Raw genomic sequence first — 112,650 nt, 5'->3', positions numbered from 1 at the left:
GAGCGCGCATATCGCGGCGGCGCCCGCCGGCGAGAGCCAAGCGAAATCGCTCGGCGCATTGCTTGAGGAAAAGATATCGCTTGCCGGCGGCAGCGAGACCGTCGAGAGCTTCCTGAAGCGTTCCAACACGGACGGGCTGACGATCCTGAAGGCCGGCAAGCCTTTCGGCGACTGGTCGGCGCCGCACATGCCGTTCGGAGCGCGCCACATCATCTTTTCGATCAGCAAGTCGGTGACGGCGATCCTCGCAGGCATACTGGAAGGCGAGGGGTTGTTCGATCCCAACGCGCCGGTAACGCACTACATCCCTGAAGCCAAGGGCTCAGCCTATGGCGACGCGAGCGTGCGCAACGTGCTCGACATGACGGTCAGCCTCGATTTCGAGGAAGCCTATCTCGATCCGGAAAGCGCCTTCGCCCGCTACCGCCGCTCGACACTGTGGAACCCCGGCGGCGGGTCCGAAAGCCTCGCCGCGTTCCTTATGACCATCCAGCGGCTTGCCGAGCCGCATGGCCAGACCTATCGCTACCGTTCGCCCAATTCAGACGTGCTCGGCATCCTGATCGAACGGGCCTCCGGCAGGCGTGTCAGCGACCTGCTCAGCGAGAAACTGTGGCAGCCGCTCGGTGCTGGAAGCGAAATGTCGGTGACCGTCGACATGGAAGGCACGGCGCGCACCGCCGGTGGCATGTCGATGACGCCGCGCGACCTTGTCCGCATCGGCGAGATGATGCGGCAGGGCGGCATCGCCAATGGCCGCCGCATCGTGCCGGAAGCCTGGGTGCGCGACACGGTGGCCGGCGGCAGCCATGAAGCCTGGCAACGCGGCACGATGGCGTTCCTGTTCCCGAAGGGACGCTACCGCAACAAATGGTATCAGACCGGCCACGACAGCGGCGCCTTCTGCGGCATCGGCATTCACGGCCAGTGGCTTTACGTCAATCCGAAGACGGACGTGGTCATCGCCAAGATGTCGTCGCAGCCGGAACCGGTGGACGACAAGCTGGATGGGGACATCGTGGCGTTCTTCGAAGCGTTGAGCGGCATGGTTTGAGCCGGTCAGAGGCTGGTTCCAACAGCTGTTTTCTGTGGACCTTCGGCGCGTGACGAAACCCTTGCGGTTGGCGCAGCGGTTCTCCCGTCCTATGGTCGCCGCTCTTTTCCGCAGGGACCAGCATGGCATCGGACATCAAGCGCATCGCAGCAATCATCGCGGCCGAGATCGGCGCGCGGCCGGAACAGGCAGCGGCGGCAATCGGGCTGCTCGACGAAGGCGCGACAGTCCCCTTCGTCGCGCGTTACCGCAAGGAAGTCACCGGCGGGCTCGACGACACCCAATTGCGCGACCTTTCCGAGCGGCTCGCCTATCTGCGTGAGCTCGATGCGCGGCGCGAGACCATCGTCAGCTCCATCCGCGAGCAGGGCAAGCTTACCGAGGAGCTGGAAGCCAAGATCGGGGCGGCCGCCACAAAGGCGGAGCTCGAGGACATCTATCTGCCCTACAAGCCGAAGCGGCGCACCAAGGCCGAAATCGCCAAGGAGCGTGGGCTTGGGCCGCTCGCAGAGGCGATCCTCGCCGATCGCTCGAAAATTCCGGCCGAGCTTGCGCTCGCCTATGTCACGGACGAGGTGGCCGACACCAAGGCCGCGCTCGAAGGCGCACGCGACATCCTGTCGGAGCAGTTCGCCGAAAATGCGGATCTGGTCGGCAAGCTGCGCGCCTATATGAAGGAACGCGCCTTCCTGCGCGCTCGGGTCGTTGACGGCAAGCAGGAGGCCGGCGCGAAATTCTCCGACTATTTCGACCATGTCGAGCGCTGGGCAGGCGTGCCCAGCCACCGTGCCCTGGCCATGCTGCGCGGCCGCAATGAAGAGGTGCTGTCGCTCGACATCGAGGTCGATGCCGACGATCAATCGCCGGTGAAGCCGGTCGAGCGCATGATCGCCAACGCCTATGCGATCGGCGCGACGCTGCCCGGCGATAAATGGCTGATGGAGGTAGCCGGTTGGACCTGGCGGATAAAACTGTCGCTGCATCTGACGCTCGACCTGATGCGCGACCTGCGCGAGCGGGCCGAGGAAGAAGCGATCCATGTCTTTGCCCGCAACCTGAAGGACCTGCTGCTGGCCGCGCCCGCCGGCTCGCGGCCGACCATGGGGCTCGATCCAGGCATCCGCACCGGCGTCAAGGTGGCGGTGGTCGACGGCACCGGCAAGCTGGTGGCGACCACCACCGTCTATCCGTTCCCGCCAAGGAACGATGTGCGCGGCACGCAGGCCGAGCTCGCCGCCCTCATCCGCCAGCACAAGGTCGAGCTGATCTCGATCGGCAACGGTACCGGCAGCCGCGAGACCGAGAAGCTGGTTGCCGACATGCTTTCGGACCTGCCGGCAGGTGCCGGGCCGAAGCCTCTCAAGGTGATCGTCAGCGAGGCTGGTGCCTCAGTCTATTCGGCCTCGGCGACGGCAGCGGCGGAATTCCCGGGCCTCGATGTCTCGCTGCGCGGCGCGGTGTCGATCGCGAGGCGCCTGCAGGATCCGTTGGCCGAGCTGGTCAAGATCGAGCCGAAATCGATCGGCGTCGGGCAGTACCAGCATGATGTCGACCAATACCGGCTCGGCCGTTCGCTGGAGGCGGTGGTCGAGGATGCGGTGAACGCTGTCGGTGTCGACCTCAACACGGCCTCGGCGCCGCTTTTGGCGCGCGTGTCGGGTCTTGGGCCGTCGCTCGCCGAGGCGATCGTTGCGCATCGCGACGCGGCCGGGCCGTTTGCCACCCGCAAGGACCTGCTCAAGGTGGCGCGGCTCGGGCCGCGCGCGTTCGAGCAAAGCGCCGGTTTTCTGCGCATACCGAACGGGACAGAGCCGCTCGACGCGTCATCGGTGCATCCGGAAGCCTATGGTGTGGCCAAGAAGATCGTCGCCGCTTGCGGCCGCGACGTGCGCGCGCTGATGGGGGACAGCGCCGCGCTGAAGGCGCTCGACCCGCGCGTCTTCGTCGACGAGCGTTTCGGCCTGCCGACTGTGCGCGACATCATCGCCGAGCTGGAAAAACCCGGACGCGACCCGCGCCCCGGCTTCAAGACGGCGACCTTTGCCGAGGGTGTCGACGACATCAAGGATTTGAAGCCGGGCATGCTGCTCGAAGGCACAGTTACCAATGTCGCCGCCTTCGGCGCTTTCGTCGATATTGGCGTGCACCAGGATGGGCTGGTGCATGTCTCGCAGCTGGCCGACCGCTTCATCAAGGACGCGCATGAAGTGGTGAAGGCCGGCGATGTCGTGAAGGTGCGGGTCGTCGATGTCGACATCAAGCGCAAGCGCATCGGCCTGTCGATGCGCAAGGATGGCGGCGAGGGCGGGGCGCCCCGTGGCGGCCAGCGCGATCACGGCGGCAGCAAGCCGGCGCCGCGCTCGCCAGCGCCGCAGCGCCAGCCGGAGCGGCCGTCGCAGGGCGCGCTCGGTGCGGCGCTCGCCGAGGCGATGAAGCGCAAATAGCTACCACGCGAGCACTGCTGGCTCCTTGCCGATCTGGCCCAGCAGCCAGTCGCGAAAGCTGGCGACCGGCGGGTGGCCGCGCTTGTCGTGCGGCACGACGAGGTAATAGGCGCTGTGGCTTTGCATCGGCGTGCCCGGCGCCGGCACCAGCTGGCCGCGCTGCAATTCGCCGGCAATCAGGATTTCCGGCAGCAGCGCCACGCCGAGGCCGGCCATGCAAGCCTGCGCGACCGTGCCGAACTGCTCGAACTGCATGCCGGGCCCGGTCGGGGCCTCAAGCCCCTGATGCTCGAACCATTCGCTCCAGGCGCCGGGGCGGGTCGCCATGTGCAGCAGCGGCAGGCGGCTGATATCGGACGGCGTCACGATGGCGCGGGTGGCGAGGAATTTGGGCGAAGCCACCGGCATCACGGTCTCGCGCATCAAGAGCGTGCAATCGGCGTCCGGCCAGTCGGGCATGCCGTGATGGATCGCGGCATCCAGCCGCTCGCGGGCGAAGTTGAAGCGTCCGATGCGGGTGGCGAAGTTGATGGTGATATCGGGATGGCGGGCGACGAAATCCGGGATCAGCGGCATCAGCCAGCGTGTGCCGAAGGTCGGCAGGATGGCCAGGTTGAGAACGCCACTATGCCGATTGCTCATCAATCCAAGCGCCGCATCACGCAATTGGCCAAGCGCCGAGCGCACCGCTTCGGCATAGATCTCGCCGGGCGGCGACAGCCGGACGTTGCGGCTGTCGCGTTCGAACAGCCGGCGACCGAATTGCTCTTCTAAGAGGCTGATCTGCCTGCTGACAGCCCCTTGCGTCAGGTCGAGCTCACGCGCGGCGGCGGTGAAGGAGCCGAGACGCGCAACCGCTTCGAAGGCGGCGAGGGCGGCGGTGTTGGGTAGAAGGCGGCGCTGGACATTCATGATCCATTACTAACGCTCATCGATCCGTGATGCAATTTCGTTTGATTTTTTGCACGCGGAGTCCGATAAGCCGGCCACCTCAACAATATGTCGGGAGATCGAGGCCATGGCCGCCGAGAAGAACGCCTTCGTGTGGAACGATCCTTTCCTGATCGAGGACCAGCTTTCCGAGGACGAGCGCATGGTGCGCGACGGCGCTGCCGCCTTCGCCGCCGACAAGCTGGCGCCGCGCATCGAGGAAGCCTATGCCGACGAGAAGACCGACCCGTCGATCTTCCGCGAGATGGGCGAAGCGGGCCTGCTCGGCATCACCATTCCGGAAGAATATGGCGGGCTTGGCGCCGGATATGTGACCTACGGGCTGGTGGCGCGGGAAGTTGAACGTATCGATAGCGGCTATCGCTCGATGATGAGCGTGCAGTCCTCGCTGGTCATGTATCCGATCCATGCCTATGGCTCGGAAGCGCAGCGCAAAAAATACCTGCCGAAGCTGGCATCGGGCGAATGGATCGGCTGTTTCGGACTCACCGAGCCGGATGCCGGCTCCGATCCGGGCGGGATGAAGACGCGCGCCGAGAAGACCGCGAACGGCTACAGACTCTCCGGCTCCAAGATGTGGATCTCGAATGCGCCGATCGCGGATGTGTTCGTCGTCTGGGCGAAGCTGAAGGGCGATAGCGGCAAGGATGAGATCCGCGGCTTTGTGCTGGAAAAGGGCATGAAGGGACTGTCAGCCCCGAAGATCGGCGGCAAGTTGTCGTTGCGGGCGTCGATTACCGGCGAGGTGGTGCTGGAAGGCGTGGAAGTCGGTGAAGACGCGTTGCTGCCCAATGCCAAGGGCCTCGGCGGTCCGTTCGGCTGCCTCAACCGGGCTCGCTACGGCATTTCCTGGGGCGCGATGGGCGCGGCCGAGGATTGCTGGCATCGCGCGCGGCAGTATGGCCTGGACAGAAAACAGTTCGGCAAGCCGCTCGCCGGCACGCAGCTGTTCCAGAAGAAGCTCGCGGACATGCAGACCGAGATCGCGCTTGGACTGCAGGGCTCGCTGCGCGTCGGCCGGCTGATGGACGAAGGCAAGATGGCGCCGGAGATGATCTCGATCGTCAAGCGCAACAATTGCGGCAAAGCGCTCGACATCGCCCGCCAGGCCCGCGACATGCATGGCGGCAACGGCATCCAGATCGGCTATCACGTGATGCGCCACGCGCAGAACCTGGAGACGGTCAACACCTATGAGGGCACGCATGACGTGCATGCGCTGATCCTCGGGCGGGCGCAGACGGGGATCCAGGCGTTTTTCTAAGCCGGCAAGGCTGCTTAAATTAGGTGCAGCGCAACATCTCTGCTTGGAGAATGGCCAGCATCTATGTCAGGGTTCGGCGAATTGAAACGCCGAACTCCGGGGCACCATGGCAATTCAGGCAGCCGTTCATCACCTGACCCATTACAAATATGACCGGCCGGTGGTGCTCGGTCCCCAGGTGATCAGGCTGCAGCCGGCGCCGCATTCTCGCACCAAGGTGCTCAGCCATTCGCTGAAGGTCGAGCCGGCAAACCACTTCGTCAACCTGCAGCAGGATCCCTACGGCAACTTCCTCGCCCGCTTCGTCTTCCCGGAGCCGGTGACGGAATTAAAGATCGAGGTCGACCTCGTCGCCGACATGACGGTCTATAACCCGTTCGACTTCTTCGTCGAGGAGAGCGCCGAGACTTTCCCGTTCGACTACCCGGAGGAGATCAGGGAAGACCTCGCCATCTACCGGGCGCCGGAGCCCGCCGGGCCGCTGTTGACGGCATTCCTTCGGACGATCGGCCGCAGCCCGACAAACACCGTCAATTTCCTCGTCGACCTCAATGCAAGGCTGCAGCGCGAGATCGCCTATATCGTGCGCATGGAGACGGGTGTTTATTCGCCCGAGGAGACATTGGCCGCCGGCAAGGGCTCGTGCCGGGATTCGAGCTGGCTGTTGGTGCAGATCCTGCGCAATCTGGGCGTCGCCGCGCGCTTCGTCTCCGGCTATCTGATCCAGTTGAAGCCGGATCTCGTCTCGCTCGACGGACCGCCGGGAACCGCTGTCGACTTCACCGACCTGCATGCCTGGTGCGAGGTCTATATTCCGGGCGCCGGCTGGATCGGCTTCGACCCGACCTCCGGCCTGCTCACCGGCGAAAGCCATGTGCCGCTTGCCGCGACGCCGCATTTCCGCAATGCCGCGCCGATCTCAGGCATGGCGAGCTTCGCCAATGTCGATTTCAACTTCGACATGCGGGTCGACCGCATCGCCGAGCATCCGCGCATCACCAAGCCATTTTCGGACGAAAGTTGGGAGGCGCTCGATCGACTGGGCGAAAAGGTCGACGCGGTGCTGAAAGACGGCGACGTGCGGCTCACCATGGGCGGCGAGCCGACGTTCGTGTCGATCGACGATTTCGAATCCGCGGAATGGAACACGGCGGCCGTCGGTCCGACCAAACGCGACAAGGCGGACCAGCTCATCCGCCGGCTGCGCGAGCGCTTTGCGCCGGGCGGCTTCCTGCATTACGGCCAGGGCAAGTGGTATCCGGGCGAGAGCCTGCCACGCTGGACCTTTTCGCTCTACTGGCGCACCGATGGCGAGCCGATCTGGCGCGATCCGTCGCTGATCGCGCGCGAGACGAGCAGCGCCGCCATCGGACCCGAACAGGCCGAAAGCCTGCTCACGGCGATCGCCGGCGAGCTCGGCATCGACAAGGCGATGGTCGGCGAGGCCTATGAGGATCCGGGCGAGTGGCTGCTCAAGGAAGGCAAGCTGCCGGACAATGTCGATCCGTCCAATTCGAAGCTGGAGGACCCGGAAGAGCGCAGCCGCATGGCGCGCGTGTTCGAGCGCGGCCTGACCAAGCCGTCAGGCTATGTGCTGCCGGTGCAGCGCTGGAACAGCCAGGCCGCTGGACAGCGCTGGCGCTCGGAAAAATGGAAGACCAGGCGCGGGCGCCTGTTTCTGGTGCCGGGCGACTCTCCAGTCGGCTACCGCTTGCCGCTCGGTACGTTGCCCTATGTTCCGCCGGCGCAATTCCCTTACATCGTGCCCGTCGACCCCTCAGTGCCGCGTGGCCCGCTGCCGGCGCGCGCCGAAATCCTGCCGGAAGCTCCGGCCGGCGGCGCGGACGAAACGGCGCGTCAGCAGGCTGAGGCCTCCTTCACTGCCGCCACGGCCCAGCAGGACCGGGTCGAGCAGCGACTGACCGAGATCGGCGGCGCGGTGCGGACCGCACTCACCGTCGAGCCGCGCGACGGCAGGCTCTGCGTGTTCATGCCGCCGGTCGAGGCGCTGGAGGATTATCTCGAACTGGTGGCGGCGGCGGAAAATGCTGCCAAGGCCATCGGGTTGCCGGTGCATATCGAGGGCTATGCTCCGCCGCACGACCCGCGCCTCAACGTCATCCGCGTCGCGCCCGATCCCGGCGTCATCGAGGTGAACATCCATCCGGCCGCCAACTGGCAGGAATGCGTTGCCACCACCACGGCTATCTACGAGGAAGCGCGGCAATCGCGGCTCGGCACCGACAAGTTCATGATCGACGGCCGCCACACCGGCACCGGGGGCGGCAATCATGTCGTGGTCGGCGGCGCGACGCCCAATGACAGCCCGTTCCTGCGCCGGCCAGACCTTCTGAAGAGCCTGGTGCTGCAATGGCAGCGGCATCCGTCCCTGTCCTACCTGTTTTCGGGCCTGTTCATCGGCCCGACCAGCCAGGCGCCGCGCATCGACGAGGCGCGGCACGATTCGCTCTATGAGCTCGAGATCGCGCTGGCGCAGGTGCCGCATCCTGACAAGGGCGAGGCGCCCTTGCCTTGGCTGGTCGACCGGCTGTTCCGCAATCTCTTGACCGACGTGACCGGCAACACGCACCGTTCGGAAATCTGCATCGACAAACTGTTCTCGCCGGATGGCCCGACCGGCCGGCTCGGCCTGGTCGAGTTCCGCGGCTTCGAGATGCCGCCCAATGCGCGCATGAGCCTCGCACAGCAATTGCTGGTGCGCGCGATCATCGCCCGCGCCTGGAGAAACCCGCTCGACGGCCGCTTCGTGCGCTGGGGCACCTCGCTGCACGATCGTTTCATGCTGCCGCACTACGTCTGGGCGGATTTCCTCGACGTGCTGGAGGATATGAAGCTCAACGGCTTCGACTTCCGCCCCGAATGGTTCGCGGCCCAGCTCGAATTCCGTTTCCCGTTCTGCGGCGAGGTCCAACATGCCGGCGTCAAGCTGGAGTTGAGGCAGGCGCTGGAGCCGTGGCATGTGATGGGCGAGCAGGGCGCTATCGGCGGCACGGTCCGCTTCGTCGATTCCTCGGTCGAGCGGCTGCAGGTGCGAACCGAAGGCCTCAATCTGGAGCGTCACGCCATCGTCTGCAACGGCCGCCTCGTGCCGATGAAGGTCGCCGACAATCGCGAGGTCGCGGTGGCCGGCGTTCGCTTCAAGGCCTGGCAGCCGGCGTCGGGCCTGCATCCGGCGCTGCCGGTCAACACGCCGCTGGTCTTCGACATCTATGACCGCTGGTCGGGCCGCTCGGTCGGCGGCTGCGTCTACCATGTCGCGCATCCGGGCGGCCGCAACTACGACACCTTCCCAGTCAACGGCAACGAGGCCGAGGCGCGACGGCTTGCCCGGTTCGAACCGCGCGGCCACACGCCGGGCGGCTATGTGCTGCGTGACGAAGAAGCTGCTGAAGAGTTCCCCATGACCCTTGACCTCAGGCAGCCGGCGAGATTCTGATCGACAATGGCCAAGGGGAATCAGAGACGGGCAGGCGGCAGGCCGCGGGCGCCGAGCCTGCTGGAACGCTACCGACCGATCGAAGGCGTCGTCGACGAGATGGTCGACGCGGCCGGCAGCCCGCGCCCGGCCTGGCGCTCCTTTATCGACGCGCTCGACGATCTCGGGGCGGATCGGCTCGGGCAGCGGTTTGCCCGCGCCGACCAGTATCTGCGCGATGCCGGCGTCTATTACCGTGTCTATGAGCAGGCTGGCGCCAATGAGCGGGAGTGGCCGCTCGCGCATGTCCCGCTGCTGATCGACGAGAAGGAATGGGCCGAGATCAGCGCCGGCCTCGTCCAGCGCGCCGATCTGTTCGAGGCGATCCTGTCCGACATTTACGGGCCGAACCGGTTGGTCGAGAAAGGCATTCTGCCGGCCGGCCTGATTGCAGCCAGCCCGGAATATCTGCGCCCGATAGCCGGCGTCCGGCCGGCCAACGGGCATTTTCTGCATATGGTCGCCTTCGAGCTCGGCCGTGGCCCGGACGGCCGCTGGTGGGTGCTGGGCGATCGCACCCAGGCGCCGTCGGGCGCAGGCTTCGCGCTGGAGAACCGCGTCGCCACAACGCGTGCGCTGTCGGATATCTATGGCGAGATGCATGTGCATCGGCTTGCCAGCTTTTTCCGCCGCTTCCGCGACGCGCTGAACGCTATGGCAAGGGAGTCGGGCGGCCGCGTCGCCATCCTGACGCCGGGACCGCTCAACGAAACCTATTACGAGCACGCCTATATCGCCCGCTATCTGGGCATCATGCTGCTCGAGGGCGAGGACCTGACCGTTTCCGGCGGCAGGCTGATGGTGCGAACCGTTTCCGGCCTGATGCCGATCGGCGTCCTGTGGCGGAGGCTCGATGCCGCTTTCGCCGATCCGCTGGAGCTCAGGCCGGACTCGCAGATCGGCACACCGGGATTGGTCGAGGCAATCCGGCGCGGCTCCGTTTCGGCCGTCAATGCGCTGGGTTCGGGCCTGATGGAGACGCGGGCATTGCTGTCGTTCCTGCCCAAGATCGCGCGAGAACTGCAAGGTGACGATCTCAAGCTGCCGAGCATCGCCACCTGGTGGTGCGGGCAAGAGGCGGAGCGCGCGCATGTGCTGGCCAATATCGACCGCATGGTGGTCGGCCCGGCGCTCTCGACCCGGCTTGCCTTCGAGGACGATGGCGCGACCCGGCTCGGATCGTCCCTTTCGGCCGGCGAGCGGGCCGAGCTCATCGCGCGCATCGAGGCGGACGGCGCCGGCTTCGTCGGCCAGGAAGCCGTGACGCTGTCGACCACGCCGGTGTTCGTCGACGGCTTGCTGGAGCCGCGGCCTGCCAGCCTGCGCGTCTATCTGGCGCGCACGCCGGAAGGCTGGACGGTGATGCCCGGCGGCTTCGCCCGTGTCGGATTTTCGCTCGACCCGACGGCGATTGCCATGCAGCGCGGCGGCCAGGCGGCGGATGTCTGGGTGGTCAGCGACAGGCCGGTCGAGCGCGAGACATTGTTGCCGCAGGAGCATGACGGCTTCACCCGCACCATGCCGGGCAGCCTGCCCAGCCGCGCGGCCGAGAACCTGACCTGGCTCGGACGCTATATCGAGCGCTCCGAAGACACGGTGCGCGTGCTGCGCGCCTATCACGTGCGGCTTGCCGAGACATCCGATCCGGATATGCCGCTGCTTGCCGATATCAGGGACTATCTGGAACCGTTCGGCATCGACGTCGAAACGGCGATACCACCGGGGTTGATCGGCACTTTGGACAGCGCGGTCTACAGCGCCGGCCAGATTCGCGACCGCTTCTCTCCCGATGGCTGGCTGGCGCTGAAGGATCTGTCCAAGACCATCCACAAATTCGCGGAGACGGTCGCGCCCGGAGACGACGCGACGCGGGCGATGACGGTGATGCTGCGCAAGCTTGCCGGCTTTTCCGGCCTGCTGCACGAGAACATGTACCGCTTCACCGGCTGGCGCTTCCTGGAGATCGGCCGCAGGCTGGAACGCGGCATCCAGATCGCGCGCACGCTCAGCCAGCTGACAAGGAATGAGGCGCCGGAAGGGGCGCTGGACATGATGCTGGAGATCGGCGACAGCGTCATGACCCATCGCCGGCAATATCCGGTGCAGGCCGGGCGGCACACGGTTATCGACCTGCTCGCGCTCGACCCGCTCAATCCTCGCTCGATCTTGTTCCAGCTGGAGCGGCTGAAGGCCGAGATCGGCATGCTGCCTTCGATCGGCGGCGAGGGGCACATGTCACCCGCCGCCAAGGAGATCCTGCGGCTCAACACGGCAATAGCCGTCATGGAGCCATCGGACATGAGCGCCAAGGCGCTCGACGACCTCGCCGGCCAGATCGGCGATCTCTACAACAGCCTCTCCAAGGCCTATTTCGGTTAGAGCATTTCCAGCGAAAAGGATCGCCTTCAATGCTCTATCTCTCTGTTTTTGCGCAATTCCGGACGCAAGGCTACGGCGAAGCCGCCGAGCCCAACGGCTGCGCTTTTTTGCTGGAATTGCCCTAATGCTCTACGACATCAAACTCCATTTGCATTACGACTACGCCGCTGCCGCCGGTGGCGGACGGCACCAGGTGCGCGTCATGCCGCAGACGATCGCCGGAGTGCAGCGCGTGATCGCCGCCTCGCTGTCGTTCCAGCCGTCGCCGGCCGAGCGTGCCGATTTTTCCGATTTCTTCGGGAACAACGTCACCTCGATCGCTTTTCGCGACGCGCATGAGACGCTCGACATCCGCATGAGCGCGCGCGTGTCTGTCTCGCGGCCCGAGCCAGGTCTCGATGTCTCGCCCGATATAAGCGGGCTGAGGTCGGAGCTCGATCTGGTACGCTCGCTATTGCCGTCCGCGCCGCATCATTTCCTCGCCGCCAGCGACCATGCCGGCATCGATGCGGCGATCACGGCCTATGCGCGGGAAAGCCTGGCCGGCTCGGCGGTGGCAACGGCGGCCGATCTCTGCAACCGCATCCATCGCGATTTCACCTATGACGGCAAGGCAACCACGGTGCAGACGCGGGCAAGCGACGCCTTCGCGCTGAAACGCGGCGTCTGCCAGGATTTCTCGCATATCATGATCGCCGGCCTGCGCGGGCTTGGCATTCCCGCCGGTTATGTCAGCGGCTTTTTGCGCACGATCCCGCCCAAGGGCAAGCCTCGGCTCGAGGGCGCCGATGCCATGCATGCCTGGGTCAAGGCCTGGTGCGGACGCGATGCCGGCTGGCAGGAGTTCGACCCGACCAACGGCATGCGGGCGAGCAACGACCATATCACGGTTGGCTACGGCCGCGACTATTCCGACGTTGCGCCGATCGTCGGCGTGTTGAAGACCACCGGCGGCCAGGTCGGCGAGCAAGCGGTCGACGTCATTCCGGTCGTCGTCGAAAAGGTGTAACGACAACCCGATTGCCCGTGGGCGCTTCTCAAATGCGCCTGCCGTCGGTATCCTGGGCACGGGATTGATGGGGGCGCGCGCCTGCGTGGGTATGGCGCGCGGAGACAGATTTGGAAGCGGTAAGCGTCATCATACCAGCACATGATGCGGCTCGGACGATTGCCCGGACGCTCGCTTCACTGGTTTCGGAAAAAGAAGTTATCGGCGAGGTGCTGCTGGTTGACGATTCGTCGTCCGACGCCACCGCGGCCGTCGCCTCGGATTTGTCGTTACGGTGCGGGTTGCCGCTGCGCGTCGTCAAATCGAGCTGCCGTGACGCCGGCGGCTCCAGGAATCTGGCTCTGGAGCAGGCCCGCTTTCCATGGATCTATCTGATCGATGCCGACGATATTCATCTCGAAGGCGGCCTGCGCGCACTGCTGGCCAAGGCCGTAGGGGATCGAGGAGCAGACATGGTGGTCGGCGCCTACCGCCGACAGGTCAGCGGCGAGGAGCGGTCGACCAAGCTGCCGGGCGGCTACATGGCAAGCGGACCGGCCAATGCCTGCGCCTATCTCGAAGGGCGGATACGGTCGATCGCAGTCGGCAGCGCTCTGGTGTCGCGGCGGGTTGTCGGCGACACGAGGTTCCCCACCGGGCTCGCCTATGACGAGGACACGCTGTTTTGGGCGCGCCTGATGGCCAAAGCCTCGCTTGCGGTCCTGACACGACCGATCTTCATCTATTTCGTCTCGGCGGAGCGTTCCGACGACCGTTTCACGATCAGGCCCGCCGCTTGCTTTCTCGAATGGCGTCTGGCGCTGCGCCGGCTCCGGTCCTGCGGCATCGCGGAGCGGTCGCTCAAGACCAGGGAAGGCCTCGTCGCCTTGAAGATCGCGCGCGTTCATTATGCGCGTGGTGATTTCGATATGGCGGGAAGATTCCTCAGCGTGGCCGAAGCTGCGCCACGGACGGGCGCGGCTGTCTGGCGGTGCATGCGCTATCGGCTGAAGATCGCGTTGCGGCGCCGGTTCTCGGCGCCGGCCGCCCAATTGCAACGCGCCTGATGGCCGCAAGGCCGGATCTCGCGGTCGTGGTGATTGGTTTGCGGGCACCCGCCTCACTGGCGGCTGCGGTAAGGTCGGTGCTCGACCAGAATGTTCCGCTCGAGATCGTGGTGGTGAATTCCGGCGGCGGCAACGCCATGTCGCTGCTTGCCGATTGCGGCATCGGCGTAACTGTCATCGATGTCGAGGAGCGGTTGTTTGCCGGGGCCGCGCGAAATCGCGGCATCGCTGCAACGCAGGCTCCGTTCATCGCCTTTCTCGCGGATGATTGCCTGGCCTGTCCGCAATGGGCCGAAATCCGGCTGCAGCGTCACCGGGAGGGCGCCGCGGCTGTGGCGAGCGCCGTCCTCAACAGCCATCCGCGCAATCTAGTCGCCTGCGCGGCGCATCTCGTCACCTATATGCGACGCCTGCCCGGTCTCCCGGCCGGGAAGGCGCAGTGCTACGGCGTTTCGTTCGACCGGAAGCTGTTCGAGCGATATGGAGCGTTCGAAGAGGGGCTGAAGTCCGGAGAAGACACCGAATTCATGGCCAGACTGCCGGAGGCTCTGCGGCCGGTCTGGGAACCGAGGGTCCTGACCGTTCACCGCAACGAGATGAGCTTGTCCGGCTTGCTTGCCGACCAGTATCGCCGCGGGCGCCGCTATGGCGCCTATCTCCGGTCCCTCGACACCGGAAAACCGATGCGTCCGTTCCGAAAGGTGTTCCGCGACTGGCGCAATGTAGGCAAGCTGATCAAGGAGGGGTTGTCCGGCAAGGACAGGACCTTCGCAAGGCTGTCGCTGCCGATCGTGTGGCTGGCATTGTTCGCCAAATCGCTGGGGGCGTCCGCCGGCGCCCGGCATGGCGACACGACGGAGGACCGGCGATGATCACCATCGAGATGAAGCCGCCGCGTCGGCGGCGCGGCCGATGGTTTTGGTCACAGCGCAAAATCGTCGCCGTTTTCAGCTACCGCTACGATCAGCATCTCGTGCCCGACCTTATCGCCAATCTCGAGCCTGTCGTCGACGGCTGGATCGCCTATGATGACCGCGCCTCGGAGGGGCTTTTCAGCAGCGAGCCGCAGAGGCGGCGTGCGCTTATCGCCGCGGCCCATGAGGCCGGCGCCGATTGGGTTCTGGCCATGGATCCTGATGAAAGGCTGGAACAAGCCGTTGCCGGCCGGATCGGCCGCCTGACCAGCGGGTCCAGGCGCATCGCCTGGGGGTTCCGCTGTCGGGAACTGTATACGCCGGCCAGCTACAGGATCGACGGTCGCTGGGGCCAGAAGATGCAGCACAGGCTTTTTGCCGCCTATCCCTCTGACCGTTATCGATCGAAAGATCTGCACGGCGCCTGGTTTCCCGACGATATCGGCTTCAGGCTCGAGGATAGCGGTCTCAATCTTTATCATTTGAAGATGATCGAGCCAAAGCGGCGCGCAGCGCGTCGCGACCTCTACAATTGCCTCGACCCGGATCGCCGGCTGCAGCAGATCGGCTACGACTATCTGGCGGACGAGTCGGGAATGGTTCTCGAGGCCGTGCCGGCCGGGCGAGAGTACGTTCCCGCTCATGCCGACGACGGCGGGCTCTGGATGGCGGATCTCTCCGCCATGCGGCGGGACTGAAAGCTGTTTCGGAACCAGCCGCCGGTTACGCGGCTTATCTACGGGAACTTCCGTGGAGCCATCATGCTGCAACAATCGCGATCCTGCGTCGACCGGCCGGCAGGCGAGGACCGAAGCCGGAAAGACGGTGCGCAGGATTCGGCCGAGCGCGCGTCGCTCAGCTATGTCAGCGACACCGATCCCGGCGTCCGACGATTGAGAAAAGGCAAGGGATTTTCCTATGTCGGTCCGAACGGGCGCAAGGTCAGCGCGGAGACACTTGCCCGCATCAAGGCGATCGTCATTCCGCCGGCCTGGACGGATGTATGGATATCACCCGATCCGGACGGCCACATCCAGGCAACAGGCCGGGATCAGCGGGGCCGCAAGCAGTACCGTTATCACCCGCAATGGACCGAGGAACGCGACGGCGTCAAATATTCCAGCCTCGTTGCTTTCGCGCAAAGCCTGCCCACTCTCAGGCGGCAGATCGATGCCGATCTGCGCCGCCACGGGCTGCCGATGGAGCGCGTCGTCGCCTCTGTGGTTTGGTTGCTCGACAACACCATGATCCGCATCGGCAACGCGGCCTATGCGCGCGACAACAAGAGTTTCGGACTGACCACGCTGCGTGACCGCCATGTCGAGATCACGGGCTCCAGCCTGCGCTTCGCCTTCAAGGGCAAGTCGGGCAAGGAATGGAAGCTGAAGCTGGCCGATCGACGGATAGCCAAGGTCGTGCGCGGCGCCCAGGACCTGCCGGGTCAGAAGCTGTTTCAGTATCTCGATGAAGACGGCGACCGGCGGCCGGTGCGCTCGGAGGACGTTAACCGCTATATTCGCGAGGCCTCCGGCGCCGAATTCAGCTCAAGACATTTCCGCACCTGGGGCGGCACCATCCACGCCGCTTCGCTGTTTGCACAGACCGAACTGCCGGAAAGCCAAGCGCTGCGGAAACGGGTGACGAACAGCATCGTCGACAAGGTCGCCGAGCGCTTGGGCAACACCCGTGCCGTCTGTCGCAAATGCTACATCCACCCGCTGGTGTTCGAGGCGTGGAGCAACGGGCGCCTGCTCGACGAAATGGCCGAAGCCAATAAGCACAAGCGCGTCATACCCGGCCTCGACGAGGAAGAAACGCTGGTGCTCAGATGGCTGCAGGCGCGCGGCGCCTGACAGGCGGTTGCGGAGATCGTCAAGTCAGTGATCCCTCGATAAATTTTTTTATCGACCTGGTGTCGGGAAGGGTCCTAGTGTCGCGTCCTTTGATACGGAAAGGACCTGCCATGCTTTACGCCATCCTCTGCTACGCCTCCGAAGACGTCGTCTGCTCCTGGAGCAAGGAACAGGACGACGAGGTCATGGCAAAGCTCCTCAACGTGCAGGACAAATACGCCAAGGTGGGCCGGCTGGGGCCGGTGGCGCGCCTGTTGCCGACGACGGCGGCCACGACGCTGCGAAAGGTCAAGGGGGAATCGATCGTGCTCGACGGCCCATTCGCCGAGACCAAGGAACAATTCCTCGGCTTCTACACGCTCGAATGCAACGATCTCGACGAAGCCGTCGAATTCGCGCGCGAGCTTTCCGAAGTCAATCCGAGCGGCGGTTCCTACGAGATCCGGCCGGTTTCGGTCTTCAATCCGACAAAGGTCGCGGTATGACGGAACTCGCCTGGATAAACGCCGCGATCAGCAATGCCCGCCCGCAGGCGATGGGCGCGCTGCTGCGCTACTTCCGCGACCTCGACGCCGCGGAAGAGGCTTTCCAGGACGCGTGCCTGAGGGCGCTCAACAACTGGCCGAAGAACGGGCCGCCACGCGATCCCGCGGCTTGGCTGATCTTCGTTGGACGCAATAGCGGCATCGACGCCGTGCGCAAGCGCGCCAAGCAGGCGCCGATGCCGGAAGAGGACCAGATTTCCGATCTCGAGGATGCCGAAGGCGATATGGCCGAGCGGCTGGACGGTGCGCATTATCGCGACGATATCCTGCGGCTTCTGTTCATCTGCTGCCATCCGGATTTGCCGGCGACGCAGCAGATCGCGGTGGCGCTGCGCATCGTGTCCGGCCTCACCGTCAAGCAGATCGCGCGCGCCTTTCTCGTCGGCGAGAGCGCCATGGAACAGCGCATCACCCGCGCCAAGGCGCGCATTGCCGATGCCGGCGTGCCGTTCGAGACGCCGGGCGCGGTTGAGCGCTCGGAGCGGCTCGCCGCAGTCTCCGCAATGGTCTATCTGATCTTCAACGAGGGCTATTCGAGCAATGGCGGCGAGGCGCCGGCTCGCGCGCCGCTGTGCGAGGAGGCGATCCGGCTCGCCCGGCTGCTGCTCAGGCTGTTCCAGCAGGAACCTGAAATCATGGGGCTGACGGCGCTGCTGCTTCTCCAGCATGCGCGGGCACCGGCGCGTTTCGACGAAGACGGCGAGATCGTGCTGCTCGAGGACCAGGACCGCTCGCTCTGGAGCCGCAAGATGATCGACGAGGGCTTGGCGCTGGTCGACAAGGCGCTGCGCCACCGCAAGCCCGGCCCTTATCAGGTGCAGGCGGCGATCGCGGCGCTGCATGCGCGGGCGGCGACGGCCGAGGATACCGACTGGACCGAGATCGACCTGCTCTATGGTCTGCTGGAGCAGATGCAGCCGTCGCCGGTGGTAACGCTCAACCGCGCCGTCGCGGTCAGCAAGGTGCGCGGCCCGGAAGCCGCACTTGCCATGATCGAGCCGCTGGAAGAGCGGCTGTCGGGCTATTTCCACTTCTTCGGGCTGAGGGGCGGGCTGCTGATGCAGCTTGGGCGCAACGACGAGGCGCGCATCGCCTTCGACCGCGCCATCGCCCTGGCCAACACCGCGGCCGAGGCGGCGCATATCCGCATGCATATCGACCGGCTGATCAAGGAAAGCACTGAGAAGTCTTCCTTCCAAAAAGCGCGCTGATCCGGCTTCGCCGTCTGGCCCAATTTCGCAATCCGGCCTTGGACCATGCCGGGGTGGCGGTTTTCCCCCGAAACGCGTAATGCCACGCCTTGAAAGCGCCCGGCTGTGCCCTACGGCACGGACGTGGCGCATAGCTTCCACGCCCGCCCTATGAGCGGCGGGATATGAAAGGGACAAAAATGACGTTAGCGAAGGAAACCGCTTCACTTCTTGAGAAACTGGGCGTCGCCGGGGATGCGCTTTCGGGGGGCGACCTGATCGTGCGCAGCCCGGTGACGGGCGAACAGATCGCGGCGCTGAAGTCGATCTCGGCCGCCGACGCCGGCAAGGCCATCGATGCCGCGCACAAGGCCTTCCAGGCCTGGCGGCTGGTGCCGGGGCCAAAGCGCGGCGAGCTGGTGCGCCTGCTCGGCGAGGAGCTGCGCGCGCATAAGGACGAGCTTGGCCGGCTGGTGTCGATCGAGGTCGGCAAGATCCCGTCCGAGGGGCTGGGCGAAGTCCAGGAGATGATCGACATCTGCGATTTCGCCGTCGGCCTTTCCCGGCAACTCTATGGCCTCACCATCGCCACCGAGCGCCCCGGACACCGCATGATGGAGACCTGGCATCCGCTCGGCGTCGTCGGGGTGATCTCGGCCTTCAATTTCCCGGTTGCCGTTTGGTCTTGGAACTCGGCGCTGGCCTTCGTCTGCGGCGACGCGGTGGTGTGGAAACCGTCGGAAAAGACGCCGCTGACGGCGCTTGCCTGCGAGGCGATCTTCAAGCGCGCCGCCAAGCGTTTCGGCACTGATGCGCCGGCAGGGCTGCTGCAGGTGTTGATCGGCGACCGTGCCGCCGGCGAGGTGCTGGTGGATCATCCGAAGGTGCCGCTGGTCTCGGCCACCGGCTCGACCCGCATGGGCCGCGAGGTCGGCCCCAGGCTCGCCAGGCGTTTTGCGCGCGCCGTGCTTGAGCTCGGCGGCAACAATGCCGGCATCGTCACGCCCACCGCCGATCTCGACATGGCGCTGCGGGCGATTGCCTTCGGCGCTATGGGCACGGCCGGCCAGCGTTGTACCACGCTGAGGCGCCTGTTCGTGCATGACAGCGTCTATGATGCGCTCTTGCCGCGGCTGAAGAAGGCTTATGAAACCGTCTCGGTCGGCAATCCGCTGGAGGGCAAGGCGCTGGTCGGTCCGCTGATCGACAAGACGGCCTTCGACAACATGCAGAAGGCGCTGAAGGAAGCGCAAGAGCATGGCGGCAAGGTGACCGGCGGCACGCGCGTCGAGAACGGCCATCCGGACGCCTATTACGTGCATCCGGCACTGGTCGAGATGCCTGCCCAGGTCTCGCCGGTGACGGAAGAGACCTTCGCGCCGATCCTCTATGTGATGAAATACTCCGATTTCGACGAGGCGCTGGAGCAGCACAATGCGGTGGGCGCCGGCCTGTCGTCATCGATCTTCACGCGCGACCTGCAGGAATCGGAGCGTTTCCTTGGCGTCGACGGTTCGGATTGCGGCATCGCCAACGTCAATATCGGCACTTCGGGCGCGGAGATCGGCGGCGCCTTCGGCGGCGAGAAGGAGACGGGCGGCGGCCGCGAGAGCGGCTCGGACGCCTGGAAGGCCTATATGCGCCGCGCCACCAACACGGTGAACTATTCCAAGGCGCTGCCGTTGGCGCAGGGCGTGTCGTTCGACATCGATTGAGGACGAAGCGACGGGTCAGCCCTCACCCGCGAGCTGACCCGGCTCGACTATCGATCGGGCCATGCGGGCGGAAGGCGGTCGATTGCTCAGAAAGCCTTGCCGGTAGCCGGATCGAAGAGGCGGAGCGCGTCCGCATCGAAGACGAACGCGCATGGCTGACCCTTGGCGACGCGGGCGCGCGGCGGCAAGGTCGCCGTCAAGTTCTGCGCGCCGATCCGGGCTGTGGTGACCTGTTCGGGACCGGTCAGTTCGACGACGTCGATCTCGACCGGCAGCGACAGATCGGCGCCGCTGCCCGGCCCCAGCCGGAGCGCTTCCGGCCTCACTCCGGCAATGACCTGAGCACCGTCGCGGCCTGCTTTGGCGTAGCGCGCCGGCAGCGCCAGCCGCGCATCCGTGCCGGCAATGGCGAGCTTGCCGTCTTCGACAAAAGCTTCCAGCATGTTCATCGCAGGCGCGCCGACGAAGCCTGCCACATAGAGTGTCGCCGGATGGTTGTAGATTTCCTCCGGCGTGCCGAGCTGTTCGATGCGGCCGTCGCGCATGACGGCGATGCGGGTCGCCAGCGTCATCGCCTCGATCTGGTCGTGGGTGACGTAGACGACCGTGGTGCGCAGCATCTCATGCAGGCGCTTCAACTCGGTGCGCATCTCGAGCCGCAGCTTGGCGTCGAGATTGGAGAGCGGCTCGTCGAACAGGAAGACCTGCGGCTTGCGCACCAACGCCCGGCCGATGGCGACGCGCTGGCGCTGGCCGCCGGAGAGCTGCCCGGGCTTGCGGTCGAGCAGGTTCTCGATTTGCAAAAGCTTCGCCGCCTCGCGCACCGCCTTGTCGCGCTCGGCGACGGGAACCTTGCGCATCTCCAGCCCGAAGCCGATGTTGCGGCTCACCGTCAGGTTCGGATAGAGCGCGTAGGACTGGAAGACCATGGCGATGTCGCGGTTCTTCGGATGCACGCCAAGCACGGACCGGCCGCCGATCAACACGTCGCCGCTGGTCGCCTCGGCAAGACCAGCGATGATGTTGAGCAAGGTCGACTTGCCACAGCCGGAGGAACCCAGCAGCACCAGGAACTCGCCGTTCTCGAGCGCGATGTCGATGCCTTTCAGCGTTTCGACGCTGCCGTAATTCTTGCGGATATCGCGGATTTCAAGCGCGCTCATGGATGGCTTCCTCGAAGAAAATCGGCCCGCCATAATCGCGGGGCAGGGTGGAAATGGCCCGCGATGCGACCTGAACAGCCGCTGCAAGGCAACGTGCCAGAGCGTGCTCCCGAGCAAGCGCCGCCAGAAAGGCGCCGTTGAAGACATCGCCGGCGCCGATAGTGTCGACGACGTTGACGCGTGGCGCAGTCGCATCGATGATCTGGCCGTCCGGGCCGATAGCGATCGCGCCCTCGGGTCCGCGCTTGACGACCACGGTCGCGGCTTTTTTCATGCCGTCGCGGATCTTGCGTGCCGCGTCCGTGGGATTCTTCAACCCCGCCAGCGTCGTCGTCTCGACCTCGTTGAAGAGCGCAAGCTCGCAACGCGACAGCCAGGCGCGCGCCGCGGCACAATTCTGCGCCGTCCAGCCATCCATCGGCCAGCCGGTGTCGAGCGCGACGGCGATGCGGTGTGCCTCCGCCCAATCGAAAAAAGCCTCGTACTGGCGCGTGAGGTCGTCGGTCAGGAAGGAGCCGCAAAGCAGCGCGTAGCCGCCCGAAAGCCGCTTGCCGTCCAGAACCGAAAGCACGTCGTCGAGATTGAAGCGCGGCAGGTGACCGCGGGTGGTGAAGAAGGTGCGTTCGCCGTCCGGATGGGTCATGCCGACCGACAGCGTCGTGCCCTCCGTGTGGACCGGCCATCTCGCGGCGCGGCCCCCGAATGCCTCGCGCAGCCAGCGCCCGAACTGGTCGTCGCCAAGATTGGCGGCAATCTCGAAATCGATACCCAGCGCCTGCCAGGCAAGCGCCGTGTTACCGGCCTGGCCGCCGACACGCAGGTCGTCGTGGTCGACGACGGTCTCCGTGCCCGCCTTCGGCCATGGCGCGACCGGCCCGACGATCAGGTCGACGTTGACGTTGCCGATCACCGCGAGCGGCCGCATCACTCGCTCCTGGTGATCTTGGTGGTGCGCACCGGCGTTCCGGCATTCTCGACGCGGGAATCGGCGAAGGCGATCATCAGGCTTTGCGCCACCGGCAGCATGGCAAAGATCGCCGCCAGTCCGGACGCGGGCTTGAACCTCAATGTGACGGCGCCTGCGACCGGCGGTTTGCCCGAAGCGTCGAAGACGATCAGCGAGGCCCCGGTCTCGACCACTGAAGTGGCCATGGCGGTGACGAGGTCGGCGGTCGGGTCGTTGCCGCGGAAGAGCACGACGCCAATGCTTGGGCCCAGCATCTCCATCGGCCCGTGGCGCAACTGACCGCCTTCGAGCGAGAAACAAGGCAGGCGCGACAGTTCGGTGAAGCCGAGCGCAAGGGCTTCAGCCACGCCTTGAAGCTTGCGGCCAGAAGTGACGATGGTCGTGACCATCCTGAGCGCCGCGAGCGCGGCATCGATCTCGACCGTCTGGGGCGCCTTGAGCCCGGCGAGCGCGCCGGCGGGATCGTCGCCTAGCGCAGTCAGGATGGCGAGATGCAGGGCGAAGGTCACGGTCAGGCTGCGGGTCGCGGCAAAGGCGAGCTCGCTACCGCCGGCGCCGACGAGGCAAGGCACCGTACGGCCAAGAAACGAGCCGGCCTCGAGCGTCAGACCGAAGGTCTCCGTGCGGTCGCCGGTCTCGGCAAACCAGCGCAAGACCTCGGCGCTTTCGCCGGATTGAGAGGTGACGATCACCGTCTTGCCGGCCAGCGGAAGCGGCTGGCCGAGCTGCTCCGACAGCGGCAGCGCGATGGCGTCGATGCCGTGCGCGCGATAGAGCGGCTCGACTGCGCGGGCGACGGCATGCGAGGCGCCCATGCCGAGCAGGAGGAGCCTGCCGTTCTTGTTGATCGAGGCAGCGATCTCGGCGGCTACTTCTCGATTGCTGGCGAACGAGGCAAGCGCATCCTCATGCTGGCGCGCCATCTCGCGGTCGATGGCGAGGAGGCCTGTCGGCCGTTGTTTGTCTGCGGTCATGATTATCCTTTCACACCGCCGCTGGTGAGGCCCGAGATCAGCGCGCGTTGCATGACGAGGCCGATCAGCACCGGCGGCAAGGCCGCAAGCACGCCGGCGGTGGCGATCAGTCCGTAGTCGGAGACGCGGCCGCCGGCCAGATCGGCGATGGCGACCGTCAGCGTTTTTGCCCGCTGGTCCGAGGTGAAGAGCAGGGCGTAGAAGAACTCGTCCCAGGCAAGCAGCACGGCAAACAGCGCCGATGTCGCCACCACGGGCGCCGCCAGCGGCAAGGTGATGATGCGCCAGGTCTGGAACAGTCCCGCCCCGTCGATCATCGCCGCGGCCTCGATCTCGTGCGGGATGGAATCGAACCCCGATTTCATCAGCCAGGTGGTGAAGGGCGCGAGGATCGTCAGATAGATCAGCGCCAGGCCGAAGACGTTGTTGAGCAGGCCGAGATGGGACAGGCCCATGTAAAGCGGCACGGAGAGCGCCACCGGCGGCAGCATGTAGGTGGCGATCACCATCGAAAGCGACCAGCCGACCGAAGGCGTGCGCGAGACGGCCCAGCCGGCCGGCACGGCAAGGACAATCGCTGCCAGCGTCGCCATGCCGGCGACCTCTAGGCTGTTGCGCAGCGATGCGGTAAAGGCGGCGCCGGCACTGTTCTCGGCCCTCGATAGAAGCTGCGTGTAACGGGAGAAGTCGGCGGCCTGCGGCCACCAGCGCAGCGGCTTGGCGGCGAGGTCGGCGGCCGGCGATATGCTCATGACGAAGAGCCAGGCGAGCGGCGCCAGGACCACCACGGCGAGCAGGATGGCGCAGGCATAGACGAAAGCGGTGAAGACAGGGCTCTTGCGTTCCATCAGGCCGCGCTCCCCGCGGTCTTCTTGACCAGCGTCGCATACGCGACGGCGAGCACGGTGACGAGCAGGGTGACGATCAGCGCCAGCGAGGCGCCGGAGCCTGCGCGCTGGAAGGAGAAGGCTTCCTGGTAGACCAGGATCGACAGCGAGCGCGTGCTGTTGGCCGGGCCGCCGCGCGTCATGACCCAGATGATGTCGAAGACCTTGAAGGCCTCGATGGTGCGCAGCACCAGCGCCACCATCAGCGGGCCTGCAAGATAGGGCAGGATGACGAATCGGAAGCGGTTGAACGGGCCGGCGCCGTCGACAAGCGCCGCAGCGGTGATGTCGCGCGGCACCGCCTGCAGGGCGGCGAGCGCAATCAGCGCGACCAGCGGGAAATTCTTCCAGCAGTCGGCGACGATCAGCGCCGCCAGAGCCGTTCCCGGCTCGCCTAGCCAGGAGCGGTAATCGTCTATGATACGGAGCTGCGTCAGCGCCGCGTTCAGCGCGCCATATTCGGGATTGTAGATCAGCCGCCAGAGCGTTGCGTTGACGACGGTGGGCAGCGCCCAAGGCAGGATCATCAGCCCGCGCAAGACGGCGCGGCCGCGGAATTCCTGATTGAGCAGAAGGGCCGCAAGCACGCCGATCACCATCTCGGCGGCGACCGAGATAACCGCGAACCAGGTGGTGGTCGAGAGCGTGCGGGTGAAGTTCGAGCTGGTCAGCATCTTGGTATAGTTGTCGAAGCCGACGTAGTTGCCCGCCGTGCCGACCAGCTGGGCGTCGGTGAAGGAAAGCCTGACGGTATCGACCAACGGCCAGCCGATGACGGCCACCATGATCATCAGAAGCGGCAGCATCAACAGCCACGCGCGCGTCGTCATCCAGGTGCCCGACATCAGAGCGCCTCTCTCCTGTCATCCGGTCAGAGCGGTTCACCGTTTCACGGAAACGGCGAACCGCTCAATCTCTTTGTTTTGACGCAATTCCGGACGGAAAACCGCTTCACACTTTTCCTGGAAATTGCTCTAGAAATAGCACGGGCGGCGCTCGTGGATGAGGCCGCCCGCGTGGAGGAACGCCAGATCAGAGGCCGCTGTTTTCGGCAGCGGTCTTGAGCGCCTCTTCCGGCGTCGCCTGGCCGAGCAGCGATTCCTGGATCGCCTGCTGCAGCGCCGTCGACAGCTGCTGGTATTTCGGCGTGGTCGGGCGCGGATACATCGCGGCAAGACCGAGCTTGGCGGCGGCGATCAGTTCTTCCTGGCCCTTGGTGACGGCCGGATCGTCATAGGACGAGGCCCAGATCGGCAGCGAGAGCTTGGCATACTGGTTCTGCGTCGCCTGCGAGGTCATGAACTCGATATATTTCCAGGCTTCGTCCGGGTGCTTCGACACCGCCGTGACGCCAAGCCCCATCGAGCCGTTGACGGCCGAGACCTCGCTGGTGCCGGCAACGCCCGGCGCCGGCACGACGCCGACCTTGCCCGCGACCTTGGAGTCCTTCGGATCGTTGGCCATGTTGTACATGTAGGTCCAGTTCAGCGCGAAAGCGGCGTCGCCGTTCTCGAATACCTTGCGCACATCCTCTTCCAGGAATTCCTTGGAGTTCGGATTGGTCAGGCCCGACTTGTAGCTGTCGACCATGTATTTCAGCGCCGAGAGGCCGCCGCCGTTCTGGAAGTCGGGCTTGCCGTCCTTGAGGAAGTCGCCGCCATAGGCACTGACCAGCGTGGTGTAGTCGCAGATGGCGGCTTCGGCCTGCGACCAGCTCCAGGCGATCGGCGTCTTCAGCAAGCCCTTGTCCTGAATGATCTTGGCCTGCTGGCCGAGTTCTTCCCAGGTCTTCGGCGGCGCCTTGATACCTGCCTTTTCCAGGATCTCCTTGTTGTAGAACAGGTATTTGGTGTCGAGAATCCACGGCATGCCATAGTACTTGCCGTCATACTGGACGGTGGTCCAGGCTCCGGGCAGAACGCCCTTCTTCATGTCATCGGTGATCTTCGACGAGACATCGACCAGCACCTTGTTGGTCGCATATTCGGCCGGCCAGATGACGTCGAACAGCACCACGTCATAGCCGCCGCCCGATCCTTGGGCGAGCACGGTCTTGTCGTGCAGGCCTTCATAGGGAACGAATTCGAGATTGACCTTGATGTCCGGATTGGCCTTGGTGAAGGCCTCCGTCATCGAGCGCACGTCGGCCTCGCTATAGGCGGCCTGCGCCATGAAGAGCGCGTTCAAGGTGGTTTCAGCAAAGGCGTGGGGGACGAGCAGCCCGCCAACGAACACCGCGCCCAGAAGTGTCTTACCGATCGATTTCAGCATTTGTCTTTCTCCCATTTTCGACGGCTGCGAGTGGGCGGCCAAGGCTGTGCCGCTTTCTCGAATTCGCATCGCGTCTGACCGGATCCATCCCAACGGCGTGCGGCGGAGCTCGAAAGCTTTTGCCGTCTTTTTTAAAACCGCTGAGGTCTCACCCATTAAGTCAATTCGCTTGACTTAACTAGTCGATCAATCCTTTAATGGAGTCAAGAGGGGAAACGACGGTGGACGACATCAGCCCAATCCGCGCCAAAAGCGGCACCAACCAAGAGGGAACGAGCGCCCATAACCGGCGCGTCATGATAGAGGCGCTGCGGCTCAACGGCGCGCTTTCGCGCGCCGACCTGGCACGGGCGACGCAGCTTACCAAGCAGGCGGTCTCCAATATCGTCGAGGATCTCGAGCGCGATGGCCTGGTCGTGGCGCTGGATGCGGTGCGCAAGGGCAGGGGGCAACCTTTCACGCCCTACCGGCTGGTTCCCGAAGGGGCCTTCGCCATCGGGCTGCAGATCGACCGGCATCTGACGCGCGTGGTGGTGGTCGACCTCGTCGGCAAGGTGATCGCGCGCGCCGAGGCGGGACTGCCGTTCGACGAGCCTTCGGCGGGCGTCAGGATCATCCTCGGCCTGGTCGACCGCGTCAGGCGCGAGCTGGCTTCCTTGTTTGTCCAGTCCGAGCGGCGGCTGGTCGGACTGGGCGTCGCCATGCCGGGACCGTTCGGGCTGAAGAACCCCGACAACAAATGGATGATGCCCGCCTGGCAGCAATATCCGCTGGTGGAGGCGCTTTCGGCCGGCACCGGGCTCGATGTCGGCCTGCAGAACGATGCGGCCGCCTGCGCGACGGCGGAGCGGATCGTCGGCGCGGCGCATGGCGTCGACCACGCCGTCTGCCTTTATGTCGGTTACGGCATAGCCGCCGGGCTGATCCTCAATGGCGAACTCTACAGCGGCGGCAACGGCAATGCGGGCGAGGTCGGCATGGCGCTGCTTTCGCCGGCCGGCCCCGGTTCCACGCCGCTCGAACACCGTGCATCGCTGGCCTCGCTCTATCAGCATCTCGGCCTCGACCCTACCGAGAGGGGGCTTTACGAGACGCTTGGCGCACTGGCGCTTGCGCAAGATCCGCGGGTCATGGGCTGGGTCGAAAGAGCCGCGTCCGACCTGCGCTGGAGCGTGCATCTGATCGAAACGATCTTCGATCCGCAAACCGTCATCCTCACCTCCAGCGCGCCGGAGGCGCTCGCCCGGCTCCTGCTTCGGGCCATGCATCCGCTGCTGCCGTCGATCGCGGATCGCCCGGTCCGGCGCCTGCCACGGCTGCAACTGGGCACCACCGATCCCTGGGCGATCGCGGTCGGCGCCGCGGCAGAGCCGATCAGCCGGGCCTTCGATCCGCGCTTTTCCGCGATCCTGAAGGCCGGATAGAAGCGGTCGGCCCGTCGCCTGCGTCATGCTTGCGGCGAAAGCCGCGTCGATGATGGCGAGCTTGACCGCCTGCGCGGCGCCCGCCAGCGCGGGTACCGGTCTTGGGCGGCGCCGGGCGGAGTCTTGACGGTCAGCGATTCTTCAGAGCCGAGATACAGGCTTCGAAGGCCTCGTCGACGACGGCGAGCTTGGCTGCCTGGACGGCCATGTATTCGTCGAAGAAAGCCCTCGAAACCCACATCACGGAATGGCCGCGCTGGCCGATCCAGCCGATGCTGCCGAGCGCCTCGGCATCATACAGTTTGCGCGCCAGATGGGTGCGTGAGAGCTTCAGCCAGTGGGCGAATTCCCTGACCGAGATGACGCCGGTCGGTATCCTGTCGAGATGGACATCCTCAGGATCGATACCGGACATCAGCCAGTCCATGACGATGCCGCCGTTGTTTAGCCAGATGAACAATGAAAAGGTCTGCCCAGGCTCCCGCACTGCGCCGCTGGCCAGCAATCCATCGGCGATCAGAGGCTGCAGGATGGGCAGCATCTCGGGTCGCTCGAGGAAGTTTTCCAGCCGGTTCGCGCCATCTATGCGGTCGAGCGTTCGCAGATGCGCGTAAATCCAGCCGGTGAAGGTCTCTATCGTGCCCGCCGTGACCCGCAACGGATGGGCGCGGCCATCACCGCTGGCCGAAATATATTCGGCGATGTTGTAGTGCAGCATCTCCTTGACGAAAGCCTCGGCGGTGTTGCGGCTGGCCACGGAATTGCGGCGCACGACCTCGATGAAACGCGCCATCGTCATGTCGGTGCGGCGGTCGTTGGGATCGCGCCGGAAATGCAGAGCCAAGCCGACATGAGCGAGCAGCCAGCGCTGCTGGGTGGCAAACACGGCAGCCAGCCGCGGGCTCGTTTGATAAATATGGATGAGCGCCTTGGACTGTTCCTGGACACCGTGAAGCGCTGCCGGATGACGGGCGATCTCTGCGGCACTCAGCGGCATTTCCTACGGCACTCCATGCGATTCCAAGCAACGACAAATGAAGATTCCCAGTCTTCGCCGGTCGTGTCCAGTTGCCCATTGGAACAACGAACGACCGGGCGGTGAATGCGTTGCTAACTCTTTGCGTCGGTTCGGGAAAGTCGTCGGCCCGCAGCTCCTGCGTTTAATTGACGAGTTCCGCCAGGCGAGCATAGGTTCCGCGCCATCGGGGCTGCGGGAGCGCTTCCCGGGATGGGCTCCGTCCCTGGTGCCGATTCGCAGACAATCCTGCAGGATCCCCGCTTCGAGGATGCCGCATTCTGTCGGGCCAGCGCGACGGTCTCCAATACATGCGCCCTGGCGTCGGCCGCGCCGGTCGGCGCCGATCTATAACGTATGGGTGACGAGGAATCCGCGCAGCCCTTTGCAGCCTGCGGAGGGCGACCTATCCTGGTCGGTGATGGCCAACCCTGAGTGAAACGATGCCGAGAACAATCAGGACGCTGACCGCCAGCGAGGTGGAAACGCTTGTTGGCTGGGCAGCGGAGGAGGGCTGGAATCCGGGCACCGGCGATGCCGCGGCGTTTCGGGCGGCGGATCCACAAGGGTTCATCGGCGCCTTTGTCGGCGGCGAGATGGTGGCCGGCATTTCGGCCGTCGCATACGGCTCGGGCTTTGGCTTCATCGGCCTCTACATCTGCCGGCCCGACCGGCGTGGCGAAGGTCACGGCAAGGCGGTCTGGGACGCCGGCATGGCGCGTCTGGGCAACCGCATCATCGGTCTCGACGGGGTGGCCGAGCAGCAGGCGAACTACCGGCGTATGGGCTTCGTGCCTGCCTATGAGACCGTCCGCCACAGCGGCCGCCCCGCCGGCTTGCCCGAGGGCGGCAAGACAAGACCCGTGACGGCCGGCGACACGGCTGAGATCTTCGCCTACGATCGCAAGTGCTTTCCAGCACCGCGCGAAACCTTCCTTGGCGAGTGGCTGTGGCCGCCGCGGATTGCGCTGCTCTCAGCCGGATCGGACGGCATTACCGGCTACGGCGTGGCGCGCCGCTGCAGGCAGGGTTTCAAGGTCGGGCCGCTGTTCGCAGATCGGACGGACCTGGCCCTGGCAATGCTGGCGGACCTGTCGGACGCAACTGCCGGCGAGGAATTGCATATCGACGTGCCGGCCGGCCAGGTTCAATACACCGCCATGCTGCAGGCCGCCGGCATGGTTCCGGGCTTCACGACGACACGCATGTACAAGGGCGGCAAGCCCGGCAACGACCAGTCGACGGTTTTCGGCGTCACGACGCTCGAGCTGGGATGATCGCGTGCTGAGATCATTGTTTTGCCTGGCTGGTCCATGCGACATGGCTTCATGACGTGGTTGCCTTTGCCGAGCTGCGTTTCGGAGATTATCGAATGGCTGGAAGGACTGTTCTGATCGCCGGCGGCGCCGGCGGAATGGGTCTGGCGACCGGACTGCGTTTCGCCGCCGACGGCGAGCGGATCGTGCTCGCGGATCTTCCCGGCTCCAAGCTCGACGGCGCCGTGGCCAAGATTGCCGCGGCCGGGGCGGACGCGATGGGCTTGCCGCTCGATATCCGCTCCGTCGCTGCCTGCCGCGACGTGGTGGGCAAGGCCAGGGAGTGGGGCGGTGCGATCGACATTCTCGTCAACGCCGCCGGGGTCTGGCTCGAGGGACCGGCACGCGAGGTCGAGGAAGATCAGTGGGACCTGGTGCTGGACGTCAATCTCAAGGGAGCCTTCTTCCTGATCTCGGCAGCCATACCGCATCTGTCGACGGCGCAGGGCGTGATCGTCAACATTGCGTCCGACGCCGGCATCGTCGGCAACAACGGGGCTTCCGTCTATTGCGCCTCGAAGGGCGGGCTGGTGCTCTTGACCAAGGCTCTCGCGCTGGAGCTCGCCCCGCAAGGCATCAGGGTCAACGCCGTCTGTCCTGGCGACACGGCAACGCCGATGATCGAATACCAGGCCAAAACCTATGGCGCGGACGACCCCGACGGCTACAAGCGCCGGCTCCTGGGGCACTATCCGCAAGGGGACAAAGCAAGGTTCATCCAGGTGGAGGAGATTGCTTCCTTCATCCACTATCTGTGCCAGCGGGGCGCGGCGCCGATCACCGGGGCCGCGCTTTCGATCGATTTCGGCGTCAGCGCCGGCTATTGAGCCGGTTCGGGTCGTCGCGGCTGTGATTGGCCGCGCCGGCATGTCGGCGCCTGCATTCTGGAGGGCAAATGGTCGTGTTCCGCAAATCCCGCAAGGCACTGGTGACCGGCGCGGGCGCCGCCGACGGCATCGGCGTGGCGATCGCGCGTGCGTTGGCCGAGGCCGGTGTTTCGGTCACCATCACCGCTTCATCCGCACGCATCGAGCAACGAGCCGCGGAACTGCGGGGCGAGGGACTCGATGTCCGCGCTTTCGCGGCCGACCTGACGCTCTCGGGCGACGTCGATCGTTTACGCTCCGAGGCTGGCGAGATCGACGTCCTCGTCAACAATGCCGGGATGGGCACCATCGCCCAGCCGGCGCTGCAGCGGCGATTTCTTGACCTCAGCGAAAGCGACTGGGACCGCGGCATCGATGTCAGCCTGAAGACCGCCTTTTTGAGCACGCGCGGCTTTCTGGCCGGCATGGTGCAGCGCGGCCATGGACGCGTCGTCAACATGGCATCGGTGACGGGGCCTTACGTATCCAATGAAGGCGAGGCCGCCTACTCCGCGGCCAAGGCCGGCATGATCGGGCTGACGCATGCGCTTGCCCTGGAGGTCGGCCGCAGCGGCGTCACGGTCAATGCCGTGGCGCCGGGATGGATCGCGACGGGCGCCTCGACGCCTGAGGAAATGACCGCTGCCCGCAACACACCGCTTGGCCGTGCCGGCAGCCCCGAGGAAGTCGCGGCGGCCGTGCTGTTCCTGGCGTCCGATGGAGCCAGTTATGTCAACGGCGCAGTTCTCGTCGTGGACGGCGGCAACATCCTGCAGGAACGCAAGGGGTGAGCGCGGGCGCGAAAGTCAAAATACAGGACGCCTCGATACTCAGCTCATAACAGGATGAAATGGGGACCCAGAAACACGAGGAACTGGCCGGTAACCAGAGGGACCCGCAAAATAGGGCCGCTCTCCACGCTGTCCTGAACGGGTTGTCCGCGCAACCGATCGGCTTGAGGCCAGCAATATGACCACTATCATGAGCGGCACCGCGACGACGCCGTTTATGACGGCGCTCCAGAACAGCGCCTTCATCGGGCTGATGGGCAGATATTGGATGGCCAGCGCCGCCAGGATGCTTACCGCAATGACGCCATAGAAGCCACGCGCATCGCCCGCCTTGCGCTCAAGCCCCTCCTGCCAGCCCATGGCCTCCGCCAGTGCGTAAGCCGCCGAGCCCGCCAGGACGGGCACGCCGATCAATCCTACTCCCAGTATGCCGGCGGCAAAAAGCACGAACGCGAAATCGCCCGCCAGCGGCTCTGAAACCAAGACGGCGCTGTCTTGCCACACAACCGGGCTTTGGAATTCGGGTCGCACACGACCGGCATCTGCGATGGATCAAAGCTCGCCCGTTGTTGACACCGACCAGTGATGAACCGGTGGCGGCCTTCAAGCGTTCAGCTTCAGCCGGGTGGGTCTGGCACCAGCGAAGGAGTCGGAAAATGACCGAGCGTCCCAGCACCAATCGCTTGTCCGCACAGGAACTGCACGACATCGATGCCTACTGGCGTGCCGCCAATTATCTGACCATCGGGCAGATTTATCTACTCGACAATCCGCTGCTTCGCGAGCCGCTTCGGCTGGAGCACGTCAAGCCGCGGCTGCTCGGCCATTGGGGCACGTCGCCGGGCCTCAGTTTCATCTATGCGCATTTGAACCGGGTGATCCGGGAACGCGACGCCAATGTCATCTATGTCTGCGGTCCGGGTCATGGCGGACCCGCGATGGTTGCCAATAGCTACCTCGAAGGCACCTACAGCGAGATCAATCCGGACGTCGCGCCGGGCGAGGCTGGAATGAAGAAGCTCTTCCGGCAATTCTCCTTTCCGGGCGGCATCCCAAGCCATGCCGCTCCCGACGTGCCCGGCTCGATCCATGAAGGCGGCGAGCTTGGCTACGCGCTCTCGCATGCCTATGGCGCGGCTTTCGACAACCCGGACCTTGTCGTCGCCTGCGTGGTTGGCGACGGCGAGGCGGAAACCGGACCACTCGCCACCTCCTGGCATTCCAACAAGTTCCTCAACCCGGCGCTTGACGGCGCGGTGCTGCCGATCCTCCATCTCAACGGCTACAAGATCGCCAATCCCACCATTCTCGCCCGCATTCCCGAAGAAGAGCTGCGTGCCTTGTTCGTCGGCTATGGTTACGAGCCGTTGTTCGTCGAGGGCGACGATCCGGCATGGATGCATGAGCGAATGGCGCTCGTGCTCGACGATGCGCTCGACCGCATCAAGGCGATTCAGGACACGGCTCGCAACGGCGCGAAGACCGCGCGGCCGCGGCCGAACTGGCCGATGATCGTGCTGCGAAGCCCGAAGGGCTGGACCGGTCCCAAGGAGGTCGACGGGCTGAAGACCGAAGGATTCTGGCGCGCCCACCAAGTCCCGCTTTCCGGCCTCGCCGATAACCCCGCGCATCTGAGGATGCTCGAGGAATGGATGAGAAGCTACCGGCCCGAAGAGCTTTTCGATGCCGCCGGCGCGCCGGTGGCTGCGGTCCGTGCTACTGCGCCAAAAGGTGAAAGGCGCATGAGCGCCAACCCGCATGCCAATGGCGGCCTGCTGCGCCGGTCTCTGGAACTGCCCGCCTTGCAAGAGCACGCCGTCCCGGTCGAGCGGCCCGGCGGCGTCAAGGCGGAGTCGACCCGTGTGATGGGCCGTTTCCTGCGTGACGTCATGGCATTGAATCAAGGCACCAGGAACTTCCGCATCGTCGGGCCCGATGAAACGGCATCGAACCGGCTGCAGGATGTCTTCGAGGTGACGGAGCGTGTCTGGATGGAAGAGATCCTGCCCGAGGACGTGCATCTCGGTCGAGAAGGCAGGGTTCTGGAAATTCTATCCGAGCATACCTGCCAGGGCTGGCTGGAGGGTTACCTGCTCACTGGGCGCCACGGCTTCTTCTCCTGTTATGAGGCTTTCATGCATATCGTCGATTCCATGTTCAACCAGCATGCGAAATGGCTCGATGCCTGCCGCAAGCTTGCCTGGCGGCGGCCGATCGCCTCGCTGAACTATCTGTTGTCCAGCCATGTCTGGCAGCAGGAGCACAACGGCTTCAGCCACCAGGATCCGGGCTTCATCGACGTGGCGTTGAACAAGAAGGCGGATGTCGTGCGCGTCTATCTGCCGGCGGATGCCAACAGCCTGCTCTGCGTGACCGATCATGTGCTGCGGACATGGAACCGCATCAACATCATCGTCGCCGGCAAAGCCAATTCCTGGCAGTGGCTGTCCATCGACGAGGCGAAAGTCCATTGCAACGCCGGCATCGGCATATGGGGTTGGGCGTCGACCGACGGCGGGGCCGAGCCGGATGTGGTGATGGCCTGCGCCGGAGACGTGCCGACGCTCGAGACGCTGGCCGCCGTTCAAATCCTGAGGCGCCACATTCCCGGCCTCAAGGTGCGTGTGGTCAACATCGTCGACCTGATGACCCTGCAGCCAAGGGAACACCATCCGCACGGGCTGTCGGATCGCGAATTCGATGCTTTGTTCACCAGGGACAAGCCCGTCATCTTCGCCTATCACGGCTATCCCTGGACCATCCATCGCCTGACCTACCGGCGGACCAATCACGACAACATCCACGTGCGTGGCTATAATGAGGAGGGGACGACGACGACGCCCTTCGACATGACCGTGCTTAATGGGCTCGACCGCTATCATCTGGTGCTCGGCGTGCTCGACCGCATTCCCGAGCCGGCCGGTGCGCATATCCAGCTGAGGCAGGCCATGGAAGGCAAGCTGATCGAGCACCGGGCCTATATCCGCGAGCACGGGCAGGACATGCCGGAGATCCTCGGCTGGAAATGGGAGCAGTAGCCGATGCCGAAGCGCCAGGCCGACAGGATCCGACCCGCAAAAGTGGCTGGAACGGTCGGACATGACTGATGTCATTCTTGTCCTCAATGGCGGCTCATCCAGCCTGAAGTTCGCCGCTTTTCAAGGACGCCGCGAGCTTCATCTGCTGATGCGTGGCAGCGTTTCCTCAATCGGCGAGCGGCCCAGACTCCATGTCGCGCCGACTGCAACGACGCCGCCGTTCGACAGGAGCCTCGGCGAACGAGCGATCTCCGTCGGCGAGGCATTCGAAGCCGTTGCGTCCTATCTGACGGACCGCGGCCTGTTGCGCCGCGTGAGCAGGGTCGGGCATCGCATCGTCCATGGCGGTCGGGAGTTTGCCCGCGCAACGCTGCTTGACCAGGCCACGCTCGATGCCTTGCGCAAGCTCGAGCCGCTCGCTCCAATTCATCAGGCGATCAACCTGGAGCTCGTCGATCTGGCCCACCGTCTTCTGCCCGGCGCCATGCAGGTCGGCTGCTTCGATACCGCCTTTCACGCAACGCAGCCTCAGATCGCAAGACTTTATGGCCTGCCGCACGAGATGTCGGAGCAGGACATCGTGTCCTATGGGTTCCACGGGCTCTCCTACAGCCATATCGCCAACGAGCTCCGCAGGCGTTACGGCGCCGGCGCGGGTGGCCGCGCCGTCGTAGCCCATCTTGGCAGCGGCGCAAGCCTTTGCGCGATGAAGGCAGGGGTAAGCCAGGCCACCACCATGGGTTTCTCGACGCTCGACGGCCTGGTCATGAGCACGCGTTGCGGCGCGATCGATCCGGGCGTCCTCCTGCACCTTCTGCAAGACAGAAAGCTGTCCTCCGACGAGCTGACCGACTTGCTTTACGAGAAGTCCGGGCTTCTCGGCATATCTGGCATCTCAGGAAACATGCAGACGCTGCTGGCGTCGAAGGATCCGGCGGCAATGCGGGCTGTCGATCTGTTCGTCTATCGGGTCGGGCGCGAAATCGGCTCGCTGGCTGCTGCGCTGGGCGGGCTAGACACGCTGGTGTTTACCGCCGGCATAGGCGAGCATGCGCCGGCGATCCGGCGGCGGATATGCGAGGCTGCTGCATGGTTGGGCGTCGCCATGGATGACGGTAGCAGCGGCGAAGACCTTGTGAGTGCCGCGAATTCCCGTGTCGATGTGCTTGTCATTCCGGCCGACGAAGAACGCGCGGTGGCGACAGAACTGCTCGGCGTCGAAACGGCTTGAGCGCAACAGTCTCCCGCTTATTGGCGGAACGCCCCTCGCATGCCTGAGCTGTCGATTGAGGTGGATGGCCGATCCCTCGGGCAGCCATTTGCGCCCGCTGCCGATCTCCACGACCTTGGTAGCGAGCTCTACACGGCTGGAAATGATCTTAATTCGCCAACGTGGCGCCGAGCTTCCGCTGGACCAGGACAAGCGTCGGATCGTCGGGAACCATCGCGACAGTGAAGCCCATCTCGCGCTCAAGCTCGATCGCAGACGGTTCTCGCGGCTTTCGATCGACTCGAGCGTCTCGATGCCATGGTCGTCGGCATAGTGCGCGATATAGCCGAGAAATTCCCAGCCGACGCCGCGATGCTTACGGTCCTCGCGAATGCAGATGGCGACCTCGCCACACCTGTCGGCCGGATCGGCTGCGAGGGTCGCCACCGCGATCAGCATTCCTCTAAGCATTTCGGCCGTACAGGGGGAGCAATGGTAGCGGGAGACCGCTACATCGCCAGACCCACTATTGAGGGGGCGTATTTTTCCTATCGCCGACACGCCGCGTGATTGTCGGCAGCAGCGTCAAGTTCGCCTGGGTTCCTGATAGTTTTCGAACGTTTGGGTCATTTCCAGTCCGAACTACGCGCGCTTGCTTTAGGTAATTTTGACAACCCATCGCGGCTTGGAATTGTCGGCATCGGCCAAGAAGGTCCACGTGCGAATTCCTGACGTGGACTTAAACGGTCATATGAGGTCTGTCCGATTGGCTGGTGGGATGTTATCCGCACAATAGAATTCTGCACATGGTTTCCGTACGTGAAACTATCCTCGGATCGCTGTCCGGGCAGCACTTACGGCGATGTACGGAAATCGGTCGTTTTCTGGACACGCGACCGTCGCATCCTGCTTTGCAGGGCGCCCTAGCCTCCGAGCTCCCAGGCACGAACGTCGCAGGGGCGGAGACGGTTTGGCCTAGCGAGGGAGGTCCAGAAGTCTCTCCGGGTCGGCCCAAAATACCTGTTTCTAGGCCTTTTTTATCGTGAAACCGGCCGTCCGGCGAGAAAATGGTGCGCTGTGCCGGGCTTATGTAGCCTCCTTCGGCCTCTCAGCTTGGCGTGTCTGCCATGTCGAGACGAGGAATGTGGCCATGGTTCCCGAAAGATTCACCGCCAGCTCGGCATGACGGGGCAGGGGGCGTGACCGCTTTGGTCCCGGACTATGAGCGTCACCCAACTTGCTGCGCAGCGAGCCCAGCAGCTCCACGATCTGCTGACAGCTGCCGAGCAGCTGCCGGAATGTCTGCTCGGTATAGTCGTCGGGCGCAAGCTTCAGCATCTTCGCAAGTTTGCGGTAGAGAACCGGCAGATCGTCCTTATCCTGGTAGGTTTCGCCGGCCTCATCGATAATCCATTTGCAGACATCCTCGAGGAGCGTCCGGGCCAGGGTAAGCGCCCCTTGCGGGTCGTCCTGGCGGCGATCGACGGCGGCTGTCCAGCGAGCATGTACATCGTCGGGATTGAATGCGACCAGGGCGGCAGAGATGCCGTCGTCGCCCGGGCTGCCGAGCCGGGCCGTCTGTACTGCATACACGGGAGTCCCCGACACCTTTCCGGTTACTGCAAGCCGATAACCGTCATGCTGCAAGACCCCATTTAGTGCGGCCGCGAGCTCTGCCTGGACGTCCGGCGTCTGTGAGACTGGACCCACGACCTCCGTAAGGAAATTGAACAGACGAGCCTTCGAACAGGTCAGGAGCCCCAGAGCCGTAAGCAGTTCGGCTGTATCCCAGTCGTTGTTGCGGACCGTGTGCTGGAAGATGTCGTCTTCCAGGGGACCCTCAGAGGGGTCGTATATCGAGTCCATTTCGGCGATCGGCCAGACCCGTCGAATGAATTCAATCTCGGGAAGTTGGGTGGTCAACGGCCTTGCCTGGAATAGGGTCAACAGCCTGCGGCGGGTTATTTCCGTGATAGGGGGTTCATCGCGCTCATCAATCTTGGCAACGAGTTCGGTGAGCGCAAAATTTTCATCTTCTTCCAAGATCGCTCGAGCGACCTCAAGCACTCGACCGACCCCTAGCGTATCAAGTCGCCGCTCGGCGTACTTATATTTGCTCTTCATCGCTTCGTCACCTTCGCCGGGCGCCAGGCCCAGGCGTTGGCAATAGCGGGGCACCTGATAGGCTGAAACATTGGAAATCAGCATACAGACACGATGCCGAAGTTCTTTAACAGTGGCTGGCGGAATGGCTGCCGGCATGGCGCGATTAGAATCCGATCCGTTTCATCATCGGACTTTCACGCAATAGCCTCTAACCCGTCGAGCAAAGCCAAATAGCTATCCGGCAGCCGATGGTGCCTGGCGCCGTCGCGAAGATGCTGCAGGTAGGCCGCACTCGGCAAGAATTTTCCGGATTGCGGTTCGGCAAAGTATGTCTGCATTTCAGTTGCCACGCCGTTCATCGTAACCGTCACCGGGAGACGTGTGTAGCTGTTGAGATGCCGATCGCGGCCGGACTGATAACCTTCGTTCCGGTCGAGTAGAGGCAGGTCGGCGGCCGTCAAACGATATACCACACCCCAGACTTCCCCTCCAGCAAAGGGCTCCACCGATGACACTCCGCATTTGCGTTTCACTGACATTCTGGGAAAGCACAGTGCATAGTCCGGCAGATGACCTGAACCAACGATTTCGGCGTCCGGGCAGCGCTCCTTCATTTGCTGAATGTCCATGTTTGAGCCATAGGCGAAATAGAGGAATGTTTCGTGCGCTGGCCACACCCTTCGCCCCAGCCGCTTGAAATCGGACACGGCCAGTGCGCCACGTTCGTTGCGGGAGATGGAGCCTGGCTCCGCCAAACGCGCGACCACTGCGGGGAAGGGGGCCTCCCAGATCTCGACAGGGTCCAAGGTGCCGTTATGCAGCAACACCAGCATCACGGTATCGCAGGGGCCTGACGATTTCATCTGGCCTATGCGCTGGCTGCGGTTCCCGGCCGGGTCATAGGCGCGGCCTTTGATCTGGATTCGCTCCGGCCCGGCTGGCGTATGCCGGATCGCGTCATATCCGGTTGTGCGGGGAAGGGCCAGTTCAAGTCCCATGACGGTCGATGCGACGTATTCAGCTATCTCACCGGTCACGCCAAGCGGCTTGCCCGTCGCCTGATAATATTCGGCAGCCAGCGGCTTCACGGCTGCAAGAATGCCCTTGATCCGCTCTGCCAGTGTGGCGCTCGCACCGATCGCGGACATCATATCCGGTCCACGTCCAGGCCCGCGTCGATGAGCCTGCCAGCGATCTTTCGCATCTTGGCAAACTCAGTTCCAAACGCAGGTGTCAGTCCGACCGCATCACAGAACTCCCTGCCTGTTACACCTTCGAGGATATTGGCGTACTTGATCACTTGGACATGAAGCTCGGCGATATAGCCGTTCCGCGGCGAGGTTTCGATCGCAACCTTGATCTTCCTCAGGGCTTCGGCAGGCGTCATGATCAGGTCCCATACGTAGGCTCCGAGGCTAGCAGCTTAAAGCGCAATAGCAATAAGCTAAAAGCTTAATGCTATAACGCCGTGATGTTTAAACTTATTGAGGCCCTAAGAACGAGGGCTGCCCGCAGCCACCGGCGCGTCAATCCCCCCCAAACCCACGAGACGTAGGGCGTTGCGCGTCGTTGTAGTCAAGGAGGCATTGCCATGGGTCGTTGTGACCTGGACAAGATCAAAGTGCCGCGCGGCATAAAACAAACTGACGACGGGATCGATCCCGGGATCGAAGTCGATCAGCAGTGGGGTCGCCATCGTCCTTCTCCGCAAAGTGTCCCGCTCGATCGGCCATTTGGGCCAGAACTGAAATAGGTGTGGCAACACGGGGGGCAGGGCGCTGCAGAGAGGTATCGCCTTCTGATTTTCTACATATGTTTTTGGCCCTGCCGCGATCGCGCGGCAGGGCCGCGAGTTGCAGCTATAATCAATGCTGCTTAGGCGGAGGCGGCGGGGCTGCGGTCGAAGGGACGCCGGGGTAGCCGCCGGACACCGGATTCAGGCCCGGTTTGCCGCCAAGCGTGTCAACTTGCACGGTGTTGCAGCTGTTGCTGTCCTGGCAGGGCGAAATGTAGGGCCCATGTGTCGGCGGATTGTCGGTGTAGTTCTGCGCCATGACGGGAATGACGGGGAACCCCACGATGAGGCCGACGGCGAGCATGAAAGTGCGCATTTGTGTTCTCCCGAGCGTTAAAAGAGGATCGGATTGCTACTGGCTCGCGCTAACTGCGAGCCAGTAGCGTGCCCTTACAGGTGGCTAAAGAAGTGATGGACAGCGTTGCCAACCTGTTTGGCGACGGATTTGTCGCTCCGGCCGATTGGATATTTGAGGACGTTGGGGTCGACCGGGATCGTGACGCCGGCGGAGCCCTTGTCGTCGTGGCAAATCTTGACACCCCCATTGTCAGTCATCGTGTCAACGGGGCAGGTCACCTTCGGCGGCGGCGACTGTTCTTCGGCGGAACCCGCGTGGCTGACCATGACCAGGCCGGCCAAAGCGGGGGCGAATACGAGAGGAAGTTTGAACATGGCGAAACCCTAAGGCTCCCTAGATCACGGCCTTGACCGGGCCGGGCGGTGTGCTCTTATGAGCTGCCCGGATCATCGCCGCTGCCAACGGCTCTGCCCATTCCCGTGGCTGTCAGGGACATGACAGAGTGTGTCAGATGGCCGGAAGGAAACGAACGACCATGCTTGCAGAAATGGCTTCAGAAGAAGAGAGGGAAGAAGCCAGGCAGCAGGTAAAGGCTCTAATCGACGAATTTTCAAAAGAGCATCGAGGTGAAATTGAATCAATCCTAAGAGATGCTGGTATCCCATATAGGACTTGGCGACGCGCCGGCCAAGGCTTTCCTATTTCTGATGTCGAGTTCAATAAAATTGTAAGGTTCCTTTCAAGGCATTCGCTAGTCTATTCGAAACCGGATACGGGGAAATACTCAAAGAGAGAGTTAGATGACCACTACGGTTTCTACAATATGTATCGACCAAATTCTGTCGACGCTAAACGGATAGAGGTCTTCAGAGCTGAGTTTGAGTGGGATGATTCACTTAAGGTGGCCAAAGTAGTCATGCAAAACTATGGCCGCTCTAAAGTCCAGTTTATCGTGTACAAGCCCACGGGAAACTTCCTTTTCCTACGGGGCGCGGTCGCAGGATGGAGCAGCCTCTATGTCCTGGATAAGCTGGGGCGGTGCCGGATCGGGGGCAACGACACAAAAATCATGACGGGCGTTTGTGTGGCGATGGATTACACCGATAGCCATGAACGATCGCTCTACCCTGTTCTGTTCCCAGTCGTTTTGGAGAAAATACAAGACGTAGGCTTCTCCGACTACAAAGAAGAGGTCGCGCCGAGCGTAGAATACGAGAGGCTGCGAGAGTTGCTAGAAATCGCCGTTCGTGGTAACCAATCTGCCGTTGAGGTTTGGTCGAGGTTTGTGATGCCAGGCAATGCAAATGGTGGCCCATAGAATCCCTGACCGGGGCAATCAGGCTGGTCTCTGAGCTGCACGAACCCAAAGGCGCGGTGGGCGAGTGCGGCACTGTGCACTCAGGCTTAAGTTCCATAATCTTGATTTGGTAGCGACGACGCAATTTCCAGCGTGTTGTCGGCATCAAAGCTGCCCAGTCGTAAGAGCTGTGATTCTTCCACCGTCCGCATGCGCGTGACCCGCGCTCGACGTGCCATTCCAAGTCCGAGTTAATACGGACTATTCCGGCTCCTTGGCGCTAATCGATAATGAAAAAGAGCCATCACTTGACCGCTCCAAGAGGAGCCACTTGTTTGCCATATTCCGCGAGGAGAAGGAATGAGCGAGCGGGCCAAGGTGAAGAATCGACGTGTAATTCGCCTGTTGCGCTTGCCTATTAGGGGCGTATGTGACGTTGAAGCTCAAAACGCCCATATCATTATTGAGGACAGTGGTTTTCATTCGAACCGATGCAGTCTCAAGCTCTTTACCTGTCCGAGTTTTTCCTTTTACCCAGTCTACATCGCCAAAGAATTCTCTGCGGAAATAGGTCTGTGTGTCAATGGGAAATCCAGCGGCAACGAGAGTAATTCCGCCTCGCTGGTTACCGCTGCGTTTGCGTTGCGCGTCAGATATCGTCAGCTTTTTGTACCACCTTTTCGCAGTTAAACGGCTAGCCGTCTGGCGAGAATGCCCGTACAGGCGCAAATTAGCGTACTTGTATGCTACGTCATTCGACAGGAAATCCTTGATGGCCTTAAGTTTGTCGTCGGTGATGTAGTTAGGTGCGTATCGTTTACACAAATCCTCTACACTTTTAATTAAAGACACCGCATTGGCCGCCCGCAACCGAAGAGCAAGCTGACGCCGGATAGCTGCTGGCGCAGACTGTGCTAAAAGGACAGAATCCACGGCAAACCTTGCTCGGCTTAAGAGTAGGGTATCGCCGAGCCATGATTTTCTCTCGACTTCAGACAGAGATGTCTCACATCGCTCGGCTTCTTCAGCAAACCAGGTATACACGCCAGAAAGCTGCGCAAAGTCGAGCCGTTCAAATGGATTGTCCAGCCCGTCAACAAGCCAGCGCTTGGCGATGACGTCGGCCCTCACGACCTCGACGGTATCTACGACGGAGCTTTGTAAATCATCGCTCCAAGTCACCCAGTGTATCGCGGGATGACCCGGGTCGACAAGTTTTGCTTTTGGACTCCCTCTTACAGGCTCCCACTCGCTCAGTTCAGCAAGCTCGAACAAGATTACGGTGTCATCGATACCTACGTATTGAACGTAGGTGTAATTGTCGGAAGTCGAGCTAAAGGCAGGGACACAGACCGACGGCCCCGTACCGCGAGGATTTATCGCGCCTGACAGTTTGTATCTTTTTCTGTTCATGATGGAAGGCCTTGCAGAGAGCCAACTACTGGAAACAATTGTTCAACTGTCCGGCCCGCGCTTGTTCGCCTCTGCGGCCGATAAGAACTTACAGTTGTACCCGCTGCCTCCCACCGACGAATCGCCGATGCCACGAGAGGCTCAGCAAGTAGAAAGTCGGGAACTACAATACTCTCCAGCGCATTATCCAATTCTTGAAAATGGTCCTGCGTTAACTCGATCGTCTGAGACCGGTCATCACATTCTGTGATGCGTGGCGAAGAGATGAGATCGTGAAATTTGCGCGCAATGGCATTTGTTGCGGGAGGGGTGAGCGTGGCGAATTCCTCGCCATAGAAATACGAGTCATTGGCGCCGAAGAACCTAGAGACGATGCGCTTATCTGCGTCCACGACACCGACACAATCAAGGTCGGCAAATGCGATCCCATCAAGAAAGGGAGAGTAAAACCCTCGATCATGAGCCCCTGTGTCGCAGGGATATATTCCGGTGATTGACTGGACCGCCTCTCGACGAAAAAGTAGACAGACAGGGCGGCTATCACAATCACGGTTCGTGGGGGACATTGGGCCGGGGCGGTAGGCAGGGCGACCGTAGAAGAAGTAGGTCAAGGGCTTCAGCATAACGGGGCATAGTTGGGGAATGAGGGAAGTCGTACCGCAACAGACCTGTCGGAATAGGCTGACGGTGGTTGTATGGATGAGAGCCATCGAAGGCTCTGATGGGTTCGCGCTGGCAATATCGGCGGCGATGCACATTCAATGTCTCTCCGGGCTCGATCTGGGATAGATGCCACGAGACGGGCGAGAAGACCAGCCGGCCCGGCGGGCTAGCCCGGGATCCAGGGTGGACCGGGGTTCTTTGCGCAGCCTAGATCTGGGTCGTCCAGCGGGCGCTTCTGGCGCGAGAACGTCCAACAACTCGTGCAGAATCTCGTCAGGAAAACGTCGAACCTCGCTCTCGCCAACGGCGCATGCCAGACGATTTGAATGGGTATGCGGAGTGGCCGCGACCTCTCCCGAAGTCCGGACCCGTGCGGTGTGGCCGAATAACGACCGCTCAAGTTTGGATCCAAAGGGCGCTCTCGAGGGTGTGCCCTTTTTTGTTTCCGCCAAGTTGTCGCCTAGGCGCGCACTCAAGCAGATACGGCACCGGCTTTCCGCAAATCGTGGTTTAAGCACCTACGCGGAAATGCGAAGAAGCCAGAAGCCGAATGGCTGTCGCGATGGCAAAATGCGCATCCGTGCTTAAGAGGTCGTCAGCTGCGGTGCCCGCCGTCATTGATCGACGCATGAGATTATCCGGATCATCGATGTTTCGAAAATGCGAAAGCGGATTTCGCAGGCCCGCCAGCTTTTTTAGATTGTCAGCATCTTCTTGCGACAGGATGCCTTGCGCCTGGCAGCGCTTCAGAGTTTCGTTGAAGGATACTTTTGGGGGCAATTCTTCCATGCGGACATGGAGATAGCCGGCCAAGATATTTTCGGCGAGCGCCTGGCAGAGCAAGATGGATGCTACGAAATTTCCATGCACGAACGAGGATCGCGCTTCGTTCAACGATGCGTACGCCGCTGTGCCGCCAAAAACTATTGTACCGCCTTCCCCTAACGACGCGCTAATGTCGTTTAGGTAGCGGTAGCGGGCAATGCGTTCGGTCAACCCGTCATGCAAGTCAGCGAGTAGCAGCTTCGCCAGTTGCATGTCGGACGCGGCTGAAAACAAGTCGTGCTGATCGTCCTCGTTCACGATTAACCCGATACCGCTACGGGATCGGAACTGCGCGAGCGACTGCGATTTCGGCGGGAGTCAACACAAAAAGGTCCGTAACGCGGGCCTCAATCTCTTGTCGAAGGACAGTGGCGTTTCGCTCGTGCACACTGCGCTGATGCGGCGTACGGGCAGCGACCGCTGCGTCATTCGCGGTGATCGTCTCTGCAACCAGCCTTTCGATTTCAACTCGCGCGCTGGCAGGCGGGATAGGCACGGGTAAATGTTCGATGAATTGCTTGCCGTGCGAATAATAGCCTCCCCGGAAAGAGCTCGTATTCGTGCGGATCATCGCCTCGCTCAGCGGGTGATGCAAAACCGCGAGAAGATAGAAATTGCTGACATCGGAGTCCGGACGCGGCCGCACCACGTAGTACGGCCCGTTTCCTCCGCCCGTCATCATGACGTTAGCATCATCATATGCGTAACGGGCCTCTCGCGACAAAATTGGCAAGATTATTTTTGGACTGTCGAATTTCGTCAGGCTTTGAGAGCGGCCAAATTGATAGAACTGCTTATCTGCGACCGCACCGCCGGTGATACCCCGCTTTTCCAGCTCAGCTTGTCTCGCCGTTAGATAAGCCCAGCATTCAGGGAATTGCCGCGCCATCTCAGCAGGCTGGATCAGTCGAGCTTCGGTTCGTTTTGCTCCTGCGACAATCTCATAAGGGAATATCATCCAGGCATTTGCTTGAGCCAGCGCGTAAGGGAAAAGCTGGGCGTCGTGCAAACACGGCCGCAAGATGCCACGTTCGATCGGCCAAAGCCGACCATTCCAATTTAGCGAAACCGTTGCCGCAGTCTCGTGCGCTGCTCTGAATATGTAGATCGGATCGGCGCTAGTCTGCACGCCAACAAAAATTTCGGCGACTTGGCTGAGTTGGTTGGGAAAAGCGGCGCGCACGCGACCAAAAAGAATGCGTGTATCCTCGTCGGCAAACTGCCACGTATCTCCTCCCAATTCAGTTGCGGGGATATCCATCCGCTGGCCAGGAGTTCCATAGCGCCAGCCCTCAAGAGCATCGACGCGCTCAAGATCGATGGAATCCCGCCCTTGCCGGTCCAAAATGAGAAGACATGTGTAGTTGGTGGCTTGCCGACCGAAAACCTGTTGCACGCCGAAATGAACGACCTGCTCAAGCAGCCGTCCGCCCGCGATCAACTCGCGAAGCGCGCGGCCTGCCTGCGTCGTCATGAATTTGTGCGGAACGATCACGCCCAGCCGTCCATCTGGCCGGAGCAGCGTCAAAGCGCGTTCGACGAACAAAGCATACTTGTCGAAATTGTCTTGCCGCGCCGTGGTGTAAGGCGAAGCCGGGCTTTGGTAAAATGCGGCTTCTTCGGGTGAGTAGGCCGTCATGTTCTGGATGCGGATGTAAGGCGGATTGCCAACAATAACGTTGAAGCCGCCGCCGCCAATCTCGGCCGGGAACTCCGTTGCCCAAGTGAAGGGATTAACCTTCTCAAGCAGGTGCGCTGGGAGAGCACCACGCGCTGCCGTCCATTCGGCCTGGCTCACCAAACTGTTTCCGGTGCGGATCGTAGTATTGAGTTCGGGGAGGGCAGGCGTGCGGCTGGTCGCTACGAAATCACGCAAACTCCCAGCGCTCTCGTCTTCGATAAGTTTCAGCAACAAGCTAAACCTGGCAACCTCGATCGCATTGGCGTCGATATCAACGCCGCGCACATGAGCAAGCAGAATGCGCCGCTTCTCCGGGAACGTTAGTCGCCACTGGTCCGCCACCACTTCGTAGATGGTACGCCCGATATGGCCCGCCCGGTCGTTCGCAAGATACCAGGTCAGATGGTGATCAAACAAAATCTCCAGCACGGAAAGAAGGAAAATCCCTGATCCGCAACAGATATCAGCGACCGTGAAGTTTCCCAGCTCGGTCGGGCTCTTGCCAACAAGGACTGGACCCAGCGCGCGGGCTACAATGGCGTCCACGATATAGCGCGGCGTCGGAAATACACCGCCGCTTTCCCTCACCTCCGGCTTACTGACAATTTCTACGGCGCCGGTCGGGCTGATGGTGATTACATCGCCCAGAAACTGCTCGTAAATCTCACCAAGCACCTCGGTCTCCACCACGGCAAAGGTGTACGGGCTTTGCGGATAGTAGAGTTCGCTGATGATCCCATGAAGGACAGGATCACTGATCCGGATGCCTAACCGAGCGTCGTCCAGCAAGCGGAACAAGCCTGAATCATAGAAGGCATCGGCTCGGCGCAGCTCGGTCATCAGCGCTTCAAAGGTACTAGCGGAATCGAGGTCCTTCAGGGTCTCGTAGCGTTCAAGGTCCCGGTCCTCGCATATGCGGAGGAACACGATCCGGGAAAGAAAAAGCTGGACGGCGTATGTCAATTCGGCTGGGCTGAGGCCTGGCGTATGGGCATGAATATCGACCGCGAGACGCGCGCGCCATGACTTTACCTGCCGAAGGAAGAAGTCATCGAACTGTTCGGCACCATGCCGTGTCACATCAATAGCAAAGCGGCGGTCGAAATCGCCTGAGTAGACGGCCTGACGCGAGAGAAGCGGCCACAGCTCGTCGAAGCGGGCTTCGAATTCGTCGTATCGGATTAGCAGAAGCCGTGCGACATGGGCCTCGTCGGCAACGGATGCTTTTGGCACACAGTCATAAACGGCCATCTGGTGAAAATTGGTCAGCACGGCGATCGGCAAGCTGGCCGAATAGCCGTAGCGTCGTGTCTGAAAGGCGGCGTCGCGATTTCGATCTATGCGAACGCTCGGCTTCTTAGCCTCCACGAATAGCTTACGCTGGCGCGCCAAACGCAACTCATAGTCAGGCCTTTTGCCAAGTCGCTCCTCGCCCACCTCGACAGTGGCTTCTTCGATGACCTCGCGAAGTCCTAGAGGATGCCCGGCTGCGTTATGAACATCCCAGCCAAAGGCCTCCAGCAGAGGCGTGATGAAATCCGTGCGCGCCTGCGTTTCGTTGTAAATAGATCGAAGATAGTCAGCCTCTTGCCGTCGAAAATTCTGAACGAGAATGCCAACGCGCGCTCGCGCAGCGGTTTTCAGCGGGTCATCAATCATGAACGATCCGTGGTCGACCACCGCGTCGGCGTGCCATGCGTCGATCGCGCATTTTCGTCCAAATAGCCTCAAGGATTGCGCAATCACCCGCCGAAAGGCCCATATGGCCCCTAAGAACGATGCGAGCGTTTTCTTCAAGAACAGCCCCCAACTGGCCGGCCCGTATCAACCGGTCTGCTTCGATCAGTGGCATTGCGCCATTAAGTTTGGCGGGCATCATGAGGCGTTCAGCCTCGGTAGGCTCTAGCTCCAGTACGCCACCACCGTAGCTCCGCCCCTCGATCTCCGCGGAAGCTGCCGTCAGCCACGTATAGGTGTTAGCGATCACACGTTCCGGCTTTTCGCTTTTGCAGCTGAGACGATGGATTGTATCGGTCGAGGTCGCGCCAGATGAGTTGAGAACGATACGCGGAAAGTCATAAATCTGCCGAAACATGAAACCGTCTGGCACCCACACCGAGGGAACCGTATACCAAGGTTTTCGGATCGAACATTTGTAACCCTTGTGGTATTCCTTCTCTTCCCCGTCATCGATGTAACGACGAAGCTCACTGCTAATATTGTTTAGCTGAGCTGGCAGAATGTTGAGCAGGTGCACGCGGTCACCAGCGGCGGAAAGGGAGTTCCAGTCGCTCTTGCCAAGCCTGGTACCTTTGAGCTGCACAGAACGCGAAACAAGAGGGGTCGTGTACCCGTCGAGTCCGAGCGACGCGACTTGCTCGCCGGACAAAACAAAAAACTCGTTCTTCCCGGTGACCACGCCGACATCCACACCAGCATGCGTCGCCATCACAGTCGTGTTGTCAGCACTGCGCAACTCGCGCATAAATGCTATCTCGCGGGCGGTGAGGAAGTATTTCAGCCACTTCTCGTTGTCGTGCTGAATGGTCTTCGGCTGGGCCGCTTTTAGAACCGCACTGGGCTTCCGCTTTGTAATCTCGGCGACGGTGGCAGCTTCGGTCATCGTGACACGGCACAGGTTTGTCTCAGAAGCGGCGCCCAAAGCTCCGTCAGCGAGCAGCAGGACGACTTCCTGCTCCGCCTTCTCAAAAAACAGCTCGTTGCATGCGACAATATCAATGCGAGCAAAATGGTCGGTCAGAAACGAACGCAACTGGGCTGCATACGTAACCTGGAGTAGTTCGGCTGGGAGCACGAGGGCCATCCTCCCGCCGGGCCTCAGACAAGCGGTCGCGGCAACAACGAAAGGCACCCAGATATTGGTCAGCCGGTTGGGAGACAGGCCTTGTCCGCCCATCATGGTCATAGCCCGAGTACGGTGCGGTTCGGGGAAGGACTGATAGCGAATGAACGGGGGGTTGCCGATGACGACATTAAAATTCGGCTGTTCGGTCTTCTCCCACCACTCAAAGAAATCCGATTTCTTTACTACGTCGCCGGCGCGGAGGCCCAACGAGGGGCGAAGGCGAGCTGTCGCGCGTGCTGCTTCTGACGGTACGATCTCAATCCCAGTCAGACAATCGGCAACAGCCGGGCCGCTTGCGCCGAGATCCTCGAACCTTGCGACGGCCGCCGTCAGGAAAGAACCGTCACCGCAACTCGGCTCCAGCACATCATCCGACCGTTTCCGAATAGCCCATTCGCACAGCCATTTCGCCACCTCCGGTGAGGTGTAATAGCCACCGCGAAGCTTGTCTTTATCAAGTCCTACGAACCGCCCCGTCTGTGCCGCGCTCGCTTTGGTGCGAGCCGCACCGGTCGATGCGCGGGTTTTGCCCCGTGCTATGGTCATTCTTTCCCTACATGTAAAAGTGGCATCTGATCCTTCAAGAATCGCTCAACGGCTTGGCGAACCACCCAAGCTGCGGAGACCCTATTTTTGCGCGCTATCTCAGTGACCTCGCGATGCTGCTCATCCGTTAGTGTGACAGAGAGCCGGTGGGGTAGTTTCTCAACGTTTTCATTGCGTGCGGTCGCGGACATGACACCCCAGCGCTGTGCATCAGTTTGCACCACTTAACATCGACATGGTGCATGATCCAAATTAAGTTTGCCACTGGCCCCTATTTTGCACGCTATTTTCTACGGCGACGTTGGGAAATGGCCAACCCCATGTCGCGGTGGGTGAGCTTGAACCAGGCGCGGGTTTTGCGCGGTACGCCCAGCTGGCCATTTCCAATCCGGTTACGGTTCAATTGACGTTTCTTGCCGTTGGCCACTCTGTCCCGCCTGACTCCATGCCTGGGGCGACCTTGCCCGATCTTATCCAGCCGCCACGGTCGGAAACCAGCGTCGATTTCTCGTCGGCGGTTGATGACATGTATAAGTTTGCCGCAGGGTAAAATACCCATTTCGTCCTAACGCGGCTGTGGCCGGGTGTGACCAAATGGACGCCTTTGCATCGCCGCTGCTCGCCGACCACCGCTATGTTCGCCTGTTCTTGCAGTCTTCGTGCCGTTCCGCATCGAATGCGTGCTTTCCCCTCGCGGCCCATAGGTCCCGCGCATGCTCGCCCTCACGGTTCTGCAGCTCGGCGCCGATCCAAAGCAGCGCGCCGTAGATGATAGCGCGATCGTCATTGGTGAGCTCGACAACGCCCGCCTTGACGACGAGGCCACCGAGTTCAATCAGATGTCGGGTGCGCTTGCGGCGCTCGACCTGCCACGTCCTCATGTCATTGCGAGCCTGTGACGCTTGCTGTCGATTGTGGGCTGCCCGGTTGTGCTGGAGTGCTGCGAAGGTTGCGCTGAGATGCCGGAGCAATTCGCCGGGACCTGCTCTCGAAAAACATCGCCCCACGCTTGGCCCATGCCTCACGCTTTGAGGTGTCTTTCGTTTCGGCGATTGCGACCAACGCGCCAGCCAGTTCGTCGGTACTCAGTGCATCGGCCCCGGTGGCAATCACCAGTTCACCGAGTTGCTGAACCTTGCGCGTTTTGAGTTCGCGCGCCTTGTCTTCCAGCGCCTTCAGTTCCGCGTCGAAATCCCGTGGTTTACGCATGGCTGTCTCCATCTGATGTCGATGCCGCGATGATAGGGGAGCGCCTGCCGGAAGGCTTCAGGGTTGCCGAGACAGCCCGGGACGGGCTGGTCCATCCCGAGATTTTTTCGAGGGAGGGCGCGCTTATACGTCGTGCCGACGTACGCTTTGACGTGCAAATGATCTGGTCGCTATGGCGATCTATCATCTTCATGTCAAAGTCATTGGCCGCAAGGCAGGGAGCAGTGCCGTGGCGTCGGCCGCATATCGCTCGGCCTCGCGGTTGCGTGACGAGCGGATCGAGCGAACGCATGACTTCTCGGCCAAGCGCGGCGTCATCCATTCCGAGGTCTTGCTGCCGGAGAATGCGCCCGAGGCCTGGAGTGACCGCAAACGGCTGTGGAACGACGTCGAAGCCTTTGAGGTGAGGAAGGATGCGCAGCTTGCCCGAGAGGTGGAGTTTGCCCTGCCGCGTGAACTCAGCCAGCCGCAAGGCATCGAACTGGCGCGCGACTTCGTGCAAGCCGAGTTTGTCAGCCGAGGCATGGTTGCCGATCTCAATGTGCATTGGGACAGGGCAGAGGATGGTAGTCCCAAGCCGCATGCTCATGTCATGCTCACCATGCGGTCCGTGGATGAAAACGGCTTTGGCGCAAAGGTGCGAGACTGGAACCAGACTGAATTGGTCGAGCACTGGCGCGAGCGATGGGCGGAGCTTGCCAATGAGCGGCTTGCCGAACTCGACATCGATGCCCGCATCGATCATCGCAGTCTGGAAGCGCAGGGCATTGCCCTGGAGCCGCAGACCCAGATCGGTGCGCCGGCGCATCGCATCGAGGGCGGTGGCCTCGAGGGTGCCGGCATTGAAGCGGATCGCGCCGAACTGCACCGCGAGATCGCGCACAACAATGGCGCGCGGATTATTGCGGATCCTAACCTGGCGCTAGACGCGATCACGCATCAGCAATCGACCTTCACCCGAAAAGACATTGCGAAGTTCTCGCATCGTCACAGCGACGGGATGGAGCAGTTCAATGAGGTCATGGGCGCGATCGGTAATGCGCCCGATCTAGTCGAACTCGGCAAGGACGGACGCGGTGAAGATCGCTTCACCACCCGGCAGATGATCGAGACCGAACAGCGCCTGCATCGCGCGGCAGAGCGCATGGTACGGGAGGAGCGTCATGCGGTGAGTGATGTTGTTCGAGAGGCGGCATTGGCGCGCGCAAAGCAGCGCGGCCTGGTCCTGTCAGATGAGCAGGCCGATGCGCTCGACCACATCACCGATGGCCGCGGTCTTGGTGTCGTCGTCGGCTTTGCCGGTACAGGCAAGAGCGCCATGCTGGGCGTTGCACGCCAGGCTTGGGCGGCAGCCGGCTATGAGGTTAAAGGGGCGGCACTCTCTGGCGTCGCGGCTGAGAATCTCGAGGGCGGATCGGGAATTCCCTCGCGCACAATCGCCAGCCTGGAACATGGTTGGGGGCAGGGTCGCGATCTGCTCACCGCCCGTGATGTCCTGGTGATCGATGAAGCCGGCATGGTCGGCACGCGCCAGTTGGAGCGCGTGCTCTCCCATGCGGCGGACGCTGGCGCAAAGGTCGTCCTCGTTGGCGATCCCCGGCAGTTGCAGGCGATCGAAGCCGGCGCCGCATTCCGCTCGATCCATGAGCGTCAGGGCGGCGTCGAAATCGGCCAGGTGCGCCGGCAGCGCGAAGACTGGCAGCGCGAGGCCACGCGCGATCTGGCAACCGGCAGAATCGGCGCTGCGATCGGCGCCTATGACGACAGAGGCATGGTGCATCAGGCCGCAACGCGGGACGAGGCGCGTAGCGATCTGGTCGAGTGCTGGGATCGCGACAGGCAGGCAGAACCTGAGGCAAGCCGGATCATCCTCACCCACACAAACGATGAAGTGCGCGCACTCAACCAGGTAGCGCGCGAGCGCATGCGCGCTGCGGGAGATCTCGGCGACGATGTTCAGATGGAGGTCGAGCGCGGCGCAAGAAACTTCGCACGCGGCGACCGCATCGTGTTCCTGCGCAACGAGCGTGGGCTCGGCGTCAAGAATGGAACTCTCGGCATCGTGGAAGAAGTCAGCACTCAGAGCATGACGGCTCGCACCGACGACGGCAGGTCGGTGCGCTTCGACCTGAAAGACTATGCCCACATCGACCACGGCTATGCCGCAACCATCCACAAGGCGCAGGGCATGACCGTCGACCGGACCCATGTGCTGGCAACGCCGAGCATGGATGCCCATGGCAGCTACGTTGCCCTGTCGCGGCACCGCGACGGAATGGAACTGCATTACGGCAGCGACGACTTCGCGACACGAGACCGGCTCGTCCGCACGCTGTCGCGCGACCGCGCGAAAGACATGGCGTCGGACTACGACCAGGTCGACCCGGCGCGACACTATGCCGAGCGGCGCGGCATCACATTTCGCGAGCGCGTGGGCGAGATCGTGCGCCGGATCGTTCCGGAGAAGCTGCGCGACAGGATCGGCGGGCTGCTCGACGGGTTGCGCCCACCTTCAGAGGCGGAGCCCGGACAAGAGCGTGGGCAAGGGCCGGAAAGGGGGTGCGGTGGAACGCAGCGCGGCGATGTCGGCGCCGCACCTGGAAGAGAAGCGGCCGCCAGGGCTGCGCAGCGCGAGGGGAATGCTTCGGTGGATTCGGAGGCGGCGTTGCGCAGCGCTCGCACCAAGGCGCTTGTTCGTCACGCGCGCGCGCTCGACGCGATGTCGCACAACGCAAATGCGGACGGGCAGGGCAGTCCCGACCAGCTGCGCGAATTGAGGGATGCCCGTAACGCTTTCGAGAAGGTTCGGCCTCATGGCTGGCGCGATGCCGAAGCGGCTTATGTGAAAAATCCCGAACTTGTCCGCGAGGCGGGGGCCGGTCGCGTCAGCCGCATCGTGCTTGCTCTCCAGCTTGAAACGGAAATCCGCACCGGGATGGACCTCGATCCCGGCCGCCGCGCCGACCGTTTCGTGGAACGTTGGCAGAAGCTCCACCATACGGGACAGGAGCAATATCAGGCCGGCGACATGTCCGGTTACAAATCAACGCGCTCGGCCATGTCCGATATGGCCAAGAGCCTCGAACGCGATCCTCAACTCGAATCCCTGCTGGCAAATCGCAAACGCGAGCTTGGCATCAACGTGGAGTCGGGTGGCCGCCTGGGCGCGGAACTCGCCTTCAGCCATGGCGTCGGTAAAGGGCGGGGCATTGGGATCTAAGGCATGCCGATTTGCCGCCGTTTCCGCTCCGTAGGTCGCCGAGACGACAAACCTGATTTGCCTCCGGCATGGGTTCGTCCTGTCTGTCCAGCAGAAATCAACAAGAACCAGCGAGGTGCAGGCAGTTATGTCCGAGCCGGATCGTATCATACGCCTCAAAACCGTCCTTGCCCGGACCGGCCTGTCCCGCTCAACCATCTATCGCAAGATCGCCGAAGGCACGTTCCCGGCTCAGATCAAGATAAGCGTCAATGGCGCCGGTTGGCGTGAATCCGACGTCAATCGATGGGTCGGCGATCCAGTTGCATGGCGAAGAGAGCGTCAATTCTGATTGCGAGACAGACGAACGCCAGGGCCGCCGCCATTCTGGAACGAATTCTATGCCAACGGCTTCAAAGCGCGGGCCGAGATGGTCGAGCAGCGTGTCGGCGATCTGTCCGTCGTGTGCCTGCCCGGCGGCCGGGCCTAGCCAGATCGGGGGCGCTTGCGCAACGGCGACGGCGTAGATCTTGGTCGTGAGCCCGCCTCGGAAGCGACCGAGACAATGATCCATCCCCCCTTTGCCGTCGCGGCCTGTTGATGAGCATGCTGTCGATCGATTGGATGTCGCCGCCATGGGCGGCGGTGATGGCGTCCATCGTCCGATCCCAGATACCTGCTTTCCGCCAACTCACGAAGCGGTTGCAGCAGGTGGTGCGTGGCTCATCGCGTTCCGGTAAATCCCGCCACGGCGCACCGGATCGAAGCACTCAGAAAGATGCCGTCAAGCACGCGGCGATCATCGACGCGCGGAATACCTCGTGGCTTGTTGGGCAACGGTGGCTCGATCACGCGCCACTCGAAATCGGTCAGGTCATATCGGCTCATGCCGATGCTGAATCACAATCGCGGCATTATTTGAAGCCCGCTCGAAGGGGGCCCGTAGCCTTGTGGTGATTGAGGTGATGCCCCAAGGTATTCGCGGAGATGGGTGTCCGCAGGCGATCACGATGAGCCTGGCCACGGATGCGTCCCCGATGACGCAATGCACTACGACCCTGGTAAATTACCCAAGGGACACGCCGACTGGCTCATAGCCTTGCTATTGTGAGCAATCGCCGCGTCCGAGTGGCTGGGGGTCGAAGGGGGCCACAGTCCATTGCATCTTCCCCGAGGCCGAATCATACCCAACAGCTTCAAGGCCGGTGGAAGGCATCATCAAAAACATACATAACTCGCTTGGCTAATCGGTGGGTCTTGGTGGCCTCCTCTATGGTTGTATTTCGATTGCCAGCGTGAGCAAATTCATGTCGCCAGTCGAGGATCTGCTCATAAGAAGCTTCTATGTTTTTGCCTGTCCGCGCCAAAATGGCCTGCTTCTTAAGCGACAGCCTCGAATTGAACCGCGTTCTTATATCCGGATCAAATATGTCGCAGTATTTCTTTAGATCCTTCACGGCCACCCGGCTGTTTATTTTATTGTAGCTTCGCCGGGCGTAGCCCCCAAACGCCGTGTGGTGCCTATTGGCAAATTCGTACAAGATTTCTTTCACGCACGTTTCATACGTCGCTGCCATCGCAACGACCAAAAGCCCTGCTAAATCAGCACGAAATCGCACAGTGCGATATGCCGAATCTACCGGCACCAACCCGTTTATTTCGCTGATAAGATCATCGATCTTTGAGAAATGAACGTCGAGGTCAGACCGGGACATTTTTGAGGAGGCCCTTGGCCCGCTTGATCCTCTCCCTTACGGTCAACGTATCGGTTGTTGCTCCCCGCAAGTATCTTTCAAAATCTGCGTTAGCGGCGAGCTCTGCGTACCGTGCCTTGAGGTCGGCTGCGGTGATTGCCGGATTTTCCAAGAGCGCGACCATAACCCCTTCCAGCATTGCCGCATTGATAACACCACGCGGCCTAAACGGGCGAGCAAGGTTATCCGCGACCACGGCGACTGCTTGCGGAAAGCGACTTTTGAACCGCGCCGCCCTTTCACTAGCAAAATCCTTATTAGCGTCCATTTGGTTATTTAGATATTTCAACATTGGTTTCTCATATGTCGGCCAGATCTCAAACAATGTAAAAAGCCGTAGGATTATCTCAACATCTTTCTGATTTTTGTCAGCATACGGTATACCGAGGATTTTGCGCCATTTAGGATTATCGTTCAGCGCTTTAAGCTCGTCGACGATCTTCCCGCGATATACGGCATTTCTGATTTCTTGCGGCTTTAGCTGGGTGCCGCCGGTGTTCAGGCGCTGAAAAATGTGAAATACGCTGTCATTTCGAAGACTAGGTTTCAGCTGCTTGATGTGAATAGCCCGAAGCGACGTGTTTCTGATGCGTCGCTGATCGCGCGTGGATAGCTCAGCGAATGTCTTACCGTTATATTCAGACCGCTCGGACAGTCCCTTCAATTTAAAGACATGCCTCCGATTTTGTGCATCAGGCTCGCCAAAATATCCCTCGAAGAAATATTTCACGGACATTATACGTTGTTGGCCGTCAATTATCTCAAGCCGATCGTCGTCATTGACGTAAAGAAAGACTTGAGGAACTGGGAGGCCCATCAAGAATGATTCGATAAGGCGAGATGCTTGTTCGATTTTCCAGACGTATTTGCGCTGATAAAATGGGACGATAATGTCCCCCTGTTGCACCTTATTCGCCAAGAGTTCCAAGGTAGGATCAGCCGGGGAAACCGAAATGTCGAATTCGACAAAAGGCGTTTCGTCCCCTTCATCTTCGGTTTTCAACTCGTCGTCGTCGCCAACGCCAACTTCTTCAACTGTCATTTTGCTACCCCTCTGGAGGGCGCCAACATCCAGAGTTCGAGCAACTTAGTCAATCCGATGTAGCAATCTAGTTCTTTGATCTCTCGTTGGTCAGGGTCGCCGCAATTGGACGCCCGGATGATTGCCGTTCGTGAATTCCACACCTTCGGCCTCTAGAACGGAACGGATTTTGTCCTGGGTTTCAGCAGATACCGCAGCGACGCGCTCGCTGTCGCTCTCACAGCGTTTTACTGTAGGAATAGAAACGCCGGCCCGTTTGGCAAGCTCCGATTGTGATAGGCCGATCAAGGCTCGGGCCGCCCGCATTTGTGCTGCTGTCACCAATTTCTGTTGATCCCTTTAGATCATTGCGCTATGATCCAAAGGTATCAGTGGATACCCTTGGCCTGTTGTCGGGGGGCGGCTAGACGCGGTGTTGACGCACCATGCCTAGCCTGACCACGCCAAAGCTGTCTGGAGCTCGGATCATGGCTGATTCCGACAATACCACGACTTTGCCTTTCGTCATCGGTTGGCAAGGCGACAAGCAGAACGGTCCCGAACGGCAGGCAATAGACCCGGCTTTAGGCCTGTGGAGCGGGTGGCAACAAGCTCGATATGCCTCGTTGCTATTGTGTCGGTTGCAGCAACGTTTGGAAGCACGAGTGATGGCCAATACCGGAATTCCGGCATTGACCTCAGGCGAATCCGCATCTTGGCAGATATCGGTGGCCGCGTCGGAGGCGAGCGCCGAATATGCGGTGGCTCGCGAGGCAGAGGTATTTGCCATGACCAAGGCGCTCAAATTTCAGGATGCTATCCCCAGCGTTGCTGCTCTGTCACTCGCTGGGATCATTGCAAAGCTGGACATGATTGTCGGTGCCGATCGGGACATCGGCGATCCTACGGATTTCCCATGGCCGCACATTGCGTCCGTATTGCGCGACCTCAAGGCACTTGCGGGCGATCTGCCAGTCTATCGACCGGACCGCACCACTACCCGAGCTGACGTGGCGCGGCATTGGAACGAAGCCGGCAAGCTCGTGACGGCGCTTTCGGAGGATTCCCAGCGGAATGCGTCTCTCTTGTGAATTTCTAGCCGCCGTAGGCGCGAGCTCGCAGCCAATGGGCACCTCTATCGTGGGGAATGGTGCAGACTGGAGCAGGTTGGAAAGTTCGGCGACGCCCCGCAACGAGCTTCGTGACATACCCACTGGGGAAATCGCATCGCCATCTAGGCTCGTTAAGTTGACCCCTGACCGATTTCTACGCTGGGGCATGCCAATTGCGCGATTGATGGAACGGGTCTCTTTGCTCGTCGCTGGTCATCGTGATGCTAGCTCTCGTGAAGCCGGCACCGGACACAGGCAATGGTTCTTCCCTCATCGAAACCGCCGCTGCGGTAGCGCCGGAAGAGCTTCGCAAAGCCATGCTTGAATTCGTCGAAGCGCTTGCCATCGCTGATGCCAGGCGTGATCATCTCGTCGCTATCGACTCTTCGATTGGCGGAAATTCCGAGATTGGTTCAGATCATGCCCAGAAGGCTCCCAAGATATGATGCGAGCCGCTATCTACGCTCGTTTCTCGACCGAGCTCCAAAACGAAAAGTCCACCGAAGACCAAATTGCCCTTTGCCGCGCTTATGCCGTTCGCAACGGTCTAAACGTCGTTGCCGTCTATGAGGACAAGGCGCGCTCAGGAGCGTCGCTATTCGGTCGCGACGGGCTCCTGACCTTGATGGAGGCGGCAGGCCAAAAAACCTTTGATACGATAGTCGTGGAAGCGCTTGACCGCCTGTCGCGCGATATGGCGGATCTCTCGGGTCTTCACAAACGGCTCTCCTTTCTCGGTATCGAAATCCAGGCTGTTCATGATGGCATCGCCGATGCGGTCCTCATTGGTATTCGTGGATTAGTCGGCCAAATGCAGAGGGAGGATGGCGCCAAGAAGGTTCGGAGGGGTATGGCCGGCGTCGTCCGTGACGGCCGTCATGCCGGAGGCAGAGCCTACGGCTATCGACCCGTCTTGGGTCGCCCTGGTGAACTTGAGGTCGTCGAAGCGGAGGCAGAAGTCGTCCGGCGTATATTTGACGGATATTCAGCCGGTCGAACCCCACGAGACCTAGCTGGTGAGCTTAACGGGGAGGGGATACCGCCGCCGCGGGGAACACGCTGGAACGGTTCCACGATCAACGGAAATGCGCAACGCGGGGTGGGACTGCTTTTTAACGAACTCTACGTTGGTCAGATCGTCTGGAACAAAGTACGAATGGTGAAGAACCCAGATACAGGCAAGCGCGTCTCCAGGCCAAATCCAAGGGATCAATGGCAGACGAAAGAAGTTGCGCATTTGCGCATTGTCGATGAAAAAGTTTGGCGGAAGGCACAGGCACTCAAGGCCGCGAGGGTGAATGCATCCTCTCATATCAAGCGCCGCCCGGCACATCTGTTATCCGGTCTGCTTCGTTGCGGCATCTGCGGGGCGGGCATGTCTGTCCACGATCGTGATAAGACGGGCAAAACGCGTATCAGGTGCTCCGCAGTTCGTGAAAGCGGGAGCTGTTCCAACCGGCGCATTATTTACCTACCCGAGATCGAGAAGGCTGTCCTCGACGGCATGCGCCAGCAGTTGAACGCGCCCGACCTGATCCAGGCATACATACGAAAATACAACCAAGAGCGCCGAGAATTGGCGGCACAGGCGAACTCGATACGCGCAGCGCTGCAAGGCAAGCGCGATCGGATAGAAGGCGAACGGCAGCGCACCATCGATCTTGTGATCAGGAGCGTGATTGCTGAAGAGGATGCCAAGCAGCGGATCGCAGAACTCAAGGCACAGCTTTCTCTGATGGAGGCACAACTCTGCAGTCTCGATGAGCCACCATCAACCGTGGCACTCCACCCAGCCACCCTGCAGCGGTATACCAAAACCGTCGATTGCCTTTCAAAGGCGTTGGCGGACCACGCGACTGCTGCAGATGACCGTGGCCCACTCATCCAAAACTTCCGGGAGCTTGTTCACAGCGTTACGGTGCACCCAAAACCTGCACGCAAAGGCTTCGAGATCGAGGTCAAGGGCAAGCTCGCCGCCCTGATTGGCGGAGCCCCGTTCCCTACCGCGCGGTACACTGGCAAGCCCGCCCCATTGGGCGCCGGCTACGGTGCGGCCGTCGGAGACGATAGTGGGTGTGAAGTGGTAGCGGGAGAGGGACTTGAACCCCCGACCCCAGGATTATGATTCCCGTGCTCTAACCAACTGAGCTACCCCGCCAGGGTGGCAAATGGCCCGAAAAACCGTCCTGGACGGATGGGTTGTTTCAAGGCGTTCGCCAAGGTCGCGCGGATATAAGGTTGGGAGGGTGGGCCTGTCAAGCTTCGAAGCGGCCGACATGCGGGCATAATCCGGCCCTCATGATCTCATCCCAGAAAAGCTTTGCCGGACAGACACTCAGGGCCTGCCCCGGGGTTGAGTTCGGCGGGGCACGTCGTTATGTCTCGGCCAAGAAATTCTAGAGTTGAGCGAATGAAGCCGCGCATCGCCGTCCTCGGTTGCGGATACTGGGGCAGCAACCATATCCGCACCCTCAAGGCGCTTGGCGCGCTCCATGCCGTTTCCGACGCCAACCGCGCCCGCGCCGAAGGTTTCGCCAGCGAGCAGGATTGCCTGGCAATCGAGCCGGACAGGCTGTTCGAGCGCAACGACATCGACGCCATCGTCATGGCGCTGCCGCCGCAATTCCATGCCGACACCGCGGTGCGGGCCGTCGAAAGCGGCAAGGACGTGCTGGTGGAAAAGCCAATCGCGCTGACGGTCGCCGATGCCGAGCGCGCGGTGAAGGCGGCAAAGGACAATGGCCGCATCTTCATGGTCGGCCATGTGTTGCGCTTTCATCCCGCATTCGAGACGCTCAAGGCGCTGATCGACAATGGCGAGCTCGGCGAGGTGCGCTACATCCATTCGCACCGGCTCGGCCTCGGCAAGTTTCATACCGAGAACGACGCTCTCTGGGACCTTGCGCCGCACGATTTGTCGATGATCCTCGCCATCACCGGCACCGAGCCGATCGAAGTGAGGGGCGAGGGGGCAGCACTTCTCGACAATCTCAGCGACTTCGCGCATCTGCATATGCGCTTCCCGAACGGATTGCGCAGCCATCTCTTCGCCTCGCGACTCAATCCCTATCGCGAGCGGCGGCTGACGGTCGTCGGCACCAAGGCGATGGCGGTGTTCGACGACGTCGAGCCCTGGGAGCGCAAGCTTGCCGTCTACCGCCACGCAGTATGGCAGGACAGCGGCCAGTGGGCCTTCACCGCCAACGAACCTGCCTATGTGGCCGTCGGCGAGGGCATGCCGCTGACGCGCGAGCTTGCCCATTTCATGCAATGCATCGAGACGCGCGCCGAACCGCGCACCGACGGCGAGGAAGCGATAAGGGTGCTGCGCATCCTGACCGCCGGCACAGTGATCCACACCGGCTCGTCTGCATAAAGCAATCAGATCGAGAATTTACTCAGCGGGAATCTGCGCCGGCCTGGCCGCCAGCCGGGACAGCATGGCCTCGGCCTCGGCGCCGCGCTCGGAGCGCTCGATGAAGCCGCCGCCGAAGACGCGCGCCTCATTGCCGTCGTCGGAATAGAGCACGCAGGCCTGCCCCGGCGCGATGCCCGACTCCCCGTCGGCCAGTTCGACGGAGGTCACGCCGTCGCGATGATGCAGCACGGCCGGACGCGGCGGCCTGGTCGAGCGGACCTTGGCGAAGAGCTCGATCCCGCCGGCCGGAACATCGGACAACAGTCCGTCGCCCAGCCAGTTCATGTTGCGCAGATAGATCTTGTGCGTCTCCAGCGCTTCGCGCGGGCCGACGATGACGCGCGCGCGGTCGGCGTCAAGATGGACAACATAGAGCGGCTCGCCAGAGGCGATGCCGATGCCGCGGCGCTGGCCGATCGTGTAGCGCAGGATGCCTTCATGGCGGCCGAGCACGCGGCCGTCGATATGGACGATGTCGCCAGGATTGGCGGCGGCCGGCTTCAGCCTGGCGATGATGTCGGAATACTTGCCTTGGGGCACGAAGCAGATGTCCTGGCTGTCCTGCTTGGCGGCGACGGTCAGGCCCATTTCCTCGGCAATGGCGCGGACCTGCGGCTTCGACAGGCCGCCGAGCGGAAAGCGCAGATAATCGATCTGCGCCTGCGTGGTGGCAAACAGGAAATAGCTCTGGTCGCGATCGGCGTCGACCGGCCGGTAAAGCGCACGGTGCGCGCCATTGGCGCGCGAACGGATGTAATGGCCGGTGGCCAAGGCGTCGGCGCCGAGATCCTGAGCGGTCGCCAAAAGATCGGCAAACTTCACAGTCTGGTTGCAGGACACGCAAGGGATGGGGGTCTCGCCGGCGACATAGCTTTCGGCGAAGGGATCGATGACCGCCTTGCGGAAACGTTCCTCGTAGTCGAGCACGTAATGCGGGATGCCGAGCGTCTCCGAGACGCGACGCGCGTCATCAATATCCTGTCCGGCACAGCAGGAGCCGGCACGATGGGTGGCCGCGCCGTGGTCGTAAAGCTGCAGCGTCACACCGACGACATCATAGCCTTCGCGCTTGAGGATGCCGGCAACCACCGAGGAATCGACACCACCCGACATCGCGACGACGACGCGGGTTTCTTCGGGGCGGCGAGGGAGATCGAGGCTGTTCATGATGCTTTCACTGTGCGGCGCTCAATGCCAATGGCCGGAATATAGGTCAAGCGCCACGCATGCGCCAGCTTGCGGCCAAGACGAGTTCACCGGCAAAAATCAAGGCCCGGAGGCCGGTGTTTCAAATTCTAAACGAAATCCTAACCGGGCGTTCACGATCCTTACTTAGTCATTAGGGTTCGCTTAGGCAATTTTTAAAGCTGTGACGGTACTGTGGCGGGGATTGGGTCTTTGAGTTTTTAGTAGAGAGTACGATGACCGATCTGGTTAGACCTAGAGTCAAGTATGTTATTGGGCCCGACGGCAGCCCTCTTACGATCGCCGATCTGCCGCCGACAAACACGCGGCGCTGGGTTATCCGGCGCAAGGCGGAAGTGGTCGCCGCTGTACGCGGCGGCCTGCTCAGCCTTGAGGAAGCCTGCCAACGCTACAAGCTCACCACCGAAGAATTTCTCTCCTGGCAGGCATCGATCGACGAATACGGCCTTGCCGGGCTGCGCACCACGCGAATCCAGCAATACCGGCATTAAGCTGCCGGCCGAAAACGAGCAAGGGCGCGGGACTCCGCGCCCTTCGCTTTTGCAGCGGCCTTCCATTCAAACTGTCAGCACGACCTTTCCGATGGGTCGGGTCGCGAGGAAGGCATGGGCGGCCGCCGCCTGGTCGAGCGGGAAAGCTTTGGCCACATGCGGCATCAGCTTTTTGGCCTCGACCAGCCTGGCGAGTTCGGCGAGGCCCTCGCGATCAGGCACCACAGACATGCGTTCAACGCGGATGTTCCGCTCCTTGGCCTTCGCCCTGGTGGCGTCGTGTACGTCGAGCAGCGACACCAGAACGCCGCCGTCACGCAGCACTTCCAGCGACTTATCGGCGTGGTCGCCGCCGATCGGGTCCAGCACCAGATCGACATTGCCGACCTTCTCGGTGAAATCGTCCCTGGTGTAGTCGATCACCTCGTCGGCGCCGATCGAGCGGACATAGTCGGTTTTGTCCGGACTGGCGGTCGATGCCACCCAGGCGCCGCGCGCCTTGGCGATCTGCACCGCCAGATGGCCGACGCCGCCGGCGCCGGCGTGAACCAGCACGCGTTGTGCTGCCTGCAGGCCGCCATGGCGGACGAGGCCTTGCCAGGCCGTCAGCCCGGCCAGCGGCAATGCAGCCGCATGGGCATGGTCGATGGCGGCAGGTTTCGCGACGATCTCGTCCACCGGCGCCGCGGCGAGCTCGGCATAGGCGCCGGCCTGCTTGGGAAAGCGCGGCATGCCGAACACCTCGTCGCCGACCTTGAAGGCGGTCACGCCGCCTCCGAGCGCCGCGACGGTCCCGGAAATGTCCCAGCCAAGGATGAAAGGCGGTTCGCCGAGCAGCGGGTAGAACCCGCCGCGCACGGCGCCGTCGACCGGGTTGAGGCCCGCCGCCTTGACGCGGACGAGCACTGCACCGGGGCCGGGCTCGGGGTCGGGCTGCTCGGCCGCGAAAAGGACCTCGGGTCCGCCGACGGAAGTCTGGATAACGGCACGCATGAACGCCTCCTGTTCGAGTGGATGTGCCCGCTATCATTTGGATAGTAATATTCGATTGTCGAGTATGTACCTTTTGTATATATAGGCACCTCATGGATAGCGAAGACAGATCCCCCTGCGGCTACGACGCGTTCCGGCGCACCTGCCCGTCGCATACGGTGCTCGAGATGCTGGCCAGCAAATGGGTCTATCTCACCGTCTGCGCGCTGCGGCGCGGCCGGCTGCGCAATGGCGAGCTGGCGCGCAAGCTGGAGGGCATCACGCCCAAAATGCTGACTCAGACGCTGCGCGTGCTGGAGCGCGACGGCCTCGTGCGGCGCGAGGTGTTCGCGGTGATCCCGCCGCGCGTGGAGTACGAACTGACGGAGCTTGGGCGGAACCTTGCGGGATTGCTCAGCCAGATACGCTCCTGGGCGGAAGAGCATGCATCCGAAATCAAGGATGCCCGAACCCGGGCATCGGCCGATCACGGCGAGAAGGCCGCTATGCCGTGAAGACGGCGAGGACGATTTTTGGCGATTGCCAGCTCTGAGGATGCCGGCAGGTCTCCGGCATGGCCGCGATTATGCCCGGCGATCAGCCGATCATGGCGCTGCGGCCGCCCGTTTCTGCCTCGCGGATCTTGGTGTCGCGCGATTCCAGCATCTCTGCCTTGGACAGCTCCGCTTCAGCTTCGCCGAGTAATGATTCGGCGGTGCTTCGCTGCTGGGCGAGGTCACTTTGTGAATTCCTGAGGTTGTCGCGGCGCAAGCGGGCCGCCTTGGCGAAGGTCGGATAGGCGAAATGGTTGATGTCGGTGATGCCGGCCTTTTTCTCTTCGGCGATGATCTGCGCCTCCAGCTCGACGGCCATGCGCTCGAACTCGGCGATCATCATGTCCAGCTGCAAGAGCTGCCGCCGCTTCTCATTCACCTGAAACTGCTTCAGTCGAACGAGGTTTTCACGTGACTTCATGACTCGATACTCCGCAAACGCACACCTGCAATACCGTCCAGTCCGCCCGGAAAGACCTAAGCGCTGCCCGTTTCCCCCGGCTTTCCCTGGGCTATAGGAAACAAAGCCCTAAAGATTTTCGCCGGCGGTAACCATTCGTTTACGGGCATTGTTAATCATACGGGCGAGGACTTAAGGCCGGGTAAAAATTCCGGCGGCGGCGGGAAGCCCGGGCCAGCGAGTCCCTGGAGTCACTTAGGCTGACTTTTTAATGTGGTGCATTAGCGGTTTTGGTCTGTGATTCGTTATTAGATTCAAGTGGGTGTAGAAAGGGGTTAAAAAATCTGGTATCGTGGATGGCACGAAATTAGGATTTGTTAACCAGTCGGTGGCACCTTCTGTTCAGGCAATCACTGCTTCGGGTCCCGGACGGGTCGTGACACGGTCCGGCAGCAGAAAAGGGGAATGAAATGCGTGTTCTGCTGATTGAAGATGACAGTGCAACCGCACAGAGCATCGAACTGATGCTGAAGTCGGAGAGCTTCAACGTCTATACGACCGATCTCGGCGAAGAAGGTGTCGATCTCGGCAAGCTCTACGACTACGACATCATCCTTCTGGATCTCAATCTCCCCGATATGTCGGGCTATGAAGTCCTGCGCACGTTGCGCCTTTCCAAGGTCAAGACGCCAATCCTGATCCTCTCCGGCATGGCCGGCATCGAGGACAAGGTGCGCGGCCTGGGCTTCGGCGCCGACGACTATATGACCAAGCCCTTCCATAAGGACGAGCTGGTGGCGCGCATCCACGCGATCGTGCGCCGCTCCAAAGGGCATGCCCAGTCGGTCATCACCACCGGCGACCTTGTGGTCAATCTCGACGCCAAGACGGTCGAGGTCGGCGGTCAGCGCGTGCACCTGACCGGCAAGGAATATCAGATGCTGGAGCTGCTCTCGCTGCGCAAGGGCACGACGCTCACCAAGGAAATGTTCCTCAACCATCTCTATGGCGGTATGGACGAGCCGGAGCTGAAGATCATCGACGTCTTCATCTGCAAGCTGCGCAAGAAACTCGACGCGGCGTCCGGCGGTCAGAACTACATCGAAACGGTGTGGGGCCGCGGCTATGTGCTGCGCGAGCCGGAAGATATTCGCGTCAGCGCATAAGCCATCCCAGCGATTCGAACGAAAAACCCGGCTCAGGCCGGGTTTTTGCTTGAGCGCATAAGCGATCCAGGTGATTCGAACGAAAAACCCGGCTCAGGCCGGGTTTTTGCTTGAAAACGGTTCCGGCGAATCAGGCGGCTATCTTCAGGACGCGAAAGCTTTCGAGCAGTTGCGCACGGTTGAAGGGCTTCAGCAGATAGCCTTGGGCGCCGGCGCGCTTGGCGCGCATGATCGCCGCGACGTCGACCTCGACCAGCGAGACCAGGATCTGCGGCTTGATGGGCGCTTCGATAGCACGGATGCGGCGAATAAGGTCCACGGCCGGGACGTCGGCAAGACCACCGTCGATGACGATGACATCGGGCATGTCGCCGGCGCAAATGTCGGTCGCCTCGACTCCGGTCGAGGCCTCGACGACAATCATGTCCGAGCCGCCAAGAATGCGTTTTGCGACCTTCCTGATGACGCTCGAATCATCGACGAACAGGCAGCGCTTCATGTCCGGGTCCTCTTTGCCATCTGCCGAACCGCAATCTCGGGGTGGCCGCAAACCACCATAGGCCAATCTGGTAAAGAAGCCGAAAAGCCGCTAGGTAAAGTTTTTCCAAACACGGTATCGCGCGGCCTTGGCCCCGCAGCGCGATTACCTGGATCGCGGCTGGCATTGCTCAATCTGCGCCGCCGGCAAAAATATCAGCAACAAGAGATACTTCGGTTTTTCTTAAGCAGCCGTCAGCACGATCTCCTCGGCGGTCGCGTGGATCGAGATCGTCATATTGGCCTCGCGCGCCAGAAGCAGCGTATAATAGGGCTGGACCGAATGGGCGTCGATCGGCTCCTCCGGCTTGTGGCCGGAATGCAGCTCGAGGAATTTCGGCGGCACGCGCAGCATCGGGCCACTGGCCGACAGCGAAAAACGCGGCTCGGTTTCGAGACTTTCCAGCGTGACCACCAGCTTGCCGCCGCGCGGTATGGCCGCGTTGGCGACGAGAATGAGGTTGAGCAGCAGCTTGACCTTGTTCTTAGGAAGCAGCGCACGGGGGCCGTTCCACAGCAGTTCCGGCTTTTCGTTCTTCAAGAAAGCGATGGCCACGGCCTCGGCATCGCCCGTGTCGATCATCATGCCGGCGGAACCCGCGGCGCCGAAGGCGATGCGGGCAAACTGCAATCGCGCCGAAGCGTTCTTGGCGCTCTGGCGAATAAGTTTCATGGCGTCTTCGTCGGCGCCGCCTTCGTCGAGCAGCTCGAGGCCGTTGTTGATTGCGCCGACCGGCGAAATGATGTCGTGGCAGACACGGCTGCAAAGCAGCGCGGCGAGATCTGGCGCGGAAAGGGTGAAAAGCTCGGCCATCGGCGAAATCCCTGCTTAAGTCATTTGTTCATGGCCGAGCGACGGTTTCGCGCTTGCCCACACGAATCACGCTCTTTTCCAAGGCTTTCTGAATACACAGGGCCCGAGCGCGCATCAACAAATCCAAAATCATCGACGGCGAAAATGGTGTGTTTCGCGGGGGAAACCCGCCGCAGCGGCAAAAGCACAGCCTTCGAACCGCCATCTTCGTGTGGGAGCTTAATGGTTGAAAAAGGATTACGGCATAATTTGCCCGTGATAGCCACCCCGAACGGCCGGCAAGAGCCGCAGGGGTGCGAGGCGTCGGCGAAAGTGCTCCCTGACGGAGATTGGAAGCATGTTTTCCCGATACTACGACCGGACGTTCGTCCGCGTCCTCACCATGACCATCACACTCCTGGCGGCTTTGGTCCTTTCGACCTCGGCGTCGCGGGCTCAGCAGTACACCGCTCAGGAAATCGTCGATTCCGGTCATAAATTCTTCGGCGAGACATCCGGCGGCCTGGCCACCGTCGTCGAGAAGATCTTCGCCTCCTACGGCCTGCCCAATGGCTACCTGCTCGGCGAGGAAGGATCCGGCGCCCTGATCGGCGGCCTGACCTATGGCGAGGGGACACTCTACACCAAGAACGCCGGCGACCATAAGGTGTTCTGGCAAGGTCCTTCGCTCGGCTGGGATTTCGGCGGCGAGGGGTCCCGGGTGATGATGCTGGTCTATAACCTCGACGACATCAGCAGCCTTTATAACCGCTTTGGCGGCGTCGCCGGCTCCGCCTATGTCATCGCCGGCGTCGGCTTCAACGTGCTGCAGAGCAACCGGGTGCTGCTCGTGCCGATCCGCACCGGCGTCGGTGCGCGTCTGGGAGTCAATCTCGGCTATCTGAAGCTCACCGAAAGGCCGACCTGGAACCCGTTCTGATCGGATTGCGCTCGCTACGATCGCTCGGACAGTGCTGATCGCGCCGCGGCAAGCTCTTGCCGCCGCGTTGAATTTCCGCCATGCCAAGCTGGCACGATCCAGCGATTGCCGCGCCGTAAAGTGGATAGCACGCCTTGGTCCAGTCGGTTCTGTTCTTCGTACTCGGTTTCCTTTGCGCCGTTTTTCTGGCGTCGCTGGTCGCGCCGGCGGTCTGGCGGCGGGCCGTTGTCCTGACGCGCAGGCGCCTCGAGGCTTCGCTGCCGCTGACGCCGGCCGAAATCCAGGCGGACAAGGACCGGGTGCGGGCGGAATATGCCATGACGACGCGCCGGCTGGAGATAACCGTCAAGAACCTTCAGGAAAAGGTCGCTGAGCAACTGGTGGAGATCGGCCGCGCGAACGAGGCTTTGAAGGGGCTCGCGGTTGAAAGAAAGGAAAAGAATCAGGCGCTTTCCGACCTGCAGGCCAAGAATGCGGAGCTCAGGCAGCGCGAGGAAGAGTTGCACCGCTTGGCGGAGAAGCACGCGCAGACGGAGCGGGCGTTGGAGAAGCGCGCGCTGGAGCTGCAGAAGCTCGAGCAGATGTATGACGACGCTAGCTTCTCGTCCTCGAACCGGCAGATCGAGCTGGTTGCCCGCGAATCGGAGCTGGAAAAGCTGGCCAGTGACATCGCGTTGCTCAAAGGCCAGCGCAGGGAGGCGGACCGACGCAATCAGGAGGTCGCGTCGGAGAGCAAGGCCGCCCGAGAAGCGCTGAAGGCGGAGAAGAAGAAAACGGCCGAGCTCGACAAGAAGGTCGAGCGGCTGCTCGCGACGCTTGCCGACCGTGAGGAAAAGCTCGACCGCCGCGAGAAGGATCTCGCCCGAATGCGCGAACGTTCGAAGGAGAGCGCTGCAAACGGCGTTGCGCGGCTGGCTGCCGGAACGGACGCGAAAGGCGACGATGTCGATAAGGCAATCGCCAGGCTCGAGGGCGATCGGGAACGGCTGGAGGCGAGGCTGACGGCGCTGGCGCGTGAGAACAAGCGGCTGAAGACCGATCTTGCCGCCGCCACGGGGGCGGCAATGCCCGAATCGGCGGGCGACGCACGCCCCGGTGCCGGCCTCCGCGAACAAATGAACGAGCTGGCAGCCGAGGTGGTCAATCTGACGATGAAGCTCGATGGGCCGGACTCGCCTATCGCCAAGGCCCTGGCGGGCGAGGGGCAGCAGAACGGGCGCGGCGTCAGCCTTGCCGATCGCGTGAGGGCGTTGCAGAAGGCCGGCCCGTCCAACTGAGGTGTGTTGGTATTCAGGTGAGGCCGGCGGTGCTCACGTACTTTAAGTACGCTCCGCTCCGGTTCTCGGAAGCCACCATTTCGACTCGGCCTGACCTGAATCTCAACACACCTCAAAGCGTTGCAGCTGTTCGGGCTCTCCAGGTCGAGACCGCTAGTCTAGCGGTTTGAAAAGTGATGCAGGGCGATGGCCGACGCGGCGGCGACGTTCAGGCTGTCGAAACCTTCCGCCATGGCGATCTTCACCGTATGCAACCGGGCAAGCAGATCCCGCGGCAGGCCTTCGCCTTCGGTGCCGAGGTAAAGCGCCAGGCGCGCCGATCGCTCCGCGGCGCGGATGTCGACGTTTCCGCGTGGCGATAGTGCGAACTGGGCGAAGCCAAGCCGATCGAGGGTCGCGGTGAACGTTCCGGTGTCGCCGAATGACGCGAAGGGAACCTTCAGCGCCGCACCGACGGAAACACGGATTGCCTTGCGGTAGAGCGGATCGCAGCACGTCTGGTCGAGCAGCACCGCGTCCGCGCCGAAGGCCGCCGCATTGCGGAAGATCGCGCCCATATTATCGTGATTGGATATGCCGACCAGGACGACGGCCAAGGCACGCCGGGGCAAGGTTTCCACCAGAATCTCGGCGGGCGCCGGATCGCCGCGCAAGCCGATCGCCAGGATGCCGCGGTGCATGTGGAAGCCGGCGATCCGGTCCATGACCTCGCTGGCGGCGACATGGACCGGAAACCCCGGGGGCGCCTTGCGCAAGATGTCCTGCACGCCAGCCAGCCTGTTTTCGAGGATGAGAGCAGACTCGGCGGCGAAGCGTCCGCTCGACAGAAGAAGGTCCAGCACGACCTTGCCTTCGGCGACGAAGCGGCCATGCCGGCCGACGAGGTCGCGCTCGCGGATGTCGAGATAGGCGGCGACGCGCGGGTCCCGAGGATCGTCGATGGGGATAAGGTTCATGCAAATCTCGTCGGCAAAAATTGCCAGCGAGGTAAGGGGCTTTGGATGGCGCGGGTCAAGCCCCGGCGCGGCGCAACCGATAGGCCATCTGTGAAAGGTCGCCGTCGCCGAAAATGCCTTCCAGCATGCGCAGCAATTCGCGCACCGCCTCGGATTTGCAGGAATAGTAAATCATCTGGCGGTCGCGCCGGGTCTCGACGAGATCGAGCGCCCTCAGCTTGGCGAGATGCTGCGACAGCGCGGACTGGCTGAGTTGCACCTTCTCGGCGATGGCGCCGACCGACATTTCATCGTCGATCAGGTGAGCCATGATCAGCAAGCGCTTTTCGTTGCCCATGAGCGTGAGAAAGGCGGCCGCCGATTCTGCATTGGCGATTAGCTTATTTGAGATCATAGATCCCCCAAGGGTCCTGGCTCATCCAGACGCCAGGGGGCAATGGCGCCTGATTCCACGATGTTCAGATGTCGCTAGGCGCTGCTGAATCAGCGCCACTACAAAGGTAGATCATTTCATCTAAATCTCAAGCGTTGCTTTTGCCGGCGCGCGATCAACTATCGCTCTTGCTCGGCCGCGCGTCCCGCCCTGGCCATCTCGACGAGCACCGAATGCAATTCGCGCGCGCTTTGCAAAGGCCGGGGAAAGAAAATCCTGCAGGTCGCATCGGGGGCCGCGAGATCCATGCCATCGGGGTCGAAACCGGTGACGATCCAGCCGTCGTCTTCGGCGCGGCCGAAATGACGGGCGTAAAGGGCAAGCGCGTCGCGATGGTCGGTATTCATGTGATCGAGTGCGGCCTGCTCGCTGCCGGCGAACTCCTCGATAAGGGCGGGATCGGTGATGAAATCATCGCGGTCGAGAAGAAAGGCCTTGCCGAAGCCGCCATTCAGGCTGGCGCGCTCGGGCTCGAGCCGGAAGAACGAGAAGTCGCCGAGCCCGGCATAGAGCTTCGCTTTCGGATTGCGGTTGAGATAGCGGCGTTCGGCTCGGATCTGATCGGCAGATCCCTGCTCCAGCCGCAGGGCCCGGCATGCCAGGCTGATGCGCGGATGCGCCAGCGGATCGCCCTTGCCGGGTTCGCCAAGCAACAGCGAACAGCGCGGATCCGCGAGCAACGCACCGGTGTGGGCGGACAGCATCGAGATCAGGATCAGCGGCGCGCCGTCTATGTCGGTGGCGACGCCAACCCTGCTTGCCAGCGGCGCGCCGGTGCCGGGCTCGATCGCCGCGAGCGCGCCGAAACGTGACGCGCGGATCAGGGTTTTCGCGAGCCTGATCGCCTCGGCGTCGGTCTTGCGGATGACGTCCTTTTTCGGTTCGGTCACAGGTTCACCCGAGATAAGTTGATTTCTGTTCTCCGGTTATCGGCCGAGTACACCCGCCTTTGCAAGGGCTGCGATTTCGTCTTCGTTCAACCCAAAACGGCTCAATGTGTCCGCAGGCTCGCGATCGGCGACGTCCGGCGCCGCGGCAAGCGTCTGCGGGTTTTGCGAGAAACGCGGCGCCGGTGCCGGGCGGTCGAGCTCGCCGGACTTCACAAAGCTTTTCCTGGCGCGGCTGTGCGGATGGTTCCTGGCTTCGACCAGGGACAGCACGGGCGCCACGCAAGCGTCAGTCATGGCGAAAAGCGTGGCCCATTCGTCGCGCGTCTTCTCCTTGATCCGGCCGGAAATGGCGGCGCGCATCGCGGGCCACGACGATTTGTCGAACTGGCTGCCGACAAAATGCTCGTCGAGCGGCAGCAGCCTGGCGAATTCGGCGAAGAAGCGCGGCTCGAGGCAGCCGACGGCAATGTGCCTTGCGTCAGCCGTCTCATATGTTTCGTAGAAAGGCGCGCCGGAATCGAGCAGGTTCTCGCCGCGCCTGTCGCTCCAGAGACCCGCCGCCATGTAGGCGTGGATCGGTGCGGCGAGCATCGAGGCTCCCTCGATCATCGAGGCATCGACCACCTGGCCCTTTCCGCTGCGCGAGCGCTGGAAAAGAGCGGCGAGCACGCCGGCGATCAGCATCATGGCGCCGCCGCCTTGATCTGCGACGAGGTTGAGCGGTGGCACCGGCGGCGCGTCGTGCCTGCCGATTGCATGCAAGAGGCCCGCATAGGCGAGATAGGTGATGTCGTGTCCTGCTCGCCCGGACAGCGGCCCGTCCTGTCCGAATCCGGTCAAGCGGCCATAGATCAGCGCCGGATTGCGCTGCAGAACGGCATCCGGCCCGAGGCCGAGCCGTTCCATCACGCCGGTGCGAAAGCCTTCGACAAGCAAGTCGGCCCCTGCCGCAAGGCGCAGCAGCAGGGCAGCGCCCGCCTGGCTCTTCAGGTCGAGCTTGAGAATGGAACGGCCGTGGCGGTCGAGATCGTATTGTTCGGGCAGGCTCAGAAGCGGCTGACCGGCATCGGCACGTTCGACGCGCAGCACCTCGGCGCCCATTTCGGACAGCATCAGGGCGGCAAGCGGCACCGGGCCAAGCCCGGCCATCTCGATCACTTTCAGGCCGGCGAGCGGCCCGGTCTTTCCGGTGGAAGCACCGGCGCCTGTCGGCGAGCCAGACATCCCCGCTTATTTCGGCGCCATGCGGATAGCGCCGTCGAGGCGGATGGTCTCGCCGTTCAGCATCTGGTTCTCGACGATGTGGAGCGCAAGCGACGCATATTCGGACGGCTCGCCGAGCCGCGGCGGGAAGGGCACGGAAGCGCCGAGCGAATCCTGCACTTCCTGCGGCATGCCGGCCATCATCGGCGTCTTGAAGATGCCGGGCGCGATGGTGCAGACGCGAATGCCGGATCGCGCCAGATCGCGGGCCACAGGCAGCGTCATGCCGACGACGCCGCCCTTGGACGCCGCGTAGGCGGCCTGGCCGATCTGGCCGTCATAGGCGGCGACGGATGCGGTGTTGACGATGACGCCGCGCTCGCCGCCGGCAAGCGGTTCGAGTTTCGCCGCCCGGTCGGCAACGAGGCGGATCATGTTGAAGGTGCCGATGAGGTTGATCTCGATCACCTTGCGGTACTGGTCGAGCGGATGCGGTCCGTCCTTGCCGATCGTCTTCATGCCGATGGCAATGCCGGCGCAATTGATCAGGATGCGCGGCTGCCCGAGCTTTTCAGCCACTTCGGCGATCGCGGCCGTAGCGCGGTCGCCGCTGCCGACATCGCATTGGACGGCAACGCCGCCGATCTCGGCCGCAACTTCCGCCGCGCGCTCGATGCCCACGTCGAGGATGGCGACGCGGGCGCCCTTGGCCGCCAAGGCGCGCGCCGTTGCCTCGCCAAGGCCCGACCCGCCGCCGGTGACGATCGCGATCTGGCCGTTCGGGTTCATGCAGGCCTCCCAGGATTCCCGATTATGCTACGAAGCGCGCAAAGGAGGCGCAACCGCAATAGGCGGGTCGATTGAAGGCTGCACACTCGCGGTCGAACGCGACACGGCCGGGGCAAATTCCGCAACCTTTGCCGTGTTGGCGTGACAGACATCGCCGGCAAAGCGGGCGACCGCCCCCGGCTTGATCTCGTGATACAGCAGCCGGTCGAGATCGACCGGGCGCGGCATGGTGATCTGTCCGCGCGGGAAGCGCTTGAAGCCAAGCGGTCCATAATATGGTTCGTCACCAACCAGAATGACGGCAGGCGCACCGGCCTTCCTGGCCGCCTCCAGCGCGATCGCGACCAGCTTGCGGCCGATGCCGAGATTCTTGTAGGCGGGGCGCACCGCAAGCGGGCCGAGCATCATGGCGCGTCCGGCGCCCGCTGCCACGCGCGTCATGCGCACCGAAGCGATGACCGTGCCGTCCTTGACGGCGACGAAGGACATCGAGCGGTCATGTCCTCCCGACTCGCGGATCTTGTAGGCGGCAAGCACGAAACGACCCGGACCGAAGGCCTCGTCGTTGATGGCTTCGATTTCAGGGTCATGCGCCGGAGTCTCCGGCAGGTATTTCACGTCGGCAAGGCTCATGGTCTTTGCGTTCCGGTATCGAGGAAGGTCTGCTGCAAAGCGGCAGCGTTCGCCAGTCAACGCTTCTTAAGCGCGGGCGCCCTTTCGTCGTCGGTCGAACCGGATCGAGGCAAAGTCGAACATGGGCGCCTCCGCTAGCATCAATTTTGGGCTGCTGCAATCGGTGCTTTCAGGCTTTCTTTGCGTCCATGACGAACTTATCCGTCCCCGGAGCGGTTGGTCATTTGACGAACTGGTTCGTCGTTTGACGAACTGTTCATCCGCTGAGGGCTTCGCCAGCCCGGTCATGAACCTAGATAATATCGAGCCGCAGGGAGATTTTTCGCATGGGATTGCTGATTGAAGGCAGATGGCAGGATCGCGCGCCCAACACCGACAGCGGCGGCCGGTTCGTGCGAACGGAATCGCAATGGCGCGACTGGATCACGCGCGACGGCGTTCCGGCGCAAGGGCGCACGCGCGGCTTCAAGGCGGAACCCGGCCGTTATCACCTCTATGTGTCGCTCGCCTGCCCATGGGCGCATCGCACACTGATCTTTCGCGTCCTGAAGAAGCTGGAGGGCATCATCTCCGTCTCCGTGGTGCACCATTTCATGGGGGAGAACGGCTGGACCTTCAAAGCTGAGGACGGCGCCACGGGCGACACGCTCTACGGCCTCGATTTTCTGCACCAGGTCTATGCCAAGGCCGATCCGGCATATTCAGGCCGCGTGACGGTGCCGGTGCTGTGGGACAAAAGGCAAGAGACCATCGTCAACAATGAGTCCTCCGAGATCATCCGCATGCTCAATTCCGCCTTCGACGAATGGGGCGACGCCGGTCTCGACTTCTATCCGGCGGCGCTACGCGGGGAGATCGACAGGATCAATGCGCTGGTCTATCCGGCGATCAACAACGGCGTCTATCGCGTCGGCTTCGCCACCACGCAGAAAGCCTATGAGGAAGCGTTCGGCGAATTGTTCTCGGCGCTTGATACGATCGAAGAGCGGCTTTCCCAGCAGCGCTTTCTGACCGGCGAACGCATCACCGAGGCCGACTGGCGGCTGTTCACAACGCTGGTTCGTTTCGATCCGGTCTATGTCGGCCACTTCAAATGCAATTTGCGCCGCATCGCCGACTATCCGAACCTGTCGAACTATCTACGCGATCTTTATCAGCTGCCCGGGGTCCCGGGCACGGTCAGCCTGCATCACATCAAGGCGCATTATTACGGCAGCCACAAATCGATCAACCCGACGGGAATCGTTCCGGCAGGGCCGGAGCTTGATTATGCCGCGCCGCATGACCGGAACAGGTTCAGGAAGGCGGCGTGATTACCAGTAAGCCGACATACGCTCGCCGCCAAAAATCTCCGCTATCCGCTGCAGCGTCGCCGGCGTCGTGCCCTCCGGCAGGCGGTCGAGCGGAAAGAAACCCGCTTCGGCGATCTCGTGGTCAGGCAGTTTCGGCGCCGTCTGGTAGAAGGCTTCGATCAGATAAAGGCCGACATGGTCGCGCTTGCTGGGGCGATGGTTGAAATGCATCGACTTCAGCACCGGCGGCGCAGTCAGAGCGATGTTGCCTTCCTCGGCCAGTTCGCGCGCCAGCGCTTCCTCAAGGGTCTCGCCCACCTCGACGCCGCCGCCCGGCAATTGCCAACCGGGAACATAGGTGTGGCGGATCAGGAAGACTGAGTTGGAGGCACGGTCATAGACCAGCCCGCGCACGCCAAGCGTCATCGGGCGGCGCAGCAGGAAGTAGAAATGGAACAGCCTTGCCCGCAACCCCGGCCAGCCGGTCTGGCGGAATGCCGCGTCAGGATCGGCCGGGCGGTTCATTCAACGATCCCCAAGCAGATGGGTTGCCCCACGAACATCTGCTTGGCTTTCCCTGTTGTTCGCGGGCTCTGGCCGCAAAACCGTGGGACACTTTTGCGGAACTTGCTTGGGCGAACAGCAAACGGTGAGTGGAAAGCCTCGTCGGCGTCGCTTAAGAAGGGGCCATGTTCAGGCTCGCGCATATTTCCGATGCTCATCTGGGACCGCTGCCCGATGTAACCTATCGCGACCTCGCCTCCAAGCGCGTGTTGGGCTACGTCAACTGGCAGCGCAATCGCCGCCGCCATATGCATGACTCGGTGATCGACACCATCGTCGCCGACATCAAGGCCGGCGCGCCCGATCACCTGGCCGTCACGGGCGACCTCGTCAACCTGGCGCTCGATGGCGAGATCGAGATGGCCAAGCACTGGCTGGAGACGCTTGGATCGCCGCATGACGTTTCCGTGGTCCCCGGCAATCACGACGCCTATGTGCCGGGCGCCTTCGACAAGGTCTGCCGGTCGTGGGCTCCCTGGATGACGGGCGACGGCGTCAATAGCCCGGTCGACCGCAATTCCTTTCCGTATCTGCGTGTGCGCGGCAATGTCGCGCTGATCGGCGTCACCACGGCGCGCGCCACCGCGCCCTTCATGGCCAACGGCTTCTTTATGGAAGGGCAGGCCGAGCGGCTCGCCAAGATCCTCGACGATGCCGCAGAGCAAGGGCTGTTCCGCGCCATCATGATCCACCACCCTCCGGTGCGCGGTGCCGTCCCGCAGCATAAGCGGCTGTTCGGCATCACCCGCTTTCACAAGGTCATTCGCCGGCAAGGCGCGGAACTCGTCCTGCACGGGCATTCGCATCTGCCGTCACTGTTCACCATCGGCGCACGGGGCGCCAAGGTGCCCGTGGTCGGGGTTGCCGCCGCGGGCCAGGCGCCCGGCGGCAAACACCCGCCGGCGCAATACAACATCTTCGAAATCGACGGTGAAGAGGGCGGCTGGCGTCTTCGCCTGATCCGGCGCGGCCTGACGGGGCCAGCCCTGCCGCCTGCCGACCTGCAGGCCATGGACCTCGATGTGCCTGCCGGCACGGCGCCCCAGCTCGTCAGAAGCTGATCTTCATCTGCATGATGCGGTCCCAAAACAACGCCAGCGAAACCGCCAGGCCGACAAGGGCGCCTGCGGCGATCAGGCCGAGGCCGGCGAAGAAGGTCGTCCAGCCATTGCGGCCGCTTTCGGATCGGATGGGCGGCTCCGCTTCCTGGACCACGGGGCGATGCAGGCCGCGAACGGCGCTCTCCACGCTCCCTTCCATCATGCGCTGCCGCTCGACGACACGCTCGGCCACGTAGCGCATCACCGCATCGGCAACGGCTTTCATCTCGGTCGATTCGGCCAGCACCACGCGGCCGACGCGCGTATCCCTGAGGAAGCGATAGGTGCGGCGGTCGCGTCCCATGGCGACATGGCTCACCGCATCGATCCATAGCCGCGGCTGCAGGCCGGACGAGACGGCGAAGTCGAAGCTGTCCATGTCGGCCGGGACATCGGCAAAGACCGGGGCAAGCTCGCTCGCCAGAAGATCGAGCCGCATGCGGTGCGCCTCGCGCATGTCGACGACCACGTCATCGCGGTCGGCAAAGGCGTTCTTGACGTCGCGTACGGCATCGGCGAGCTTTCGCGACGGTTCGATCGGGGTGATTTTGTCGCCTGCATCCGTCATGGCGGCTGCCTCACTGTTGGTTAACAGCGAGTTACCACAGTCGCCGGCAAAATGCACTGCCGACGACGAACCGCGCGACTGCCGCGGTCCGGCGAAAGCGGGTAAGGGACGTTTCGAGATCGGTCCGGAGAGATCAACCCGCCGAAGCGTCCAGCGGTGGACGCAACCGTCTGCCGCGCCGCCGCACGTTGCGACGCACGATTTCGGCGATCAGGTCAGGAGCTTCCTCGACCAGCATGTGACCTGCGTCAAGGACATGATGCAGATGGAAATGCGACGGCAGCGCCTCGGCCTGCTCAACCCGCAGCAGCGGATCCTTCGCTCCCCAAACGACCATGACCGGCATGTCAAGCGTATCCAACTGCGCGCGGGGGATGATCCCTTGCCGGTCATCCCTCGTCATCGCGGCCGCCATATCGATCAGGGTCTGCAACTGGCCCGGTCGGGTGCGCATCCGGCAGAGTGCATCCACCACGTGATCAGGCGGCACGCTGCGCGGACCCGACATGGCGGCAAGGCTGGCGCGGACCTGGTTCCTGCCGGCCGCGGCGGCGTAGCGGTGCAGCAAGGCTGCGTTGATTTCCGGGCCAAAACCGCCGGGCGCCAACAGCGTAAGCGAGGCCACCCTGTCGGGGTCGGCAAGCGCCATCGATGTCACGATCGCGCCGCCCATGGAGTGACCGACGAGATGGACCTTGCCCAACCGGCGGGCGGCCAGATCGGCGAGGATGGCTCGCGCGGCTGGCTTGGCGCCGCCCAGGCCTTCGCTTTCCAGGGACTGTCCATGGCCCGGTAGATCATAGGCCAACACTCTCGCCCGCGCCGCCAGTGAGGCCGCGACGTCACGCCAGATCTCACCACAGGCTCCGAAGCCGTGCAGAAGCACGATCGTCCTCGGACGGGCGCCGCTTTCGACCGCATAAGGGAATGGACGCATGAAAAAATGGGCGGTGAACAAGGCAGGGGCTTTAAATTATGGCTGAATTGCTCCCGAACCGGATTGATGGCCAGTAAAATTTTCGCGACCGCAGCGCCCCGTCAGGCGCTCGATGCGCAAGAATGTCCTAATATGTGGCGGATCACAGCGTCATACTTTGGTGCTCCGGCATTCGTGTGGCCCAAATGAGTGTGGAGAGCTGGATTAGCTTGGGTTGCCGATCCCGGCGGCTCGCAAGGATTGAACCAGCCGATCGGTGAGATCCGGGGGGTATTTGCGATCGACGAATGTCGCGCGCGGGTTGGCGGCGAACTTCGGGAATTGTGCGATGAGCTCGTTGGCAAGCTCGCCCGCCAGCTTGTCGCGGCCCGAAATCCTGGCGCCGATCAGGCGCGCGGCCAGGTAATGCGACTTGGATGCCGTCGTGCGCAGCGATTCGCTGGCGAGCGCGGCCTTTTTCATATCGCCCTGCATGAAGGCTCCGACGAAAAGGCCGTAATCCCACCAGGTCGGATGGCCGCTGAAGGCTTCGACCGCGTGGTCCAGGATCGGCGTTCCCTCATCATATTTACCGGCGAAGATCAGCCCGTAGCCATAGGCGGCGGCCATGCCGAGGTCGTACGGGTTGAGTTCGTAGGCCTTTCGCATCAATCGGGTCGCTTCGTCCGTGTTGCCGAGACGCGAGTTGAGGTAGCCAAAGGCGCGATGCGCGTGCGGGCTCATCGGCCCCATCTGGACGGCGCGGTGGGCAAGCGACATGGCCTTTTCGAGCGTCGCTTCCGGTGGGTAGGCATAGTGCGCGGTGACGGCTTCCACATGAAGCGCGGCCAGCTCCGCATAGATAAGCGACGATTTGGTGCCTTCGCCGACCAGCTTCTCCAGGCAGCGATACGCAATTTCGTGCGTCTGGGCGCTCATGTCGAGATAATAGCGGTCGTCGAGCACCAGGCACCCGATCTGGCTGGTCCGGATGTCGCTCTGGTCGATGTAGCTGTAGATCGCGCCCGAAGCGGGAACGGTCGAGGTGAGAAGGCTGGCGACGTTGCCTTCAACCGCGCCAGGGGCGCTCTCGGCCGATGTCAGGTTGCGCGACAGGAGAACCCGCCCGGTCGCGACGCTCTGCAACTCCACCGTGACGTCGCCGGCAGCAGGCCCGGGAACGATTTCGAAAACGAAACTGATCGGATCGGCGGACCGATCACGCGTCGAATCCGCATCGCGGCCGATGAAATCGATGGTGTCAAAACCCGCAAGCCCGGCGCGCAGCGACGACGCGACGCGAGCCGCCTCCGCTCCATCGGCTTTGACGGCGATGTAGATCAGCGGCAGGGAGTCGAATCGGGACTGGGCGGTGCCGGCCAGACGCGCCGTTTCGGCTGTCGCGGCCGTGTCGCCGCCGTTGAGGAAGGCATTGCCTTGACGCACGATGAGCACGCCGAGCATGACAATGACCAGAGCCATGGCAGCCCAGAAGAACCGCAATTGCCGCGTGAGCGACTGGGCGGGTGCTGCCGGCGCCATCAGCGCTGCAGGTTCGCCCGCGGCAGAGGCGTCGAGATGTTCGGTTGCGGCCGGAGCGGCTTCGGCCAAAGCGTCGGACCGCTGCGCGACGGTTTTGGAGGCGGACCTGGCGTCGCCGGGCAGGCGGATCGCATTCAGCTCGTAGGACGGGACATAACCGCCGCGCGGGATTGCGATGCGCACCGGCTCGGCGACGCCTTCATTGGCGAAATACTGCTCCAGGAGCTCGCGCAGACGACCGGCCTGGACCCTGACCACGGCATCGGTGGAGGCGTCGAAATCGCCGTCCTTGCCGAAGACGTCCATGGCGATGGAAACGCCTTTCAGCCTGTCCGCCTCGCCGGCCTGCTCGCGTTCAACCAGATAGCGTAATAGCCTGCGGGCACGCTCGGATCGTCCGAACGTTTCGCTGGCAAGCAGTCGCTCCAATGTCTCGCGCACTGCGGGGGCGGCAGGCGGGGCATGCTCCAAGTGTCGAACCTTTCGAAGTCGGCACAGGTTAGGGAGCGATAATATAGCGCTCGCGCCGGCGCACAAGGATGCTTCTATTATGTGATCGCGTAAGCCACCGGAAATTCCTCCGGCGGTTAACGAATGGCAGATTCGCGTCCGCGTCTGCAGCGTGGCGCAAGCTGGAATGCGCCGGCTCCATCGCTGAATCAGATCATCCGGCTAGCGGTTCACCGTTTCACGGAACGGTGAACCGCTCAATTTTTTGTTTGACCGCAATTCCGGACGGAAGGCTACGGCGAAACCGCCGAGCCTAACCGCCTCACACTTTTCCTGGAATTTGCTCTAGCCGCCGATGATCCGGTTGGCGGCCGAAACGACGGCCTCCAGCGAGGCGGCGACAATGTTGGTGTTGATGCCGGCGCCGAAAAGCTTGCCGCCCGGATACTCCATCTCGACATAGGAGATCGCCGAAGCGTTGGAGCCGCGCTGCAAGGAATGCTCGGAATAGTCGAGCACCGACATGTCGACGCCGACATGGCGCGAGAGCGCGTCGACAAAGCCGTCGATCGGGCCGGTGCCCGAGCCGGTGATGGTCACTTCCTTGCCGTTGTCGAGAATATCCGCTTCGACCATGCGCCGGCCCTTCACCTCGGTATCGGGATAAGTGCGATGGTCGAGGAACTTCAGCCGCGCGCCGGGCTGGTCGACATAGGTTTCGAGGAAGCGTTCATGGATGCGCCTGGCCGGCACTTCCTTGCCTTCCGCATCGGTGATCGCCTGGATCGCTTGGCTGAACTCGATCTGCAGATTGCGCGGCAAGTTGAGGCCGTAATCTGCCTGCAGCACGTATGCGATGCCGCCTTTGCCGGACTGCGAGTTGATGCGGATGATCGCCTCGTAGGTGCGGCCGACATCGGCCGGATCAATCGGCAGATAGGGCACTTCCCAGATTGGGGTGTTGGCCTTCTTCAGAGCTTTCATGCCCTTGTTGATGGCGTCCTGGTGCGAGCCGGAGAAAGCCGTGTAGACCAGCTCGCCGACATAAGGGTGACGTTCCGGGATCTTCAGCTGGTTCGAATACTCGTAGACGTCCTTCATCCGGTTTATGTCGGAGCAGTCGAGCTCCGGATCGACGCCCTGGGTGAACATGTTGAGCGCCAGCGTGACGATATCGACATTGCCGGTGCGTTCGCCATTGCCGAACAGCGTGCCTTCGACGCGGTCGGCGCCAGCCATCAGGCCGAGCTCGGTGGTGGCGATGCCGGTGCCGCGGTCGTTGTGCGGATGCAGCGAGACGATCAGGTTCTCTCTGGCATCGAGGTTGCGGCACATCCATTCGATGCGGTCGGCATAGACGTTGGGCGTCGACATCTCGACCGTCGACGGCAGGTTGATGATCAGCTTGTTGTCGGCCGTCGGCTTCACGATCTCGGTGACGGCGTTGCAGATCTCCAGCGCGACTTCGAGCTCGGTGCCGGTGAAGCTCTCCGGCGAATACTCGAAGCGGTAGCCGCCGCCGGCCTTGGCGGCCATGTCGGTGATCATCTTGGCGGCGTCGGTGGCGATGCGCTTGATGCCGGCGACATCCTTCTCGAACACGACCCGGCGCTGCAGCTCGCTGGTCGAATTGTAGAAATGCACGATCGGGCGGTGCGCGCCCTTCAGCGCCTCGAAGGTCCGCGTGATCAGCTCGGGCCGGCACTGCACCAGCACCTGGAGCGATACATCATGCGGCACGCCGCCTTCCTCGATGCACCAGCGGGCAAAGTCGAAATCGGTCTGCGAGGCCGAAGGGAAGCCGATCTCGATTTCCTTGAAGCCCATGTCGAGGAGCAGCGCGAACATGCGCGCCTTGCGCTCATGACCCATCGGGTCGATCAGCGCCTGGTTGCCGTCGCGCAGGTCGACCGAGCACCAGATCGGCGCCTTGTTGATGGTCTTGTTCGGCCAGGTGCGGTCGGTCAGGCCGACGGTCGGGTAGGATTGGTATTTGCGTGCTGCATCCGGCATGTGGCCGGCCGCGCGCTTCCGGCTTTCAGCCTCGCCGGCGCGGATTTCTTCTCGTGCGTTCATCGTCGTTTCTCCCGGCGGCCCGCATGCCCCCTTCAGGCGGATGGGTGGCGAGCGTCGCCTCTACCAAAAATTCGTTCGCTTGATGTGACTTTGCCAAAGTCTGGCCAAGGAGCATGCGCCTTGAGCGGCGGTTTCGACCGCCGGGCGCTCCTTCAGCGAACCCGGCGATCGCCGATAAGGCCGAGAAGAAGCAGGGTCGAGGCGAGCGCGCGCGCGGTCTCGCCGGCAAAGCCGGTGCGAGAGGAGGCGACGGAGCGGACGCGCGTGGTCATGCCGGCTCTCTTACAGGAGCGGCCCGTCGGAGGCAAGCGGGACGCATGAATGAACGCCCTTGCCTAATATCGCCGCCGGTGCGGACAGTCTTCCCCGCGCCTCGCAAATGCGCCAGACTTGGTTTCGAAGGCTTGGCACCGAGCGAAGCTCCGGGGAGGAGTTCGTCCATGAATTTCGTGTTCTTCTCGCCGCACTTCCCGGCCAACGGCACCGATTTTTGCGACCGGCTGAAAAAGGCGGGCGCCACCGTGCTCGGCATCGGCGATGCGCCTTACGAAACCTTGAACGCCAAGCTCAAGGCGGCGCTTTCGGAATACTACCGCATCGCCGACATGGAAGATTACGACGCCGTTTTGCGGGCGATGGGGCACTTCATCCACAAATGGGGCCGCATCGATCGCTTCGAGTCGCTCAACGAGCATTGGCTCGAACTCGAGGCCAACATCCGCACCGATTTCAACATCTTCGGCACCAAGCTCGACTTCGTGAAGAATTTGAAGCGGAAAAGCCGTATGCGCGCTTTCTTCCGCAAGAGCGGCGTGGAGACCATCCCGCAGCGCAAATGCTCCGACCGCGCCGGCGCCATGACCTTCATCCGCCGCGTCGGCTTTCCGGTGGTGGTCAAGCCGGATTCGGGCTCCGGCGCCTCGAACACCTTCAAGATCTCCAACGCCAAGGAGCTCGACCAGTTCTTCGAGGACAAGCCGGAGGGTGTCACCTTCGTCATGGAGCAGTTCATCGAGGGGCTGGTGGTGACCTTCGACGGGCTCGTCAACCGCGACGGCGAGGTGGTGCTGGCGGCCAGCCACCGTTACGATCAGAGCATCATGGAGGCGGTCAACAAGGATCGCCATATGAGCTACACCTGCTTTCCCGAGATCAGCCCGGAAGTCGAGGAGGCGGGCCGCAAGATCCTCAAGGCGTTCGACGTACGCGAGCGCTTCTTCCATATCGAGCTGTTCGAAACCAGTGACAAGCGCGTCATCGCGCTCGAGGTCAACATGCGGCCGCCCGGCGCCTGGATGACGGACGCCATCAACTACACATTCGACATCGACGTCTATGCCGCCTGGGCCGACATGGTGGTCAGGGACGCGGCCGGCGGCCCTTACAAGGGCAAGTATTTCACCGCCTATGCCAGCCGCAAACACCACATCGACTATTTGCACAGCCATGCGGACGTGCTAGCCGCCCACGGCGACAAGATCGTCCATCATCAGGCCATCGAAGAGGTCTTCAGCCGCGCCATGGGCAATTACGCCTACCAGATGCGTTCGAAGGATCCGAAGGCGCTGCGCCAGGCGGTCGACTACATCCACGCGGAAAAGGCCTGAGCCGATGGACGTCTCCTATCACAAGGGCCATGCCCGCAATCTCGGCCGGGACATGGAATACAAGCGCTACGGCCATGCCGGGCGGCCGGTGGTGGTGTTCCCGACCTCGCAAGGGCGGTTCTACCAGCTCGAGGATTCGGGCGGGGTCGGCGCGCTTGCCGACTTCATCGACACCGGCCGCATCCAGCTCTTCACGCTCGACGGCGTAGATTCGGAATCCTTCTTCGACAAGCATGCCGACCCGGCGCAACGCATCGCCCGCCACGAAGCCTATTTCCGCTATGTGCGCGAAGAAGCGCTGCCGGAATTGCAGGCGGTTGCCGCCAAGTCCAACGGTGGCCGCGTTTTGAAGCCGCTGTTTTGCGGCTGCTCGATGGGCGGCTACCACTCATCCAATTTCGTGTTCCGCTTCCCGGAGCTGGCGAGCGGGGTGATCTCGCTGTCCGGCGTCTATTCGGCCCGCGATTTCTTCGGCCGGGTGCTTGAAGGCAACATCTATTTCAATTCGCCGCTCGACTATCTGCCCGGAATCGTCGACCAGAAGCTGCTCGGGCGGCTCAGGGCGCTCAGGCTGATCTTCTGCTGCGGCCAGGGCGCCTGGGAAGAGCGCATGCTGGTCGAAACGCGCGAGCTGGAACAGGTGCTGCGCGACAAATCGATCCCGGCCTGGGTCGACTATTGGGGTGGCGACGTCAGCCATGACTGGCCGTGGTGGCATAAGCAGCTCGTCTATTTCTTCGGCCGTTGGCTGGATGACGACCTCATGCACAGGTTGGACTGAGGTGCGTTGATATTCAGGTGAGGCCGGCCTGCAAATGGCGGTTTCCTGCGCTTCCGGTGCTCACGTATATGAAGTACGCTCCGCTCCGGTTCTCGGAAGCCACCATTTTCGTCTCGGCCTGACCTGAATCTCAACACACCTCAAAGTGTACAGACCAATGACCACACCCGATCCGATCCGTCGCTTTGTCGAAGCGACCAACGCCGCCGATACCGAAGCCTTTCTGATGGCGTCGCGCGGTGGAACCAGTCGGACAATATCGGCGTGCAGTCCAACCTTCGCATCGTTCGCATCGCGGAGCGCGACGGCGTCTACCATGCCCGCGTCGCCGTGACCGGCACCGGCTTCAACGGCGAGGGCGACATGGCCTTCACGCTCAACGGCGACCGGATCGCGAGCCTGGTCATCAGCTGAAGAACGGATGCGTGGCGACCTTCTTGCGGCATCGTCCAAAAATATGACCATTGTAATCATGTTTTTGTGGCAATGCCGCCGGCGCTGTGGCATGCCGGCGCTTGGCGATATCGGGCTTCGGCCGATCTCGTCGATATCGGAAGGCCCGTCGATGAAGCTCTTGAGCGCGCAAACCCGTATCCAAAACGATGACATCCGCGCGGTGATGGACAGGCTGCGCGCCGAGCACGGCGACTATGAAAACGACACCGGCGTTGCCGGCCAATGGGAATTCCGTATGCATTACGGCACGTTGAATGCCTCATTCGACGACCGCGGCGTGCTGGTCCGTGTCGCGGCGGAGGACGAGACCTGCCTCTCCTACATGAAGATGATCTTCGCCGGCCACATCGCCGCGCATCTCAGCACCACCGAAGGCTTGCGCTGGCAAGGAGACGGCAAGGATGCCGGCACGCCGATATTCTTCCGCGAGATATCGGTCCTGTCCTCGAGGCGGTTGTCGCCGCATATGCAACGCGTGCGCTTCTGCGGCCGCGACCTCGGACGCTTCGCCCATGGCGGATTTCATGTTCGGCTTCTGCTGCCGCCGGCCGGACGGCAGGCGGTTTGGCCGACCATGGGCGCGGACGGCCTGATCGTCTGGCCGTCGGGCGAGGATGCGCTCACCATCCGCGTCTATACGATCCGCGCGCTGGACGTGGCCGAGGGTTGGCTCGACATCGACTTCGTGCTGCATCCCGGCGCCGAGACGCCGGCTGCGAGTTTCGCGCAGAATGCGAGGGCCGGGGACATCATCGGCATGATTGGCCCCGGCGGCGGCGATGTGCCCGAGGCATCAAACCTGCTTCTTCTGGGCGACGATACCGCGCTTCCGGCGATCGGCCGGATGCTGGAAGAGCTTGCGCCGTCCGTCCGTGCCGAGGCCTTCATCGAGGTTGACGGTCCGCAAGACCGGGTGACGCTGGCGGCGGGCGAGAACATCGCTGTTCATTGGCTTTATCGGCATGGCCGCGAAGCAGGCCGGGCCGGCCTGCTGCCGGAAGCGCTGCGCGAGCGCGGCCGCGGGGCCGACGATCTCTTTGTCTGGGCCGGATGCGAGTTCGCCGACTTCCGCGACATCCGCCGGACCGTGCGCAAGGAATGGGCCCTGTCGCGCAACCGGCATCTTGTCACCGCCTATTGGCGCCGCGGCGCGTCGGGCGGAGACGGTGCCGGCGAGGAATAGTTCAATCTTTTAGTTGCGATCGCTGACCATGGCGATGGCCGGCACCGCCAGCAGCGCGACGACGCCCGCGCCGCCGAACAGTGCGCCATAGCCCAGATGCTGCGCCGCATAGCCGGCCAGGATGCCGCCCGCCATGCTGACCAAGGCATCCATGCACTGGAAAAGCGTGAAATCGACCCCTGCCTGCCTCGGATCCGACCAGCGCATGAACTGCGCATAGAGCGCCACGAAGCCGAGCGCCATGATGCCGGAGGAACTCAGCGTCGCGACGGCCGCCAGCGGGCCTGCCGGGAAAACGCCGGAAAGCGCGAAGGCCGCGAGGATGAACAGCGATCCGGCCTGCAGCATAAGCGCGAGCACAAGCACGCTGCGCGTGCCCAGCCATCGGACAAGAGCGCCGCCGGCAAGGGCGGCCGCGCCGCCGAGAACCATGCTGCCGACACCGTTGACCAGGCCAATCGTGGAAAGGCTGAGCCCGGCATCGACCAGAAACGGGCCGAGCATGGTCAGCGCCGCCTTCTGCGCCAGAACGTAGATCGCCGACGCCGCCAGACCGCGGCGTATCTGCGGGCGCCGCAGCGCCGTGCCGAGCGCGGGCACGTGTTGGCGCACTTCCTCGCGCGATCGGCCGGCGATGCCGAGCAGGAAGGGCAGGCCGAGCAGCACCAGCAGCGAGGCCATCGCCGACACCGCCGCGCGCCAGCCGTGGATTTCGACCAGATAGAGGAAAAGACCGGCGCCGATCGCCGAGCCGAAATAGGCGCCGCCGACCTGGGCGGCATTGCCCCAGCCGAGATTTTTGCCGGCAAGGTTCTGCACCGCAAAGCCATCGCAGGCGATGTCGACCGTCGAGGCGGCAAAGGCGACCACCGTCAGGCAGGCGACGACCGGCCAGAAGGCGGCGGGACCGAACTGGGCGATGGCCAGCAGTCCGGCGATGGAGATGAGGCCGCCGATGAGGACGATCGCGCCGGTGCGATTCCTGCCCGCTGGCGGAAGCCGGTAGCGCTCCACCGCCGGCGACCACAGGAACTTCAGCGCCCATGGCAGGGCGATCAGGGTGAGCAGGCCGATGCGGTCGAGCGGCAGGCCCTGGTCGCGCATCACGGCCGGGAGACCCGTCCAGGTGATGCCGCCGATCACGCTCTGCGCCACATAGAGGCCGCCGATCGCAGCGACGATGGCCGCCGGCGACGAGGCGGCCCGGTTCGAGACGGAGACCGACATCAGAAGCGATAGCGCAGGCTGCCGAACAGCGAGCGGCCCTCGTCGCGGTAGCAATAGCCGGCCGAGCAAATTGCCTGCTGGTTGTCGAACAGGTTCTTGGCGTTGATCTGCAGCTTCACGCCTTCGAGCCTCGGGTTGCGATAGCCGAAATCATAGGACAGCGAGGCATCGACGAAGGCGCGCGCGTCGTTCTTGAAAGTATTGGTGTCGTCGCCGTAGCTCGCGCCGGCGAAACGCACGCCAGCGCCGAGCCCAAGCCCTTCAAGCGTGCCGTTCTCGAACTGGTAATGGCCCCAGAGCGACAGGATGTGGTTCGGCGTCGCCGACAGTTCCTTGCCGTCGGTGCCTTCGGCGCCGCGTTCGATCTTCACGCGCAGATAGGTGTAGGAGGCGATGAGGCTGAAGCCATCATCGAGCGAGGCATCGGCTTCCAGCTCGACGCCGCGCGAGTTGAGGTCGAGCTGGCGCTGCTTGTTGATGCCGGTGGACGCGTCGAAGACGACGCCGTCCTTCTGGTCGATGTCGAACAGCGCGGCGCTGACGGTCGCGTTGTGATCGGGGATCTCGTATTTGACGCCGATCTCCTTCTGCGTGGCGATGGTCGGGCGGGCGACGCGGCTGACGGAAATCGAGACGTCGTCATAGACGAAGCCGATGTTGGGAGAGAACGAGGTCGAATAGTTGACGTAGGGGATGATGCCCCATTCGGTCCGGTAGGACAGGCCAACGCGGCCGGAGAAGGCGCTGTCCTTCTGCTTCGACTGACTGAAATCCGCCGCGGTGGAGGTGGTGTCGACCCAGTCGTAGCGGCCGCTGGTGAACAGGGTGAAATCGTTCCACTCCATCTGGTCGTGCAGGTAGACGCCGAGCTGGTTCATCTCCTGCCCGCCGGAATGGGGGACGGGGGCAGCCTTGATATCCTCGACCGAGACATAGGAGAGCCCGCTGCCGGCGTCATAATCCGACCAGGCATAGTCGATGCCGGCAATCACGGTGTGCCGCGCCGGACCCGTGTCGAATTCGAGCTGCGCCATGTTGTCGACGACGAAGTTCTTCATCGTCTCGGTGTAGTGGCCCCAGTAGCGCTCAAGCGGCTGATCGGCGCCGATCGAGTAATGGCCGCTATATTCAATATCCGAGTCAACGGCGTTGTAGCGCAGATTCTGGCGCACGGTCAGCCAGTCGTTGAAGCGGTGCTCGAACTCGTAGCCGATGCGCCCCTGATCCTGGGTGAAATCATTCCAGGACGGATCGCCTTCATAGACGTTCGACAGCACGCCATAGGCGGAGTTGTAGAAGGCCGCGGTGCCGCCGGTGACGGACTTCGAATATTCGCCGAGGATGGTGAGCTTGGTGTCCTCGTCCGGCTTGAAAGTGACGGCCGGCGCCAGATAGAGTTTATCGTCGGGATAGTCGGGCAGGCCGGTCCCGCTCAGACGGCCGAGGCTGGTGAAGCGGTAGAGGATGCTGTCGTCGTGATTGACCGGCCCGGAAGCATCGAGCGCCGCCTGGAAGCGGTTGTGCTCGCCGGCCAGCAACTCGATCTCATGGAACGGCTCGTCCTTGGGGCGTTTGGTGACGACATTGACGATGCCGCCCGGACCGCTGACGCCGTAAAGCGAGGAGGCCGGTCCCTTCAGGATGGTGACGCCCTCGATGCCGTAAGGTTCTGTCTTGAACCAGGCGGAAGGGCCGTTGTACTGGCGCAGCCCGTCGCGGAACATGCCGTTGTAGAAGGCCTGGAAGCCTCGCAGGAAGAACGCGTCGTAGCGCGTGTCGAAACCGAAGCTGTTTGGATTGGCGCTGGCCGTGTAGCCCAGCGCGTCGTTCAGTGTACGCGGCTTCTGGTCCTCGATCTGCTTCTGCGTGACGACCGAGACCGCCTGCGGGATCCTGGCGATCGGCGTGTCGGTCTTGGTGCCTATGCGGTCCTTCTTCGCGACGTAGCCGTCCTGCTTCAGGATCTCGTTGCTCTCGGCGGTCACCTCGATCCTGTCGAGAACGGTGGCGTCGCCGCCTTCCTGGGCAATTGTCGGCCAGGCATGGCCGAGGATGGCGCTGCCCGCCAGCAATGATAATCCCCGGCGCCACGTCCTCGACCGCTTCGTCATTAACTTGTCTCCAATCCTCAAGTTTGGTTGCGCCTCCGCGCTCTCAAATATGAGTAAGAGAGTCAAGTATTTTTTTGATACCTCGCCGGACTTGACGGCGTCACATGGCGTCAGCCTTCCAGGCAGGCCGGGACAGGCGCGACGTCTTGTTGCGACGGCGATCCGCGACGCAAGCCGAAGAAGACGACGACGGCGGTGAACACGGTGATCGTCGCCAGCACGATGAGCAGCCGGTCGAAAGCCGTCTCATAGGCTTGGACCAGGGCACTGGCGTCGGCCAAGTGCAGATGTTGCACCGTTTCGCTGATATTGCCGGTTGCCAGTAGCTGTGCCGCCGCGGCCGCTTCGGCAGGCGAGGCCAATCCTTGAGCGCCAAGCTGCGTGGCCGTGAAACCGGACAAGGCCGCCATGACGATAGCCAGGGCCACGCCCTCGCTGGCGACGCGGGTGGTGTTGAATATGCCGACCGCCATGCCGGCGCGCTCCTTTGGCACGACGCTGACCGCAAGTCCGTCCATCAGTCCCCAGGGCAAGGCGATGCCGATGCCGATCAAGACTAGCGGGAGCAGCAGCGCGTTGTCCGCCACGGGCACGCAACTGAGCCAGACCAGGCCGGCCGCGGCAGCGAGGAGGCCCACACCGCAGATGGTGGCCGGGGCGATCCGGCGTGCCGCCTGGCCGGCCAGCAGCGGCAAGATCAGCAGCGGCCCGGACAGGCAGATCATCAATTGCCCAGCCTTGATCTCGCTCATCCCCTCAATGCCGATGAAGCGGATCGGCAGGAGCACGAGCAAGACGACGAAGGCATAGGCAGGTGCGGCGGCCAGGAACTGCACGCCGACGAAACGCGGGAAGCGAAACAGCGTCAGGTCCAGCATCGGCCGGCGCACCCGCCGCTCGACAATGACGAAGGCGGCAAAGAAGATGGCTGCAACGCCGAGGAGGGCGATAACGAGGGGATTGGCCCAACCGCTCTGGGGCGCCTGCAGCACGCCGCAGGTCAGCGCGGCAAGCGCGATGGTGAAGGTGGCGGCTCCCGCCCAGTCGAGCCCGGTTGCGTCCGGGTCGCGCGATTCGGCGACGGTGCGCAGGCCGAGCGCGGCGGCGGCAACGCCAAGCACCGCTACCAGAAGAAAGATCGCGCGCCAGCCGAACGCGTCGATGAGCAGGCCGGAGGCAACAGGGCCGAAGGCAAGGCCGATGCCGAAGCTGGTGCCGAGGAAGCTGAAGGCGCGCAAACGCGATTGCCCGTCGAATTCCTGGGCAAGCGCGGAGGCGCCGCCGGCGAAGGCGGCAGCGCCGCCTATGCCTTGCAGGGCCCTGAACAGGTCGAACCAGACGATGTCTGGCGCCAGCATGCAGCCCAGCGCGGCAAGCACATAGGCGGCGAGGCCGGCGAGGAAGATCCGCTTGCGGCCATGGGTGTCGGCCAGCGCTCCGGCCGCCATCAGGCCGGCGCCGAAGGTCAGCATGAAGGCATTGGTCACCCAATTGAGCTCGATCGGACTGCCGCCGAGATCGGCGGCAATGCGGGACAGCGCCACGGCGGGACCGGTGAAGCTCAACGGCATCGTCATGGCTGCGAGGCAAACCGACAGCAGCACGAGCCATCTGCCGGCCGGGCCGGTTCTGGTCATCAAAGTCATGGATTTTCCTATCCGAGGCGGGATTTGCCGGCATGTCCTGACTGGCACAGCCGATCGCAACGACAAGATAGGGCGGCGACGTTTCCGGCAAAATAGTATTAAATCTCCGTTCATCTCGGAACAAAACGCTTGAATAGGTTCACCATGGATCGTCTCAACGGCCTTCTGGCTTTCGCCCGCACCGCCGAGCTCGGCAGTTTCGTCGCCGCCGGACAAGCGCTCGGCATTTCCGCCTCCGCCGTCGGCAAGAGCGTCGCCCGGCTCGAGCAGGAACTCGGCGTGCGTCTCCTGCAGCGCAGCACGCGGCGCATAGGTCTGACCGAGGAGGGCAAGCTTTTCAACGAGCGGGTGCGCCGCATCCTCGACGACATAGAAGACGCGGAGGCGATGCTGTCGCGTACACGCGAAACGCCGCATGGCCGGCTGCGCATCTCAACGCCGATCGTCACCTATCATCTGCTTTTGCCGGTGCTGTCGGAATTCATGGCCCGCTATCCTGAGATCGAGCTCGACATCGATTTCAACGATCGCATTGTCGACGTCATCGACGAGGGTATCGATGTCGCGATCCGCAGCGGCGAGCTGCCCGATTCGCGATTGGTGTCGAGGCCGGTCGCGCCCTTTCGCATGATCTTGTGCGCGGCCGCCTCCTATCTCGATCGCCATGGCACGCCCGGCACGCCGGCGGATCTAGCGGCACATTTCGGGATACACTTCCGCTTTCTCAACAGCGGCAGGCTGCTCAACTGGCCGTTCATCACCGGGAGCGCCGAGCCGCAGATCCGTTCGATGCTGACCTGCAACAACATGGAGGCATTGAAGGGCGCGACGATTGCCGGTCTCGGCATTGCCTGCATGCCCGACTTCCTGGTTCGGGAGGCGCTGCATGACGGCAGGCTGCGCACCGTGCTCGACGACCATGTCGACGGCCGCGGCCAGTTCCGCATGCTGTGGCCGTCCAATCGCCATCTTTCGCCGAAGGTCCGGGTCTTCGTCGATTTCCTCCCCGAAAGGCTTGCGGCGGGACGATAGGCCCCGGCAATCCAAACGAAGCTCCGCGGGGCTGGTCAGTAGGTCGCGCGGCCGCCGGAGAGATCGAAAGTCGCGCCGGTGGTGAAAGAGTTCTCGTCCGACAGCATGAAGACGATCATCGCGGCGGCCTCTTCCACCTCGACGAAGCGGCCGCGTGGCACTTTGCCGAGCATATAGGCGACCTGCGCTTCCGAGAGCTGCTCGAGAATTCTGGTACGGGCGGGCGAGGGGGTCAGCGCGTTGACGGCGATGTCGTGTCCCGCGAGCTCCTTGCCGAGCGACTTGGTCAGCGCCAGCACGCCGGCCTTGGCGGCCGAATAGGCGGCGGCATTCGGATTGCCTTCCTTGCCGGCCACCGAGGAGATGTTGACGATGCGGCCGTAATTGCGCGCGACCATGCCGGGCACCAGGCGCCGGCAGCAGTAGAAGACGCCGTTGAGGTCGATATCGACGATCTGACGCCAGGCGGCGGGGTCGTAGTCCACCACGGTCGCCGCCGGCCCGGCAATGCCGGCATTGTTGACCAGGAGATCGACGGGGCCAAGCGTGCGCTCAGTCGCGGCGGCCGCGCGATCGACGGCCTCGATCTGGGACTGGTCGCAGAGAATGGCTTCAACGCGGCCGAGCGAAGCGAGCTCGGCGACAGCCCGGGTCATTGCGGCCTGGTCGACGTCCCAGATGGCAACGCCGGCGCCCGACGACAACAGGCGCCGGGCGACCGCAAAGCCGATGCCTTGCGCGCCGCCCGTCACCACGGCGATGCGGCCGGAAAGATCGACGACATTCAAACGGCGGTTCATTGGCAATTCCCTTGCTCGTCGAGCAATTCAGCATCCTGATGGATTGCTGACTTGCTCCAACTTTCTGATTTTACGCAATTCCGAACGGAAAACCGCCGAGCACTTTTCCTGGAATTCCTTTGGCATTGGATACCCCGGATCAAGCCCCGACGTTTCGCGCCACCAGCCTGGCTACGCTTGGCACAATCAGCAGCACGACCAGGAAGCGCGCCGTCTGCAAGGTCATGAAGAAAGAGATGTCGACGTTCTGCGCCGCGGCGGCGATGTCACCCAGCCTTTTCTGGCGCAGGAAGGCCGAAGCCGCCAACGGGATGGGTCTCGATCTGGAATTCGAAGCCGGCGATGAAGGGACGCGCCCTGGCGATCGCCGCCTGGACTTCCGGCAGCTGCAGCGATGCCTTATGGCTCGCCTGGTCGGTCCACACTTCGGTGACCCAGATGGCGTCGGCGTCGGCTGGATCGGTGGCGATGATGTAGCTCAGGCAGCCGGGGAGAGCGCCGGTGCTTTCGCGCAGCACGTCCATGACCGCATCGCGCTGGCCGCGCGCCGCCCGCATCTTGCCGATCAGTCCGTACATGCCCTTGATCTCCTCCAGGTTGTGCGCTGCATCGAGTATGCAGTCGACCGCTCACGGCATCAACTGGCCACCATTGACCTCGATCACCTGGCCGATGATGTAACCGCTCAACAGATCGGACGACAGGAACAGATAAGTGCCGACGCAATCCTCCGGCGTTCCGGCGCGCCCTTGCGGAATGGTGGCGACCATGGCCTTGATCTGCTCGGCGTTCGAATAGCGTTCGTGGAAGGGCGTCAAGATCGTGCCGGGCGCCACAGCGTTGACGCGGATGCCGAAGCCGATCAGCTCCTTGGCCATGCCGCGCGTCACGTTGGAAACGAAGGCCTTGGACGACCCGTAAAGTCCGGCGCCGGCGCCGTTGCGGGCGGCGATCGAGGTGGTGTTGATGATGAAGCCACCCTGGCGCTTCAGCCAGGGGATCGCCTTGCGCGAAGCGGTCAGGACAGAGCGCGCATTGAGGTCCATCACGGCGTCGTAATGCGCCTCGTCCTGGTCGGCATAGGCGACGCGGCCAAGCATGCCGCCGGCATTGTTGACCAGGCCGTCGAGCCGGCCGAAATGGTTTGCGCTCTCTTCGACGACACGCTCGACGTCGGCAGGTTTCGAGAAGTCGCCCTGGACCAGGAACACCTCGCCGCCATCGTCGCGGATGGATCCGGCCACGGTTTCGGCGGGAGCGCGGCTTGCATTGAAATGCAGCGCGACGCGGCATTTCTGCGCCGCATAGGCACGGGCAAGTGCTGCGCCGATCCCGGTCGAAGCGCCGGTGACCAGCACCGCCTTGCCGGCAAGATCGGGGATGGCAAGTATCGTCATGTCGGCTGGTCTCCGGGTTGCCATCCTTCGTAGGCCATTGCCGGCCCGGCCTTCAAGTGTTGGCGTTCAGTGCGGGCGCATTCAGGGCCTGAGATAGACATAGCCCTGATGCTGCAGTTCGGCGAGCTTCACGACGCCGCCCTTGTCGGCAAGCTCGAAGCCCGCCAGCAGGTCGGTCAGCGTGATATCCATACCGTGCAAGGTGTTGCCGCAGGCTTGCGGCACAAGTCCCTGCTGGACAAGGCCGGCAAAGCGGCTGGAAACAGCGCCGGAAGCGCCCTTGACTTTGAAGGCGGCCAGAGCCGGACCGTGCACCACGAGCACGATGTCGACATTGCCGCCGGTGCCTTCATAGTGGTTCTTGATGTTGCCGAGGACGAAGTTGACCTTGTCGGCGTCGCTGAGGTGATAGGCGACTTTCAGCCGCCCCTCAGGCGTTGCCGCATTTGCCCGGCTCAGGCCGAACAGGCCCGCGGCGCCTGCGAGGCCGGCACGAAAAATGTCACGGCGCAGCATCGTATCCTCCATTCGCCGCGCGCTCGCGATTTTGCATGGTCCAGGCGGCACTCCTAGACTAGCATATCCAAGTCCTGTCGGTGGGAGGAGGATCACATGACATCGAGGACCATGGTGGCGAGGACCATGGCGGTGGTGCTTTGCGCCGCCTTTGCCGCTTCGTTCGGCGCGGTGCGCGCCGAACAGCCGCTTAAGCTTCCCGAGCTCAGCCCGACTGGCGCCGACGCCTGCTTCGGCCGTGTCTACGACGCCGCCCATCTCAAGGCGCATCCGCGCCAGAAGGTGGCGCGCATCTTCTTCTTCTACGGCCATGACCCGGTCAGCCGGACGAACGAAGAACCCGCCGCCAACCAGGATACGTCCTATAACGGCTTTCTCACCACAACGGTGCGCGGCGCCAAGAAGCCGGAATGGGCGAGCAGCTGGTGCAACAAGGAGGATCCAAGCGACAAGGCGAGCGGCATCCGTTGCGGCATGGACTGCGACCGGACGCTGGCTTCGCTGAAAGTCGACGACAAGGGAAAGCTTCTTCTGTCCGGCTTGTCGCCAGACGTCTATCTCGACCCGGATTCGGAAGAGCAACTCGGCAAGGCCGAGTACAACAGGCACGCGCTGGGCAGCGAGGACGACAATTTCAAGCTGGACCCGATGCCGGCCGAGACCTGCAAGGCGGAGTTCGCGCGCATCGACCCGGTCGACCCTGCGCTGGGCGACCCGCTGCGCGTGCGACTCAAGCCCGATCAGCCCTTCTGCTTCGGGCGTGACTACGACGATGCGCATCTGAAGTCGCATCCCAACCAGCTGACGCAATCGATCCGCGTGTTCCGCGGACCCGTCGAGCTCGCCTCCTTCTCAGCCGGCGGCGATGCCGCGAACTGGCCGGATGGGGCGGATGTCGCCGTTTCGGTGACGACGAGGCAGAAAGGGAAAAAGGTCACGCAGACCTATTCCTGCCAGGGCGAGGCCGATCAGTGGCGCTGCTCGGCCAGTTCCAAGATGAGCGATTTTTCCTGCGACGTCTCGCAGAAGGAGATCTTCCTCAAGCGCGGCGTCAACGGCACGATGATGGTTGCGAACCCCAACAATGCGGTGGCGGTCCTCGATCTCTGCTCGAAGGCGGCGAGCGGCAAGACCAGGTCCGACGACAAGGTCTATCGGCTGCAGCCGATGCCGCAGTCGGCATGTGCTCCGTGAGGTCTGCCGATATTCAGGTGAGGCCGGCCTGCGAACGGCGGCTTCCTACGCTTCCGGTGCTCACGTACTTTCAAGTACGCTCCGCTCCGGTTCTCGGAAGCCATCGTTCTCGACTCGGCCTGACCTGAATCTCGACGGACCTTCGCGCTCTGCTAAGCGAAAGGCACGGCCGCGGTGCCTTTCGGCAGCTTCGCCTCGTCGTCCGGCTCGACATGGATGGTGACGCGCACCGAGGGGATCTCGGCCTTCAGCGCGTCCTCGATGCGGTCGCAGATGACATGGCTGGCGCCGACGGTCATGTCGGCGTCGACCACGAGATGGAACTCGATGAAGGTGGCGCGCCCGGCAATGCGCGTCTTGAGATCATGCACCTCGAGCGCGCCCTTCGAATTGGCCGATATGATGTTGCGGATCTGCATGTGCTCATGGTTGTCGACGGCGCGGTCCATCAGCCCGCTCATCGACGAGCCGATGACATGCCAGCCCTGCCACAGGATGTTGAGCGCGACGATCACTGCCAGCGCCGGGTCGAGGACCTGCCAGCCGGTGAGCACGGCACCGACAAGACCGCCGAACACGCCGACGGATGTTACCACGTCGGTCATGATGTGCTGGCCGTCGGCGACAAGCGCAGGCGACTTCGCATTCCGGCCGGCGCGGATCAGCGTCCAGGCCCAGATCGCATTGATGACCGTCGCGAGGCCGTTAACGGCAAGTCCTTCCCAAGGCTGTTCCAGCGGGGCCGGATGTTGCCAGGACTGCCAGACCTCGTTGAGGATCAGCAGCGCCGCGACGACGATCAGCACGCCTTCGAGGACGGCGGAAAAATATTCGGCTTTATGATGGCCGAAGGGATGGTCCTGGTCGGCGGGCTTGTAGCTGACCTGGATCGCCCAGAAGGCGGCGGCCGATGCGATCACGTTGACGATCGATTCCAGCGCGTCGGAATAGAGCGCCACGGAACCGGTGATGTACCAGGCGGCAAGCTTCAAGACGAGCACGACGAAGGCGACCAGGATCGACCAGAAGGCAAGCCTGGCAATCTTCTCGCGGGTCGCGGCTTTCGCCGCGGCCGCCACCGTGTCCTGCGTCGCAGCCATAGGTCCTACGCGGCCTTTTCCTTGGCCTTGCGCGGCAGATGCGCGACAATGTTTTCGATGATGCGCATGCCGGCATTGTGACCGAGCGTCATGATCGATTCCGGATGGAACTGCACCGCCGCGATCGGCTCCTTGCGGTGCTCGAAAGCCATGATGATGCCGTCCTCGGTCTCGGCGGTCACCACGAAACCGTCGGGCAGGCGCACCGGGTCGGCGAAAATCGAGTGATAGCGGCCGACGGTCACTTCCTTGGGCAGGCCTGAGAAGATGATGCCGGGCTTCGAAACGCGGATGCGCGATGGCTTGCCATGCATGGGGATGTGCAACTGCCTGAGCTCGCCGCCATAGGCCTCGGCCAATGCCTGCAGGCCGAGACAGACGCCGAAGATCGGCAGGTCGCGGCTGCGCGCTCGTCTGATGGTGGCGGCGCAGTCGAAATCCTTCGGCGTTCCCGGTCCGGGCGACAGCACGACGAGGTCCGGCTTCAACCGCTCGAAGACCTCCTCCGGCACCGGCGAGCGAACCGTGGAAACGTTGGCGCCGGTCTGGCGGAAGTAGTTGGCCAAGGTGTGGACGAAACTGTCCTCATGGTCGACCAGCAGGATGTTGACGCCGTCGCCGACGCGCGCGGTGGTGCGCTCGGTTCCGGTGGCGTTGCCGGTCTTGGCGTCGCGGATGGCGGAGAGCATGGCGGATGCCTTCAGTTCGGTTTCGGCTTCTTCTTCCTCGGGAATGCTGTCGAAAAGCAGTGTGGCGCCGGCGCGGACCTCGGCGATGCCGTCCTTGATGCGGATGGTGCGCAAGGTCAGCCCGGTGTTCATGTCGCCGTTGAAATTGACCATGCCGACCGCCCCGCCATACCAGGCGCGCGGGCTCTTCTCGTTCTGCTCGATGAAGCGCATGGCCCACAGTTTCGGCGCGCCGGTGACGGTGACCGCCCAGGCATGCGAGAGAAACGCGTCGAAGGCGTCCATGCCTTCGCGCAGCCGCCCCTCGATATGGTCGACGGTGTGGATCAGGCGCGAATACATCTCGATCTGGCGACGGCCGATGACGCGCACGGAGCCCGGCTCGCAGACGCGCGACTTGTCGTTGCGGTCGACATCCGAGCACATGGTGAGCTCGGACTCGTCCTTCTTCGAGTTGAGCAGCTTCAGGATCTGCTCGCTGTCGGAAATGGCGTCGTCGCCGCGTTTGATGGTGCCGGAGATCGGGCAGGTCTCGACGCGGCGGCCGTTGACGCGCACGAACATCTCCGGCGAGGCACCGATCAGATATTCGTTCTCGCCGAGATTGATGAAGAAGGAATAGGGCGAGGGGTTGATCGATTTCAGCTTGCGCGAGATGTCGGAAGGCTGGGTCTCGCAGCGCTCGTAAAACATCTGTCCAGGCACGACCTCGAACAGGTCGCCGCGCTTGAAGCTCTCCATCGCCCGGCGCACCAGGTTGGCGTATTCGCCCGGCTCATGGTCGCCGCGCGGCGGGATGCGGTCGGCGGTCTTGAACGGCTCGGCATGGGCATCGCGGGCCAAGCCCTCGGTCGAAAAACCGTCGCCGGAATAGTCGTAGCGGTCGGTCCAGGCCTTGGTCGAATAATGGTCGACGACGAGGATCTCGTCGGGCAGGAACAGCACCAGGTCGCGCTGGCTCTCCTTGCGCTCGAGCTTGTAGTCGACAGGATCGAACTGGAAAGCTAGGTCGTAGCCGAAGGCGCCGTAAAGGCCGAGATTGGCGTCCTCGGCGGTCTTGAACAGCGCGGTGATGGCGCGCAGCACCGTGAACACGGACGGTACGCGGCTGCGCTCCTCCTCGGTGAAGACACGGCCGGGCTTTGCCACATCGAGGCGGATGAGCGTCTTCGAGGTCTCGACGATCATCACTTCACTGAGCTCGCCAAGCGCCTTGCCGATCACCGGCAGCAACACTTCGCCGCGTTTGTTGAGTGCTTCGATGCGCATGGTGCGTCCCCGCGCGGAAATCACCAGCGGCGGATCGATGATGGCGGTATCCCAGCGCGTGTAGCGGCCCGGATATTCGTAGTTGGAGGAAAACACCGCGCCGCGGCGCGAATTCAGGCCGTCGACATAGGCATCGATCGCGCCTTCATAGGGCCGCTCGTGCCGCTCGCGGGTGATCGTCACGCCGCCCGCGGTGATGAAGCGCTCGGCCCCGTTGTCCAGAACTTTAGTCGTCATTGCCGTCTCCATCAGCGTCTTGGGCAACGGACCCGGGAATGGCGTTAAAAAACAAATGGCCGCCCGGATATTCCGCTGCGGCCACCCTCTTTTTCACGCGCACACGCACGAACAGGCCGCTGTCAGCGAGCCCACCACCAAATGGTCTTGTTCGAACGCATGTTCATGGCGACTCCCATAGCGGCGAATGGAGGTCCATGCAACTGGATTTCACGGCGATGGTGAAAGCCGCTACGCCTCAGTCTTCCAGCGTGCCGGAGCGTGCATCGGTGCTCCTGGCGTCGCCGGCGAGCTTCAGAAGATCCTCGCCGGCGCGGATGATGCGGCGCGCGCGGCGGGTCAGGATGAAGCCCGACTGAGGGGCGAACACTTCCGTGCGGCCGCCGGCCTCGCCGGGCGCGTGGACGATCGTCGCCAGCCTTTCGCCTTTCTTGACGCGGTCGCCGGGTTTGACCTCGTAAAGGATCGCGCCGGCCCTGGGCGAAGGCATCATGTCGATGTTTTCCAGCGGTACGACCGGTCCGGAAAATTTCTCGAATTTCGGCACTGATGAGTCCTGGACGACGCCGCGCGTCACAAGCAGTCGGTAAAGTCCCGCGGCATCGGCCGCGGCGAAGGCGGCGTCGACATTGAGCATGCCGCGATATTCGACCGTGGTGACGGCGCGGCGATCGAAGCGCGCGACGCTCGCCGGCACGTTCTGGTAGGGCATGATCGAGGCGCCTTCGAAGGTGCCGGCATCGTCCTCGCTCCACAGCAGGACGGCTTCGGCGCCCATGGCCGCCGCGCAATCGGCCATATGCGGCCACAGGCTGGTGTGGATGTAGAGATAGGCCAGCCCTTCGTCGTCGCAGTGGAGGTCAAGCACGATGTCGTTGCCGAGCGAGAGCTGGACGAGCCGGTTCTTCAGCCGGCGATCGGCGCCGCCGAGGCTGACATCCGGCAGAAGCCTGGCGTCGGGCGCGGCAAGCAGCGGAAAGGAGCGATTGAAGTTGGTGCGGGTGCCGAGATTGAAGCGGCCCTGGTGCTCGCCGAAATGATATTGCGCGCGGCCGATCGGGTTGGCCCAGGGTACGATGGTGATCGGACCCTTGATGCGGCCCTCGGCCTCCGCCTTGGCCAGCATCGGCATCACCGCGTCGATGGCGACGACGCCCGGCAGCTCGCCGGCATGCAGTGCCGCCTGCAGATAGGCGGAGGGAGCCGCCTTGTCCTTGCCCTCGAAGCGCAAGACCGGAAATTCGTAGGTGACACCCTCGCTGTCGCCGGCGATGCGTTCGATCGTCTTCTGCATGGGATATCTCCGCGTGAGGAGGTTTCAGCCATGCATTGTTGCGATCGGGCTGTCGAGTGGTCCAGCCTCGCCGGGCTATCGGGGCAGGGCGGCTACGGCGAAGACGCCGAGCCTAACCGCTGCGCCTTTTCCGGAATTGCTCTACTCCAGCGGCTTCAGCTCCTGGGCGATGGTCGGCAGCAGCTCCGAGACATTGGGGTGGATGTGCATGGCGCGCGCCAGCGTCGAGATCGGCGCCTTGGCGTACATGAGGTCGAGCACGCAGTGGATCGCCTCGTCGCCGCCCGGGCCGAGCACGGAGCAGCCGAGGATTTCACCGGTGTCGGCATCGGCCAGGATCTTCATGAAGCCTTGCGTCTCGCCCTTCTCGACCGCGCGGCCGACACGCGTCATCGGCCGCTGTCCGACCAGCGCGCGGCGGCCTGATTTCTTCACGGCGGCTTCCGTCATGCCGCAGCGCCCGAGCGGCGGATCGATATAGAGCGCATAGGCTTCGATGCGGTCGCTCACCTTGCGCGGATCGTTGTCGAGCAGGTTGGCGGCGACGATCTCGAAGTCGTTGTAGGAGGTGTGGGTGAAGGCGCCCTTGCCGTTGCAGTCGCCCATCGCCCAGATGCCCGGCACATTGGTGCGCAACTGGTCGTCGACGACGATATAGCCGCGCTGGTCGACCGCGACGCCGGCCTTGTCGAGGCCGAGATCGTCGGTGTTGGGCTTGCGCCCCAGCGCCAGCAGCACATGCGAGCCGACCGCCGGCGGCTTGCCGGCGGCGAAGGTGACGGCGATCCCATTGCCTTGCCTGGCAAAGGCGATGTCGTCCGCGCCGACATGGACGGCGATGCCTTCGTTTTCGAGTATCGATTGGATGGCGGCGGAGGTGTCCTCATCCTCGCGGCCGGTCAGCCGCGGCGCCTTCTCGATCACCGTGACTTCTGAGCCGAAGCGGCGGAACATCTGCGCGAATTCGAGCGAGATATAGCTGCCGCCGACGACGATCAGATGGCTGGGCAGCACATCGAGATCCATCATCGAGGAATTGGTGAGATAGGGTATGTCGTTGACGCCGGGCAGATTGGGCACCGAGGCGCGGCCGCCGGTATTGAGGAAGATCTTTGGCGCGGTGAGCAGCTCATCGCCGACGCGCACCGTGTCGGCGGTGACGAAACGGGCATGGCCGCGATAAAGCGTGCAGCCCTTCATTTCGGCGATCCATTTTTCGAGATTGCCGCGGGCGTCGTTGGTGACCTTGTCCTTGCGCGCCTTGATGCGTTTGTAGTCCACGCCGACGGGGCCTGAGAGAGCGACACCGTAGTCGGCGGCGCGGCGGGCGAGATGCGCGGCATAGGCGCTCGCCACCATCGCCTTGGTCGGCATGCAGCCGGTGTTGACGCAGGTGCCGCCGATGAACTTGCGCTCAATCAGCGCAATCTTCATGCCGGCGGCCTCAAGCCGGCCGACCAGTGGCGGTCCGGCCTGGCCTGCGCCGATGACGATGGCGTCGAAGCTCTTTGCGCTCATGCGACCGCCGCCACGATGAGCAGCCCGCCGATGATGGCCACCGCATCCTCGATGAAGGCGGCGGGCTGATCCTTGCCGAATGCGGCGGCCAGCCGGCCGCGGACCTCGGCGCCGCCCAGCGTGCCGATCACCGCGCCGATCGCGCCGGCGACCAGGCCGCCGATGGTGGCGCCGGCGGTCACGCCGATGACCGCGCCACAGAAGGCGCCGACGACGATGCGGGTGCCGAACTGCGGCGGCACCTTGCGGCTCGGCGTCGACGGCAGCTGGTCGGCGATCAGCTCGACGATGGCCAGGATGGTGAAGATGCCGACGGCGATCCAGTGGCCCATGAAGCTCGCCCAGGTGCCTGTTACCGGCAGCCAGCCGAGATAGGAACCCCAGGCGACGGCGGCGGGCGCGGTCATGGCGCGCAGGCCGGCAATGACGCCTATCAGCAATGCAAGAATGTAAAGCATGATCGACCCCCTCAAACCGAGACCGTCGGCCTCGCAACGGCAGGCTAGCACAAGCCAGGCGTTTGGCTACGGGGCTTTTGTCAGACGATCGATTATGCTTTGGCAGCAGACGAAAACCTGGAGGGCCACCATGACGACAAGCGAACGCATAAAGATGGCGGCGGGCGAATGGTACACCTGCATCGACGATGAGCTCGAGGCGTTGCGCATCACCGCGCGCGATGCGGTGTTCGAGCACAACAGCCTGCCGCCCCGGCAGCGCGGTGATATCGCCCCGGCCCTGCAGGCGCTGCTCGGCGGCGCGGGCGAGGGGGCGCGCATCGAGGCGCCGTTCCACTGCGCCTATGGCTTCAACCTGTTCCTCGGCGACGGCGTCTTCCTCAATGCCGGCTGCACCATCCTCGACACCGCGCCGGTGCGCATCGGCAGGGGGACGATGCTGGGGCCCAATGTGCAGATCTACTGCGCGGAGCATCATCGCGAAGCTGCTGGCCGGCTGGCCGGGCTGGAGATCGCAAAAGCCGTAACGATCGGCGACAATGCCTGGATCGGTGGCAGCGCGGTGATCCTCGCTGGCGCCAGCATAGGCGAGGGCGCCATCGTCGGCGCGGGCGCGGTGGTGACCCGCGACGTAACGGCCAACGCGACCGTCGTCGGCAACCCGGCACGGGCCGTTACAAAAGGCTGAGTCCGTCTGACGCCTTGGTGCTTCTGGAAAACTCGCGCCGGTACTGCCTCGGCGAGGTCCTGAGCCGCGCGGCGAAATGCTGGCGCAGCGAGGTGGCGCTGCCGAAGCCGGCTTCGAAGGCCACGATGTCCATCGATTTGTCCGTATGCTCCAGCAGCCTTTGCGCAAGTGCTACGCGTTGGTCGGCGAGCCAGTCGCCGAAACTGGTGCCTATCGACTTCTGGAAGCGGCGTGTGAAGGTGCGGCGGGTGAGGCCGGCCGCATCGGCGACGCTGTCGAGGCTGTGCGGTTCGCCGAGCGTCGCCCGCACCTGGTCGAGAGCGCGCGAGAACCGGTCGGCATTCGGCGTCGGCGCAAGCGGGCGCTCGATGAACTGCGCCTGGCCGCCCTGCCGATGTGGCGAGAGCACGACATGGCGGGCAAGCCGAAGGGCGGCCTCCGCGCCGTAGCGAGCGCGCACGATGTGCAGGCAGCAGTCGAGCCCGGCGGCGACGCCGGCCGAGGTTATTATGTCGCCCTCGTCGACATAGAGCACGTCAGCGTCGATCGCGATGTCAGGATGAAGCTTCTGCAATCGATCGGTATAGGCCCAGTGGGTCGTCGCCTTGCGCCCGGCAAGCAATCCGGCGCCGGCAATTGCGAAGGTGCCGAGGCACAAGCCCACGATCAAAGCGCCACGCCGATGCGCGCGTTGCAGAGCATCCTTGAACGGCGCGGCCAGCGGATCCTCGAGATCCTTCCAGCTCGGGATGATGACGATGTCGGCCTCCTCGAGCGCGGAAAGCCCATGCGGCACGACAATGCTCAGCCCCGCATCGGTATGAATGGGTCTCTCGTCCATCGCACAGACACGGAAGTCGAAGCGCGGCAGGCCAAGGCTGGTTCGATCGGTGCCGAACACCAGGCACGGCACGGAGAGGTGGAACGGGCTGATGCCGTCGAAGGCGACGGCGGCGATGATCGGGTTCTTCATGGCAAGCATCGTTTCGTCGAAAGTTGAATGTCCCAATTTTTTCGAATGATGTCAATCGGGACACTTTCTCGACTCGAACCGTCGGCCTAGCTTAGCGCCCATCAACCCGGTCGAAAGGAAAACCGCCATGTCAGCACCAGCCACCCAGCCGCGCCGCGCGCTTGTCGTCGTCGATGTCCAGAACGACTACAATGGCGGCAACCTCGCCATCCAGCATCCGCCTTTCAACGAGACCGTCGCCAATGTGGCGCGCGCCATGGATGCCGCCGCGGCGGCCGGCATCAAAATCGTCGTCGTCAAGCAGATGGCGCCCGAGACCTCGCCGATCTTCGCCAAGGGCAGTCATGGCGGCGAGTTGCATCCCGAGATCGCCAGGCGCGGCCGCGACCACTATGTCGAAAAGGCACTGCCTTCGGCCTTCACCGGCACGGATCTCGAAGCCTGGCTGCGCGCCAACGCCATCGATACGATCGCGGTTGTCGGCTACATGACCCACAACTGCGATCTGTCGACCATCATCCACGCGGTGCATATGGGCTTTGCCGTCGAGTTCCTCTCGGATGCCAGCGGCTCGGTGCCCTATGCCAACAGCGCCGGCTACGCGTCGGCCGAGGACATACACCGGGTGGTGAGCGTCGTCCTGCAGTCGCGCTTCGCTGCGGTGCTCAAGACCGCCGAGTGGATCGATTGCCTGAAGACCGCGAAGTTGCCCGAGCGCGACACGATCTATGCGTCCAACCAGCGGGCCCTGCAGCGGAACGCAGCGTAACCCGAAGCCTTCAAAACAAGGGCGCCGCCAGATGCGGCGCCTTTTTTTCGCGCCAAATATCCAGCAAGAGCGTGAGCCATTTCACGGACGCCGTTCCGGTATTTTCAGAAAGTCGCCGCGCATGTGAATAAGCGCGGATGGCTCGGGGGCTGGATTGAAGGCGCGCGTTGCACGAACCTTGGTCGTCCTGACCCTCGCTGTCGGCGCGGCGCTGCTGCCGTGGCCCGCCTTCGCGCAAGTACCGCCGCATGCGCCAGGCACGATCTGCTTCACCCAATTCTTCTGGTGCTGGGCGCAACCGCCCGGGCCGGCCGGCTATCCCTGCGGATGCCCGTCGCAATATGGCTTCGTGCAGGGTTATCTGGGCTAGTCGTTGGGGGCGTGATGACGACATTTCACGATCCTCTTGTCTCCGGGTTGCTTGCCGACGCCAAGCTGGTTGCCGGCTACGGCCGCTACGGCGTGTTCAAGGACAGTGCGCTCTTCGCCGCGATCGGCGACGCGGAAAAGCTCAGTGACGCGAGCGCAAGCCACCCCGAGGTCGTCAAACTTCAAACGGTGCTCAACGACTGCTCCAGCACCGTGCCGTTTTCAACCCTGGCTGCGCTGCGCACCGGCTGGTCGCCGGGCGACATGTCGCGCCGGGCCGCGCTCGCGACCTATTTCCTCATCGCCCTGTCGGTGACGATGATGATCGTCATCGGCAAGCTGACCTATGTCTACAACAGGGGCGTCTCGATCAACGCGGAGCTGCAGGAGATCGACAACAACGATTTCAGCGCTCGGTTCGGGCAGTCGATCAGGCAGGTCTGGGCGACCAAGAAACAATTGAGCTCGGCCGCCGCCCAGCAGCGTCGGCGACCGATCTGACGCTTCTGAAGGACGCCTATTACAATTCCGTCGACAACCTGCATTCGCTCGACCAGCGTTTTTCCTCGTTGCTGGTGCGGGCGCAGGGGTTCATGACGCAGGAGGCGCCGTTTCCGCTCTGGGGCATGCAATGGGCCTATTGCAAGCTCTCAGCTTCGCCAGGGAAAGCGGGCGCGCCGCTCGATTTCTCGAACCCCAGGCAGATGGCCATAGACCAGTTCTGCGGCCAGCAAATCGCGCTGGCGCAACAGCAGAGCGGGGCCGGGAGCAGCCAGCCGCTCAAGCAGTCGGACTTCGATTGCAGGAACAACGGCAACACTCAAGGCGGCATGCAAGTCGTCAGTTCTACCGGCATGGTCGAAGACGTGAGCGCGGATTTCGACGAGGCGACACGCGACCTGCAATGCGAAGGCGTCATTACCATCACGCCGAATTCGATTTCGACGCTGACACTGCAGGCCAAGACGCTCAGCGAAGTCCTCAGCCCCTATGCGCTGTGGATCCTGCCCGCGCTTTACGGCGCGCTTGGCGGCATCATGTTCCACATGCGCATGATCCTGAACCCGCTCTTACCCAATCCGCCGCTGTCGCGGCTCATTCATCGCATCGCGCTGGGCGGGCTTGCCGGCATGATCCTCGCCTGGTTCATGGCGCCGGGAACCAAGCTCGGCGGCGAGGTGACCGGCATAGGCTTCAGCCTGTTCACCTTCGCTTTCCTGTTCGGCTTCAGCCTCGATATCTTCTTCGCCATCCTCGACCAGTTCGTCTCGATGTCGGTCGCCGGCATCAAGAAGTTCGGCTCGCCCACGGTGGCGTGAAAGCCGGCGAAGAAAAAAGGCGCCGCGGTGAGGCGGCGCCCTTGGTCTTTCAGCTCGAGCAGCGTCTAGAACAGGCCCTCGATCTGGCCGGTCTCGTTCAAGAAGATCTTCTCCGAGGACGGCGCCTTGGGCAGGCCCGGCATGGTCATGACCTCGCCGCAGATGATGACGACGAAGCCGGCGCCGGCCGAGAGCCTGACCTCGCGCACCGGCACGGTATGGCCGGTCGGCGCGCCGCGCAGGTTCGGGTCGGTCGAGAACGAGTACTGAGTCTTGGCCATGCAGACCGGCAGGTTGCCGTAGCCGGCCTGCTCCCAGGCATGCAGCTGGTCGCGGATCGACTTGTCGGCGATGGCCTCGTCGCCGCGATAGATGCGCTTGACGATGGTGTTGACCTTCTCAAACAGCGGCATCTCGTCCGGATAGAGCGGCGAGAACTGCGAGGCGCCGGATTCTGCGATCTCGACCACCTTCCTGGCGAGGTCCTCGATGCCTGCCGAGCCCTGCGCCCAGTGCTTGCACAGGATGGCCTCGGCGCCCTGCGCCTTGACGAAGTCCTTCATCGCCTGGATCTCGGTTTCGGTGTCGGTGGTGAAGTGGTTGATCGCAACGACGGCAGGCACGCCGAACTGCTTCACATTCTCGATATGGCGGCCGAGATTCAGGCAGCCTTTCTTGACCGCCTCGATGTTTTCCTTGCCGAGGTCTTCCTTCTTGACGCCGCCATTCATCTTCATGGCGCGCACCGTGGCGACGATGACCGCCGCCGACGGCTTCAGCCCCGCCTTGCGACACTTGATGTCGAAGAACTTTTCCGCGCCGAGGTCGGCGCCGAAGCCGGCTTCGGTAACGACATAGTCGGCAAGCTTCAGCGCTGTCGTGGTGGCGACGACCGAGTTGCAGCCATGCGCGATGTTGGCGAACGGGCCGCCATGCACGAAGGCGGGGTTGTTCTCCAGCGTCTGCACGAGGTTGGGCTGCATGGCGTCCTTGAGCAGCACCGCCATGGCGCCGTCGGCCTTGAGGTCGCGGGCATAGACCGGCGACTTGTCGCGGCGATAGGCGACGATGATGTCGCCGAGGCGCTTCTCGAGGTCCTTGAGGTCGGTGGAGAGGCACAGGATCGCCATGACTTCGGAAGCCACGGTGATGTCGAAGCCGGCTTCGCGCGGATAACCGTTGGCGACGCCGCCGAGCGAGCAGATGATCTCGCGCAGCGCCCGATCGTTCATGTCCATAACGCGGCGCCAGGCGACGCGGCGAGTATCGATGCCGAGCTCGTTGCCCCAGTAGATGTGGTTGTCGATCAGCGCGGACAGCAAATTATGCGCGGTGGTGATGGCGTGGAAGTCGCCGGTGAAGTGAAGGTTCATGTCCTCCATCGGCACCACCTGGGCGAGGCCGCCGCCGGCGGCGCCGCCCTTGACGCCGAAATTCGGTCCGAGCGAGGCCTCGCGGATGCAGACGATCGCCTTCTTGCCGATGCGATTGAGGCCATCGCCAAGGCCGACCGTGGTGGTGGTCTTGCCTTCGCCGGCCGGCGTCGGGTTGATGGCGGTGACCAGGATCAGCTTGCCGTCCTTCCTGTCCTTCACCGACTTGATGAACTCGGCCGAGACCTTCGCCTTGTCGTGGCCATAGGGTAAGAGATGCTCGTTCGGGATGCCGATCTTGGCGCCGATCTCCTGGATCGGTTTCTTCCTGGCGGCGCGCGCGATCTCGATGTCGGACTTCACTTCGGCCATGACGGCTTTCCTCTGGATTGGGCGGTGGAAGGGACGGTTTTGATCATTTGTGCATGTTCGAAACGCCGCGCGGGCGCAAGGGCAAGTTCTAACCCTGTCGCGGCCGCGGCGTCAACTTCCATGCAACTAAGTTTCCTGCAAAGAAAAACTGCTGTTCCCGGTCCGAACCTGTTCGGGTCTTCGGCCCCGGTCGCTTGCGGCGTATAGAAGCCAGAGCCAAGACCGTTCCGCCGTCTCAAAACAGCCGCTGAATACGCGAAAAGCGACAGAGGCGACGGCGCAAATCCACCATCGCCGTGTCGCCTCGAAAGGCGCTATTGCGTGAGCACGTTGCTGATCTCGACCATGTTGGAGCGCACGCGCAGGATGTAGAAGCCCATCGTCGTCAGATGCGTCGGCAGGAGCCAACCGTCTTCGCGGCCGTTGGCGATGATGAAGGGCTGGATGCGCAGCGCCGAGACGAACTGCGAATCCATCGTGTCCCAAAGGCTCTGCAGGTGCTTTTCCTTGATCACGTCGTCGAAGTCAGCCTGGGCACCCTTCATCAGGCCGTAATATGCATAGAGCTGACCATAGGCGAACCAGAAGCGGTCGTCGGCGCGGGTATCGAACCAGCCATCATTGTGGTTTTCCGCGCGCTCCTTGAGGATGGCCGAGGTCGATCCGATGTCTGAGGAGATGCGGTCGATATATTGCTTCAGATTGTCGGCACGGGCGTCGAACGTCGCCTGGCAGGTGGCCAGCCGGGCGTTGAAGTTTCGCAGCTTGCGCACCGCGTCGCGATAATAGCTCGGCGTCGGCGTCTTGGGGCCGAACGGGTTCAGGCCGAAATACCAGGTGTATTCATCGAACTGTAGATTGCCGCGCGCATCCTGCAGGTCGGCGTCGATCTGCGATGTCGTACGCACGCGGCCGAGATTGTCGGCAAGCTCGGTCGCGGTGCGCCGCACCGCCTGGTTGATGCCGCGCTGGAAGGAGGCCTTGTTGTCCATCCAGGGCGTGTGGTCCCAATCGATGCCGAACAAGCCGAGCTTGTAGAGGATCATCGAGGAGATCCAGGCATTCTGGTTGACGTTGAAGTCCGTCAAATCGGCGGCAACCTGGGCGATCGCCGAGTTGCCGCATGTCTTGGCCGTATCGGTGCCGCTGCCGGCTGAAACCTGCTCGCCCGCCGACACGTTCCGCTTCTCGAACGTGTAGGTGTCGGGATAGTTCGGGTCGAAATTGTTCCACCACTGCGTGGCGTAGAAGAAATTGGCATAGAGGCCGATCAATACCAGAACGGCAAGGCCGACCACCGCCTTCAGAATCCAGCCGCGCTGGCCGTACCAGCGGCCAACCCACATGAACGGCCACAGGATGAGGCCGATGACGAAGCCGATGCCGCGGCCGATCCATTGAAAAATCCGGGTGAAGAAGTTCACGATCGGGTCGAGCATGGCTGTGGTACCCCTCAGAGCATTTCACCGTTTCAAGGGAAACGGCGATCTGCCCTAACCCTTTGTTTTGCCGCAATTCCGGGCGGAAAACCGCCCACACTTTTCCTGGAATTGCTCTAGATCAGAATAACGTTTCGTTGAAACGTCATCCTGATCTAACTCTTTGTTGGAGCATGATTTCCCCGAAAACCGGTTCCCACTTTTCGGAATCATGCTCTAGTCAGTCAAACCGTAAAGGCGCGCGCGGAACGCCGCCTTGTCCTTCAGATATGTGGTTTTCAAAACGTCCACAACATGGCTTCGCCAGGCGTCGCTGAAGCCGTCATAATCCTTGTAGAAGCCGGGCTTGTTGAAGACGTAGCGCGACACGAAGTCCTGCGGCACGAAATCCGAGATCAGCTGGTTGGTCAGCCAAGCATCGGGATGATCGGGCTTGGCGCGCACGACCAGGAAACGCTGGCGCGGCGACACATCCTCGATCTTGAGATGGCCGAGCTGGGCGATCTCGCGCTTGGCGGCGTTGAGGAACGGGAAATTGCCGTCGCTGGCGATCAGGTCGGCGTGGCCAAGGATCCAGGTCTGCAGCCAGACCTTGTCGACATCGGTCAGATTGCGGTTGGGCTCGGCGTCGCGGATCAGCGCCCGCACGACCATTTCGGCGCGGTGTTCGAGATAACCGGAAGTCTCGATCCAGGAGGCGCGAGGCAGATCGAGACGGCCGGTGGCGGCCAGGAAGCCGAACACCTTGTCGGCGTCGTTGATCGACAGATAGCTCACCTGCCAGGGCCGCGAGCGGCGGAAGCCGGGAGCGGCCGGATCGCTGATCACCGTCGTCATATCGGGGTCGACGAAGACGTAGAGCCCGCCGAAATGGCTGGTCCAGTAGGCGTTGTGGCGGAAGATAACCTGGTCGGGCACCAGCGCGTTCTCGCGGATGTCGCCGCAGACCTTGGCAAGGTCGACCATGCGCTCAAGCATGGCGTCGTCGCGCCAGGCGTCAGGCTCCTGCCTCAGCCGGTCGACGAGCTTGCCGAGCTCAGCCGCCTTGCCGAGCACGTCCTCGGCTGACAACACCTTGAACTCGACCTGGTTGATCGACAGCAGGTCCTCGATATCGTTGACCTTGGGAACAGAGTCCTCGATCTCGCCGTAGATGACGTCCTTGATGGTCAGCGCGTCGATCGCGCGCTGGTTCTTCGACATGAACTCGAACATCAGCTGCGAGGTGTTGGAGAAGGCGGTGTGGACCACCGGCAGGTCGATCTGCGACGGCGTCAGGATGATGAAACGGCGGTTGACCTCATTGGGATCGAGATAGTTGTAGTCGCCGCATTCCTCGGCGATTTCGGGCGAGAAGCCGGTGCGGTCGATCTGGAAGCTCGCAAGCTTGGTCGGCTCGAGGCCGAAGGCGGCAAGCGCCTTGTTGTAACGCTGGATGAGGTGCGGCTCGTCGATGGCGAGCAAGCGGCCGTAGATCAGCTCGTTGTCGCGCAGAAGGTCGGGTTTTTTAATTGCGGTCATCTTCCCTTCTCCCCGTTCACGGGGAGAAGGTGCCCGAAGGGCGGATGAGGGGCAGCGCACTCTTCCCTTCTCCCCTTGTGGGAGAAGGTGGATCGGCGCGATAGCGCCGAGACGGATGAGGGGTGTTCCAGCGGAGTGAGACGCTGGCGTTCCCTGGAGCACCCCTCATCCGTCGCCTTCGGCGACACCTTCTCCCACAAGGGGAGAAGGCGAGGTCGGCGCAACTCACGCATTCCACAGCCCCTTCTTCTTCAACTCCTCCATTTCGCGCGCTGCGCGCTCGCGCAGCCTGGCGTCGCGCAGGAGCTTCTCCACGGCGGCGTCGTCGGATTTGTCGGAATAGCGGAACTCGGAATCGGCGTAGCGGTTGATCTCCTGCATGACCATGTCCATCGAGAACGGTCCGCGCAGTTCTTCGATCATCGCCTTCTTGTCGTCGTAGCTCTTGTGCATGAAGGCTTCCGGCTTCTCGAACCAGTCGTCCGGCAGCTCGATGTCCATGGCGCGCATCTTGATGGCGTCGGTGACGTTCTTGATGGCGCGACCGGTGAAGCGCGGCTCGGCGTCCTTGATCATGTG

General features: G+C 62.8%; 104 protein-coding genes, 1 tRNA gene and 3 pseudogenes (2 of these 108 running past the window's edge). 45 read left to right on the top strand and 63 right to left on the bottom strand.

The annotated features are described in order from the left end of the window. On the top strand, nt 1–1,054 hold the 3' portion of the coding sequence (locus tag LB525_RS02765; RefSeq protein ID WP_224524387.1) for a serine hydrolase domain-containing protein. Its footprint begins 122 nt before the window's first position; the window shows 1,054 of its 1,176 coding nt (coding positions 123–1,176); the start codon falls outside the window, past its left edge; its stop codon occupies nt 1,052–1,054. Between the two features lie 122 nt (nt 1,055–1,176). Then, entirely contained in the window at nt 1,177–3,498 is a 2,322-nt protein-coding gene (locus tag LB525_RS02760; protein ID WP_224543313.1) for a Tex family protein, read from the top strand. Here the strand turns inward: LB525_RS02760 and LB525_RS02755 are convergent, their stop codons facing one another. Further along, nucleotides 3,499–4,410, bottom strand: a complete 912-nt coding sequence (locus LB525_RS02755) for a LysR family transcriptional regulator (RefSeq protein ID WP_224524400.1) — start codon at nt 4,408–4,410, stop codon at nt 3,499–3,501. Nucleotides 4,411–4,516: 106 nt separating this feature from the next. Here LB525_RS02755 and LB525_RS02750 point away from each other — a divergent pair, with 106 nt between their 5' ends. From LB525_RS02750 to LB525_RS02700, 11 genes are all read left to right on the top strand, one after another. Then, nucleotides 4,517–5,713 (top strand): acyl-CoA dehydrogenase, encoded by a 1,197-nt coding sequence (locus LB525_RS02750; protein WP_224524402.1) that lies wholly within the window; start codon nt 4,517–4,519, stop codon nt 5,711–5,713. Between the two features lie 106 nt (nt 5,714–5,819). After that, nucleotides 5,820–9,170: a DUF2126 domain-containing protein gene (locus LB525_RS02745; protein ID WP_224543312.1), complete on the top strand. Its 3,351-nt coding sequence runs from the start codon at nt 5,820–5,822 to the stop codon at nt 9,168–9,170. Nucleotides 9,171–9,176: 6 nt separating this feature from the next. Then, nucleotides 9,177–11,588, top strand: coding sequence for a circularly permuted type 2 ATP-grasp protein (locus LB525_RS02740; protein ID WP_224543311.1), 2,412 nt, complete (start codon nt 9,177–9,179; stop codon nt 11,586–11,588). A 124-nt stretch (nt 11,589–11,712) separates the two neighbouring features. Beyond that, a complete protein-coding gene (locus LB525_RS02735) occupies nt 11,713–12,597 on the top strand; it encodes a transglutaminase N-terminal domain-containing protein (protein WP_140842016.1) in 885 nt (294 codons plus the stop codon). Between the two features lie 110 nt (nt 12,598–12,707). Next, nucleotides 12,708–13,643, top strand: a complete 936-nt coding sequence (locus LB525_RS02730; protein WP_224543309.1) for a glycosyltransferase family 2 protein — start codon at nt 12,708–12,710, stop codon at nt 13,641–13,643. After that, nucleotides 13,643–14,515 carry a glycosyltransferase family 2 protein gene (locus LB525_RS02725; RefSeq protein WP_224543308.1) on the top strand — a complete coding sequence of 291 codons (873 nt, stop codon included), beginning with the start codon at nt 13,643–13,645 and terminating at the stop codon, nt 14,513–14,515. The genes LB525_RS02730 and LB525_RS02725 overlap by 1 nt, the downstream gene beginning before the upstream one ends. Beyond that, nucleotides 14,512–15,255, top strand: coding sequence for a hypothetical protein (locus LB525_RS02720; RefSeq protein ID WP_224543306.1), 744 nt, complete (start codon nt 14,512–14,514; stop codon nt 15,253–15,255). The genes LB525_RS02725 and LB525_RS02720 overlap by 4 nt, the downstream gene beginning before the upstream one ends. 63 nt (nt 15,256–15,318) lie before the next feature. After that, complete coding sequence (locus LB525_RS02715; RefSeq protein ID WP_224543304.1) at nt 15,319–16,410, top strand: DNA topoisomerase IB; 1,092 nt, start codon at nt 15,319–15,321, stop codon at nt 16,408–16,410. 110 nt (nt 16,411–16,520) lie between these two features. Continuing rightward, the gene (locus LB525_RS02710; RefSeq protein WP_224543302.1) at nt 16,521–16,895 is read left to right on the top strand and encodes a YciI family protein; all 375 of its coding nucleotides are present in this window, start codon (nt 16,521–16,523) and stop codon (nt 16,893–16,895) included. Continuing rightward, nucleotides 16,892–18,166: an RNA polymerase sigma factor gene (locus tag LB525_RS02705; protein WP_095766416.1), complete on the top strand. Its 1,275-nt coding sequence runs from the start codon at nt 16,892–16,894 to the stop codon at nt 18,164–18,166. The genes LB525_RS02710 and LB525_RS02705 overlap by 4 nt, the downstream gene beginning before the upstream one ends. Nucleotides 18,167–18,345: 179 nt before the next feature. Then, nucleotides 18,346–19,860, top strand: a complete 1,515-nt coding sequence (locus LB525_RS02700; protein WP_224543301.1) for an aldehyde dehydrogenase family protein — start codon at nt 18,346–18,348, stop codon at nt 19,858–19,860. A gap of 86 nt (nt 19,861–19,946) precedes the next feature. Here the strand turns inward: LB525_RS02700 and LB525_RS02695 are convergent, their stop codons facing one another. From LB525_RS02695 to LB525_RS02670, 6 genes are all read right to left on the bottom strand, one after another. Further along, a complete protein-coding gene (locus LB525_RS02695; RefSeq protein ID WP_095766417.1) occupies nt 19,947–21,023 on the bottom strand; it encodes an ABC transporter ATP-binding protein in 1,077 nt (358 codons plus the stop codon). Then, the gene (locus LB525_RS02690) at nt 21,010–21,948 is read right to left on the bottom strand and encodes a PfkB family carbohydrate kinase (protein WP_224543299.1); all 939 of its coding nucleotides are present in this window, start codon (nt 21,946–21,948) and stop codon (nt 21,010–21,012) included. Before LB525_RS02690 ends, LB525_RS02695 begins: the two co-directional genes overlap by 14 nt. Continuing rightward, nucleotides 21,948–22,964 (bottom strand): SIS domain-containing protein, encoded by a 1,017-nt coding sequence (locus LB525_RS02685; protein WP_224543292.1) that lies wholly within the window; start codon nt 22,962–22,964, stop codon nt 21,948–21,950. Before LB525_RS02685 ends, LB525_RS02690 begins: the two co-directional genes overlap by 1 nt. Nucleotides 22,965–22,966: 2 nt before the next feature. After that, entirely contained in the window at nt 22,967–23,812 is an 846-nt protein-coding gene (locus tag LB525_RS02680; RefSeq protein WP_224543291.1) for a carbohydrate ABC transporter permease, read from the bottom strand. Continuing rightward, nucleotides 23,812–24,696: a carbohydrate ABC transporter permease gene (locus LB525_RS02675; RefSeq protein WP_224543290.1), complete on the bottom strand. Its 885-nt coding sequence runs from the start codon at nt 24,694–24,696 to the stop codon at nt 23,812–23,814. Before LB525_RS02675 ends, LB525_RS02680 begins: the two co-directional genes overlap by 1 nt. 187 nt (nt 24,697–24,883) lie before the next feature. After that, nucleotides 24,884–26,122, bottom strand: coding sequence for an extracellular solute-binding protein (locus LB525_RS02670; RefSeq protein ID WP_224543289.1), 1,239 nt, complete (start codon nt 26,120–26,122; stop codon nt 24,884–24,886). Between the two features lie 221 nt (nt 26,123–26,343). On the opposite strand from LB525_RS02670, the gene LB525_RS02665 reads away from it, so the two are divergent. Next, entirely contained in the window at nt 26,344–27,546 is a 1,203-nt protein-coding gene (locus tag LB525_RS02665) for an ROK family protein (protein ID WP_224543288.1), read from the top strand. A gap of 130 nt (nt 27,547–27,676) precedes the next feature. On the opposite strand, the gene LB525_RS02660 is transcribed toward LB525_RS02665, so the two are convergent. Then, a complete protein-coding gene (locus LB525_RS02660) occupies nt 27,677–28,543 on the bottom strand; it encodes a hypothetical protein (RefSeq protein ID WP_224524437.1) in 867 nt (288 codons plus the stop codon). Between the two features lie 461 nt (nt 28,544–29,004). Between LB525_RS02660 and LB525_RS02655 the strand changes: the two genes are divergently transcribed. The 3 genes from LB525_RS02655 to LB525_RS02645 all read left to right on the top strand — a co-directional run bounded on the left by LB525_RS02655 (nt 29,005) and on the right by LB525_RS02645 (nt 31,534). Then, nucleotides 29,005–29,838 (top strand): GNAT family N-acetyltransferase, encoded by an 834-nt coding sequence (locus tag LB525_RS02655; protein ID WP_224543287.1) that lies wholly within the window; start codon nt 29,005–29,007, stop codon nt 29,836–29,838. A 95-nt stretch (nt 29,839–29,933) separates the two neighbouring features. Beyond that, a complete protein-coding gene (locus LB525_RS02650; protein ID WP_224543286.1) occupies nt 29,934–30,704 on the top strand; it encodes an SDR family NAD(P)-dependent oxidoreductase in 771 nt (256 codons plus the stop codon). 68 nt (nt 30,705–30,772) lie between these two features. After that, complete coding sequence (locus LB525_RS02645) at nt 30,773–31,534, top strand: SDR family NAD(P)-dependent oxidoreductase (protein WP_224543284.1); 762 nt, start codon at nt 30,773–30,775, stop codon at nt 31,532–31,534. Between the two features lie 39 nt (nt 31,535–31,573). Here the strand turns inward: LB525_RS02645 and LB525_RS02640 are convergent, their stop codons facing one another. Next, the gene (locus LB525_RS02640) at nt 31,574–32,017 is read right to left on the bottom strand and encodes a divalent metal cation transporter (protein ID WP_224543283.1); all 444 of its coding nucleotides are present in this window, start codon (nt 32,015–32,017) and stop codon (nt 31,574–31,576) included. 173 nt (nt 32,018–32,190) lie between these two features. On the opposite strand from LB525_RS02640, the gene LB525_RS02635 reads away from it, so the two are divergent. The 3 genes from LB525_RS02635 to LB525_RS02625 all read left to right on the top strand — a co-directional run bounded on the left by LB525_RS02635 (nt 32,191) and on the right by LB525_RS02625 (nt 36,116). Continuing rightward, complete coding sequence (locus tag LB525_RS02635) at nt 32,191–34,572, top strand: phosphoketolase (RefSeq protein WP_224543281.1); 2,382 nt, start codon at nt 32,191–32,193, stop codon at nt 34,570–34,572. 61 nt (nt 34,573–34,633) lie between these two features. After that, nucleotides 34,634–35,803 carry an acetate/propionate family kinase gene (locus LB525_RS02630; RefSeq protein ID WP_224543280.1) on the top strand — a complete coding sequence of 390 codons (1,170 nt, stop codon included), beginning with the start codon at nt 34,634–34,636 and terminating at the stop codon, nt 35,801–35,803. 64 nt (nt 35,804–35,867) lie between these two features. Beyond that, the gene (locus tag LB525_RS02625) at nt 35,868–36,116 is read left to right on the top strand and encodes a hypothetical protein (RefSeq protein WP_224524455.1); all 249 of its coding nucleotides are present in this window, start codon (nt 35,868–35,870) and stop codon (nt 36,114–36,116) included. 752 nt (nt 36,117–36,868) lie between these two features. Here the strand turns inward: LB525_RS02625 and LB525_RS02620 are convergent. The 6 genes from LB525_RS02620 to LB525_RS02595 form a co-directional block, all read right to left on the bottom strand. Continuing rightward, the gene (locus LB525_RS02620) at nt 36,869–38,044 is read right to left on the bottom strand and encodes an abortive infection family protein (RefSeq protein WP_224543279.1); all 1,176 of its coding nucleotides are present in this window, start codon (nt 38,042–38,044) and stop codon (nt 36,869–36,871) included. Between the two features lie 38 nt (nt 38,045–38,082). Then, nucleotides 38,083–39,039, bottom strand: coding sequence for a gamma-glutamylcyclotransferase family protein (locus LB525_RS02615; RefSeq protein WP_224543278.1), 957 nt, complete (start codon nt 39,037–39,039; stop codon nt 38,083–38,085). Beyond that, complete coding sequence (locus LB525_RS02610; RefSeq protein WP_224543277.1) at nt 39,036–39,275, bottom strand: hypothetical protein; 240 nt, start codon at nt 39,273–39,275, stop codon at nt 39,036–39,038. Before LB525_RS02610 ends, LB525_RS02615 begins: the two co-directional genes overlap by 4 nt. 105 nt (nt 39,276–39,380) lie before the next feature. Continuing rightward, on the bottom strand, nt 39,381–39,584 hold the full coding sequence (locus tag LB525_RS02605; protein ID WP_224543276.1) for a nucleoside hydrolase: 204 nt from the start codon (nt 39,582–39,584) through the stop codon (nt 39,381–39,383). A 169-nt stretch (nt 39,585–39,753) separates the two neighbouring features. Then, complete coding sequence (locus LB525_RS02600; protein ID WP_224543275.1) at nt 39,754–39,999, bottom strand: hypothetical protein; 246 nt, start codon at nt 39,997–39,999, stop codon at nt 39,754–39,756. 74 nt (nt 40,000–40,073) lie between these two features. After that, the gene (locus LB525_RS02595) at nt 40,074–40,355 is read right to left on the bottom strand and encodes a hypothetical protein (protein ID WP_224543273.1); all 282 of its coding nucleotides are present in this window, start codon (nt 40,353–40,355) and stop codon (nt 40,074–40,076) included. 161 nt (nt 40,356–40,516) lie between these two features. Between LB525_RS02595 and LB525_RS02590 the strand changes: the two genes are divergently transcribed. Continuing rightward, entirely contained in the window at nt 40,517–41,299 is a 783-nt protein-coding gene (locus tag LB525_RS02590; protein ID WP_224543272.1) for a hypothetical protein, read from the top strand. Nucleotides 41,300–41,539: 240 nt separating this feature from the next. On the opposite strand, the gene LB525_RS02585 is transcribed toward LB525_RS02590, so the two are convergent. The 8 genes from LB525_RS02585 to LB525_RS02550 form a co-directional block, all read right to left on the bottom strand. Beyond that, on the bottom strand, nt 41,540–42,691 hold the full coding sequence (locus LB525_RS02585) for a hypothetical protein (RefSeq protein ID WP_224543271.1): 1,152 nt from the start codon (nt 42,689–42,691) through the stop codon (nt 41,540–41,542). 1,173 nt (nt 42,692–43,864) lie between these two features. Continuing rightward, nucleotides 43,865–44,437 carry a hypothetical protein gene (locus LB525_RS02580; protein WP_224543270.1) on the bottom strand — a complete coding sequence of 191 codons (573 nt, stop codon included), beginning with the start codon at nt 44,435–44,437 and terminating at the stop codon, nt 43,865–43,867. 16 nt (nt 44,438–44,453) lie between these two features. Next, nucleotides 44,454–47,519: an Eco57I restriction-modification methylase domain-containing protein gene (locus tag LB525_RS02575; RefSeq protein WP_224543541.1), complete on the bottom strand. Its 3,066-nt coding sequence runs from the start codon at nt 47,517–47,519 to the stop codon at nt 44,454–44,456. Further along, a complete protein-coding gene (locus LB525_RS02570) occupies nt 47,512–49,272 on the bottom strand; it encodes an Eco57I restriction-modification methylase domain-containing protein (RefSeq protein WP_224543269.1) in 1,761 nt (586 codons plus the stop codon). Before LB525_RS02570 ends, LB525_RS02575 begins: the two co-directional genes overlap by 8 nt. After that, nucleotides 49,269–49,463 (bottom strand): CopG family transcriptional regulator, encoded by a 195-nt coding sequence (locus LB525_RS02565; protein ID WP_224543268.1) that lies wholly within the window; start codon nt 49,461–49,463, stop codon nt 49,269–49,271. Before LB525_RS02565 ends, LB525_RS02570 begins: the two co-directional genes overlap by 4 nt. 92 nt (nt 49,464–49,555) lie before the next feature. Further along, nucleotides 49,556–49,699, bottom strand: coding sequence for a hypothetical protein (locus LB525_RS02560; protein ID WP_224543267.1), 144 nt, complete (start codon nt 49,697–49,699; stop codon nt 49,556–49,558). 205 nt (nt 49,700–49,904) lie between these two features. After that, entirely contained in the window at nt 49,905–50,153 is a 249-nt protein-coding gene (locus LB525_RS02555; RefSeq protein WP_224543265.1) for a conjugal transfer protein TraD, read from the bottom strand. A 1-nt stretch (nt 50,154) separates the two neighbouring features. Continuing rightward, a complete protein-coding gene (locus LB525_RS02550) occupies nt 50,155–50,481 on the bottom strand; it encodes a conjugal transfer protein TraD (RefSeq protein ID WP_224543263.1) in 327 nt (108 codons plus the stop codon). Between the two features lie 172 nt (nt 50,482–50,653). Here LB525_RS02550 and traA point away from each other — a divergent pair, with 172 nt between their 5' ends. Next, nucleotides 50,654–53,701, top strand: coding sequence for a Ti-type conjugative transfer relaxase TraA (gene traA, locus LB525_RS02545; protein WP_224543262.1), 3,048 nt, complete (start codon nt 50,654–50,656; stop codon nt 53,699–53,701). Nucleotides 53,702–53,828: 127 nt separating this feature from the next. Continuing rightward, entirely contained in the window at nt 53,829–54,032 is a 204-nt protein-coding gene (locus tag LB525_RS02540; RefSeq protein WP_224543261.1) for a helix-turn-helix transcriptional regulator, read from the top strand. A gap of 72 nt (nt 54,033–54,104) precedes the next feature. On the opposite strand, the pseudogene LB525_RS02535 reads toward LB525_RS02540, so the two are convergent. The 4 genes and pseudogenes from LB525_RS02535 to LB525_RS02520 form a co-directional block, all read right to left on the bottom strand. After that, nucleotides 54,105–54,568 (bottom strand): annotated as a pseudogene (locus LB525_RS02535) (IS5 family transposase); the annotation flags it as partial. Nucleotides 54,569–54,876: 308 nt separating this feature from the next. Then, nucleotides 54,877–55,395 carry a HEPN domain-containing protein gene (locus tag LB525_RS02530; RefSeq protein ID WP_224543260.1) on the bottom strand — a complete coding sequence of 173 codons (519 nt, stop codon included), beginning with the start codon at nt 55,393–55,395 and terminating at the stop codon, nt 54,877–54,879. Next, nucleotides 55,382–56,476, bottom strand: coding sequence for a DUF262 domain-containing protein (locus LB525_RS02525; protein ID WP_224543259.1), 1,095 nt, complete (start codon nt 56,474–56,476; stop codon nt 55,382–55,384). Before LB525_RS02525 ends, LB525_RS02530 begins: the two co-directional genes overlap by 14 nt. Before the next feature lie 90 nt (nt 56,477–56,566). Further along, nucleotides 56,567–56,782: a multiprotein-bridging factor 1 family protein gene (locus LB525_RS02520; RefSeq protein ID WP_224543534.1), complete on the bottom strand. Its 216-nt coding sequence runs from the start codon at nt 56,780–56,782 to the stop codon at nt 56,567–56,569. Nucleotides 56,783–56,943: 161 nt separating this feature from the next. Here LB525_RS02520 and LB525_RS02515 point away from each other — a divergent pair, with 161 nt between their 5' ends. The 3 genes and pseudogenes from LB525_RS02515 to LB525_RS02505 all read left to right on the top strand — a co-directional run. Continuing rightward, the gene (locus LB525_RS02515) at nt 56,944–57,546 is read left to right on the top strand and encodes a hypothetical protein (protein ID WP_224543257.1); all 603 of its coding nucleotides are present in this window, start codon (nt 56,944–56,946) and stop codon (nt 57,544–57,546) included. Nucleotides 57,547–57,788: 242 nt separating this feature from the next. Continuing rightward, the gene (locus LB525_RS02510; RefSeq protein ID WP_224543256.1) at nt 57,789–58,013 is read left to right on the top strand and encodes a hypothetical protein; all 225 of its coding nucleotides are present in this window, start codon (nt 57,789–57,791) and stop codon (nt 58,011–58,013) included. Continuing rightward, nucleotides 58,010–59,017, top strand: a pseudogene (locus tag LB525_RS02505) (recombinase family protein); the annotation flags it as partial. The gene LB525_RS02510 and the pseudogene LB525_RS02505, both read left to right, overlap by 4 nt. Before the next feature lie 21 nt (nt 59,018–59,038). Here the strand turns inward: LB525_RS02505 and LB525_RS02500 are convergent. Then, the gene (locus tag LB525_RS02500; protein WP_224543255.1) at nt 59,039–59,314 is read right to left on the bottom strand and encodes a hypothetical protein; all 276 of its coding nucleotides are present in this window, start codon (nt 59,312–59,314) and stop codon (nt 59,039–59,041) included. Between the two features lie 334 nt (nt 59,315–59,648). Continuing rightward, a tRNA-Met gene (locus tag LB525_RS02495) sits at nt 59,649–59,725 on the bottom strand. Nucleotides 59,726–59,977: 252 nt separating this feature from the next. Here LB525_RS02495 and LB525_RS02490 point away from each other — a divergent pair. Beyond that, nucleotides 59,978–60,943, top strand: coding sequence for a Gfo/Idh/MocA family protein (locus LB525_RS02490; protein ID WP_224524457.1), 966 nt, complete (start codon nt 59,978–59,980; stop codon nt 60,941–60,943). 18 nt (nt 60,944–60,961) lie between these two features. On the opposite strand, the gene mnmA is transcribed toward LB525_RS02490, so the two are convergent. Then, nucleotides 60,962–62,152, bottom strand: coding sequence for a tRNA 2-thiouridine(34) synthase MnmA (mnmA, locus tag LB525_RS02485; RefSeq protein WP_224524460.1), 1,191 nt, complete (start codon nt 62,150–62,152; stop codon nt 60,962–60,964). Nucleotides 62,153–62,406: 254 nt separating this feature from the next. On the opposite strand from mnmA, the gene LB525_RS02480 reads away from it, so the two are divergent. Further along, nucleotides 62,407–62,682: a DUF1153 domain-containing protein gene (locus tag LB525_RS02480; RefSeq protein WP_006203587.1), complete on the top strand. Its 276-nt coding sequence runs from the start codon at nt 62,407–62,409 to the stop codon at nt 62,680–62,682. A 66-nt stretch (nt 62,683–62,748) separates the two neighbouring features. Here the strand turns inward: LB525_RS02480 and LB525_RS02475 are convergent, their stop codons facing one another. Beyond that, nucleotides 62,749–63,675 (bottom strand): NADP-dependent oxidoreductase, encoded by a 927-nt coding sequence (locus LB525_RS02475; protein WP_224543254.1) that lies wholly within the window; start codon nt 63,673–63,675, stop codon nt 62,749–62,751. A 92-nt stretch (nt 63,676–63,767) separates the two neighbouring features. Here LB525_RS02475 and LB525_RS02470 point away from each other — a divergent pair, with 92 nt between their 5' ends. Continuing rightward, the gene (locus LB525_RS02470; protein WP_095766433.1) at nt 63,768–64,169 is read left to right on the top strand and encodes a winged helix-turn-helix transcriptional regulator; all 402 of its coding nucleotides are present in this window, start codon (nt 63,768–63,770) and stop codon (nt 64,167–64,169) included. An 82-nt stretch (nt 64,170–64,251) separates the two neighbouring features. Here LB525_RS02470 and LB525_RS02465 read toward each other — a convergent pair whose 3' ends face one another. Next, complete coding sequence (locus LB525_RS02465; protein WP_040989842.1) at nt 64,252–64,629, bottom strand: flagellar export protein FliJ; 378 nt, start codon at nt 64,627–64,629, stop codon at nt 64,252–64,254. A gap of 449 nt (nt 64,630–65,078) precedes the next feature. On the opposite strand from LB525_RS02465, the gene ctrA reads away from it, so the two are divergent. Beyond that, on the top strand, nt 65,079–65,774 hold the full coding sequence (gene ctrA / locus LB525_RS02460; RefSeq protein WP_006203583.1) for a response regulator transcription factor CtrA: 696 nt from the start codon (nt 65,079–65,081) through the stop codon (nt 65,772–65,774). Nucleotides 65,775–65,904: 130 nt separating this feature from the next. On the opposite strand, the gene LB525_RS02455 is transcribed toward ctrA, so the two are convergent. Together LB525_RS02455 and chpT are read right to left on the bottom strand one after the other, a co-directional pair. After that, nucleotides 65,905–66,273: a response regulator gene (locus LB525_RS02455; RefSeq protein ID WP_095766434.1), complete on the bottom strand. Its 369-nt coding sequence runs from the start codon at nt 66,271–66,273 to the stop codon at nt 65,905–65,907. 222 nt (nt 66,274–66,495) lie between these two features. Beyond that, nucleotides 66,496–67,125: a histidine phosphotransferase ChpT gene (gene chpT / locus LB525_RS02450; RefSeq protein ID WP_095766435.1), complete on the bottom strand. Its 630-nt coding sequence runs from the start codon at nt 67,123–67,125 to the stop codon at nt 66,496–66,498. Between the two features lie 382 nt (nt 67,126–67,507). On the opposite strand from chpT, the gene LB525_RS02445 reads away from it, so the two are divergent. Further along, nucleotides 67,508–68,044, top strand: a complete 537-nt coding sequence (locus tag LB525_RS02445) for a DUF1134 domain-containing protein (RefSeq protein WP_224514585.1) — start codon at nt 67,508–67,510, stop codon at nt 68,042–68,044. A gap of 134 nt (nt 68,045–68,178) precedes the next feature. Beyond that, entirely contained in the window at nt 68,179–69,321 is a 1,143-nt protein-coding gene (locus LB525_RS02440; protein WP_224543253.1) for a hypothetical protein, read from the top strand. A 158-nt stretch (nt 69,322–69,479) separates the two neighbouring features. Here LB525_RS02440 and LB525_RS02435 read toward each other — a convergent pair whose 3' ends face one another. From LB525_RS02435 to LB525_RS02410, 6 genes are all read right to left on the bottom strand, one after another. Next, complete coding sequence (locus LB525_RS02435) at nt 69,480–70,277, bottom strand: TrmH family RNA methyltransferase (protein ID WP_224543252.1); 798 nt, start codon at nt 70,275–70,277, stop codon at nt 69,480–69,482. A gap of 55 nt (nt 70,278–70,332) precedes the next feature. Further along, nucleotides 70,333–70,671: an ArsR/SmtB family transcription factor gene (locus LB525_RS02430; protein ID WP_095766438.1), complete on the bottom strand. Its 339-nt coding sequence runs from the start codon at nt 70,669–70,671 to the stop codon at nt 70,333–70,335. A gap of 158 nt (nt 70,672–70,829) precedes the next feature. After that, nucleotides 70,830–71,600, bottom strand: a complete 771-nt coding sequence (locus LB525_RS02425) for a HugZ family protein (RefSeq protein WP_224543250.1) — start codon at nt 71,598–71,600, stop codon at nt 70,830–70,832. A 36-nt stretch (nt 71,601–71,636) separates the two neighbouring features. After that, the gene (locus LB525_RS02420; RefSeq protein WP_224543249.1) at nt 71,637–72,824 is read right to left on the bottom strand and encodes a CaiB/BaiF CoA transferase family protein; all 1,188 of its coding nucleotides are present in this window, start codon (nt 72,822–72,824) and stop codon (nt 71,637–71,639) included. A 6-nt stretch (nt 72,825–72,830) separates the two neighbouring features. Beyond that, complete coding sequence (locus tag LB525_RS02415; protein WP_224543248.1) at nt 72,831–73,592, bottom strand: 3-hydroxyacyl-CoA dehydrogenase; 762 nt, start codon at nt 73,590–73,592, stop codon at nt 72,831–72,833. A gap of 27 nt (nt 73,593–73,619) precedes the next feature. Next, on the bottom strand, nt 73,620–74,225 hold the full coding sequence (locus LB525_RS02410) for a GNAT family N-acetyltransferase (protein ID WP_140838812.1): 606 nt from the start codon (nt 74,223–74,225) through the stop codon (nt 73,620–73,622). A 326-nt stretch (nt 74,226–74,551) separates the two neighbouring features. On the opposite strand from LB525_RS02410, the gene LB525_RS02405 reads away from it, so the two are divergent. Further along, on the top strand, nt 74,552–75,538 hold the full coding sequence (locus tag LB525_RS02405; RefSeq protein WP_224543247.1) for a glutathione S-transferase family protein: 987 nt from the start codon (nt 74,552–74,554) through the stop codon (nt 75,536–75,538). On the opposite strand, the gene LB525_RS02400 is transcribed toward LB525_RS02405, so the two are convergent. Beyond that, nucleotides 75,539–76,042, bottom strand: a complete 504-nt coding sequence (locus tag LB525_RS02400; RefSeq protein ID WP_224543246.1) for an NUDIX domain-containing protein — start codon at nt 76,040–76,042, stop codon at nt 75,539–75,541. It abuts the gene before it with no gap. Nucleotides 76,043–76,206: 164 nt separating this feature from the next. Here LB525_RS02400 and LB525_RS02395 point away from each other — a divergent pair, with 164 nt between their 5' ends. Next, nucleotides 76,207–77,142, top strand: coding sequence for a metallophosphoesterase family protein (locus LB525_RS02395; RefSeq protein ID WP_224543244.1), 936 nt, complete (start codon nt 76,207–76,209; stop codon nt 77,140–77,142). On the opposite strand, the gene LB525_RS02390 is transcribed toward LB525_RS02395, so the two are convergent. From LB525_RS02390 to leuA, 4 genes are all read right to left on the bottom strand, one after another. Next, a complete protein-coding gene (locus LB525_RS02390; RefSeq protein WP_095766446.1) occupies nt 77,132–77,749 on the bottom strand; it encodes a hypothetical protein in 618 nt (205 codons plus the stop codon). The two genes, LB525_RS02395 and LB525_RS02390, sit on opposite strands and share 11 nt — an antisense overlap. 133 nt (nt 77,750–77,882) lie before the next feature. Further along, a complete protein-coding gene (locus tag LB525_RS02385; protein ID WP_224543532.1) occupies nt 77,883–78,686 on the bottom strand; it encodes an alpha/beta fold hydrolase in 804 nt (267 codons plus the stop codon). A gap of 204 nt (nt 78,687–78,890) precedes the next feature. Continuing rightward, nucleotides 78,891–80,678 (bottom strand): tetratricopeptide repeat protein, encoded by a 1,788-nt coding sequence (locus LB525_RS02380; RefSeq protein WP_224543243.1) that lies wholly within the window; start codon nt 80,676–80,678, stop codon nt 78,891–78,893. Between the two features lie 324 nt (nt 80,679–81,002). Next, nucleotides 81,003–82,733: a 2-isopropylmalate synthase gene (gene leuA / locus LB525_RS02375; RefSeq protein ID WP_224543242.1), complete on the bottom strand. Its 1,731-nt coding sequence runs from the start codon at nt 82,731–82,733 to the stop codon at nt 81,003–81,005. A gap of 440 nt (nt 82,734–83,173) precedes the next feature. Between leuA and LB525_RS02370 the strand changes: the two genes are divergently transcribed. From LB525_RS02370 to LB525_RS02355, 4 genes are all read left to right on the top strand, one after another. Next, nucleotides 83,174–84,340, top strand: coding sequence for an ATP-grasp domain-containing protein (locus LB525_RS02370; protein ID WP_224543240.1), 1,167 nt, complete (start codon nt 83,174–83,176; stop codon nt 84,338–84,340). Nucleotides 84,341–84,344: 4 nt separating this feature from the next. Beyond that, a complete protein-coding gene (locus tag LB525_RS02365) occupies nt 84,345–85,121 on the top strand; it encodes an esterase family protein (RefSeq protein ID WP_140838798.1) in 777 nt (258 codons plus the stop codon). 264 nt (nt 85,122–85,385) lie between these two features. Continuing rightward, nucleotides 85,386–85,535: a hypothetical protein gene (locus tag LB525_RS02360; protein ID WP_224543239.1), complete on the top strand. Its 150-nt coding sequence runs from the start codon at nt 85,386–85,388 to the stop codon at nt 85,533–85,535. Nucleotides 85,536–85,626: 91 nt separating this feature from the next. Continuing rightward, on the top strand, nt 85,627–86,760 hold the full coding sequence (locus LB525_RS02355) for a siderophore-interacting protein (RefSeq protein WP_224543238.1): 1,134 nt from the start codon (nt 85,627–85,629) through the stop codon (nt 86,758–86,760). 9 nt (nt 86,761–86,769) lie between these two features. On the opposite strand, the gene LB525_RS02350 is transcribed toward LB525_RS02355, so the two are convergent. From LB525_RS02350 to LB525_RS02340, 3 genes are all read right to left on the bottom strand, one after another. Continuing rightward, the gene (locus tag LB525_RS02350; protein WP_224543237.1) at nt 86,770–87,987 is read right to left on the bottom strand and encodes an MFS transporter; all 1,218 of its coding nucleotides are present in this window, start codon (nt 87,985–87,987) and stop codon (nt 86,770–86,772) included. Next, nucleotides 87,987–90,098: a TonB-dependent siderophore receptor gene (locus LB525_RS02345; protein WP_224543236.1), complete on the bottom strand. Its 2,112-nt coding sequence runs from the start codon at nt 90,096–90,098 to the stop codon at nt 87,987–87,989. The genes LB525_RS02350 and LB525_RS02345 overlap by 1 nt, the downstream gene beginning before the upstream one ends. Nucleotides 90,099–90,208: 110 nt before the next feature. Then, nucleotides 90,209–91,744, bottom strand: coding sequence for an MFS transporter (locus LB525_RS02340; RefSeq protein WP_224543235.1), 1,536 nt, complete (start codon nt 91,742–91,744; stop codon nt 90,209–90,211). Nucleotides 91,745–91,888: 144 nt separating this feature from the next. On the opposite strand from LB525_RS02340, the gene LB525_RS02335 reads away from it, so the two are divergent. Continuing rightward, nucleotides 91,889–92,776 carry a LysR family transcriptional regulator gene (locus LB525_RS02335; RefSeq protein ID WP_224543234.1) on the top strand — a complete coding sequence of 296 codons (888 nt, stop codon included), beginning with the start codon at nt 91,889–91,891 and terminating at the stop codon, nt 92,774–92,776. Nucleotides 92,777–92,811: 35 nt separating this feature from the next. On the opposite strand, the gene LB525_RS02330 is transcribed toward LB525_RS02335, so the two are convergent. From LB525_RS02330 to LB525_RS02310, 5 genes and pseudogenes are all read right to left on the bottom strand, one after another. Then, on the bottom strand, nt 92,812–93,564 hold the full coding sequence (locus LB525_RS02330; protein WP_224543530.1) for an SDR family NAD(P)-dependent oxidoreductase: 753 nt from the start codon (nt 93,562–93,564) through the stop codon (nt 92,812–92,814). Between the two features lie 151 nt (nt 93,565–93,715). Then, nucleotides 93,716–93,841: pseudogene (locus LB525_RS02325) on the bottom strand (AbrB family transcriptional regulator); the annotation flags it as partial. Nucleotide 93,842: 1 nt separating this feature from the next. After that, on the bottom strand, nt 93,843–94,154 hold the full coding sequence (locus tag LB525_RS02320; protein WP_095766458.1) for a putative quinol monooxygenase: 312 nt from the start codon (nt 94,152–94,154) through the stop codon (nt 93,843–93,845). A 51-nt stretch (nt 94,155–94,205) separates the two neighbouring features. Beyond that, the gene (locus LB525_RS02315) at nt 94,206–94,973 is read right to left on the bottom strand and encodes an SDR family NAD(P)-dependent oxidoreductase (RefSeq protein ID WP_224543233.1); all 768 of its coding nucleotides are present in this window, start codon (nt 94,971–94,973) and stop codon (nt 94,206–94,208) included. An 81-nt stretch (nt 94,974–95,054) separates the two neighbouring features. Continuing rightward, nucleotides 95,055–95,489, bottom strand: a complete 435-nt coding sequence (locus LB525_RS02310; protein ID WP_224543232.1) for a DsrE family protein — start codon at nt 95,487–95,489, stop codon at nt 95,055–95,057. A gap of 96 nt (nt 95,490–95,585) precedes the next feature. On the opposite strand from LB525_RS02310, the gene LB525_RS02305 reads away from it, so the two are divergent. Then, nucleotides 95,586–96,683, top strand: a complete 1,098-nt coding sequence (locus LB525_RS02305) for a hypothetical protein (RefSeq protein WP_224543231.1) — start codon at nt 95,586–95,588, stop codon at nt 96,681–96,683. Between the two features lie 152 nt (nt 96,684–96,835). On the opposite strand, the gene LB525_RS02300 is transcribed toward LB525_RS02305, so the two are convergent. From LB525_RS02300 to LB525_RS02280, 5 genes are all read right to left on the bottom strand, one after another. Then, a complete protein-coding gene (locus LB525_RS02300) occupies nt 96,836–97,783 on the bottom strand; it encodes a cation diffusion facilitator family transporter (protein WP_224543229.1) in 948 nt (315 codons plus the stop codon). Between the two features lie 5 nt (nt 97,784–97,788). Next, on the bottom strand, nt 97,789–99,978 hold the full coding sequence (locus LB525_RS02295) for an anthranilate synthase (RefSeq protein ID WP_224543227.1): 2,190 nt from the start codon (nt 99,976–99,978) through the stop codon (nt 97,789–97,791). 238 nt (nt 99,979–100,216) lie between these two features. Then, complete coding sequence (locus LB525_RS02290) at nt 100,217–101,272, bottom strand: succinylglutamate desuccinylase/aspartoacylase family protein (RefSeq protein WP_224543226.1); 1,056 nt, start codon at nt 101,270–101,272, stop codon at nt 100,217–100,219. Between the two features lie 141 nt (nt 101,273–101,413). Further along, complete coding sequence (locus LB525_RS02285) at nt 101,414–102,790, bottom strand: FAD-containing oxidoreductase (protein ID WP_224543225.1); 1,377 nt, start codon at nt 102,788–102,790, stop codon at nt 101,414–101,416. Further along, on the bottom strand, nt 102,787–103,248 hold the full coding sequence (locus LB525_RS02280) for a DUF4126 domain-containing protein (protein ID WP_224543224.1): 462 nt from the start codon (nt 103,246–103,248) through the stop codon (nt 102,787–102,789). The genes LB525_RS02285 and LB525_RS02280 overlap by 4 nt, the downstream gene beginning before the upstream one ends. 130 nt (nt 103,249–103,378) lie before the next feature. Between LB525_RS02280 and LB525_RS02275 the strand changes: the two genes are divergently transcribed. Continuing rightward, the gene (locus LB525_RS02275; protein ID WP_224543223.1) at nt 103,379–103,936 is read left to right on the top strand and encodes a sugar O-acetyltransferase; all 558 of its coding nucleotides are present in this window, start codon (nt 103,379–103,381) and stop codon (nt 103,934–103,936) included. Here LB525_RS02275 and LB525_RS02270 read toward each other — a convergent pair. After that, on the bottom strand, nt 103,923–104,909 hold the full coding sequence (locus LB525_RS02270; protein WP_224543222.1) for a helix-turn-helix domain-containing protein: 987 nt from the start codon (nt 104,907–104,909) through the stop codon (nt 103,923–103,925). The genes LB525_RS02275 and LB525_RS02270 overlap by 14 nt on opposite strands. 127 nt (nt 104,910–105,036) lie before the next feature. On the opposite strand from LB525_RS02270, the gene LB525_RS02265 reads away from it, so the two are divergent. The 4 genes from LB525_RS02265 to LB525_RS02250 all read left to right on the top strand — a co-directional run bounded on the left by LB525_RS02265 (nt 105,037) and on the right by LB525_RS02250 (nt 107,366). Then, nucleotides 105,037–105,678, top strand: a complete 642-nt coding sequence (locus LB525_RS02265) for a cysteine hydrolase family protein (protein WP_224543220.1) — start codon at nt 105,037–105,039, stop codon at nt 105,676–105,678. 154 nt (nt 105,679–105,832) lie between these two features. Then, nucleotides 105,833–106,048: a hypothetical protein gene (locus tag LB525_RS02260; protein ID WP_140838766.1), complete on the top strand. Its 216-nt coding sequence runs from the start codon at nt 105,833–105,835 to the stop codon at nt 106,046–106,048. Nucleotides 106,049–106,062: 14 nt separating this feature from the next. Further along, complete coding sequence (locus LB525_RS02255) at nt 106,063–106,548, top strand: hypothetical protein (RefSeq protein ID WP_224543219.1); 486 nt, start codon at nt 106,063–106,065, stop codon at nt 106,546–106,548. 92 nt (nt 106,549–106,640) lie between these two features. Beyond that, a complete protein-coding gene (locus LB525_RS02250) occupies nt 106,641–107,366 on the top strand; it encodes a hypothetical protein (protein ID WP_224543218.1) in 726 nt (241 codons plus the stop codon). Nucleotides 107,367–107,431: 65 nt separating this feature from the next. Here LB525_RS02250 and LB525_RS02245 read toward each other — a convergent pair whose 3' ends face one another. The 4 genes from LB525_RS02245 to LB525_RS02230 all read right to left on the bottom strand — a co-directional run. Further along, nucleotides 107,432–109,111 (bottom strand): formate--tetrahydrofolate ligase, encoded by a 1,680-nt coding sequence (locus tag LB525_RS02245; RefSeq protein WP_095766469.1) that lies wholly within the window; start codon nt 109,109–109,111, stop codon nt 107,432–107,434. A gap of 314 nt (nt 109,112–109,425) precedes the next feature. Then, nucleotides 109,426–110,550 carry a DUF2333 family protein gene (locus LB525_RS02240; protein ID WP_224543216.1) on the bottom strand — a complete coding sequence of 375 codons (1,125 nt, stop codon included), beginning with the start codon at nt 110,548–110,550 and terminating at the stop codon, nt 109,426–109,428. A gap of 216 nt (nt 110,551–110,766) precedes the next feature. Beyond that, on the bottom strand, nt 110,767–112,071 hold the full coding sequence (locus LB525_RS02235) for a DUF6638 family protein (RefSeq protein ID WP_224543214.1): 1,305 nt from the start codon (nt 112,069–112,071) through the stop codon (nt 110,767–110,769). A 225-nt stretch (nt 112,072–112,296) separates the two neighbouring features. Next, a protein-coding gene (locus LB525_RS02230) for an AAA family ATPase (protein WP_224543212.1) crosses the window boundary here: on the bottom strand, nt 112,297–112,650 show its end. It continues 1,557 nt past the right edge of the window; 354 of the gene's 1,911 nt are visible here — the last part of the coding sequence; its start codon lies off the right edge, out of view — the gene reads right to left on this strand; its stop codon occupies nt 112,297–112,299.

Source organism: Mesorhizobium sp. CA16 (assembly GCF_020165175.1).
Classification (GTDB): domain Bacteria; phylum Pseudomonadota; class Alphaproteobacteria; order Rhizobiales; family Rhizobiaceae; genus Mesorhizobium.
This window is presented reverse-complemented; position numbering and strand designations above follow the sequence as displayed.

What these genes read in the sequence shown, in the direction of transcription:
- LB525_RS02675 (WP_224543290.1), bottom strand. Translation starts at nt 24,696, where the DNA reads ATGTCGGGCACCTGGATGACGACGCGCGCGTGGCTGTTGATGCTGCCG.
- LB525_RS02465 (WP_040989842.1), bottom strand. Translation starts at nt 64,629, where the DNA reads ATGAAGTCACGTGAAAACCTCGTTCGACTGAAGCAGTTTCAGGTGAAT.
- LB525_RS02540 (WP_224543261.1), top strand. Translation starts at nt 53,829, where the DNA reads ATGTCCGAGCCGGATCGTATCATACGCCTCAAAACCGTCCTTGCCCGG.
- LB525_RS02510 (WP_224543256.1), top strand. Translation starts at nt 57,789, where the DNA reads ATGCTAGCTCTCGTGAAGCCGGCACCGGACACAGGCAATGGTTCTTCC.
- LB525_RS02240 (WP_224543216.1), bottom strand. Translation starts at nt 110,550, where the DNA reads ATGCTCGACCCGATCGTGAACTTCTTCACCCGGATTTTTCAATGGATC.
- LB525_RS02655 (WP_224543287.1), top strand. Translation starts at nt 29,005, where the DNA reads ATGCCGAGAACAATCAGGACGCTGACCGCCAGCGAGGTGGAAACGCTT.
- chpT (WP_095766435.1), bottom strand. Translation starts at nt 67,125, where the DNA reads ATGGCCGAGCTTTTCACCCTTTCCGCGCCAGATCTCGCCGCGCTGCTT.
- LB525_RS02430 (WP_095766438.1), bottom strand. Translation starts at nt 70,671, where the DNA reads ATGATCTCAAATAAGCTAATCGCCAATGCAGAATCGGCGGCCGCCTTT.
- LB525_RS02310 (WP_224543232.1), bottom strand. Translation starts at nt 95,489, where the DNA reads ATGCTGCGCCGTGACATTTTTCGTGCCGGCCTCGCAGGCGCCGCGGGC.
- LB525_RS02575 (WP_224543541.1), bottom strand. Translation starts at nt 47,519, where the DNA reads ATGATTGATGACCCGCTGAAAACCGCTGCGCGAGCGCGCGTTGGCATT.
- LB525_RS02650 (WP_224543286.1), top strand. Translation starts at nt 29,934, where the DNA reads ATGGCTGGAAGGACTGTTCTGATCGCCGGCGGCGCCGGCGGAATGGGT.
- LB525_RS02680 (WP_224543291.1), bottom strand. Translation starts at nt 23,812, where the DNA reads ATGGAACGCAAGAGCCCTGTCTTCACCGCTTTCGTCTATGCCTGCGCC.
- LB525_RS02490 (WP_224524457.1), top strand. Translation starts at nt 59,978, where the DNA reads ATGAAGCCGCGCATCGCCGTCCTCGGTTGCGGATACTGGGGCAGCAAC.
- LB525_RS02590 (WP_224543272.1), top strand. Translation starts at nt 40,517, where the DNA reads ATGCTTGCAGAAATGGCTTCAGAAGAAGAGAGGGAAGAAGCCAGGCAG.
- mnmA (WP_224524460.1), bottom strand. Translation starts at nt 62,152, where the DNA reads ATGAACAGCCTCGATCTCCCTCGCCGCCCCGAAGAAACCCGCGTCGTC.
- LB525_RS02550 (WP_224543263.1), bottom strand. Translation starts at nt 50,481, where the DNA reads ATGCGTAAACCACGGGATTTCGACGCGGAACTGAAGGCGCTGGAAGAC.
- LB525_RS02725 (WP_224543308.1), top strand. Translation starts at nt 13,643, where the DNA reads ATGGCCGCAAGGCCGGATCTCGCGGTCGTGGTGATTGGTTTGCGGGCA.
- LB525_RS02335 (WP_224543234.1), top strand. Translation starts at nt 91,889, where the DNA reads ATGGATCGTCTCAACGGCCTTCTGGCTTTCGCCCGCACCGCCGAGCTC.
- LB525_RS02585 (WP_224543271.1), bottom strand. Translation starts at nt 42,691, where the DNA reads ATGAACAGAAAAAGATACAAACTGTCAGGCGCGATAAATCCTCGCGGT.
- LB525_RS02735 (WP_140842016.1), top strand. Translation starts at nt 11,713, where the DNA reads ATGCTCTACGACATCAAACTCCATTTGCATTACGACTACGCCGCTGCC.
- LB525_RS02300 (WP_224543229.1), bottom strand. Translation starts at nt 97,783, where the DNA reads ATGGCTGCGACGCAGGACACGGTGGCGGCCGCGGCGAAAGCCGCGACC.
- LB525_RS02620 (WP_224543279.1), bottom strand. Translation starts at nt 38,044, where the DNA reads ATGCCGGCAGCCATTCCGCCAGCCACTGTTAAAGAACTTCGGCATCGT.
- LB525_RS02595 (WP_224543273.1), bottom strand. Translation starts at nt 40,355, where the DNA reads ATGTTCAAACTTCCTCTCGTATTCGCCCCCGCTTTGGCCGGCCTGGTC.
- LB525_RS02705 (WP_095766416.1), top strand. Translation starts at nt 16,892, where the DNA reads ATGACGGAACTCGCCTGGATAAACGCCGCGATCAGCAATGCCCGCCCG.
- LB525_RS02285 (WP_224543225.1), bottom strand. Translation starts at nt 102,790, where the DNA reads ATGAGCGCAAAGAGCTTCGACGCCATCGTCATCGGCGCAGGCCAGGCC.
- LB525_RS02660 (WP_224524437.1), bottom strand. Translation starts at nt 28,543, where the DNA reads ATGCCGCTGAGTGCCGCAGAGATCGCCCGTCATCCGGCAGCGCTTCAC.
- LB525_RS02370 (WP_224543240.1), top strand. Translation starts at nt 83,174, where the DNA reads ATGAATTTCGTGTTCTTCTCGCCGCACTTCCCGGCCAACGGCACCGAT.
- LB525_RS02710 (WP_224543302.1), top strand. Translation starts at nt 16,521, where the DNA reads ATGCTTTACGCCATCCTCTGCTACGCCTCCGAAGACGTCGTCTGCTCC.
- leuA (WP_224543242.1), bottom strand. Translation starts at nt 82,733, where the DNA reads ATGAACGCACGAGAAGAAATCCGCGCCGGCGAGGCTGAAAGCCGGAAG.
- LB525_RS02345 (WP_224543236.1), bottom strand. Translation starts at nt 90,098, where the DNA reads ATGACGAAGCGGTCGAGGACGTGGCGCCGGGGATTATCATTGCTGGCG.
- LB525_RS02355 (WP_224543238.1), top strand. Translation starts at nt 85,627, where the DNA reads ATGCCGGCGCTTGGCGATATCGGGCTTCGGCCGATCTCGTCGATATCG.
- LB525_RS02690 (WP_224543299.1), bottom strand. Translation starts at nt 21,948, where the DNA reads ATGCGGCCGCTCGCGGTGATCGGCAACGTCAACGTCGACCTGATCGTC.
- LB525_RS02555 (WP_224543265.1), bottom strand. Translation starts at nt 50,153, where the DNA reads ATGAGGACGTGGCAGGTCGAGCGCCGCAAGCGCACCCGACATCTGATT.
- LB525_RS02405 (WP_224543247.1), top strand. Translation starts at nt 74,552, where the DNA reads ATGGGATTGCTGATTGAAGGCAGATGGCAGGATCGCGCGCCCAACACC.
- LB525_RS02715 (WP_224543304.1), top strand. Translation starts at nt 15,319, where the DNA reads ATGCTGCAACAATCGCGATCCTGCGTCGACCGGCCGGCAGGCGAGGAC.
- LB525_RS02745 (WP_224543312.1), top strand. Translation starts at nt 5,820, where the DNA reads ATGGCAATTCAGGCAGCCGTTCATCACCTGACCCATTACAAATATGAC.
- LB525_RS02525 (WP_224543259.1), bottom strand. Translation starts at nt 56,476, where the DNA reads ATGACAGTTGAAGAAGTTGGCGTTGGCGACGACGACGAGTTGAAAACC.
- LB525_RS02435 (WP_224543252.1), bottom strand. Translation starts at nt 70,277, where the DNA reads ATGAACCTTATCCCCATCGACGATCCTCGGGACCCGCGCGTCGCCGCC.
- LB525_RS02245 (WP_095766469.1), bottom strand. Translation starts at nt 109,111, where the DNA reads ATGGCCGAAGTGAAGTCCGACATCGAGATCGCGCGCGCCGCCAGGAAG.
- LB525_RS02290 (WP_224543226.1), bottom strand. Translation starts at nt 101,272, where the DNA reads ATGCAGAAGACGATCGAACGCATCGCCGGCGACAGCGAGGGTGTCACC.
- traA (WP_224543262.1), top strand. Translation starts at nt 50,654, where the DNA reads ATGGCGATCTATCATCTTCATGTCAAAGTCATTGGCCGCAAGGCAGGG.
- LB525_RS02755 (WP_224524400.1), bottom strand. Translation starts at nt 4,410, where the DNA reads ATGAATGTCCAGCGCCGCCTTCTACCCAACACCGCCGCCCTCGCCGCC.
- LB525_RS02235 (WP_224543214.1), bottom strand. Translation starts at nt 112,071, where the DNA reads ATGACCGCAATTAAAAAACCCGACCTTCTGCGCGACAACGAGCTGATC.
- LB525_RS02530 (WP_224543260.1), bottom strand. Translation starts at nt 55,395, where the DNA reads ATGTCCCGGTCTGACCTCGACGTTCATTTCTCAAAGATCGATGATCTT.
- LB525_RS02340 (WP_224543235.1), bottom strand. Translation starts at nt 91,744, where the DNA reads ATGACTTTGATGACCAGAACCGGCCCGGCCGGCAGATGGCTCGTGCTG.
- LB525_RS02265 (WP_224543220.1), top strand. Translation starts at nt 105,037, where the DNA reads ATGTCAGCACCAGCCACCCAGCCGCGCCGCGCGCTTGTCGTCGTCGAT.
- LB525_RS02350 (WP_224543237.1), bottom strand. Translation starts at nt 87,987, where the DNA reads ATGTCGGTCTCCGTCTCGAACCGGGCCGCCTCGTCGCCGGCGGCCATC.
- LB525_RS02515 (WP_224543257.1), top strand. Translation starts at nt 56,944, where the DNA reads ATGGCTGATTCCGACAATACCACGACTTTGCCTTTCGTCATCGGTTGG.
- LB525_RS02250 (WP_224543218.1), top strand. Translation starts at nt 106,641, where the DNA reads ATGACGCAGGAGGCGCCGTTTCCGCTCTGGGGCATGCAATGGGCCTAT.
- LB525_RS02615 (WP_224543278.1), bottom strand. Translation starts at nt 39,039, where the DNA reads ATGATGTCCGCGATCGGTGCGAGCGCCACACTGGCAGAGCGGATCAAG.
- LB525_RS02520 (WP_224543534.1), bottom strand. Translation starts at nt 56,782, where the DNA reads ATGCGGGCGGCCCGAGCCTTGATCGGCCTATCACAATCGGAGCTTGCC.
- LB525_RS02400 (WP_224543246.1), bottom strand. Translation starts at nt 76,042, where the DNA reads ATGAACCGCCCGGCCGATCCTGACGCGGCATTCCGCCAGACCGGCTGG.
- LB525_RS02295 (WP_224543227.1), bottom strand. Translation starts at nt 99,978, where the DNA reads ATGACGACTAAAGTTCTGGACAACGGGGCCGAGCGCTTCATCACCGCG.
- LB525_RS02625 (WP_224524455.1), top strand. Translation starts at nt 35,868, where the DNA reads ATGGCCGATCCCTCGGGCAGCCATTTGCGCCCGCTGCCGATCTCCACG.
- ctrA (WP_006203583.1), top strand. Translation starts at nt 65,079, where the DNA reads ATGCGTGTTCTGCTGATTGAAGATGACAGTGCAACCGCACAGAGCATC.
- LB525_RS02720 (WP_224543306.1), top strand. Translation starts at nt 14,512, where the DNA reads ATGATCACCATCGAGATGAAGCCGCCGCGTCGGCGGCGCGGCCGATGG.
- LB525_RS02455 (WP_095766434.1), bottom strand. Translation starts at nt 66,273, where the DNA reads ATGAAGCGCTGCCTGTTCGTCGATGATTCGAGCGTCATCAGGAAGGTC.
- LB525_RS02685 (WP_224543292.1), bottom strand. Translation starts at nt 22,964, where the DNA reads ATGACCGCAGACAAACAACGGCCGACAGGCCTCCTCGCCATCGACCGC.
- LB525_RS02605 (WP_224543276.1), bottom strand. Translation starts at nt 39,584, where the DNA reads ATGGCGACCCCACTGCTGATCGACTTCGATCCCGGGATCGATCCCGTC.
- LB525_RS02565 (WP_224543268.1), bottom strand. Translation starts at nt 49,463, where the DNA reads ATGTCCGCGACCGCACGCAATGAAAACGTTGAGAAACTACCCCACCGG.
- LB525_RS02630 (WP_224543280.1), top strand. Translation starts at nt 34,634, where the DNA reads ATGACTGATGTCATTCTTGTCCTCAATGGCGGCTCATCCAGCCTGAAG.
- LB525_RS02600 (WP_224543275.1), bottom strand. Translation starts at nt 39,999, where the DNA reads ATGCGCACTTTCATGCTCGCCGTCGGCCTCATCGTGGGGTTCCCCGTC.
- LB525_RS02365 (WP_140838798.1), top strand. Translation starts at nt 84,345, where the DNA reads ATGGACGTCTCCTATCACAAGGGCCATGCCCGCAATCTCGGCCGGGAC.
- LB525_RS02610 (WP_224543277.1), bottom strand. Translation starts at nt 39,275, where the DNA reads ATGACGCCTGCCGAAGCCCTGAGGAAGATCAAGGTTGCGATCGAAACC.
- LB525_RS02570 (WP_224543269.1), bottom strand. Translation starts at nt 49,272, where the DNA reads ATGACCATAGCACGGGGCAAAACCCGCGCATCGACCGGTGCGGCTCGC.
- LB525_RS02760 (WP_224543313.1), top strand. Translation starts at nt 1,177, where the DNA reads ATGGCATCGGACATCAAGCGCATCGCAGCAATCATCGCGGCCGAGATC.
- LB525_RS02390 (WP_095766446.1), bottom strand. Translation starts at nt 77,749, where the DNA reads ATGACGGATGCAGGCGACAAAATCACCCCGATCGAACCGTCGCGAAAG.
- LB525_RS02700 (WP_224543301.1), top strand. Translation starts at nt 18,346, where the DNA reads ATGACGTTAGCGAAGGAAACCGCTTCACTTCTTGAGAAACTGGGCGTC.
- LB525_RS02480 (WP_006203587.1), top strand. Translation starts at nt 62,407, where the DNA reads ATGACCGATCTGGTTAGACCTAGAGTCAAGTATGTTATTGGGCCCGAC.
- LB525_RS02315 (WP_224543233.1), bottom strand. Translation starts at nt 94,973, where the DNA reads ATGACGATACTTGCCATCCCCGATCTTGCCGGCAAGGCGGTGCTGGTC.
- LB525_RS02395 (WP_224543244.1), top strand. Translation starts at nt 76,207, where the DNA reads ATGTTCAGGCTCGCGCATATTTCCGATGCTCATCTGGGACCGCTGCCC.
- LB525_RS02415 (WP_224543248.1), bottom strand. Translation starts at nt 73,592, where the DNA reads ATGAACCCGAACGGCCAGATCGCGATCGTCACCGGCGGCGGGTCGGGC.
- LB525_RS02695 (WP_095766417.1), bottom strand. Translation starts at nt 21,023, where the DNA reads ATGAGCGCGCTTGAAATCCGCGATATCCGCAAGAATTACGGCAGCGTC.
- LB525_RS02635 (WP_224543281.1), top strand. Translation starts at nt 32,191, where the DNA reads ATGACCGAGCGTCCCAGCACCAATCGCTTGTCCGCACAGGAACTGCAC.
- LB525_RS02275 (WP_224543223.1), top strand. Translation starts at nt 103,379, where the DNA reads ATGACGACAAGCGAACGCATAAAGATGGCGGCGGGCGAATGGTACACC.
- LB525_RS02305 (WP_224543231.1), top strand. Translation starts at nt 95,586, where the DNA reads ATGACATCGAGGACCATGGTGGCGAGGACCATGGCGGTGGTGCTTTGC.
- LB525_RS02255 (WP_224543219.1), top strand. Translation starts at nt 106,063, where the DNA reads ATGACGACATTTCACGATCCTCTTGTCTCCGGGTTGCTTGCCGACGCC.
- LB525_RS02645 (WP_224543284.1), top strand. Translation starts at nt 30,773, where the DNA reads ATGGTCGTGTTCCGCAAATCCCGCAAGGCACTGGTGACCGGCGCGGGC.
- LB525_RS02750 (WP_224524402.1), top strand. Translation starts at nt 4,517, where the DNA reads ATGGCCGCCGAGAAGAACGCCTTCGTGTGGAACGATCCTTTCCTGATC.
- LB525_RS02280 (WP_224543224.1), bottom strand. Translation starts at nt 103,248, where the DNA reads ATGCTTTACATTCTTGCATTGCTGATAGGCGTCATTGCCGGCCTGCGC.
- LB525_RS02385 (WP_224543532.1), bottom strand. Translation starts at nt 78,686, where the DNA reads ATGCGTCCATTCCCTTATGCGGTCGAAAGCGGCGCCCGTCCGAGGACG.
- LB525_RS02445 (WP_224514585.1), top strand. Translation starts at nt 67,508, where the DNA reads ATGACCATCACACTCCTGGCGGCTTTGGTCCTTTCGACCTCGGCGTCG.
- LB525_RS02470 (WP_095766433.1), top strand. Translation starts at nt 63,768, where the DNA reads ATGGATAGCGAAGACAGATCCCCCTGCGGCTACGACGCGTTCCGGCGC.
- LB525_RS02410 (WP_140838812.1), bottom strand. Translation starts at nt 74,225, where the DNA reads ATGAGCCTTGCCGACGTGAAATACCTGCCGGAGACTCCGGCGCATGAC.
- LB525_RS02320 (WP_095766458.1), bottom strand. Translation starts at nt 94,154, where the DNA reads ATGTACGGACTGATCGGCAAGATGCGGGCGGCGCGCGGCCAGCGCGAT.
- LB525_RS02740 (WP_224543311.1), top strand. Translation starts at nt 9,177, where the DNA reads ATGGCCAAGGGGAATCAGAGACGGGCAGGCGGCAGGCCGCGGGCGCCG.
- LB525_RS02670 (WP_224543289.1), bottom strand. Translation starts at nt 26,122, where the DNA reads ATGCTGAAATCGATCGGTAAGACACTTCTGGGCGCGGTGTTCGTTGGC.
- LB525_RS02475 (WP_224543254.1), bottom strand. Translation starts at nt 63,675, where the DNA reads ATGCGTGCCGTTATCCAGACTTCCGTCGGCGGACCCGAGGTCCTTTTC.
- LB525_RS02420 (WP_224543249.1), bottom strand. Translation starts at nt 72,824, where the DNA reads ATGTCTGGCTCGCCGACAGGCGCCGGTGCTTCCACCGGAAAGACCGGG.
- LB525_RS02270 (WP_224543222.1), bottom strand. Translation starts at nt 104,909, where the DNA reads ATGAAGAACCCGATCATCGCCGCCGTCGCCTTCGACGGCATCAGCCCG.